At 35.4% G+C, this 115,343-nt stretch carries 121 protein-coding genes and 2 tRNA genes (2 of these 123 only partly in view); 41 read left to right on the top strand and 82 right to left on the bottom strand.

Translation table 11 applies throughout. The features are described 5' to 3' along the window. Window positions 1-1,341: the 5' portion of a molecular chaperone HtpG gene (gene htpG, locus ABXT51_RS05205; protein WP_416694200.1), read on the bottom strand. The gene continues 516 nt to the left of window position 1, outside the view; only the first 1,341 of its 1,857 coding nucleotides appear in the window; the start codon lies at window positions 1,339-1,341; its stop codon lies off the left edge, out of view. A 37-nt stretch (window positions 1,342-1,378) separates the two neighbouring features. Here htpG and xerA point away from each other — a divergent pair, with 37 nt between their 5' ends. The 5 genes from xerA to bioB all read left to right on the top strand — a co-directional run bounded on the left by xerA (window position 1,379) and on the right by bioB (window position 6,435). Then, window positions 1,379-2,293, top strand: a complete 915-nt coding sequence (gene xerA / locus ABXT51_RS05200; protein WP_416694198.1) for a site-specific tyrosine recombinase/integron integrase — start codon at window positions 1,379-1,381, stop codon at window positions 2,291-2,293. Further along, window positions 2,290-2,841, top strand: a complete 552-nt coding sequence (locus ABXT51_RS05195; protein WP_416694196.1) for an L-threonylcarbamoyladenylate synthase — start codon at window positions 2,290-2,292, stop codon at window positions 2,839-2,841. Before xerA ends, ABXT51_RS05195 begins: the two co-directional genes overlap by 4 nt. After that, on the top strand, window positions 2,838-3,746 hold the full coding sequence (hemF, locus tag ABXT51_RS05190) for an oxygen-dependent coproporphyrinogen oxidase (RefSeq protein ID WP_416694194.1): 909 nt from the start codon (window positions 2,838-2,840) through the stop codon (window positions 3,744-3,746). The genes ABXT51_RS05195 and hemF overlap by 4 nt, the downstream gene beginning before the upstream one ends. A 171-nt stretch (window positions 3,747-3,917) precedes the next feature. Continuing rightward, a complete protein-coding gene (glnA, locus tag ABXT51_RS05185) occupies window positions 3,918-5,324 on the top strand; it encodes a type I glutamate--ammonia ligase (protein WP_271557016.1) in 1,407 nt (468 codons plus the stop codon). A gap of 112 nt (window positions 5,325-5,436) precedes the next feature. Further along, window positions 5,437-6,435 carry a biotin synthase BioB gene (gene bioB, locus ABXT51_RS05180; RefSeq protein ID WP_416694192.1) on the top strand — a complete coding sequence of 333 codons (999 nt, stop codon included), beginning with the start codon at window positions 5,437-5,439 and terminating at the stop codon, window positions 6,433-6,435. On the opposite strand, the gene murG is transcribed toward bioB, so the two are convergent. Continuing rightward, on the bottom strand, window positions 6,368-7,393 hold the full coding sequence (gene murG / locus ABXT51_RS05175; protein ID WP_416694190.1) for an undecaprenyldiphospho-muramoylpentapeptide beta-N-acetylglucosaminyltransferase: 1,026 nt from the start codon (window positions 7,391-7,393) through the stop codon (window positions 6,368-6,370). The genes bioB and murG overlap by 68 nt on opposite strands. Further along, window positions 7,386-8,528 carry an FtsW/RodA/SpoVE family cell cycle protein gene (locus tag ABXT51_RS05170; RefSeq protein WP_416694188.1) on the bottom strand — a complete coding sequence of 381 codons (1,143 nt, stop codon included), beginning with the start codon at window positions 8,526-8,528 and terminating at the stop codon, window positions 7,386-7,388. The genes murG and ABXT51_RS05170 overlap by 8 nt, the downstream gene beginning before the upstream one ends. Window positions 8,529-8,648: 120 nt before the next feature. Here ABXT51_RS05170 and ABXT51_RS05165 point away from each other — a divergent pair, with 120 nt between their 5' ends. The 9 genes from ABXT51_RS05165 (at window position 8,649) to ABXT51_RS05125 (ending at window position 18,847) form a co-directional block, all read left to right on the top strand. Further along, entirely contained in the window at window positions 8,649-10,235 is a 1,587-nt protein-coding gene (locus ABXT51_RS05165; protein WP_416686183.1) for an ABC-F family ATPase, read from the top strand. A gap of 119 nt (window positions 10,236-10,354) precedes the next feature. Beyond that, the gene (locus ABXT51_RS05160; protein ID WP_416677117.1) at window positions 10,355-11,002 is read left to right on the top strand and encodes a riboflavin synthase; all 648 of its coding nucleotides are present in this window, start codon (window positions 10,355-10,357) and stop codon (window positions 11,000-11,002) included. Between the two features lie 13 nt (window positions 11,003-11,015). After that, the gene (gene ribB, locus ABXT51_RS05155) at window positions 11,016-12,089 is read left to right on the top strand and encodes a 3,4-dihydroxy-2-butanone-4-phosphate synthase (RefSeq protein ID WP_416677116.1); all 1,074 of its coding nucleotides are present in this window, start codon (window positions 11,016-11,018) and stop codon (window positions 12,087-12,089) included. A gap of 3 nt (window positions 12,090-12,092) precedes the next feature. Next, on the top strand, window positions 12,093-12,554 hold the full coding sequence (gene ribE / locus ABXT51_RS05150) for a 6,7-dimethyl-8-ribityllumazine synthase (protein ID WP_271541321.1): 462 nt from the start codon (window positions 12,093-12,095) through the stop codon (window positions 12,552-12,554). Further along, the gene (nusB, locus tag ABXT51_RS05145) at window positions 12,551-12,967 is read left to right on the top strand and encodes a transcription antitermination factor NusB (protein WP_416650868.1); all 417 of its coding nucleotides are present in this window, start codon (window positions 12,551-12,553) and stop codon (window positions 12,965-12,967) included. The genes ribE and nusB overlap by 4 nt, the downstream gene beginning before the upstream one ends. A gap of 196 nt (window positions 12,968-13,163) precedes the next feature. Next, the gene (locus ABXT51_RS05140; RefSeq protein ID WP_271537631.1) at window positions 13,164-14,159 is read left to right on the top strand and encodes an ABC transporter substrate-binding protein; all 996 of its coding nucleotides are present in this window, start codon (window positions 13,164-13,166) and stop codon (window positions 14,157-14,159) included. A 105-nt stretch (window positions 14,160-14,264) separates the two neighbouring features. After that, window positions 14,265-15,071 carry an ABC transporter ATP-binding protein gene (locus ABXT51_RS05135; RefSeq protein WP_416694186.1) on the top strand — a complete coding sequence of 269 codons (807 nt, stop codon included), beginning with the start codon at window positions 14,265-14,267 and terminating at the stop codon, window positions 15,069-15,071. Beyond that, window positions 15,068-16,336, top strand: a complete 1,269-nt coding sequence (locus ABXT51_RS05130) for an ABC transporter permease (RefSeq protein WP_416694184.1) — start codon at window positions 15,068-15,070, stop codon at window positions 16,334-16,336. The genes ABXT51_RS05135 and ABXT51_RS05130 overlap by 4 nt, the downstream gene beginning before the upstream one ends. A gap of 42 nt (window positions 16,337-16,378) precedes the next feature. Continuing rightward, window positions 16,379-18,847 carry a GcvT family protein gene (locus ABXT51_RS05125; protein ID WP_416694182.1) on the top strand — a complete coding sequence of 823 codons (2,469 nt, stop codon included), beginning with the start codon at window positions 16,379-16,381 and terminating at the stop codon, window positions 18,845-18,847. A gap of 15 nt (window positions 18,848-18,862) precedes the next feature. Here ABXT51_RS05125 and ABXT51_RS05120 read toward each other — a convergent pair whose 3' ends face one another. Beyond that, window positions 18,863-19,885 carry a hypothetical protein gene (locus ABXT51_RS05120; protein ID WP_416694180.1) on the bottom strand — a complete coding sequence of 341 codons (1,023 nt, stop codon included), beginning with the start codon at window positions 19,883-19,885 and terminating at the stop codon, window positions 18,863-18,865. A gap of 58 nt (window positions 19,886-19,943) precedes the next feature. Then, window positions 19,944-21,419: a PLP-dependent aminotransferase family protein gene (locus ABXT51_RS05115; RefSeq protein WP_416694178.1), complete on the bottom strand. Its 1,476-nt coding sequence runs from the start codon at window positions 21,417-21,419 to the stop codon at window positions 19,944-19,946. 119 nt (window positions 21,420-21,538) lie between these two features. On the opposite strand from ABXT51_RS05115, the gene ABXT51_RS05110 reads away from it, so the two are divergent. The 5 genes from ABXT51_RS05110 to ABXT51_RS05090 all read left to right on the top strand — a co-directional run bounded on the left by ABXT51_RS05110 (window position 21,539) and on the right by ABXT51_RS05090 (window position 26,900). Further along, window positions 21,539-22,900: an aspartate aminotransferase family protein gene (locus tag ABXT51_RS05110; protein ID WP_416694176.1), complete on the top strand. Its 1,362-nt coding sequence runs from the start codon at window positions 21,539-21,541 to the stop codon at window positions 22,898-22,900. A gap of 35 nt (window positions 22,901-22,935) precedes the next feature. Continuing rightward, entirely contained in the window at window positions 22,936-24,054 is a 1,119-nt protein-coding gene (gene ald, locus ABXT51_RS05105; protein WP_416694174.1) for an alanine dehydrogenase, read from the top strand. Window positions 24,055-24,075: 21 nt separating this feature from the next. Further along, on the top strand, window positions 24,076-25,848 hold the full coding sequence (gene xsc / locus ABXT51_RS05100) for a sulfoacetaldehyde acetyltransferase (protein WP_271541334.1): 1,773 nt from the start codon (window positions 24,076-24,078) through the stop codon (window positions 25,846-25,848). Between the two features lie 65 nt (window positions 25,849-25,913). Next, window positions 25,914-26,465 (top strand): DUF924 family protein, encoded by a 552-nt coding sequence (locus ABXT51_RS05095; RefSeq protein ID WP_416694172.1) that lies wholly within the window; start codon window positions 25,914-25,916, stop codon window positions 26,463-26,465. A 39-nt stretch (window positions 26,466-26,504) separates the two neighbouring features. Continuing rightward, window positions 26,505-26,900 carry a hypothetical protein gene (locus ABXT51_RS05090; RefSeq protein ID WP_416694170.1) on the top strand — a complete coding sequence of 132 codons (396 nt, stop codon included), beginning with the start codon at window positions 26,505-26,507 and terminating at the stop codon, window positions 26,898-26,900. Here ABXT51_RS05090 and ABXT51_RS05085 read toward each other — a convergent pair. The 4 genes from ABXT51_RS05085 to aceA form a co-directional block, all read right to left on the bottom strand. After that, window positions 26,897-29,038 carry a malate synthase G gene (locus tag ABXT51_RS05085; RefSeq protein ID WP_416694168.1) on the bottom strand — a complete coding sequence of 714 codons (2,142 nt, stop codon included), beginning with the start codon at window positions 29,036-29,038 and terminating at the stop codon, window positions 26,897-26,899. The two genes, ABXT51_RS05090 and ABXT51_RS05085, sit on opposite strands and share 4 nt — an antisense overlap. Further along, window positions 29,038-29,517: a ribonuclease E activity regulator RraA gene (gene rraA / locus ABXT51_RS05080; RefSeq protein WP_271556551.1), complete on the bottom strand. Its 480-nt coding sequence runs from the start codon at window positions 29,515-29,517 to the stop codon at window positions 29,038-29,040. Before rraA ends, ABXT51_RS05085 begins: the two co-directional genes overlap by 1 nt. Next, a complete protein-coding gene (aceK, locus tag ABXT51_RS05075; protein WP_416694166.1) occupies window positions 29,498-31,309 on the bottom strand; it encodes a bifunctional isocitrate dehydrogenase kinase/phosphatase in 1,812 nt (603 codons plus the stop codon). Before aceK ends, rraA begins: the two co-directional genes overlap by 20 nt. Window positions 31,310-31,374: 65 nt before the next feature. Further along, a complete protein-coding gene (gene aceA, locus ABXT51_RS05070; protein ID WP_416686167.1) occupies window positions 31,375-32,682 on the bottom strand; it encodes an isocitrate lyase in 1,308 nt (435 codons plus the stop codon). 158 nt (window positions 32,683-32,840) lie between these two features. On the opposite strand from aceA, the gene ABXT51_RS05065 reads away from it, so the two are divergent. The 7 genes from ABXT51_RS05065 (at window position 32,841) to ABXT51_RS05035 (ending at window position 41,361) form a co-directional block, all read left to right on the top strand. Continuing rightward, the gene (locus ABXT51_RS05065; RefSeq protein WP_416694164.1) at window positions 32,841-33,530 is read left to right on the top strand and encodes an IclR family transcriptional regulator; all 690 of its coding nucleotides are present in this window, start codon (window positions 32,841-32,843) and stop codon (window positions 33,528-33,530) included. A gap of 80 nt (window positions 33,531-33,610) precedes the next feature. Next, window positions 33,611-35,065, top strand: coding sequence for a betaine-aldehyde dehydrogenase (gene betB / locus ABXT51_RS05060; protein WP_416694162.1), 1,455 nt, complete (start codon window positions 33,611-33,613; stop codon window positions 35,063-35,065). Window positions 35,066-35,082: 17 nt separating this feature from the next. Continuing rightward, entirely contained in the window at window positions 35,083-36,771 is a 1,689-nt protein-coding gene (betA, locus tag ABXT51_RS05055) for a choline dehydrogenase (RefSeq protein WP_416694160.1), read from the top strand. Between the two features lie 89 nt (window positions 36,772-36,860). After that, window positions 36,861-38,063 carry a mandelate racemase/muconate lactonizing enzyme family protein gene (locus ABXT51_RS05050; protein ID WP_416694158.1) on the top strand — a complete coding sequence of 401 codons (1,203 nt, stop codon included), beginning with the start codon at window positions 36,861-36,863 and terminating at the stop codon, window positions 38,061-38,063. Between the two features lie 26 nt (window positions 38,064-38,089). Further along, on the top strand, window positions 38,090-39,055 hold the full coding sequence (locus ABXT51_RS05045) for an NAD(P)-dependent oxidoreductase (protein ID WP_416694156.1): 966 nt from the start codon (window positions 38,090-38,092) through the stop codon (window positions 39,053-39,055). Between the two features lie 100 nt (window positions 39,056-39,155). Continuing rightward, window positions 39,156-41,081 carry a M3 family metallopeptidase gene (locus ABXT51_RS05040; protein WP_416694154.1) on the top strand — a complete coding sequence of 642 codons (1,926 nt, stop codon included), beginning with the start codon at window positions 39,156-39,158 and terminating at the stop codon, window positions 41,079-41,081. Window positions 41,082-41,136: 55 nt separating this feature from the next. Further along, entirely contained in the window at window positions 41,137-41,361 is a 225-nt protein-coding gene (locus ABXT51_RS05035; protein WP_416694152.1) for a hypothetical protein, read from the top strand. Window positions 41,362-41,368: 7 nt separating this feature from the next. Here the strand turns inward: ABXT51_RS05035 and fabF are convergent, their stop codons facing one another. From fabF to ABXT51_RS04955, 16 genes are all read right to left on the bottom strand, one after another. Continuing rightward, window positions 41,369-42,610: a beta-ketoacyl-ACP synthase II gene (fabF, locus tag ABXT51_RS05030; protein WP_416694150.1), complete on the bottom strand. Its 1,242-nt coding sequence runs from the start codon at window positions 42,608-42,610 to the stop codon at window positions 41,369-41,371. Between the two features lie 127 nt (window positions 42,611-42,737). Beyond that, window positions 42,738-42,965, bottom strand: coding sequence for an acyl carrier protein (gene acpP / locus ABXT51_RS05025; protein ID WP_020024381.1), 228 nt, complete (start codon window positions 42,963-42,965; stop codon window positions 42,738-42,740). An 80-nt stretch (window positions 42,966-43,045) separates the two neighbouring features. Continuing rightward, complete coding sequence (gene queC / locus ABXT51_RS05020) at window positions 43,046-43,717, bottom strand: 7-cyano-7-deazaguanine synthase QueC (RefSeq protein ID WP_416694148.1); 672 nt, start codon at window positions 43,715-43,717, stop codon at window positions 43,046-43,048. Beyond that, window positions 43,710-45,593, bottom strand: coding sequence for a DNA topoisomerase IV subunit B (gene parE / locus ABXT51_RS05015; protein WP_416694146.1), 1,884 nt, complete (start codon window positions 45,591-45,593; stop codon window positions 43,710-43,712). The genes queC and parE overlap by 8 nt, the downstream gene beginning before the upstream one ends. An 83-nt stretch (window positions 45,594-45,676) precedes the next feature. Further along, entirely contained in the window at window positions 45,677-47,317 is a 1,641-nt protein-coding gene (gene groL, locus ABXT51_RS05010; protein WP_416677085.1) for a chaperonin GroEL, read from the bottom strand. 12 nt (window positions 47,318-47,329) lie between these two features. After that, window positions 47,330-47,620: a co-chaperone GroES gene (locus tag ABXT51_RS05005; protein WP_416650812.1), complete on the bottom strand. Its 291-nt coding sequence runs from the start codon at window positions 47,618-47,620 to the stop codon at window positions 47,330-47,332. Between the two features lie 34 nt (window positions 47,621-47,654). Beyond that, complete coding sequence (gene rpoH, locus ABXT51_RS05000; RefSeq protein ID WP_416694144.1) at window positions 47,655-48,494, bottom strand: RNA polymerase sigma factor RpoH; 840 nt, start codon at window positions 48,492-48,494, stop codon at window positions 47,655-47,657. Between the two features lie 50 nt (window positions 48,495-48,544). After that, the gene (gene gmk, locus ABXT51_RS04995) at window positions 48,545-49,171 is read right to left on the bottom strand and encodes a guanylate kinase (protein WP_416694142.1); all 627 of its coding nucleotides are present in this window, start codon (window positions 49,169-49,171) and stop codon (window positions 48,545-48,547) included. Between the two features lie 23 nt (window positions 49,172-49,194). After that, entirely contained in the window at window positions 49,195-49,461 is a 267-nt protein-coding gene (locus ABXT51_RS04990) for an oxidative damage protection protein (RefSeq protein ID WP_416694140.1), read from the bottom strand. Further along, window positions 49,458-50,987 (bottom strand): murein biosynthesis integral membrane protein MurJ, encoded by a 1,530-nt coding sequence (gene murJ, locus ABXT51_RS04985; RefSeq protein ID WP_416694138.1) that lies wholly within the window; start codon window positions 50,985-50,987, stop codon window positions 49,458-49,460. The genes ABXT51_RS04990 and murJ overlap by 4 nt, the downstream gene beginning before the upstream one ends. A 15-nt stretch (window positions 50,988-51,002) precedes the next feature. Beyond that, a complete protein-coding gene (gene lpxA / locus ABXT51_RS04980) occupies window positions 51,003-51,800 on the bottom strand; it encodes an acyl-ACP--UDP-N-acetylglucosamine O-acyltransferase (RefSeq protein WP_416694136.1) in 798 nt (265 codons plus the stop codon). Window positions 51,801-51,805: 5 nt separating this feature from the next. Continuing rightward, the gene (fabZ, locus tag ABXT51_RS04975; protein ID WP_416694134.1) at window positions 51,806-52,249 is read right to left on the bottom strand and encodes a 3-hydroxyacyl-ACP dehydratase FabZ; all 444 of its coding nucleotides are present in this window, start codon (window positions 52,247-52,249) and stop codon (window positions 51,806-51,808) included. A gap of 4 nt (window positions 52,250-52,253) precedes the next feature. After that, entirely contained in the window at window positions 52,254-53,258 is a 1,005-nt protein-coding gene (gene lpxD / locus ABXT51_RS04970) for a UDP-3-O-(3-hydroxymyristoyl)glucosamine N-acyltransferase (protein WP_416694133.1), read from the bottom strand. Beyond that, window positions 53,255-53,752, bottom strand: a complete 498-nt coding sequence (locus ABXT51_RS04965) for an OmpH family outer membrane protein (protein WP_416694131.1) — start codon at window positions 53,750-53,752, stop codon at window positions 53,255-53,257. Before ABXT51_RS04965 ends, lpxD begins: the two co-directional genes overlap by 4 nt. A gap of 7 nt (window positions 53,753-53,759) precedes the next feature. After that, window positions 53,760-56,075, bottom strand: coding sequence for an outer membrane protein assembly factor BamA (gene bamA, locus ABXT51_RS04960; RefSeq protein WP_416694129.1), 2,316 nt, complete (start codon window positions 56,073-56,075; stop codon window positions 53,760-53,762). 140 nt (window positions 56,076-56,215) lie between these two features. Next, window positions 56,216-56,581 (bottom strand): gamma-butyrobetaine hydroxylase-like domain-containing protein, encoded by a 366-nt coding sequence (locus tag ABXT51_RS04955; protein ID WP_416694127.1) that lies wholly within the window; start codon window positions 56,579-56,581, stop codon window positions 56,216-56,218. Between the two features lie 83 nt (window positions 56,582-56,664). On the opposite strand from ABXT51_RS04955, the gene dapF reads away from it, so the two are divergent. Beyond that, window positions 56,665-57,483 (top strand): diaminopimelate epimerase, encoded by an 819-nt coding sequence (dapF, locus tag ABXT51_RS04950; RefSeq protein ID WP_416694125.1) that lies wholly within the window; start codon window positions 56,665-56,667, stop codon window positions 57,481-57,483. Here the strand turns inward: dapF and ABXT51_RS04945 are convergent. The 8 genes from ABXT51_RS04945 to ABXT51_RS04910 form a co-directional block, all read right to left on the bottom strand. Further along, a complete protein-coding gene (locus ABXT51_RS04945) occupies window positions 57,480-58,286 on the bottom strand; it encodes a symmetrical bis(5'-nucleosyl)-tetraphosphatase (RefSeq protein ID WP_416694123.1) in 807 nt (268 codons plus the stop codon). The genes dapF and ABXT51_RS04945 overlap by 4 nt on opposite strands. A 9-nt stretch (window positions 58,287-58,295) precedes the next feature. After that, the gene (gene apaG / locus ABXT51_RS04940; protein WP_416694121.1) at window positions 58,296-58,673 is read right to left on the bottom strand and encodes a Co2+/Mg2+ efflux protein ApaG; all 378 of its coding nucleotides are present in this window, start codon (window positions 58,671-58,673) and stop codon (window positions 58,296-58,298) included. Beyond that, window positions 58,651-59,406 carry a 16S rRNA (adenine(1518)-N(6)/adenine(1519)-N(6))-dimethyltransferase RsmA gene (gene rsmA, locus ABXT51_RS04935; RefSeq protein WP_416694119.1) on the bottom strand — a complete coding sequence of 252 codons (756 nt, stop codon included), beginning with the start codon at window positions 59,404-59,406 and terminating at the stop codon, window positions 58,651-58,653. The genes apaG and rsmA overlap by 23 nt, the downstream gene beginning before the upstream one ends. Next, window positions 59,390-60,352, bottom strand: a complete 963-nt coding sequence (gene pdxA, locus ABXT51_RS04930; RefSeq protein WP_416694117.1) for a 4-hydroxythreonine-4-phosphate dehydrogenase PdxA — start codon at window positions 60,350-60,352, stop codon at window positions 59,390-59,392. The genes rsmA and pdxA overlap by 17 nt, the downstream gene beginning before the upstream one ends. 7 nt (window positions 60,353-60,359) lie before the next feature. Then, window positions 60,360-60,743, bottom strand: a complete 384-nt coding sequence (locus ABXT51_RS04925) for a DUF2177 family protein (RefSeq protein ID WP_416694115.1) — start codon at window positions 60,741-60,743, stop codon at window positions 60,360-60,362. 72 nt (window positions 60,744-60,815) lie between these two features. Beyond that, window positions 60,816-61,763 carry a lipoyl synthase gene (lipA, locus tag ABXT51_RS04920; RefSeq protein WP_416694113.1) on the bottom strand — a complete coding sequence of 316 codons (948 nt, stop codon included), beginning with the start codon at window positions 61,761-61,763 and terminating at the stop codon, window positions 60,816-60,818. Further along, window positions 61,747-62,358, bottom strand: coding sequence for a lipoyl(octanoyl) transferase LipB (gene lipB / locus ABXT51_RS04915; protein WP_416694111.1), 612 nt, complete (start codon window positions 62,356-62,358; stop codon window positions 61,747-61,749). The genes lipA and lipB overlap by 17 nt, the downstream gene beginning before the upstream one ends. A 6-nt stretch (window positions 62,359-62,364) precedes the next feature. Beyond that, window positions 62,365-62,652 (bottom strand): YbeD family protein, encoded by a 288-nt coding sequence (locus ABXT51_RS04910; RefSeq protein WP_416694109.1) that lies wholly within the window; start codon window positions 62,650-62,652, stop codon window positions 62,365-62,367. A 70-nt stretch (window positions 62,653-62,722) separates the two neighbouring features. Here ABXT51_RS04910 and ABXT51_RS04905 point away from each other — a divergent pair, with 70 nt between their 5' ends. The 4 genes from ABXT51_RS04905 to mnmH all read left to right on the top strand — a co-directional run bounded on the left by ABXT51_RS04905 (window position 62,723) and on the right by mnmH (window position 65,899). Beyond that, window positions 62,723-63,040 carry a rhodanese-like domain-containing protein gene (locus ABXT51_RS04905; protein WP_416694107.1) on the top strand — a complete coding sequence of 106 codons (318 nt, stop codon included), beginning with the start codon at window positions 62,723-62,725 and terminating at the stop codon, window positions 63,038-63,040. Between the two features lie 68 nt (window positions 63,041-63,108). Beyond that, window positions 63,109-63,762: a dUTP diphosphatase gene (locus ABXT51_RS04900; RefSeq protein ID WP_416694105.1), complete on the top strand. Its 654-nt coding sequence runs from the start codon at window positions 63,109-63,111 to the stop codon at window positions 63,760-63,762. A gap of 2 nt (window positions 63,763-63,764) precedes the next feature. Next, window positions 63,765-64,814 (top strand): selenide, water dikinase SelD, encoded by a 1,050-nt coding sequence (selD, locus tag ABXT51_RS04895; protein ID WP_416694103.1) that lies wholly within the window; start codon window positions 63,765-63,767, stop codon window positions 64,812-64,814. Next, window positions 64,811-65,899, top strand: a complete 1,089-nt coding sequence (mnmH, locus tag ABXT51_RS04890) for a tRNA 2-selenouridine(34) synthase MnmH (RefSeq protein WP_416694101.1) — start codon at window positions 64,811-64,813, stop codon at window positions 65,897-65,899. The genes selD and mnmH overlap by 4 nt, the downstream gene beginning before the upstream one ends. Here mnmH and ABXT51_RS04885 read toward each other — a convergent pair. The 10 genes from ABXT51_RS04885 to ABXT51_RS04840 all read right to left on the bottom strand — a co-directional run bounded on the left by ABXT51_RS04885 (window position 65,896) and on the right by ABXT51_RS04840 (window position 76,410). Continuing rightward, complete coding sequence (locus ABXT51_RS04885) at window positions 65,896-66,159, bottom strand: 2Fe-2S iron-sulfur cluster-binding protein (protein ID WP_416650766.1); 264 nt, start codon at window positions 66,157-66,159, stop codon at window positions 65,896-65,898. The two genes, mnmH and ABXT51_RS04885, sit on opposite strands and share 4 nt — an antisense overlap. Window positions 66,160-66,173: 14 nt before the next feature. Beyond that, window positions 66,174-67,310: a class Ia ribonucleoside-diphosphate reductase subunit beta gene (gene nrdB, locus ABXT51_RS04880; protein ID WP_416694099.1), complete on the bottom strand. Its 1,137-nt coding sequence runs from the start codon at window positions 67,308-67,310 to the stop codon at window positions 66,174-66,176. A 9-nt stretch (window positions 67,311-67,319) separates the two neighbouring features. Further along, complete coding sequence (nrdA, locus tag ABXT51_RS04875; RefSeq protein ID WP_416694097.1) at window positions 67,320-69,635, bottom strand: class 1a ribonucleoside-diphosphate reductase subunit alpha; 2,316 nt, start codon at window positions 69,633-69,635, stop codon at window positions 67,320-67,322. Between the two features lie 174 nt (window positions 69,636-69,809). Beyond that, window positions 69,810-70,679 (bottom strand): DMT family transporter, encoded by an 870-nt coding sequence (locus ABXT51_RS04870; protein WP_416694095.1) that lies wholly within the window; start codon window positions 70,677-70,679, stop codon window positions 69,810-69,812. Between the two features lie 380 nt (window positions 70,680-71,059). Continuing rightward, window positions 71,060-71,458, bottom strand: a complete 399-nt coding sequence (locus tag ABXT51_RS04865; protein WP_416694093.1) for a Fic family protein — start codon at window positions 71,456-71,458, stop codon at window positions 71,060-71,062. Window positions 71,459-71,552: 94 nt separating this feature from the next. Beyond that, window positions 71,553-71,933, bottom strand: coding sequence for a hypothetical protein (locus ABXT51_RS04860; protein ID WP_416694091.1), 381 nt, complete (start codon window positions 71,931-71,933; stop codon window positions 71,553-71,555). A gap of 209 nt (window positions 71,934-72,142) precedes the next feature. Further along, window positions 72,143-72,892, bottom strand: a complete 750-nt coding sequence (locus ABXT51_RS04855) for an amino acid ABC transporter ATP-binding protein (protein ID WP_416694089.1) — start codon at window positions 72,890-72,892, stop codon at window positions 72,143-72,145. 14 nt (window positions 72,893-72,906) lie between these two features. Further along, window positions 72,907-74,055, bottom strand: a complete 1,149-nt coding sequence (locus ABXT51_RS04850) for an amino acid ABC transporter permease (protein ID WP_271558605.1) — start codon at window positions 74,053-74,055, stop codon at window positions 72,907-72,909. A 2-nt stretch (window positions 74,056-74,057) separates the two neighbouring features. Beyond that, window positions 74,058-75,278 (bottom strand): amino acid ABC transporter permease, encoded by a 1,221-nt coding sequence (locus ABXT51_RS04845; RefSeq protein ID WP_416694087.1) that lies wholly within the window; start codon window positions 75,276-75,278, stop codon window positions 74,058-74,060. Window positions 75,279-75,402: 124 nt separating this feature from the next. Further along, entirely contained in the window at window positions 75,403-76,410 is a 1,008-nt protein-coding gene (locus ABXT51_RS04840) for an amino acid ABC transporter substrate-binding protein (RefSeq protein WP_271558607.1), read from the bottom strand. A 437-nt stretch (window positions 76,411-76,847) separates the two neighbouring features. Here ABXT51_RS04840 and ABXT51_RS04835 point away from each other — a divergent pair, with 437 nt between their 5' ends. Beyond that, window positions 76,848-78,722 (top strand): NAD+ synthase, encoded by a 1,875-nt coding sequence (locus ABXT51_RS04835; protein ID WP_416694085.1) that lies wholly within the window; start codon window positions 76,848-76,850, stop codon window positions 78,720-78,722. A 4-nt stretch (window positions 78,723-78,726) separates the two neighbouring features. Here ABXT51_RS04835 and ABXT51_RS04830 read toward each other — a convergent pair whose 3' ends face one another. The 6 genes from ABXT51_RS04830 to ABXT51_RS04805 all read right to left on the bottom strand — a co-directional run bounded on the left by ABXT51_RS04830 (window position 78,727) and on the right by ABXT51_RS04805 (window position 85,245). After that, on the bottom strand, window positions 78,727-80,019 hold the full coding sequence (locus ABXT51_RS04830; RefSeq protein ID WP_416694083.1) for an aminodeoxychorismate synthase component I: 1,293 nt from the start codon (window positions 80,017-80,019) through the stop codon (window positions 78,727-78,729). A gap of 4 nt (window positions 80,020-80,023) precedes the next feature. Next, a complete protein-coding gene (locus ABXT51_RS04825) occupies window positions 80,024-80,635 on the bottom strand; it encodes a tetratricopeptide repeat protein (RefSeq protein ID WP_416694081.1) in 612 nt (203 codons plus the stop codon). A 92-nt stretch (window positions 80,636-80,727) separates the two neighbouring features. Next, on the bottom strand, window positions 80,728-81,576 hold the full coding sequence (locus tag ABXT51_RS04820) for an OmpA family protein (RefSeq protein WP_416694079.1): 849 nt from the start codon (window positions 81,574-81,576) through the stop codon (window positions 80,728-80,730). Window positions 81,577-81,586: 10 nt separating this feature from the next. Further along, a complete protein-coding gene (gene tolB / locus ABXT51_RS04815; RefSeq protein ID WP_416694077.1) occupies window positions 81,587-82,867 on the bottom strand; it encodes a Tol-Pal system beta propeller repeat protein TolB in 1,281 nt (426 codons plus the stop codon). Continuing rightward, complete coding sequence (gene iscX, locus ABXT51_RS04810; protein ID WP_416694075.1) at window positions 82,864-83,061, bottom strand: Fe-S cluster assembly protein IscX; 198 nt, start codon at window positions 83,059-83,061, stop codon at window positions 82,864-82,866. The genes tolB and iscX overlap by 4 nt, the downstream gene beginning before the upstream one ends. Before the next feature lie 78 nt (window positions 83,062-83,139). Beyond that, window positions 83,140-85,245 carry a RelA/SpoT family protein gene (locus ABXT51_RS04805; RefSeq protein WP_416694073.1) on the bottom strand — a complete coding sequence of 702 codons (2,106 nt, stop codon included), beginning with the start codon at window positions 85,243-85,245 and terminating at the stop codon, window positions 83,140-83,142. 134 nt (window positions 85,246-85,379) lie between these two features. Between ABXT51_RS04805 and ABXT51_RS04800 the strand changes: the two genes are divergently transcribed. Genes ABXT51_RS04800 through ssb form a run of 3 tightly spaced genes read left to right on the top strand, consistent with a single transcriptional unit; the run spans window position 85,380 to window position 87,820 of the window. Then, window positions 85,380-86,150, top strand: a complete 771-nt coding sequence (locus ABXT51_RS04800) for an outer membrane protein assembly factor BamD (RefSeq protein WP_416694072.1) — start codon at window positions 85,380-85,382, stop codon at window positions 86,148-86,150. A gap of 24 nt (window positions 86,151-86,174) precedes the next feature. Further along, the gene (locus ABXT51_RS04795; RefSeq protein ID WP_416694070.1) at window positions 86,175-87,332 is read left to right on the top strand and encodes an MFS transporter; all 1,158 of its coding nucleotides are present in this window, start codon (window positions 86,175-86,177) and stop codon (window positions 87,330-87,332) included. Between the two features lie 17 nt (window positions 87,333-87,349). Further along, window positions 87,350-87,820, top strand: coding sequence for a single-stranded DNA-binding protein (ssb, locus tag ABXT51_RS04790; RefSeq protein WP_416686121.1), 471 nt, complete (start codon window positions 87,350-87,352; stop codon window positions 87,818-87,820). An 18-nt stretch (window positions 87,821-87,838) separates the two neighbouring features. Here the strand turns inward: ssb and acpS are convergent, their stop codons facing one another. From acpS to ABXT51_RS04750, 8 genes are all read right to left on the bottom strand, one after another. Next, window positions 87,839-88,237 (bottom strand): holo-ACP synthase, encoded by a 399-nt coding sequence (gene acpS, locus ABXT51_RS04785; protein ID WP_416694068.1) that lies wholly within the window; start codon window positions 88,235-88,237, stop codon window positions 87,839-87,841. Further along, window positions 88,234-88,965 (bottom strand): pyridoxine 5'-phosphate synthase, encoded by a 732-nt coding sequence (gene pdxJ / locus ABXT51_RS04780; RefSeq protein ID WP_416694066.1) that lies wholly within the window; start codon window positions 88,963-88,965, stop codon window positions 88,234-88,236. Before pdxJ ends, acpS begins: the two co-directional genes overlap by 4 nt. An 8-nt stretch (window positions 88,966-88,973) precedes the next feature. Continuing rightward, entirely contained in the window at window positions 88,974-89,660 is a 687-nt protein-coding gene (recO, locus tag ABXT51_RS04775; protein WP_416694064.1) for a DNA repair protein RecO, read from the bottom strand. Further along, on the bottom strand, window positions 89,653-90,537 hold the full coding sequence (gene era, locus ABXT51_RS04770) for a GTPase Era (RefSeq protein WP_416694062.1): 885 nt from the start codon (window positions 90,535-90,537) through the stop codon (window positions 89,653-89,655). The genes recO and era overlap by 8 nt, the downstream gene beginning before the upstream one ends. Next, entirely contained in the window at window positions 90,534-91,199 is a 666-nt protein-coding gene (gene rnc, locus ABXT51_RS04765; RefSeq protein WP_416694060.1) for a ribonuclease III, read from the bottom strand. The genes era and rnc overlap by 4 nt, the downstream gene beginning before the upstream one ends. Before the next feature lie 3 nt (window positions 91,200-91,202). Further along, complete coding sequence (gene thyA / locus ABXT51_RS04760) at window positions 91,203-91,997, bottom strand: thymidylate synthase (protein ID WP_416694058.1); 795 nt, start codon at window positions 91,995-91,997, stop codon at window positions 91,203-91,205. Further along, window positions 91,994-92,782: a prolipoprotein diacylglyceryl transferase gene (gene lgt, locus ABXT51_RS04755; protein WP_416694056.1), complete on the bottom strand. Its 789-nt coding sequence runs from the start codon at window positions 92,780-92,782 to the stop codon at window positions 91,994-91,996. Before lgt ends, thyA begins: the two co-directional genes overlap by 4 nt. Window positions 92,783-92,916: 134 nt before the next feature. Further along, window positions 92,917-93,384: a DUF1643 domain-containing protein gene (locus ABXT51_RS04750; RefSeq protein ID WP_416696300.1), complete on the bottom strand. Its 468-nt coding sequence runs from the start codon at window positions 93,382-93,384 to the stop codon at window positions 92,917-92,919. Between the two features lie 93 nt (window positions 93,385-93,477). Here ABXT51_RS04750 and ABXT51_RS04745 point away from each other — a divergent pair, with 93 nt between their 5' ends. Further along, window positions 93,478-94,458, top strand: a complete 981-nt coding sequence (locus ABXT51_RS04745; protein ID WP_416694054.1) for a D-cysteine desulfhydrase — start codon at window positions 93,478-93,480, stop codon at window positions 94,456-94,458. Between the two features lie 12 nt (window positions 94,459-94,470). Here ABXT51_RS04745 and ABXT51_RS04740 read toward each other — a convergent pair whose 3' ends face one another. From ABXT51_RS04740 to ABXT51_RS04715, 6 genes are all read right to left on the bottom strand, one after another. After that, window positions 94,471-95,985, bottom strand: a complete 1,515-nt coding sequence (locus ABXT51_RS04740; protein ID WP_416694052.1) for an ABC transporter permease — start codon at window positions 95,983-95,985, stop codon at window positions 94,471-94,473. Further along, entirely contained in the window at window positions 95,978-97,042 is a 1,065-nt protein-coding gene (locus ABXT51_RS04735; protein ID WP_416694050.1) for a quaternary amine ABC transporter ATP-binding protein, read from the bottom strand. Before ABXT51_RS04735 ends, ABXT51_RS04740 begins: the two co-directional genes overlap by 8 nt. A gap of 67 nt (window positions 97,043-97,109) precedes the next feature. Continuing rightward, window positions 97,110-98,072 carry a glycine betaine ABC transporter substrate-binding protein gene (locus ABXT51_RS04730; RefSeq protein ID WP_416694048.1) on the bottom strand — a complete coding sequence of 321 codons (963 nt, stop codon included), beginning with the start codon at window positions 98,070-98,072 and terminating at the stop codon, window positions 97,110-97,112. A gap of 182 nt (window positions 98,073-98,254) precedes the next feature. Further along, window positions 98,255-99,004 carry an alpha/beta fold hydrolase gene (locus ABXT51_RS04725; RefSeq protein WP_416694046.1) on the bottom strand — a complete coding sequence of 250 codons (750 nt, stop codon included), beginning with the start codon at window positions 99,002-99,004 and terminating at the stop codon, window positions 98,255-98,257. Window positions 99,005-99,038: 34 nt separating this feature from the next. After that, entirely contained in the window at window positions 99,039-99,431 is a 393-nt protein-coding gene (locus ABXT51_RS04720; RefSeq protein ID WP_416694044.1) for a (deoxy)nucleoside triphosphate pyrophosphohydrolase, read from the bottom strand. Beyond that, complete coding sequence (locus tag ABXT51_RS04715) at window positions 99,425-99,616, bottom strand: hypothetical protein (RefSeq protein ID WP_416694042.1); 192 nt, start codon at window positions 99,614-99,616, stop codon at window positions 99,425-99,427. The genes ABXT51_RS04720 and ABXT51_RS04715 overlap by 7 nt, the downstream gene beginning before the upstream one ends. A 155-nt stretch (window positions 99,617-99,771) precedes the next feature. Between ABXT51_RS04715 and ABXT51_RS04710 the strand changes: the two genes are divergently transcribed. Both ABXT51_RS04710 and ABXT51_RS04705 read left to right on the top strand, forming a co-directional pair. After that, a complete protein-coding gene (locus ABXT51_RS04710; RefSeq protein WP_416694040.1) occupies window positions 99,772-99,978 on the top strand; it encodes a hypothetical protein in 207 nt (68 codons plus the stop codon). Between the two features lie 56 nt (window positions 99,979-100,034). Continuing rightward, entirely contained in the window at window positions 100,035-100,217 is a 183-nt protein-coding gene (locus ABXT51_RS04705; protein WP_416694038.1) for a helix-turn-helix transcriptional regulator, read from the top strand. A 19-nt stretch (window positions 100,218-100,236) separates the two neighbouring features. Here the strand turns inward: ABXT51_RS04705 and ABXT51_RS04700 are convergent, their stop codons facing one another. The 4 genes from ABXT51_RS04700 to ABXT51_RS04685 all read right to left on the bottom strand — a co-directional run bounded on the left by ABXT51_RS04700 (window position 100,237) and on the right by ABXT51_RS04685 (window position 102,741). Continuing rightward, a complete protein-coding gene (locus ABXT51_RS04700; protein WP_416694036.1) occupies window positions 100,237-100,452 on the bottom strand; it encodes a TIGR02450 family Trp-rich protein in 216 nt (71 codons plus the stop codon). Then, window positions 100,452-100,772 carry a hypothetical protein gene (locus tag ABXT51_RS04695; RefSeq protein ID WP_416694034.1) on the bottom strand — a complete coding sequence of 107 codons (321 nt, stop codon included), beginning with the start codon at window positions 100,770-100,772 and terminating at the stop codon, window positions 100,452-100,454. The genes ABXT51_RS04700 and ABXT51_RS04695 overlap by 1 nt, the downstream gene beginning before the upstream one ends. 489 nt (window positions 100,773-101,261) lie before the next feature. Continuing rightward, a complete protein-coding gene (locus ABXT51_RS04690; RefSeq protein WP_416694032.1) occupies window positions 101,262-102,509 on the bottom strand; it encodes an MFS transporter in 1,248 nt (415 codons plus the stop codon). Between the two features lie 155 nt (window positions 102,510-102,664). Further along, window positions 102,665-102,741, bottom strand: a tRNA-Arg gene (locus tag ABXT51_RS04685). 342 nt (window positions 102,742-103,083) lie between these two features. Between ABXT51_RS04685 and ABXT51_RS04680 the strand changes: the two genes are divergently transcribed. Further along, complete coding sequence (locus ABXT51_RS04680) at window positions 103,084-103,488, top strand: hypothetical protein (RefSeq protein ID WP_416694030.1); 405 nt, start codon at window positions 103,084-103,086, stop codon at window positions 103,486-103,488. A gap of 153 nt (window positions 103,489-103,641) precedes the next feature. Beyond that, window positions 103,642-104,070, top strand: a complete 429-nt coding sequence (locus tag ABXT51_RS04675; protein WP_416694028.1) for a thermonuclease family protein — start codon at window positions 103,642-103,644, stop codon at window positions 104,068-104,070. Window positions 104,071-104,220: 150 nt separating this feature from the next. Here the strand turns inward: ABXT51_RS04675 and ABXT51_RS04670 are convergent, their stop codons facing one another. The 13 genes from ABXT51_RS04670 to ABXT51_RS04610 form a co-directional block, all read right to left on the bottom strand. Continuing rightward, complete coding sequence (locus tag ABXT51_RS04670) at window positions 104,221-105,516, bottom strand: hypothetical protein (RefSeq protein ID WP_416694026.1); 1,296 nt, start codon at window positions 105,514-105,516, stop codon at window positions 104,221-104,223. A gap of 61 nt (window positions 105,517-105,577) precedes the next feature. Then, entirely contained in the window at window positions 105,578-105,970 is a 393-nt protein-coding gene (locus tag ABXT51_RS04665; RefSeq protein ID WP_416694024.1) for a hypothetical protein, read from the bottom strand. Window positions 105,971-105,973: 3 nt separating this feature from the next. Next, a complete protein-coding gene (locus tag ABXT51_RS04660) occupies window positions 105,974-106,477 on the bottom strand; it encodes a hypothetical protein (protein ID WP_416694022.1) in 504 nt (167 codons plus the stop codon). A 4-nt stretch (window positions 106,478-106,481) separates the two neighbouring features. After that, window positions 106,482-106,901 carry a hypothetical protein gene (locus tag ABXT51_RS04655; protein WP_416694020.1) on the bottom strand — a complete coding sequence of 140 codons (420 nt, stop codon included), beginning with the start codon at window positions 106,899-106,901 and terminating at the stop codon, window positions 106,482-106,484. Between the two features lie 6 nt (window positions 106,902-106,907). Beyond that, complete coding sequence (locus ABXT51_RS04650; protein WP_416694018.1) at window positions 106,908-107,138, bottom strand: hypothetical protein; 231 nt, start codon at window positions 107,136-107,138, stop codon at window positions 106,908-106,910. Window positions 107,139-107,178: 40 nt separating this feature from the next. Then, entirely contained in the window at window positions 107,179-107,409 is a 231-nt protein-coding gene (locus ABXT51_RS04645) for a hypothetical protein (protein WP_416694016.1), read from the bottom strand. Window positions 107,410-107,415: 6 nt separating this feature from the next. Further along, on the bottom strand, window positions 107,416-107,544 hold the full coding sequence (locus ABXT51_RS04640) for a hypothetical protein (RefSeq protein WP_416694014.1): 129 nt from the start codon (window positions 107,542-107,544) through the stop codon (window positions 107,416-107,418). 10 nt (window positions 107,545-107,554) lie between these two features. Further along, entirely contained in the window at window positions 107,555-108,100 is a 546-nt protein-coding gene (locus ABXT51_RS04635) for a hypothetical protein (RefSeq protein WP_416694012.1), read from the bottom strand. A gap of 350 nt (window positions 108,101-108,450) precedes the next feature. After that, a complete protein-coding gene (locus ABXT51_RS04630; RefSeq protein WP_416694010.1) occupies window positions 108,451-108,849 on the bottom strand; it encodes a hypothetical protein in 399 nt (132 codons plus the stop codon). A 1-nt stretch (window position 108,850) separates the two neighbouring features. Further along, window positions 108,851-109,237 (bottom strand): hypothetical protein, encoded by a 387-nt coding sequence (locus ABXT51_RS04625; protein WP_416694008.1) that lies wholly within the window; start codon window positions 109,235-109,237, stop codon window positions 108,851-108,853. Window positions 109,238-109,252: 15 nt separating this feature from the next. Further along, window positions 109,253-110,554 carry a hypothetical protein gene (locus ABXT51_RS04620; protein ID WP_416694006.1) on the bottom strand — a complete coding sequence of 434 codons (1,302 nt, stop codon included), beginning with the start codon at window positions 110,552-110,554 and terminating at the stop codon, window positions 109,253-109,255. Window positions 110,555-110,607: 53 nt separating this feature from the next. After that, complete coding sequence (locus ABXT51_RS04615; protein WP_416694004.1) at window positions 110,608-111,609, bottom strand: tyrosine-type recombinase/integrase; 1,002 nt, start codon at window positions 111,607-111,609, stop codon at window positions 110,608-110,610. Window positions 111,610-111,727: 118 nt separating this feature from the next. Next, window positions 111,728-111,786: transfer RNA gene (locus ABXT51_RS04610), tRNA-Arg, on the bottom strand. 182 nt (window positions 111,787-111,968) lie between these two features. Between ABXT51_RS04610 and ABXT51_RS04605 the strand changes: the two genes are divergently transcribed. Beyond that, on the top strand, window positions 111,969-113,330 hold the full coding sequence (locus ABXT51_RS04605) for a S41 family peptidase (RefSeq protein WP_416694002.1): 1,362 nt from the start codon (window positions 111,969-111,971) through the stop codon (window positions 113,328-113,330). 128 nt (window positions 113,331-113,458) lie between these two features. Here the strand turns inward: ABXT51_RS04605 and lepB are convergent, their stop codons facing one another. Together lepB and aroA are read right to left on the bottom strand one after the other, a co-directional pair. After that, a complete protein-coding gene (gene lepB, locus ABXT51_RS04600) occupies window positions 113,459-114,358 on the bottom strand; it encodes a signal peptidase I (RefSeq protein ID WP_416694000.1) in 900 nt (299 codons plus the stop codon). A 77-nt stretch (window positions 114,359-114,435) separates the two neighbouring features. Continuing rightward, window positions 114,436-115,343 carry the 3' portion of a 3-phosphoshikimate 1-carboxyvinyltransferase gene (gene aroA / locus ABXT51_RS04595; RefSeq protein WP_416693998.1) on the bottom strand. Its footprint extends 397 nt past the window's final position, so only the last 908 of its 1,305 coding nucleotides appear in the window; its start codon lies beyond the right edge, outside the window — the gene reads right to left on this strand; its stop codon occupies window positions 114,436-114,438.

The raw sequence follows: 115,343 nt of genomic DNA, 5'->3' as shown, positions 1-115,343 counted from the left end.
TTCTAGATGAGGAGAGCCTTTGGCTGCAGCATATGTGTCTGCAGTGACATAATAAATATTTTTTTGTCCCTCTTTCATTCGGCCAATATAGTCTTTAAGAGAAATTGTTTGATCTGAACTGTCAGCGGATGTTGAGGTAAACCTTAAAAGATTTGAAATTTTGTCTTTGTTTGCAAAGTCTTCTACAACGCCTTCTTTAATAACCATTCCAAACTCTTTCCAGAATGTGGCATAGTCTTCAGGTTTATTTTTAGACATTTTATCGAGCTCAGACAGAATTCTTTTTACCGATGCTTTTTTAATTGTATCAACTACTTTACTGCCCTGAAGGATCTCTCTAGAGACGTTTAATGAAAGGTCTGCGGTATCTATTACACCTTTTATAAATCGAAGGTACTGAGGGAGCAATTCTTCATTTCCTTCCATTATAAAAACTCTTTTAGCGTAAAGCTTTACGCCACTTTTTCTTTTAGGTTCCCACATGTCAAATGGAGCTTTTTTAGGAATATATAAGAGTGATGAATAATCAAGTTTTCCTTCAACTCTATTATGTATTTGAGTCAATGGCCCTTCAAAGTCATACGTTAAGGCTTTGTAAAATTCATCATAATCAGCTTGAGAGAGTTCTTTCTTATCTTTCATCCAAAATGCAGTCGCTTCATTTATTTTTTCGTATTCAATCACATCTTTATCTTCTTCTGAAGGCTTGAGCATCATAATAGGGACAGTAATATGATCAGAGTATTTTGATATGACACCTCGAATTCGAAAGTCATCAATAAATTCTTTTTCAGCTTTTTTAACATCAAGAATAATTGTTGTGCCATAGTCCTCTAGCTCAACAGTTTCAATGGAGTAATCTCCCTTACCTTTTGAAATCCACTTTGTTCCACTTGCCTTATCATCACCAGCTTTTCTGCTCAGAAGAGTAACTGTATTAGAAACAATAAAAGCGGAGTAGAATCCAACACCAAATTGACCAATTAAATTAGAATCTTGGGTTTGATTTTTATCAAGACCCTCTAAGTATTTTTTGGTTCCAGAGTTAGCGATTGTTCCAATATTTTCCATGACCTCGTCATGAGTCATTCCTATTCCATTATCTTTAATAGTAATAGTTCCCGCATCTTTATCAATATCAATATGGATACTTGGCTCTTCTTTTGCCTCAATAAGTTTGTCATTTGATAAAGATTCGAATTTCAGCTTATCTATTGCATCTGATGCATTTGAGACAAGTTCTCTTAGAAAAATCTCTTTATTGGAATAAAGAGAGTGAATCATTAGGTCAAGTAGCTGAGATACTTCAGTTTGAAATTCATGTGTTTGTTTTTGACTCATTGAAAATCCTTAATCGTTTAACGTAAAATGTAAAGATATGGCCAATCAGGAAAAAAACAAGTATCAAGATGAAATATTAATTAAACAAATTGAAGAATTTGTAGCTCATTTAAGCGTTGAAAAAAATTATGCACTAAATACTGTTTCAGCATATAAGAGAGATCTATTGAAGTTTTTATCTTTTTTAGGTAATAAAAATATCTCTGATTGGGCAGAAGTAGATGGCGATACAGTTAATTTATTTGTGATGGGTTTAAGGCATGGTGATATTTCAAATAAATCCATTAGGCGCTACTTATCTTCAATACGAGTTTTTTATAATTACCTTATTGATAACGAAGCAGCCTCTTCAAATCCAGCCTTATCTATTCAAACTCCTAAAATCGATCGAGCCCTTCCAAAAACTATTGATTTTGATGATTTGAGTAGAATGATGAATTTAAAGGCAGGCCATTTCAAAGAACTTAGAGCAGTCCTGATGATTGAATTACTATATTCATGCGGCCTGAGAGTTTCTGAACTTGTTGGGATTGATGTGCTTGATTTTGATCTCAATGAGGGTTTTGTTAAAGTTACGGGTAAAGGAAGTAAAGCTCGTTTCTCTCCGATAGGAGCGTCAGCAATAAGTGTGCTTAAAAAGTACATAGAGAAAAGACCCGATTGCAATTCTGATGCGTTATTTTTAAATCAGAAGCGCCTTAGAATGAGCGCTAGATCTGTTCAAAATATTATTAAAAAAAGGGCGCTTGAAGTGGGCATTTCAATTAATGTACACCCGCATATGCTTAGGCATGCAGCGGCTACTCACTTCCTTCAGTCTAGTCATGATCTTCGAGCGGTTCAAGAATTTCTAGGACATAAGAGCATTAAAAGTACTCAGGTTTATACGCACCTAGATTTTTTAGAATTATCAAAGGTTTATGATGAGTTTCATCCTAGAGCAAAAAAATGAAAATAACTACAAAAACCCAATTAGCTCTTAATCATCTTCGCACTGGCGTTATAGCTCATCCAACAGATACTATATACGGATTAGCTTGTATGGCAAATAACCCAGAAGCAATTAAAACATTAGCTGGTTTGAAGCATAGAGATATTAAAAAAGGCTTTATATTATTAGCCTCTGATATAAATTACTTATTGCCCTATATTGATTCAAACCTAGATATTGATTTATTAACAAAACTTTCTACTCCGACAGAAATTGCAACAACTTATTTGGTGCCAAAATCAAAAAATACTTCACGCCTTATAACTGGAGAGCATGAGTTTTTAGCAGTTCGAATTACCTCTAACCCTTTAATTTCATATTTTTGTGAAAATACGGGCTCTGCATTAATTTCCACAAGTGCTAATACTCAAGGTGGAAAGGTTGCCGCCTCTTTAATAGAGCTTAAAAAGTATTTTGGTAATGAGCTTTCTTACGCTTTACCCCCAAATAAGTATAATTCTGAGCCTTCAAGGATTGTTAATTTATTAACAGGCGTGCGTCATCGATGATAGATTTAGTAAAAAAGTATTTGATTGAGCTCCAGCAATCTATTTGCTCTGAAGTTGAGTTGATTGAAGGTGGAGCTAAATTTGCTCAAGATAGCTGGACACGGGATGATAAAAGAGGTTCAGGCCTAACTAATATTCTTTCAAATGGCAATATATTTGAAAAAGGTGGCATTAATTATTCAATAATTACTGGTGATAAAATGCCAAAATCTGCCACTGCACTAAGGCCTGAGCTTGAAGGAAGGAAATATACAGCTCTGGGGGTTTCACTGGTTCTTCATCCCGAAAATCCTTTTATTCCAACGGCGCATGCTAACGTTCGATTCTTTATTGCAGAAGAGCAAGGAAAGAATCCAATTTGGTGGTTTGGTGGCGGCTTTGATTTAACCCCTTGTTATGGATTCGAAGAAGATGCGGTTCATTGGCACCAAACTGCTAAGAAAGCTTGCATGCCTTTTGGAGAAGATGTTTATCCAAAATATAAAAAATGGTGTGATGATTATTTTTACTTAGGTCATCGAGATGAGCAACGCGGCATTGGCGGGTTGTTTTTTGATGATTTTAATAGCGGCAGTTTTGATGAATGTTTTGACTTCATGAAAAGTGTTGGCAATCATTTTAGTGAGGCTTATTTACCCATCATCAGAAAGAGAATGGGTACCCCATATAATGAGAGTGAGAAAGACTTCCAATTGTATCGACGTGGTCGATACGTAGAATTTAACTTGATACATGATAGAGGGACATTATTTGGCTTGCAGAGTGGCGGCAGGACTGAGTCAATTTTAATGTCCTTGCCACCAACAGTTAAGTGGTCTTACCAATTTAAAACTAAACCTAATAGCGAAGAAGAAAAGTTAACCAGTTATTTTTTAAAACCTAGGGATTGGGTTTCATTAAAGTAAACTTAAGTTGAATATATTTCTGGAGTAATTTTAATTAATTTAGGATATAATCATCACTTGAAATACCATTGCTATGTTCTCAATGAGCTCGCAACACCGTTTGCAACGGCGCAGACTTCCTGACAATGCCTGTCAATCTTGTTTTTTATTAATATTTTTAGGAGTACATCTATGTCTGCAAAAAAAGTAATGAAAATGATCGAAGATGAAAACATAAAGTTTATAGATTTTCGTTTCACCGATACAATAGGAAAAGAGCAGCACGTTAGTGTTCCAGCTCATACAATTAATGTTGAAAAACTAGAAGATGGCCAGATGTTTGATGGCTCCTCTATTGCTGGTTGGAAAACTATTAATGATTCTGATATGATCCTTTCCCCAGATACTGAAACAGCGGTGCTTGACCCTTTTACTGAGGAAGTGACTTTAAACATTCGCTGTAATATTATTGAGCCAAGTGATTTAAAAGGCTATGTTAAAGATCCAAGATCTATTGCATATCGCGCTGAAGAATTCATGAAAGCTTCTGGTGTTGGTGATACAGCATATTTTGGAAATGAGCCTGAATTTTTTGTTTTTGATAGTGTTAAGTGGGACACCGGTCACGGCATGGGTAAGGCATTTTATGAAATTAATTCAGAAGAGGCAGCTTGGAATTCTGGAGTCGACATGGAAGGTGGAAACAAAGGTCATCGTCCAGGTATTAAAGGTGGCTACTTCCCGGTTCCTCCAGTTGATTCATTGCATGATCTACGTTCTCAAATGTGTCTAGCAATTGAGGAAATGGGGGTTACTACTGAGGTTCATCATCATGAGGTTGGAACTGCAGGGCAGTGTGAAATTGGCGCGTTATTTAACACATTAGTTAAAAAGGCTGACGAGACTCAAATCTTTAAATACTGCGTTCATAATGTTGCTCACCTATATGGCAAAACAGCTACATTTATGCCTAAACCAATTGCGGTTGATAATGGTAATGGAATGCACGTGCATATGTCTATTGCAAAGGATGGAGTTAACTTATTTGATGGAGATCAATATGGCAACTTAAGTGAAATGGCGCTCTTTTATATTGGTGGCATTATCAAGCATGCAAAAGCATTAAATGCTTTTACTAATCCTTCTACAAACTCATATAAGAGATTAGTTCCTGGATTTGAAGCACCAGAAATGCTCGCTTACTCTGCTAAGAATCGTTCAGCAGCAATCAGAATACCTTTCGTTAAAAATCCTAAGGGACGTCGTATTGAAGTGCGTTTTCCAGATTCGACTGCTAACCCTTACCTTGCTTTCTCAGCACTACTAATGGCAGGCCTTGATGGTATAAAAAATAAAATCCATCCTGGTAAGCCAGCAGATCAAGATCTTTATGAAGATAGTGATGGTTCTATTCCTAAAGTTGCTGGAATGCTTCATATCGCCCTAGAAGCACTCGATGATGACCGTGAATTCCTTAAGCAAGGTGGAGTCTTTACAGACGAGGTTATTGACTCATTTATTGAACTTAAGATGAAAGAAGTTACAGCAATGAGAGCTTCACCTCAGCCGCTAGAGTTTGATTTATACTATAGCTGCTAAGATATTATATTTACTAGTTAATAAAAAGCCGCGCACAATGCGCGGCTTTTTATTGTTCTTTTTAGAACTATTTGTTGCGGTAAAATTAATTAACTTAAATACATAAAATCAAATGATTGAATTAAAAAATGATTGGGAATTAGATGAAATAAAGGCTTTATTTGAACTTCCTTTTAACGATCTCCTTTTTAAAGCGCACAGCATTCATAGAGAAACTTTTGACCCAAATAAGGTCCAAGTAAGTTCTTTATTAAATATTAAAACAGGCGCATGCCCAGAAGATTGCTCTTATTGTTCTCAAAGTTCAAAATATGATACTGGCCTTGAGCGTGAAAAATTAATGGAGATTGATCAGGTATTGCATCAGGCAAAAAAAGCGAAAGATAAAGGTGCGTCTAGGTTTTGTATGGGAGCTGCCTGGAGAAACCCTACTGATAAAAGCCTTGATAAAGTCATTCCAATGATCAAGGGCGTTAAGGCGATGGGAATGGAGACATGTGTTACTCTGGGGATGATTACGCCAAGCCAAGCCTCTACTCTTAAAGAAGCTGGGTTAGATTACTATAACCATAATATTGATACTTCGAAAGAGCATTACCCTAATGTTGTATCGACGCGTAATTTTCAAGATAGACTAGATACCTTAGAAGCAGTCAAAAACGCAAATATTAATGTTTGTAGTGGTGGAATCCTAGGAATGGGTGAGACGGAAACAGACCGAGCATCAATGCTTCAATCCTTATCTAATCTCGAAAAGCACCCTGATAGCGTTCCAATCAATTTACTGGTTCCTATTCCAGGAACACCTTTTGAAAACGTTAAGCCACCAAGCGAAAGTGAATTTGTAAGGACTATTGCAGTCGCAAGAATTTTGATGCCTAACTCAGTAGTAAGGCTTTCAGCTGGAAGGCTGGAGATGGGTGAGGGGATGCAGGCGCTTTGCTTCTTTGCTGGAGCCAATTCTATTTTCTATGGCGAGCAGTTATTAACTACTGATAATCCAACTTCTGCAAATGATCAACTACTTTTCAGCCGCCTTGGAATTAACAAAGAAGATAATCAGCAATTATCTTCTCAGGACTCGGAACTGAGAGTAACTCTAACTTCTTAGTCATTTCGTGAATTTTTAGAGAGTCTAACGCAAGTAACTCTTTATCAATAATTTCGCCACTAAAAGAATCCTCTTGAATAATTATCCCTGCCCCATTTTTAGATAAGTGTTCAGCATTAACTGTTTGATGGTTATCTATTGCATAAGGAAATGGAACAAGTATTGCAATTGTTTTTGAAGCAATAAGCTCTGATACTGTCATAGCTCCAGCTCTAGAGATAACTAGATCTGCCCATGCATAAGCTTCAGCCATATTATCAATGAAAGCATCAATCTTAACATCAGAGTGCATAGAGTCTGCATACAAAGCTTTTACCTCAGTAAGATGCTTTTCTCCAGTTTGATGCCATATATTTAGGGGTGTTTTGATGTTAGGTATGGTTTGATTAATTTTTTTGGCGCCAAGAGAGCCTCCTAGGATAAGTATATTTTTAATTGCATTAGGAGTTGATTTCGAGCTTGGAGCAAAAAGAATAGGATTGCCTGTTGTTACAGCATTTATATCTTTATGAAAAGTATTATCAAAAGCCTGAAAACATTTTTGAGCAATTCTGCTTAATAATTTATTGGTTGTTCCAGGAATAGTATTTTGCTCATGAATGATTAATGAGGTGAAAAATATTTTAGAAACTATCCCGCCAACTCCTGAAGCGTAACCTCCCATTCCAATGACTTTGTGTGGTCTAAATCTGATAAAAATTAGAATTGTTTGAATAAACCCATAACTAAGTAAAAAAATAGCTTTGAATAGAGTTGTAAGATTTTTTCCTCTCAGGCCACTAGTATAAACTCCATTGAATCGATAGCCATGATCTGGAACTAGGGTGCTCTCCATTCCTTTGATTCCTCCAAGCCACTCTATAACTGCTCCTTTTGATTCAAGTTCTTTTGCTATAGCAAGAGCTGGAAAAATGTGACCACCTGTTCCTCCAGCCATAATAAGTATTTTTTTAGACATAGTCACGCTGTTGAGAGTACTTTGTTCTATTTTCCATATCTATTCTTAATACAATAGCTAGGGCAATGATGGAAAAAATCATAGAAGTACCGCCATAGCTTAATAATGGTAAAGTAAATCCTTTTGGTGGAAGAACTCCAAGATTCATACCAATATTTACAGTTATCTGCATTGCAAACCAAGTGCAAATTCCAAAAGCAACATAAGAGCTATAGTGCCTTCCTTTTTGAAGCGCAAGTTTGGCGATTGAAAAACCCTTAAGGAGAATGTATAGAAATGATAGAAGTACAAAGAGCATTCCAAGGACGCCAAGCTCTTCTCCAATAACTGCAAAGATCATATCTGTATGTCTTTCAGGGAGTAGATAGTATTTCTGAATGCCAGCTCCAAGACCTGTTCCAAACCAATCCCCCCTTGCAATTCCAATCAATGCTTGCTGTGTTTGATAAATTTTAGCATCACTTCGCCATAGGTCTTCTGACCAAAAAGATACTAAGCGATCAAGACGATTTGGATAATTGATAATAATAACTCCAATAAGACCAAGCAGAGCAAATGTAACAATACTGAGTTGCTTGAGATATGAGCCTGCTGCATAGAGCATTGCTAGCGCTGTTAATGAAATAATTAGTGTTGCTCCTAAATCCGTTTCAAATAAAATTAATAAATCTGCTATTCCAATAATGAGAACTGTTTTAAGGAAGCCCATCCATGGTTTTCTTAGATCTTTTTCTTGTCTTATTAAGAAGCCCGCCATGAATAAAACCATTGAGAGCTTCATGAGTTCTGACGGTTGAAATTTAAAATAAACAAAGTTTATCCACCTGGTAGAGCCATTCGCTGTGTGTCCTATTGGACTTGGAAGAAATACAATGGCCAATAAGATAATCGTAAGAATAAAAAGAGGAATTGAGTACTTTTGAAGAACTGAAATAGGCGTATTCAACGTTATCAGTCCAGCACTAAGCCCCATAAAAATAAATAGTGTTTGCTTTAAAAAAAACGTGTAGCTATCAAAATGAGCTAAAGAGGCTGATAGCATCATTACCCACCCAAAGATTATCAACAATAAGATTGTCGACAATAACACCTTGTCGGGCATCTGATTGGTTCTCATGGAGGGATTTAATTTCATAGGCAAATATATTTTATACTTTTTGGAGAAAAGTTTTGTTAGTTATCCAAATGCATAATAGTTATGCTTTTTATGAGGCATTATGGGATAATATTTTTTTTTATAAATCTTTATAAGATAATGATATCAACTGCCAACATCACCATGCAATTTGGTGAAAAGCCCCTATTTGAAAATATCTCTGTTAAATTTCAGGGTGGTAATCGTTATGGTTTGATTGGTGCTAATGGCTGTGGTAAGTCTACGTTAATGAAAATATTGACTGGAGATTTAAAACCTAGCCAAGGCTCAGTAACGGTTGGCGATGGTCAAAGACTTGGTGTGCTCTCTCAGGATCAATTTGCATTTGAGAATTACCGTGTTGTTGACGCAGTAATTATGGGACACAAAGAGCTTTGGAAAATCAAAGCGGAGAGAGAAAGGATTTATGGTTTGCCTGAAATGTCTGAGGAAGATGGAATCAAGGTTGCAGAGCTAGAAATGGAGTTTGCTGAAATGGATGGGTACTCAGCAGAATCATCAGCGAGCGAGCTTTTGCAAGGCCTTGATATTCCTTTAGATCAGCATTATGGTCTTATGAGTGAAATTGCACCAGGCTGGAAGCTCAGAGTTCTTTTAGCGCAGGCACTTTTTTCAGACCCTGAAGTTCTTTTATTAGACGAACCTACCAATAACCTTGACATTAATTCAATACGTTGGCTAGAAGGCGTTTTAAGCACAAGAAAATCTACAATGGTAATAATTTCCCATGATCGACACTTTTTAAACGGTGTTTGTACTCATATGGCTGATCTGGATTATGGCGCTCTAAATGTGTTTCCAGGAAACTATGACGACTTTATGATTGCAGCAACTGCAATTCAGGAAAGAATGCGATCAGAGAATGCCAAAAAAGAAGTAAAAATTAAAGACTTAAAGCATTTTGTATCTCGATTTTCAGCTAATGCCTCTAAAGCAAAACAAGCAACCTCACGCCAAAAAGAACTAAATAAGATCGAGCTTGATGACATTAAGCCATCATCACGAGTAAGCCCTTATATTATTTTTAATCAGACTAAAGAATTGTTTAGAAACATATTAGAGGTTCAAAGTCTTACCAAAAGCTTTGATGATGAGCCAGTTTTTAAGGATATTAATTTATTAATTGAAAAGGGACAGCGAGTTGCAGTCATCGGACAAAATGGATCTGGAAAAACAACTCTTTTAAAAACTTTATTAGGTGAAATCGGCTCAGATAGTGGAAAAACTAAATGGAGCGAGAATGCAAATATTGGTTATTATGCGCAAGATCATAGCGATGAGTTTGATAAAGATATGAACGTTCTAGAGTGGATGACTCAGTTTAAAAATGAAAAAGATGATATTCAGATGATGCGCTCTGTGTTGGGCAAAATGCTGTTTGGAAAAGAAGATGTTGAAAAATCTGTAAAGTCATTATCTGGTGGAGAGAAAGGCAGAATGATTTTTGGAAGATTAATGCTCCAAAAACCAAACATTTTGTTAATGGATGAGCCAACAAACCACTTGGATATGGAATCGATTGAAGCTTTAAACTTAGCTCTTGATAACTATGAAGGGACATTAATATTTGTAAGTCATGATAGGGAGTTTGTCTCTTCTTTGTCTACTAAGATAATTGAGCTCAAGGAAGACGGTGTTGAATATTATTCAGGTAACTATGAAGACTACTTGTTAACTCAAGTGTGAATTTAATTAAAGATTACCTCGAAATCTATTGATTCCAAAACTTTTTGTTTGATGGTTAAATAAGGCAACAAAAATATTTAAGCGTAAAATTTAATTTAACTAATAAAATTATTTTGTAAATGTTTACAGGGATTATCCAAGCAAAAGGCAGCATTCACGAGGTTCAATCTTCTGAAAAAGGAGCTGTGCTTATTATTAATGCAGATGACCTTGATTTAACTGATTCTAATGTGGGAGATAGTATTGCAGTCAATGGTGTATGTTTAACTGTTACTGCGTTAAAGAGAAACTCTTTCACTGCTGATGCTTCTCAAGAAACTTTAGGCTGTACTACTTTTTCAGAACTAATAAAGGGTCAGCACGTTAATTTAGAAAAGTCATTAAGACTTAATCAGGGAATTGATGGACATTTGGTGAGTGGGCATGTTGATGGTATTGGAGAAGTTGACTCTGTTTATACTGAAGGCGTGAGCACAAGATTAAAAATTAAAGCTATGACTGACTTGATGAAGTATATTGCTAAAAAAGGGTCTATTTGTATTGACGGAGTAAGTCTTACAGTCAATAGCGTGGTTGGTAATATTTTTGATGTTAATATTGTTCCTCATACCTTTTCAGCAACTACGCTGAGTGGTTTGAGTGAAAAATCAAAGGTTAATTTAGAGATTGATATAATTGCTAGACACGTTGAGCAACTTATCAGCCATAGGGTTGATATTGGAGATGAACTATCTGCTCTTAGCAAAAAAAAAGACACTTGTAACTAAAAAGTAAATAAGTATGAAAGCATCAATTAAAGAGCTCTTAGAAGACTACAAGCAAGGAAAAATGATTATTCTTATGGACGATGAGAATCGTGAAAATGAGGGTGATTTGTTAATTGCAGCAGAAAAAGTTACTAAAGAAGATGTTAACTTTATGGCGACGCATGGCCGTGGATTAATTTGCTTAACTTTGACTCAGCAGCGCTGTCAACAGCTAAACCTTCCATTGATGGTTTCAAAAAATAGTGACCTCCATTCAACAAACTTTACAGTTTCTATAGAAGCTGCTACAGGAGTAACTACGGGCATATCTGCAGCTGATAGAGCCAAAACTATTCTTGATGCTGTAGCAAAGAATGCAAAACCTTTAGATATTGTTCAGCCTGGCCATATTTTTCCATTGATGGCTCAGCAGGGCGGAGTTCTAATTCGTGCTGGCCACACTGAAGCTGGTTGTGATTTAGCTAGATTAGCTGGCTTTGAGCCCGCCTCCGTAATTGTTGAAATATTAAATGATGATGGATCAATGGCGCGCAGTGCTGATTTACAAAAATTTGGGAAGAAGCATGGCATAAAGCTAGGAAATATTGCTGACTTAATTCATTATAGAGTTGAGAATGAAAAAACCGTAGAAAGAATAAGTCAGAGGCCTTTTAATACGAAATATGGTGAATTTGAACTTTATTCTTATTTAGATACTATTCATAACGACATTCATATTGCTTTAGTAAAAGGGTCAATTAGTAAATCAAATGAGCCTTATGTTAGAGTCCATATGGAAAATATCTTTAAAGATGTTATGCAAGAAGTTAATCGTGGATTTAGTATAAATAGTGCTTTAAGTATGATTTCAGATGTTGAAAGTGGCGTTTTTTTACTTTTACGTAAGCAAGATAATCAAGCTATTCTTGAAAATATTGATAATCAAGATTACAGAAGTAGTGATGATGGAAAAACGTTTGGAATTGGTGCTCAAATACTATCTGATTTAGGAGTAACTTCTATGAAGTCTCTAGGCAAGCCAAAAAAGTGGCCTGGATTAGAGGGTTTTGGAATAACCATTAGTGAATATGTAAACATGAAGGAGTAGGTGATGAAAACTATCGAAGGTGACTTAACTATTAAGAACAAAAAGATTGCACTTATTGCAGGTCGATTTAACTCGTTTGTAGTTGAGCATTTAATCAGTGGCGCTAAAGGAGCTTTATTAAAGCATGGAGCTGATGATTCAGATATTGATCTTCTTTATGTGCCAGGAGCTTTTGAAATCCCTTTAGCTCTTAAAAAGACTGCTAATACTGGCAAATACGATGGTATTGTGGCATTAGGAGCTGTAATACGTGGTGGAACTCCTCATTTTGAGTTTGTAGCTGGTGAGTGCGTAAAAGGCATTTCAAAGGTTGCATTAGACTCCGAAATTCCTATCGCCTTTGGCGTTTTAACTGTTGATACAGTTGAGCAAGCGATTGAGAGATCAGGCTCAAACTCTGAAAATAAAGGTGCAGAAGCAGCAGAGAGCACAATTAGAATGATAAATTTACTCGAAAAGCTGTGACATCAAAACAACGTTCAAGAGCAAGAGTGGTTCAAGCATTGTATCAATGGCTCGTTTCTGGTGGTGATATTCCTCAAATTGAGCAGCAATTCCTTACTCAAAAAGAAGGTAAGATTTCTAAAGCATTCTTTTCAAACTTATTTATAAATATTCCTAAAAATATTTCAGTACTCGATGAAATTATTAACCCCTCACTCGAAAGAGATATTAGTGAGCTTGGCCCAACTGAAAAAGCCATCTTGTATCTGGGAGTCTATGAGCTAAAGTTTCAACTTGAAGTTCCTTATAAGGTAGTTATCAATGAGGCTGTGGAATTATCAAAGCTTTATGGTGCAGAAGGCGCCTTTAAACTTATAAATAAATCACTAGATAAAATTGCCCCATCCTTAAGATCAATGGAATTAGCTAAATAAAATTATTTTTTTAGTTAAGTCGTTAATTATCCAATAACAAGTGAAATTGTTTCAACTAACCCTTTTTCATGGTAATATCTCATTTTCAGATTTAAAAAATTATTGTTTTATTAATTTGGTTCTTCAAAGAGCCCTTAGTAAAATATTTTTTTTAGCTGAAAGAAGAGGAAGTTTAATATTTATTAAAGGAGAAATAATGAAAAGTATTTATAAAAAAATTGGAGCAACATTTATCAGTGCAATAGCTACTGTTAATGTAATGGCTCTTGATGAGCTTAATGTAGCTTATTTTGAAGAATGGCCAATGCCGTTCGAGTATGCAAAGCAAATTGGTGCGTATGATGAGGCTTTGGGTATGAAGGTTAACTGGAAAGCTTTTGGAACAGGTACAGCGATGTCTGCAGCTATGGCTTCTGGTGATATTCATATTTCAGTAAGTCAAGGTGTGCCTCCATTTATTGTTGCCGCTTCTACAGGCCAAGATATTCAAATTGTTGACGTTGCTGTAAGTTATGCTGACAATGATAACTGTGTTGTAGCTTCAGGTCTTGAAATTGATGCAAGCAATGCATCTGAATTGGCTGGAAAGAAAGTTTCTGTTCCACTTGGAACTGCTGCTCACTTTGGTTTCTTGAAGCAGATGGCTCACTTTGGTGTTTCTGTAGATTCAATGCAAGTAGTTGACATGGCTCCACCAGAAGGATCAGCTGCATTAGCTCAAGGAAGTATTGATATGTTCTGTGGATGGGGTGGATCACTTCGTCGTGCACTAGATCATGGTAATGTTCTTTTGACTGGTGATGAAAAAACAGCTCTAGGTATTCTAGTTTGGGACGTAACTTCAGTTCCAGCAGGTTTTGCTGATGAAAATGCTGAAGTTCTTCAAACGTTCTTAGGTGTTACTGCTGCTGCAAATGCAATGTGGAACTCAGGTGGTTTCCATTCACTAATGCTTCCTCATATCGCAAAAGATGCTGGTATGGATGAAGCAGCAACTGCTGAAACAATGTCTACATTTGTATTCCCATCAGTTAGCTCACAGTTAGGTGATAGCTGGCTTGGTGGTTCTGGTGAATCTTTCCTTAAAGGTGTAGCAGATGTATTTGTTGACGCTGGAAGTATTCCTAGCGCTCGTGGTTCGTATGCAAATGCGATTAATACTGATGGTCTTCAAGGATTAGCAGCGCAATAAAATACTGATTTATTAGACTTAATAAAAGTCTTAAAGTATTAGTTAGATTCAAGGTGGCGCACTTAGTGTGCCACCTTTTTTTTAAAAATAAATTCGGAGTTTAGTTTGAAAGGTTTATCAATTGAAAATATCTCAATGCGTTTTGATTTGAAGAATGGCTCTTCAGTTCAAGCTCTTAAAGATGTATCTTTAGACATAAAAGAAGGTGAAATTATCACTGTACTTGGACCTTCAGGTTGCGGTAAAACGACACTTCTAAATATTGTTGCTGGCTTTTTAGCTCCAACAGAAGGAAAAGTTGTTCTTAATGACAAAATTGTTTTAGGCCCTGGCGCTGAACGAGGAATGGTTTTTCAGCAAGGTGCTTTATTTGAGTGGATGAATGTTCAACAAAATGTTGCATTTGGACCTCGAATGAAAGGAATGCCAAAAGCTGAGCAAAATGAAAAAGTAAAACATTTACTTGAAGTAGTTGGACTAGCTGAATTTGAGGATAAAGCCGTATACGAATTATCTGGAGGCATGCAGCAAAGAGTGGCTCTAGCGCGTTGCCTTGCAAATGAACCTGATGTAATCTTAATGGATGAGCCTCTGGGTGCATTAGATGCCTTGACTCGTGAAAAGATGCAGGGGTTAGTTTTAAAGCTCTGGAAAGAGACTGGAAAAACAATTTTATTAATTACCCATTCTGTAGAAGAGGCTGTTCTTCTTGGTGAAAGATTATTGGTTCTTGCTCCAAGGCCAGGAAGGGTTTACAAGGAGTACAATCTCCCATTTGCTGAAATGGGCGTTAATATGGATCTTCGAGAAGTTAAAAAATCTGAGGGATATTCAGAGACTCGTGATGAAATTCTCTCAATTATCTGGGAAATGGAAGAAGAGATAATGGGAAGGACGGACGAAAGCTCATGACTATTTTAATTATCTATATTTTAATTTTTATTGCTGCTTTCTATATTGTTAAAGCAGTGAGCTCAATGTCAAAATCACGAGATGATTTCACGAGTCTTAAAACTGTAACATTTGGTGATGAGAGTGCTGTTACGCCTAATAGGGCTGCTTCAATTATATCAGTTATAGCAATATTCGCTATCTGGGGCTCATTTACGGGCTCTAAATTAACCCCTATCCATGTTCCTGGACCATTTATAGGTGAACTTTCATTTACCTATACTGCTGTTAACTCTTCAGGTGAAACTGATGATGCTGAAGTAAGAATTTCTGTTTACGATGTTCAGACTGGTGAAATACCTGACAAAATAGATATAGAGCCAGGATTAGGTTTTGCTCTTAATGACACAGCTCAAATTATTACATATAGAAGTGCTTTGGTTAAAGTTCAGAAAAATGATGTTGGTGGTAAGGATAAAAAATATAAAGTTATTGCAATTAATGGGGAGTCCATTTTACCAAGCAGTGAGCTCTTTATTGATAATGCACGCGTTTATATGACCGCTAAAGGAACCCTGAGTCTTACTCCATATAAAGGCTGGCAGATGCAACCAGTGTGGCTACCCTCGCCAGAAGCTGTCTGGTCAAGGCTAACTAAGATTGCTTCAGAAGGATATAAAAATTTTAGTTTATTTGAGCATTTAGGCTGGTCACTCCTTAGAGTTGTTGTTGGTTTTTTTGCTGGCGCTCTAATAGGTATACCTTTAGGATACGCAATGGGCCTTTCTGGCTGGTTTCGTGGCTGGTTTGATCCTATTGTAGAATTTATGAGACCAGTGCCTCCACTTGCTCTAATTCCATTAGTTATTATTTGGTTTGGTATTGGCGAACAAGGAAAGATTATTTTACTATTCTTAGCTTCGCTTTGGATTATGACTATTTCTGCGAGAGCCGGAGTTTCAGGGGTTAATATTGCAAAAATTCATGCTGCATATTCACTAGGCGCCTCTAAATGGCAAATTATGAGGCTTGTTATTGTTCCAAACAGTTTGCCTGAAATATTTACAGGTGCAAGAGTCTCTATGGGGGTTTGTTGGGGCACAGTTGTAGCAGCCGAACTTGTAGCGGCTCAGAAAGGTGCTGGAATGATGATTATTACCGCCTCTAAGTTCCAGATGACTGACCTTGTAATCATGGGAATTGTACTGATTGGTGTTATTGGTTATGCAATCGATATACTTATGAGAATTTCAGAAAATTATCTTGTACCATGGAAGGGAAAATAGATTTATAATTCTGTTTTTTTATTCTTTATTTAAGGTTAGCCCATGTCAGTAATATTACCTAAAAATGCCCAAGCTGTAATTATTGGTGGAGGAGTAGTAGGCTGCTCAGTTGCTTATCATCTTGCAAAACTTGGTTACACAGATGTAGTTCTTCTGGAGCGTAAAAAGCTAACCTCTGGAACTACATGGCATGCAGCAGGACTTGTAGGGCAGATGCGCTCATCGCTTAATCTCACTCAAATGGTTAAATACTCTGGAAACCTTTACGAAACATTAGAGGCTGAAACAGGAATGGCTACTGGTTATCGCCGAACTGGCTCAATTAGTCTCGCAACAAACCAAGAAAGGTTAACAGAATATAAACGCAATGCATCACTTGCAAAAGTTCATGGAGTTGATGTGCAGATACTAACTACCGACGAGTTAAGAGATAAGGTCAACCTCTTTAATCTCGATGATGTTGTTGGCGGTGCTTGGATACCTAAGGATGGTAAGGCTGATCCAGCAAACGTCGCCATGGCTCTTGCAAAAGGCGCAAAGAACAATGGTGTTAAGATTTTTGAAGACGTTAAGGTTACTGGAATACTTAAAAAAGATGGAAAGGCTGTAGGAGTTCAAACTGAGTATGGTGACATACAATCTGATGCTGTTGTAAATTGCGGTGGAATGTGGGCAAGAGAGGTTGGCAAAATGGCTGGTGTTTCAGTCCCTCTTCATGCTTGTGAGCACTTTTACTTCCTAACTTCAGCCGTTCCAAATATGGGAGATATGCCCGTAGTGAGAGTTCCAGATGAGTCTGCATATTATAAAGAGGATGCTGGAAAAATACTTGTTGGGCTATTTGAGCCAAACGCAAAGCCATGGGCGCAAAATGGTATTCCAGAAGATTTTTGCTTTGATCAGATACAGGATGACTTAGATCACTGCATGCCTTATTTAGAGCTTGCAATGAACCGTGTGCCTATCATGGAAAGTTTAGGTATTGAGACTTTGTTTAATGGACCTGAAAGTTTTACGCCGGATGATAATTTTCAAATCGGAGAGTCTCCAGAATTAGGTAACTTTTATGTTGCTGCAGGATTCAATTCAATTGGTATTCAGGCGGCTGGTGGAGCGGGAAAATATTTAGCTGAATGGATTGTAGGAAAAGAACCTCCCTGTGATTTATGGGATGTAGATATACGAAGAAATGAGCCATTTCAAAATAATAAAATTTACTTAGCAAATAGAGTTACTGAAACTTTAGGCTATCTTTATGAAAATCATTTTCCATACCATCAATACGAAACAGCTAGAGGCTTAAGAAAAACTCCTTTGTATGAGTTTTTCAAAGAGCGTGGTGCTTGTTTTGGTGAGGTTGCTGGCTGGGAGAGGCCTAATTGGTTTGTTCCAAAGGATTTGATTGGAAAGGTTGAAGCTAAGTATGAATATTCATGGGGAAGGCAAAATTGGTTTGATTTTCATAGATTAGAGCAGCAAGCAATCAGAGAGACTGTTGGTATGTATGAAATGTCGTCATATGCAAAAATTCGAGTCAAAGGTTCTGATGCTATGGACTTTATGCAGATGATCTGTGCAAATGATGTTGATGTTGGTGTCGGTAAAATGGTTTATACGCAGTGGCTTAATCGGAAAGGCGGTATTGAAGCTGACGTAACAGTTACTCGTCTTGAAATTGATGATTATTTAATAGTCAGCGGCACAATGTGTCTGAATCGAGATATGCATTGGCTTAAAAAGAATTTGCCTGAAGGGGCCAATTGTTCACTATTTGATGCAACTAGTGCTGAGGGCTGTATCGCTATTATGGGGCCAAATTCGAGAGATTTACTACAATCCCTTACAGATACTGATATGAGTAACGAAAGCTTCCCTTTTGCAAATGTTCGCAGTATTGAGGTTGGTATGGCAAATGTACGTGCACACCGAATAACCTATGTTGGTGAATTAGGCTGGGAGTTATACTTTCCAATTGAGTTTTCAAGTTATGTAGCTGAGCTAATTGATTCAAAAGGTGAGGAGTTTTCTTTAAGACAGATTGGGATGCATACTGTTGATAGTTGTCGAATTGAAAAAGCATATAGACACTTTGGACATGACATAACTGATGAAGATCATGTCATTGATGCAGGACTTGGTTTTGCTGTGAAACTCGATAAGAGTCCTTCAAAATTTGGTAACTTTATTGGTTATGACTCTGTTAAAGCTAAAAAGGCTGCCGGTTATGAAATGAGAGTAATGCAGTTTTTACTGAGTAATCCTGAACCTATGCTTTATCATAATGAACCTATTCTGAAAAATGGTGAAATTGTGGGTCATTTAACAAGTGGAACCTATAGTCATACTCTTGGTGCTGCTGTGGGCCTTGGATACGTTACATGTCTCCCTAATGAAAGTCATGAAGATATTTTAAGTGCTGAATATACTATTGAGGTTGAAGGTATTATTGAGAAAGCTAGTGCATCACTTAAGCCAATGTATGACCCTTTAAATAAAAAAATCAGAAACTAATATTTCCTAATTTAATTACCAGGGCATTGCAACTGTATTATTTTGAGGGGTTAGCCTGCATGTTGGAAAATTAGCTGGATGATCTTGAAACGTTTCTTTAACACAGTCATTTTGAGGAACATCAAAATCGCTACTTGGCATAAAAGATCTTTTTCCATTGCTTGAGCAAGAGTCAATCATCTCTGTTCTTCCAGTCCACCTATAGATTTCTGATTGAATCCATTTTTTTTGTGTTTGAATTAGTTGAAGAAATTCATACATATGGCCATCATAATCCATTCCATTTCCATGAAGACCATGAAGGGCATACTTTCCACATTCTTTAAAAATTACTGGGCTACCTGATGTGTCAAATAGCATTGGAGGGTTAAGTTTACCATCATGCTTAAGTGTTTGTCTTGAGCAAGCATTATTTTTGCCACCCCATATTCTTCCATTAAGTAGATGATTATCAAAGAATCTCCCTTTATTCATTGCACTATCTCCAGGAACGGCAATATGTAAAGCTTTTGTATTTATTGCAGGAAGATTGTTTGCAATTGGAATTGGAATAATTGTAATATCTTTATTGCATCTATTGCAATTTCGATCAACATGAGCAACTAAGATATCATAACCAGGTGGCTCACCTGTTGATCTTGCGGAAATATCTAATACCTTTGCAATGATAATTTTTTTATTAGGGTAATTTTTTCCATCAACAACGTACATATTTCCTTTATGCTGACTCCAGTCTGTATTCCTTTTTTTTGCAGCTTCAGGGCCACATGATAATGTCTGCTTTTTATTAGGCTCAAATCCTAATATATGTGCCGAACTAATAATAATGTCATCTTCTATAAACGTTACATTAGCACCCCACATGTCCTCACCTTGAGCCATTCTTGCTTGGAAACTATAATTATTTTTGGTATCATAATTGCCACAATTTTTTTTACATTGTAAGACATTTGGATCTGAGAATGAGGTCGATACTAAGCCAAATGATAGTGTGATAAAGCAAAGAATCCTTGTAAGAAATTTTATATTTGGTTGCATATGATTTTATTAAAAAATAGCTTTTATTAGGGTTAATATACCAATTAATCCAAGTGATTCAATACATCATTGCTTTAATTTCTTGTACGATTATATCTATACCTTTATTTATCTTATTAGTATCAATAGCAGAATACCCAAGATGCAAATAGTTTGATGGCGGTTTCTCTTCAGAGAATGACGCGTTTCCTGGTCTAACTGCTACGCCTTTGACTAAAAGTTTTTGACAAAGTTTTTCAGTGTCAATTGACTCTGGAATTTTTACCCAAAATGTTGAGCCTCCAAGAGTTGGAGTGCAAGATAAAAGAGGTTCTTGATTTATTTTTTCATTTATCAAACCCCAACGCTCTTTGTTTGTTTTTTGAATTTTGGTAAACATATTATGATAATGACCAAGGCCAATAAATAAGGCTACTGAACGTTGATTATTTGCAGGTATATGTCTTATCATTAGTCGCCTTAAAGCTCTTGCTTCTTTTACAAAGGCCTCTGGAGCAACCATATAGCCAAGCCTTAAACCAGGAGCAAAGGCTTTCGAAAAGCTTCCAACATAAATAACATTGTTATCCTTATCAAGACTTTTTAATGATGGATTAGGTTTTCTGAGAAAATTAACTTCAGCCTCATAGTCATCTTCAATAATTACCATTTGATTTTCTTTAGCGATAGATAGGAGCTTATTTCTTCTCTCCATACTCATTGTTACCCCTGTGGGGTATTGATGGCTTGGAGTGGTAAAAATAATATCAATCTCGGGTTTAATTTCATCCACTAAAATTCCGTCTTTATCAATGCCTATAGGAACAATGTTGTCAGTTCGAAAGCTAAAAATGTTTCTCACATCTGGGTATCCAGGATTCTCCATAGCAATAACTGTCCCTTGCTTAGCTAATAGACTGGCAATAATATAGATCGCATTCTGGCTACCTGAAGTAATTAAAATTTGATCTTTATTTGCCCAAATACCACGTTTTGGAAGTACTTTAGATTGAATTTGCTTAATTAAAGATGGGTCATCGCTATCAACATGATCAATATTCCATTTTTGTATTTCAGGAAGAGTTGACGAATGCCTAACAACCTCACGCCATTCGTAATAGGGAATTAAACTTTTATCAAGTTGGCCAATTGTAAATGAATATGGAAGGCTTTGCCAATTCTCAGGATTACGAATATTAGTTTTAATGGATGGCTTTTTGGTTATTAAAGCATCTAACCATAATGGAGGGCTAGTATTTTTAACTTGATCCTCATTACTATTTGTAAAATTCTCATAAAATTGCTCATTAACAAAATAACCTCTTCTTTCTTTTGGGGTGATGTAGCCATCAAATTCTAATTCTTTATAGGCAGCAATCACTGTATTTCTTGCAACTTTAAGAGCTGCTGCAAGGTTTCTAGATGATGGTAGGGGTTCGTTTGGGCCAATTAAGCCATTAGTAATAGCATCAATTAATTGCTGACGAATCTGCAACTGCAAGGTCCTAGGCTTGTCATGTCTTAGAGAAAAAAATTGGTTCCACATTTCATCCATTTATCTGGCCTATTAATTTTAAGAATTCTGGTTCTATATGTATTTAAATTTAGGACCCCTTGTATTTTATAATTCATTCTTTTGAATTACTATCAATTTTTACTTAAATCGGGGTAAGTATGTCTAATAATACACTTATACAAAATGATAAAGACCATGTTTGGCATCATTTAACGCAACATAAGGGCTTTGAATCGACTGATCCCATGATGGTCGCTAAAGCGAAAGGAATGGTTGTTACCGATACCAATGGTAATGAGTATCTTGATGGAACATCTGGCGGTGTATGGACAGTAAATTTAGGATTTGGAAGAGATGATATGGTTCAAGCTGTCAGTAATCAACTGACAAAAATTCCATACTTTGCGGGCTCTTTTGGTAACGAGCCTGCTGCTGAATACGCAAAAGAAGTTACCTCACTTATGCCAGGTTTAGAGCGCGTTTATTACTCAAACTCTGGCTCTGAAGCTAATGAAAAAGGCTACAAAATGGTTCGTCAGCTTGCCCATTTTCATAATGATGGGAAAAAACATAAAATTATTTATCGTGACCGTGATTATCATGGCACAACAATTGGAGCTATGAGCTCATCTGGCCAAATCCAAAGAAAAAAACAATATGGTCCGTTTGCTCCAGGATTTGTTGAAATGCCTCACTGCTGTTGTTATCGATGCCCATATGGAAAAAAATATGGAGAGTGCAATATCGAGTGCGCTACTGTCCTTGAAGATATTATTAAAAAGGAAGGGCCTGACACCGTAGGTTCTGTCGTTTTAGAGCCGATTACTGCAGGTGGCGGAGTTATTCCTCCTGTTCCTGAGTATTTCCCAATTATTGAGTCAATATGTAGAAAATATGACGTCCTTCTTCACATAGATGAAGTAGTTTGTGGCCTAGGTAGAACAGGAAAATGGTTTGGTTACCAGCACTATGATGTTCAGCCTGATATTGTCACTACAGCTAAAGGTTTAGCTGCTGGATATGCTGCTGTATCAATTACGGTTACTACTGAAAAACTTTTTAACATGTTTAAAGAGGATCCAACTAATGTTGATAGCTACTTCCGAGATATTTCTACCTTTGGTGGAAGCACTGCTGGCCCTGCAGCTGCACTTGAAGTTTTAAAGATTATTAAACGTGAAAAACTTTTAGAGAATGTTAATGAGGTTGGAGAGCATCTTAAAAATAAATTGCTTGAATTACAAGAAAAGCATGAAATGATTGGTGAAGTTCGAGGCAAAGGGTTATTTTGCGGTGTTGAGCTTGTAAAAGATAGGGCAACTAAAGAGCCTGTTGATGAAACTGTTGCAGCTAGCGTTGCAGCGCATTGTTTTAAAAATAAAGTGATGATTGGAAGAACTAATAGAAGTTTTGAAACTAATAATAATGTTTTGCTATTTAGTCCTGCATTCATATGTACTAAGACTGACATAGATTTAATCGTTGAATCTGTTGATAATGCCTTAGAAGCAAATAAATAGAAAAATTTTAATTAATTTAATATAGGAATATTGAGATGATAATTGGAGTGCCAAAAGAAATTAAAAACCATGAATATAGAGTTGGTTTGACGCCTAAAAGTGTTAAGGAGTTTGTTAGTCATGGCCACACGGTTTTAGTTGAAACTAATGCTGGTATTGGTATTGGGGCAAGCGATGATGATTATTCTAGTTGTGGCGCTGAAATCATATCTTCAGCTAAAGAAGTTTTTGCAACTGCGGATATGATTGTTAAAGTTAAAGAGCCTCAAGCCATAGAAATTGCAATGCTTAGAGAAGGTCAAATTCTTTATACATATCTTCACCTTGCACCAGATCCTGAACAAACGAAGGGGCTTGTAGAGAGTGGCGCTATTTGTATTGCTTATGAAACGGTTACTTCTCCAAGAGGCGGATTGCCATTATTGGCTCCTATGTCAAAAGTTGCAGGAAGAATGGCTGTTCAAGCAGGTGCTCACTTTTTAGAGCAACCAAATGGTGGAATGGGAGCTTTGCTTGGAGGTGTTCCAGGAGTAGACCCTTTGAATGTCGTTATTTTAGGTGGAGGCGTCGTTGGCGTTCATGCTGCCCATGTGGCAGTTGGAATGGGCGCAGATGTTTGGGTTTTGGATAACAATCCTGATACATTAGAGCAGCATTGGCAACAATTTGGCAGAAGCACGAATACTGTATTCTCAACTAAAAGTTCAGTAGAAGAGTATGTATTGCAAGCTGACTTAGTTATTGGCGGCGTATTGATTCCTGGTGCTGAAGCACCAAAACTAGTAACCAGAGAAATGATTAAGGCCATGAAACCTGGATCAGTTATTGTTGACGTTGCGATTGATCAAGGTGGTTGCTTCGAAACTTCAAAGGCAACAACTCACGCAGAGCCTACATACGTCATTGATGAGGTAGTTCACTACTGCGTTGCTAATATGCCGGGTGGAGTTCCAAAAACATCAACCTATGCGCTAAATAATGTAACACTTCCATTTGGACTTAGTATTGCAAATAAAGGCGTTAAACAAGCCTTATTAGATGATGAACATCTAAGAGCCGGATTAAATGTACATAGTGGCCAAGTAACATGTCCTGAAGTGGCTCATGACTTAGGTTATGATTACGTTTCAGCGCTTGATATGCTTAATAAATAAATTATAAAGGAGAACTGCAAAATGGCAAAAATGACTTCGAGTGAGGCTTTTGTTGAAACAATGGTCGCAAATGATGTAACCGATATCTTTGGTATTATGGGCTCTGCATTTATGGATGCAATGGATATCTTCGAGCCAGCTGGTATTAGATTTATACCTGTTGTCCACGAGCAAGGCGCTGCACATATGGCAGATGGATATTCAAGAGTAAGTGGAAGACATGGCGTGGTTATTGGTCAAAATGGCCCTGGTATTTCTAACTGCGTTACCGCAATTGCTGCTGCATATTGGGCACACAGCCCAGTTGTAATTGTTACGCCTGAAGCTGGAACAATGGGGATGGGCTTAGGTGGATTTCAAGAAGCAAATCAGCTGCCAATGTTTCAAGAATTTACTAAATATCAAGGCCATGTTGTTAACCCAATGAGAATGGCAGAATTTACTGGTCGCTGTTTTGATAGAGCGATGAGTGAGATGGCTCCAACTCAGTTAAATATTCCTAGAGATTATTTTTATGCAGAAGGTGAATTTACTATTCCTACTCCGCGTCGTGTAGATAGAGGTTCAGGTGGTGAAGATAGTTTAAATGAAGCTGTTGCATTAATTGGTAAAGCTAAGTTTCCAGTTATTGTTTCTGGCGGTGGTGTAGTTATGGCTGATGGTGTTGATGAATGTGCAGCTTTGGCTGAACGTTTAGGTGCGCCAGTAGTAAATAGCTACCTTCATAATGATTCGTTTCCTGCAAGTCATGATCTTTGGTGTGGTCCTCTGGGATATCAAGGCTCAAAAGCTGCAATGAAACTAATAGCAAAAGCAGATGTAGTTATTGCATTAGGTACGCGTTTAGGTCCTTTTGGAACTCTGCCTCAACATGGAATGGATTACTGGCCTAAAGACGCTCAAATTATTCAAATTGATGCAGATCATAAAATGCTTGGATTGGTCAAACCAATTAATGTTGGTATTTGTGGTGACGCTAAAGCAGTCGCAAGTATTCTTTGTCAAAAATTGGCATCTGAAACACTTAGTTGTGATTCTTCTAAAGCCGATAGAGCTTCAATTATTGCAGACGAAAAAGCTTCTTGGGAGTTAGAGCTTGATGAGTGGATTCATGAGACTGATTCATATAGCATGGATATGCTTGCAGATAAAGAAGAAGGGTGGCTCCATCCTAGACAAGTACTTCGTGAACTTGAAAAGGCAATGCCTGAAGACGTTATGGTGTCGACTGATATTGGTAATATTAACTCGGTTGCTAATAGCTATCTGCGTTTTGAAAAGCCTCGAAGCTTTTTTGCAGCAATGAGTTTTGGAAACTGTGGTTACGCCTTTCCAACAATCATTGGTGCTAAGGCAGCTGCCCAGCATAGGCCTGCAGTTTCTTATGCGGGGGACGGCGCTTGGGCAATGAGTATGGTTGAAACAATGACCTGTGTACGTCATGATATTCCTGTTACAGCTGTTGTATTTCATAATCGTCATTGGGGCGCTGAAAAGAAAAACCAAGTAGATTTTTATGACAGACGCTTTATAGCGGCTGAGCTTACGGATCAGCATTTTGTTAATATTGCAGAGTCAATGGGCGCTGAGGGTATTCGTGTTGACAAACTTGAAGACGTTGGCCCTGCACTTAAAAAAGCGATTGATATGCAGATGAACGAAAGAAAAACAACAATCATAGAAATAATGTGCTCTAGAGAGTTGGGTGACCCGTTCAGAAAAGACGCACTAAGTAAGCCAGTTAGACATCTAGAAAAGTATAAAGACTTTGGTGAAAAATCACCTCATCGTTAAGTACTAGCTATTAATCCTTTAGGGTGGTATATTACCCCGCTCTGAAGGAATTATTTTTAAGTACTATGAGCGAAAAAGCGATAATACCATCTGATATTCATCAATATTGGTTCTCAGAAAAAAGCAAACGACATTGGTTTTCATCAACTCCTGAAGTAGACAATGAAATCAAGCAGCGTTATGAAAATCTATGGGAGAGTATATCTTCTGGTGGGTTTATGGAGTGGCGTGACACTGCTGAAGGCTCAGTAGCCCTAGTAATTATTCTAGACCAGTTTCCTTTGAATATGTTTAGAGGTCAGGCAAAAAGCTTTAAATCGGAAGATATGGCTGTTGAGGTTGTCTTAAATGCAATTAATAATGGCTATGATGAAAAGCTAAGTGATGAAAAATTGCTTTTTCTTTTTATGCCTCTTATGCATAGTGAGAATATAGACCATCAAAATCTACAAGTGTATTTATTTCAAAAATATAACTTTAACTTAGAGTATTCTAAACATCATAGAGATATTGTTAAAAAGTTTGGTCGTTTTCCTCATAGAAATGAAATATTTGGGCGAATGAGTACTATGGAGGAGCTTGACTACCTTCTGTCAGATAATGCTTTTAGAGGTTAAATTGCATAATGATTACAAATAATACACAGGAGTCCATCAATGCAAGATAATAAAATTGAGTGTCATGATGGTGAATTCATTGAAACAAGTAAAGAGGAAATATTAGATGGGATTAATACATTCAATATAGATGAAGAGCACTATGATCAGTTCCCTGCTGAACTTTGGAAAGATGGAGATATTATCTTTAGTTGTTTAAAGGCAGAACACATTATCGATCAGGTCTTCGCAACTGCTGACGAGTCATTATGGGTCAATAGAGAGTTTATTATTAATGCGCTTGATAAGCAGTGGTATTACCCAAATATTTCAAGACAATTTAAAGACAATGAGTTCGAATACTTTGATTATATTCATGAGTCCTTAAGAGGTGATAAAAAAATTATCTCTCTTGTAGATAAATTAAGAAAACATAGTAAAGAATTTGATGACTAATTAGCCTCAAGAAACTTACGTCTGTATTTTATTAAAATTGCTTCCGTATAGCCATTAGGCTGACTCATTCCTTCAAAGGCCAGAGCTATTGATGCTTTGTAGGCAAAACTGTCATAATTTGGTGCAAGTGGAAGGTAGCTTGGATCATACTTATTTTGATCATCAACGATAACAGCCATTTCTTCAAATGCTTTATTAACCTCTTCTTTTGAGCACATTCCATGGTGAAGCCAGTTAGCCATATGTTGCGAGGATATCCTAAGGGTTGCACGGTCTTCCATAAGCCCAACATGATTAATATCTTGGACCTTAGAGCAACCAATTCCTTGGTTAATCCACTTAACAACATAACCCAATATACTTTGTGCATTATTGTTTATTTCATTAATAATTTTCTCTTTAGGCATCTGCTCTTCAATTCTCAAGAAAGGAATTACAAGTAAGTCGTCTTGGTTTGGGTGTTGTTGGTTTGCTAGTAGCTCTTTTTGCTTCTTAAAAACATCAAAGCGATGATAATGCGTTGCATGCAAAGTGGCTGCAGTAGGGGATGGAACCCATGAACAGCTTGCACCCGCCTCTAAATGAACCATTTTGTTGTCAAGCATTTGACGCATTTGATCTGGCTGAGCCCACATTCCTTTTCCAATTTGAGCTTTTTTAAATAGTCCACAATCAAGACCAGTACTAACATTGTTTGGCTCATAAGCTGAATACCACGCCTCTTCCTTTATGAGGTCTTTACAGCGCATTGCACCAGCCATCATAGATGTATGAATTTCATCACCAGTGCGATCTAAAAAACCTGTGTTTATAAAAATAATACGGCTTTTAGCCTCATGAATACAAGACTTAAGGTTAAGAGTCGTTCTTCTTTCTTCATCCATTACGCCTATTTTGAGCGTATTAGTTTTTAGAGATAAGGCTTTTTCAACAAGCCCAAATAACTCCATTGTAAATTTTACTTCTTCAGGGCCATGTAATTTAGGCTTAACAATATAGATGCTTCCTTTTTTTGAATTCGCTTTAAGTTTAATATCATGAAGCGCAATAAGTGAGGTCACCATTGCGTCTAGTATTCCCTCAGGAATTGGTGAGTCATCAAGGTTACTAACAATTCCTGTCATCATATGAATGCCAACATTACGAACGAGAGTCAAGCTTGTTCCAGCTAAGCTAAATTTCTCTCCATGTATATCAGTACAAACTTTATCTTCATTTAATGAGCGAGTAATGGTTTCACCACCCTTAGTAAACGTGGTGCTTAGTTCACGCTTCATGAGGCCTAAGTAGTTAAGATATGCATGAATTTTTTCCGCATTAGAAACTGTTGATGCTGAGTCTTCAAAATCGACAATAGTTGTTATTGCTGACTCAAGAATGACATCAAAAATACCGCTCTTATGTAAACTTCTTTCTTGGTCACAAACCACTTCTAGGTGAAGGTTATTATTCTTAAGTAATATATGCCCATCGTCAGTTAATCCTATATATTTCTCTGGATTAATTAAGGTTGCCAATTCACCATCATTTAGGTTGAATATTAAAGCACCAGAGTATTTAACTTGAGAGGTGATCTGTCTATAAGAAGCGCCTTTAAGAGGCGCAATTTCATCAAGAAAGTCACAGGCAAGTTCTGCAGTTAGATTAACTCGCTGAAGATTATGTGCAAAAGAGGTACTCATGCTGCCTTTGTTTGGAATTACATTCGTACCATAAAGGGAGTCAAATAAACTTCCCCAGCGAGCGTTTACCGCATTAAGAACAAAGCGCTGATTAGTAATAGGAACAACGAGCTGAGGGCCTGCAATTTGAGATATTTCATCATCTACTTCCTCAACATCAATAGAGAATTTATCAGGCATTGGAGTGATATATTCAATGCCCTCTAAAAATTTCTTATAGCTCTGAAGATCAATTCTTTTATTTTCAGCATGCCATTGGTCAATTTTAGATTGCAATAAGTCTCTCTTCTGAAGAAGGGATGTATTCTTTTCCTGTAGCTCATTTAAAATTTGAGAGAGGGATTTAAAGAAGTCTTTGGCTGAAATATCTAATCCATCACAAACCTCTTCTTCAATGAAGCTAAAAAAAGTATTGTCTACTCGAATCTTATTAATTATTTGACTATCACTGCTCATTAATTGGCCTTATTTTCAGTAACTATTACGCCATCTTCATCGGCATAAATATATTCATTTGGATTAAATTTTACATTTGAAAAAGAGACATTTATATTTCTTTTTCCAATTCCTTTTTTAACACTTTTTAATGGGCAAACGCCAAGAGCTCTTATGCCAATTGGCATTAAATTTATGGCTATTGAATCCCTGATCAATCCATAGATAATAATTCCTTCCCAGCCATTCCTGATTGCATCAGATGCCCTTTTATCACCTAGCATTGCGCACTTCATAGAGCCACCTGCATCGATTACTAATACAGATCCCTTGCCATGAGTATTTAAAGCCTGCTCAACTAGGGAGTTGTCCTCAAAGCACTTAACAGTAACAATGCGACCTGAAAATGATTTTTTTAACCCATAACTTTTATATACAGGCTCTAAATACTGGACATTAGGGTGAAGCTTATCCGAAATATCACATGTCGATAGAGTCATCCGTTTCTCCATATATTTCACTCATACGTTTTTCTGATCCATATGGATAATAATCCATGACCCCGTTGATCTTAATTTTTTCTTGAATTGAAATCCAGTAATTTGCATCGAGAAGTTTTTTATAATTTTTATTAAATACTTCTTTCATATATGGATTTGGAAGCATGAAATATCTAAATTCTTCTGGAAAGACGTCATTCTGACCAACGTAATACCAGGGCTCAGAGGCAAGCTCTTGCTCGTATGTCTTGGATTCAGGAATCTTTTTAAAGACGGGCGTGCTCATTAAGGTAATTTCGTCATAGTCATAAAAGACGACTCTATTTTGGCGAGTTACTCCAAAGTTTTTTGTAAGCATGTCGCCTGGAAAAATATTTGAATTAATTAGCTCATCTATCGCTTTTCCATAATCATTAATTATGTTTGTTTGCTGTTCTTTAGTGGCAGTTTCAAGATACATATTGAGTGGCGTCATTTTATTTTCAATGTACATATGCTTAATGATTAACAGGTCCCCCTCAATTTCAATATTTGAGCCTGCTTTTCTCTTCAACTCTATTAATAATGCATCATCGATATCTTTTAACGGAAAGGCAACATTTGAAAACTCCCATGTATCTGCTAATCTGCCTATTCTCACATGGTTTTTGACAAAGTAGTATCTGTCCTTAACCATCTCTTTTGTGCCCATTTTAGGAGGCGCAAAGCGGTCGTTGATAATTTTGAATACATAGGGGTACATTGGAAAAGTAAAGACAGACATAACCATGCCCTTGATACCGGGTGCAATTATTAACTTTTCACTAGTAATTTTTGAGTACTTAAGAAAATGTCGGTATAACAAAGTTTTGCCTTGCTTATGAAGCCCAATTGCGCTGTATAGAACTGCCCTAGTTTTTCCTGGCAAAATCTCTTTTAAATATTCAACAATTGCAGAGGGGTAGTCTGTTGTAATAAAAAAGTACGATCTTGAAAAGCTAAAAACAATGGATATCCCTCCAACTTCAGTGAGAAGGCTGTCGACGTATAAGCCTTTCTTTTCATCATTTAATAGAGCAATAAGGAGCGGCCTATCTGAGTGGAGCTGAGAGACAATTTTGCCTACAATGTAGGCGCATTTTCCTCTGATAAAAGGGGTACTAATGACTTGAATCTCGAAAACTTCAGAGTCTAGTCGCGGCATCTGGCTATAAAGCTGCTCTTTTAATCTTTGGATATCTTGACTGAGATTACCAAACTCACATTTAAAATTATAGCTATCAAGAATGGATTTAAAGGCTTCGCTCAGCTGACTATCTTCAACAAAGTAGCTGTCAATTACTGGCTCATCCATGTCAATATAATTCAGTGACACACATGGCCTTGTAAAAATAAACTGGTTATTATAAAAACTTCTTGAAAAGATCCTACAAAATACCGAGTTATAGAAGGTTTCAGCTAGCTCAGGCTGCTTGTGTTCAGTTATTAGTTCAATGTAGACATGCTTTGTATTTTTCCAGAATTCAGAGTTAAACTTCTCCATACTCGGTGATTCATTGAATTCAGCCTTTGCGCCATAGAGAGTTTGTTTTTTTAACTCTAACGATAGTTTTTTACAAAAGTAATCAACTTGTTCATCATAGAAATTAAGTCTTAACTTTGAATCGTCTTCTATTTTTTGCCATTCTCTCTCCTCAAAACACCTTTTTGCCTCTATAGAAGCACTCTTAATATTTTGGTAATGATACTCAAAGCCAATTAAAATCTTTTTAGCAATTGATAAAGAGAGCTTTTGAGATGAGTTACTAAGCATAATAAATAGTTACCAGTTAAAAGCCTTCTTTAATCAAGAAAGCTTGATACATAACAGCTTAAAACTTAGCTAAACTGCTCTTCTTCAGTTGAACCTTTTAATGCAGTAACCGATGACTCACCACCCTGTATTACAGTTGTAACGTCATCAAAATATCCTGCACCAACTTCTTGCTGATGAGATGCAAAAGTATAACCTTTCTTAGCAGCATCAAACTCAGGCTCTTGGACCTTATTCACATAATGCTTCATGCCTTCACCTTTTGCGTAATCATATGCAAGGTCAAACATGTTATACCACATGTTATGGATTCCAGCCAAAGTGATAAATTGATACTTATATCCCATCGCTGAAATATCTTCTTGGAAAGATGCAATTTGACTGTCACTTAGATTCTTTTTCCAGTTAAATGATGGCGAACAATTGTATGCAAGCAACTGATTAGGGTTTTCAGCTAAAACAGCTTCAGCAAATTCACGCGCAAAGCCAAGATCTGGTTTCCCAGTTTCACACCAAACTAGGTCAGCATAAGGGGCGTAAGCTACTCCTCTTGATATTGACTGCTCTAATCCATTTTTAACGATATAAAACCCTTCAGCAGTTCTTTTCCCGGTAACAAATGGAGCGTCATAAGGATCAACATCTGAAGTTAGAAGGTTAGCAGCCTCTGCATCAGTTCTTGCAAGAAGGAGTGTAGGGACGCCCATAACATCTGAAGCTAAGCGAGCAGATATTAATTTTTGAACTGCCTCTTGAGTTGGAACTAAAACTTTACCACCCATATGGCCACATTTTTTAACTGCAGCCAATTGATCTTCAAAGTGAGCTCCAGCAGCACCACTAGTAATCATATTTTTCATTAATTCAAATGAATTCAATACGCCTCCAAATCCAGCTTCTGCATCTGCCACAATTGGCAAAAAGAAATCAATAAATTTATCATCACCAGGATTAATTCCTTGAGCCCATTGAATTTCATCCGCTCTTTTAAAGGTGTTGTTAATTCGTCTAACCATTGTAGGGACAGAGTCATATGCGTAGAGTGATTGATCTGGATACATTGTTTCAGATGTATTTCCATCAGCAGCAACTTGCCAGCCTGAAAGGTAGACTGCTTCAATTCCAGCTTTAGCCTGCTGCATAGCCTGTCCTGCAGTAATAGCGCCCATAGAGTTTACATAGCCTTTCTTAGCTGAACCATTAACAAGATCCCATAGCTTTTCAGCGCCTCTTCTGGCATAAGTGCATTCTGGTTGAACAGATCCACGGAGCCTAACAACATCTTCTGCAGAATAAGTACGCTTTACGTTCGACCATCGAGGGTTTTCTTTCCAATCTTTTTCTAGGGCTTTAATTTGCTCTTCTCTATTCATTAGTATCTCCTTTTAATTTGGTTGTGTTTATATTACTTTTATCTACTCAAGCTTCTGAAATAGCTACTATTTACTTATATTTGAATAATACCAATTAAAAGATAATATGATCAAATAGTTTCACTATATAATATAATTTTTTCATAATATGAAATAAAATGAAACCTAGGTCTATTGATAAAAGTTACAACGCAATCGAAAAGTGCTTACAAATCTTGTCAATGTTTTCATTGGATAAATCTCAATTCTCAATAAAGGAGATCTGTGATCAGTTAAATTTTAATGTCTCAACTGCATATCGAATTCTAAGTACGCTTGAAGATTATGGCTACGTTTCAAGACTTAAGAATAAGAAGTACGTTGTGGGAACTCAGGCTCTTTATTTAAGCGCTATATATACGCAAAGTAATCATCTTGAGCAGATACGTCCTATAGTTGATAGGATCAGAGATATATCTGATGAAACTGCATCTTTCTTTGTTGAAGAAGATAATATGCGTATATGTTTATATAGAGCGCACTCAAGAGATGAGATCAGACATAACATTGAGCAGGGCTCTCGTTTAGAACTAAATCGTGGTGCCTCTGGGCGAATTATCTTAGCTTTTGGTAAGCGTAAAAATGACAAGCAGGGTTTTTATAAAGATATTCGTGATAAAGGCTATTACTTGTCAATAAATGAACATAATGCTGCGCTCTTTGCACTCGCCGTACCTGTTATTTCTAATAGTAATAAATTTGTTGGTGCTATTGTAGTATCAGGACCTATTAGCCGATTTGACGATTACCAAAAATCAATTCTTCTTCAGCTGCTTAACGATCAGCTTCAAAACATTGTAATGCCTTAATATTTTGATTAATTAATTTACTTACAGTGAGTTCATAGAATGTATCATTGTTTTTTACAATTTGATACTTATTAAGGTTTATGATAGAACATTTATATATTCATGGCGCCTATTTAAAATCTAATTCTAGTGAAACTTTTGAGTCTATTAATCCTGCAAATGGGCAAGTTATAGCTCTTATAGACCAAGCTAGTGAGAGTGATGTTGAGGCAGCTATTAAATCAGCTGAGAAGGGTTTTGCTGTGTGGAGCAAGATGACGGCCGTTGAAAGAGGTCGAATCTTACTCAAAGCAGTTTCTATTTTGCGTGAAAGAAACAATGAACTTGCTGCATTAGAGGTTGCTGATTGCGGCAAGCCATTACAGGAAGCTAATTGTGTTGATATCCATTCTGGTGCAGATGTAATTGAATATTATGCGGGCATTGCCCCGGGTTTGCAGGGCGCTCAGCAAGATTTAAACTCGAGTACCTTTTACATTTCAAAAAGAGAGCCTTTAGGGGTTTGTGCTGGTATTGGTGCTTGGAACTATCCTATTCAAATTGCTTGCTGGAAATCTGCTGCTTGTTTGGCTGCTGGGAATTCAATGGTATTTAAACCTTCTGAAGAAACTCCACTTAGCGTTTTAAAGCTTGCTGAAATATATACAGAAGCAGGGATGCCTCCAGGAGTATTTAATGTCGTCCAAGGTGACTATCGCGTAGGCCAGTACTTAACTCGACATCCAAGAGTTGCTAAAATTTCTTTTACTGGAGAAAGTGGAACGGGAAAGAAGATAATGGCAGATGCAGCTGGAAGCCTTAAAGAGGTAACTTTGGAGCTTGGAGGCAAGTCGCCATTAATTATTTTTAATGACGCTGATATTGATAATGCAATCTCTGGAGCGCTTCTTGCAAACTTCTATACTCAAGGTGAGGTTTGCACCAATGGAACAAGGGTGTTTGTACAATCTGGTATTTACGATAAATTTATAGAAAAAGTCTGTCAGAGAAGTAAAAAAATAAAACTAGGTGATCCAATGGATTTAGATACTCAGATGGGCGCTTTAATAAGCTCAAAGCATCTTGATAAGGTTATGGATTATATTGATAAAGCTAAAAAATCAGGCGCTCGACTTGTTCTTGGTGGAAATCGCCATAAATCCAAAGAAACAGAAAATGGGTTTTTTGTAGAGCCAACAATTTTTGCAGATTGTAAAGACGATTCTGAGCATGTTACTGATGAAATTTTTGGGCCAGTAATGTCCATTCTGCGCTTTGATGATGAGGCAGAAGTAATTGGCAGGGCAAACGATACTAAGTTTGGTTTAGCGGCTGGCGTTTTTACGCAAAACATTAATCGGGCGCACCGAGTTATTAATCAATTAGAGGCAGGAATTTGCTGGATTAATAGTTGGGGAGATTCTCCTGCTGAGATGCCAGTTGGAGGCTATAAAGAGTCTGGAATAGGCCGTGAAAATGGCCCCGAAACTTTGAAGAGCTATACACAAATTAAAAGTATTTTTGTTCGGTTGGATGACGTTGAGAGTCCTTATTAATATAGGCTAAGAAATATATGAGTAATGAGTTCGATTATATTGTTGTAGGTGCCGGTTCGGCGGGCTGCGTTTTGGCAAATCGTTTGACTGAGTCTGGTGAAAATAGAGTATTACTTCTAGAAAATGGAGGTAGTGATAAAAACATAATGATTCAAATGCCAACTGCACTGTCATACCCTATGAATACTGATAAGTATGCATGGCAATTTCATACTCAGCCAGAGCCTTTTCTTGATAATCGAAAAATGCATTGTCCTAGAGGCAAAGTGATGGGAGGTTCTTCCTCCATAAATGGAATGGTATATGTGCGAGGCCATGCGCGTGATTTTGACCAATGGGAGGAGCAAGGGGCAGAGGGTTGGTCCTACAAAAATTGTCTGCCATATTTTAAGCGCTCTGAAAAATGGCATTTGGGCGAAGATAACTACCGTGGAGGTAGCGGTCCTGTGGCAACTTCAAATGGTAATAACATGAAATTAAATCCCCTTTATCGAGCCTTTATTGAGGCTGGAGTGGAGGCTGGTTATCCTGAAACTGCGGATTATAATGGCCAGCAACAGGAGGGCTTTGGTCCAATGCACATGACCGTTGGAAGTGGTGTTCGCTCTTCTACATCAAATGCCTATATTAAACCAGCTAAAAATAGATCAAACCTTACAATACTAACTGGAGTGCTTGTTCAGCGAGTAATTCTAAAGAATAAAGTTGCAACTGGAGTTGAGTATTCAATTAACGGCCAAACTAAAATATTGAATGCGAATACAGAGGTGATACTTTGTGCTGGGTCAATTGGTTCACCTCAGCTACTTCAGTTATCTGGGATTGGCCCAAAAAATGTCCTAAAAGATGCTGGAGTTTTGCTGCAACACGAATTGCCGGGTGTTGGCGAGAATCTCCAGGACCATCTTGAGGTATATTTTCAATATCATTGTAAAAAACCAATTACACTTAACAGTAAATTAAACTTATTTAGTAAGGGTCTTATTGGTGTGCGCTGGATTCTATCTAAGTCAGGGCTGGGCGCAACAAATCATTTTGAGTCTTGTGGTTTTATTCGATCTCGTGCAGGCCTTGAGTGGCCTAATATTCAGTATCATTTTCTCCCAGCTGCAATGCGATATGATGGAAACGCAGCAATGAAGGGGCATGGGTATCAAGTTCATGCAGGCGTCAACAAAGTTAGCAGTCGGGGCAGCGTTAAGATTAATAGCTCAGACCCGCAAGATAAGCCAACAATCCTATTTAACTATTTGGAGAGCGAGCAAGATAGACAAGATTGGCGTGATTGTATTCGATTGACTCGAGAGGTTTTAAGTCAGCCAGCATTGGATGAATATAATGCGGGTGAAGCAAGCCCAGGATTAGAGGTTAGTAGTGATGATCAAATAGATTCTTGGGTTAGGGCAAATGTTGAAAGCGCTTATCACCCATCTTGTTCTTGCAAAATGGGTGAATTAAGTGACCCTATGACTGTTGTTGATAATCAAGGCAAAGTAAATGGTATTGAAAAGTTAAGAGTAATTGATTCTTCTATATTTCCAACAATTCCAAATGGTAATCTTAATGGGCCAACAATTATGTTAGCTGAAAAAATGGCGGATATCGTACTAGGAAATAAGCCACTCAAAGCTTCTGAAGCCGATGTATGGATTGATTCAGATTGGCAAAAAACCCAACGATCAGGGCGACCTAATAGGGCGTCGTAAAGTAAATAATTTATCGTAAACAAAATAACTTGCTTATTTTTATAAACCCGTATAAAAATTACATAAATATAAATTACTAAAAATATGGCATGGAAGTCGTAAAATTAAATACTTATGTAGTTGGTACCCCAAAACCTCATATTGGGGGAATGTATTGGATTTTCCTTTCTATTGAAACTAAGTGCGGCATCGTTGGGATTGGAGAGATATATTCGGCCTCCTTTCATCCTGAAGTTGTTGTTAAGGCAACTGAAGATGTCTTTGAGCGATACCTAAAGGGCCATGACCCGCATCATATTGAGCGCTTCTTCAGAGAGTGTTTTTCAAGTGGCTTTACTCAAAGGCCGGATTTGACAATGATGGGGGTATTAAGTGGTCTAGAGATGTCTTGTTGGGATATTATTGGAAAAGCTGCAAATAAGCCAATATATGAGCTTATAGGAGGCAAGGTCCATGACAAGCTAAGGTCATATACATATCTATACCCAAAAGACAAAAATGGAGTGCTTAATTACGATGATCCAGACTTAGGCGCTGAGTCTGCTATAAATTTTATGGAGCAGGGCTTTAGTGCAGTTAAGTTTGATCCAGCTGGACCTTATTCAATATATTCTGGACATCAAATATCACTGAGCCGCTTAAAGCACTGCGAAAATTATTGCCAAAAAGTAAGGGAGGCTGTTGGAGATAACTGTGACCTTCTTATTGGAACTCATGGGCAGTTAACTCCCGCTTCAGCTGTGCGGCTAGCAAAGAGGCTTGAAAAGTTTGACCCTTTGTGGTTTGAAGAGCCTGTTCCTCCCGGCCAGTCAAGTGCAATGGCAGAAGTTGCAAGTAAGACAAGTATTCCAGTTGCTGCTGGAGAGCGCTTAACAACAAAGTATGAGTTTTTTGATATTTTAAAAAATAACTCTGCGTCAATAATTCAAATGAATTTAGGGCGAGTTGGCGGTATTTTAGAGGCTAAGAAAATTGCGAGCCTCTCTGAAGTTTTTTATGCCCAGATTGCCCCGCATATTTATAATGGACCAGTAGGAGCTGCAGCTAGTATACAACTCGCTACTGCAACACCAAACTTCCTAATTATGGAAAGTATTGGGACTTGGGATGGCTTTCACTCAGATGTACTGATGCAGCCTCTTGATTGGAGTAAAGGAAATATTATTCCTTCAGATAAACCAGGATTAGGGATAGATCTTAACCTTAAAGTTATTGAAGCGAATTCACCCTATAAAGGAAAAAAGCTCCATCTTTCGATGGATACAAAACCTTACTATGTTGATGACGATTAAAAATTTGTAGTTTTTTGGAGATTTAGATGAAAGTAGGTTTTATTGGTTTAGGGAATGCAGGTGGCAAACTTGCAGGCAGTATTTTAAGAAATGGTTTTGACCTTACAGTTCATGATCTTAACTCTTCTCTTGTTAATGAGTTTATTGAAAGAGGAGTAAAGAGTGTTGGCTCGCCTCAAGAAATGGCAAAGAGATGTGATGTGATTATTACTTGTTTACCTTCTCCAAAAGCCTGCTCTGAAGTTATGGAATCTTCTGATGGGATCTTATCGGGATTAAGCAAAGGGAAAATTTGGCTTGAGATGAGCACTACAGATGAGGCTGAGATTCGAAGAATTGGTGCTTTAGTTGAAGAAATTGGTGCATTGCCAATTGATTGCCCTGTTTCAGGAGGCTGCCATAGGGCTGATACAGGTAATATTTCAATCTTTGCTGGATGCTCAAGAGAGGCTTTTGAAAGAGCTTTGCCAATACTAACTACCATGGGTAGACGAGTTCTTCATACTGGTGACTTAGGTACAGCCTCAACTCTAAAAGTTATGACCAATTATTTGGCTACAGTTAACCTTGCTTCGATAGCAGAAGCGCTAACAACAATGAAGATGCTTGGAATGGATATGAACGTAACTTATGAGGCGATCAAAGCATCTTCTGGAACTTCATTTGTCCATGAAACTGAATCTCAGGTTATTCTAAATGGTAGCAGAGATATAAGCTTTACAATGGATTTGGTTTCTAAGGATATTGGGATTTTTAATGAGCTTGCTCAGAGAAAAGGATTAGATTTAGAAATTGCCCCTTTAATTGTTGAGATTTTTAAAGATGGTGAGAAGAGATACGGGCCACGTGAGCTGTCTCCAAACATCATTAGGAGGCTCGAAGAAAGGGCCAATGTTGAAGTGTTGGGGGATGGTTTTCCAGCTGAAATGATTGATGATGAGCCAGAAGAAAAAGGCTATGAAGTAATAATTAAAGGTCGAAAAGATATTTAGTTTTTTAATAATTAAAGCTTAAAAATTAATATTTTCAGCAAGCTCTATAAAGTCATCTAAATATATTAAAATTCATTAACTTTTTTAAATTAGTCCTATTATGAATAGCAATCAAACTCCAAACTTTAAGCCAAAAGATATCGTTCTTAATATTTCCCAAGTTGTAAAAGATGGTATTAAGCAATCGGTACTTGCAAGTAAAGGTAATGATTGGGAGAGTGTGGTGGGTGTGCTTGATAATAACGAACATCTTATTGGCAAAGAGATGAGTGTTAACTCTCATCTTAATGCAGTTATGTTTTCTGAAGAGTTTAACAAGGACTACGAAAAAACCTTACCAATAATCTCCAACTACTATAGTGATCTTGGTGCTAATGAAGACTTGTATGAAGCATTTAAAAGAGTTAAGAATACAAGTCTTAATGATCAACAAAAGCACATTGTTAAAGACTCAATTAAGGGTTTTGAGCTTTCAGGAGTTGCCCTTAAGGGGGGTAATTCTAAAAGATTTAAAGAGATTCAAGAAAGATTAAGCGTTTTAAGTAATCAGTTTTCTAAAAATGTTTTACAAGCAACCAACTCCTGGAAAAAGTCAGTCTCTATTGATGATTTGAATGGATATAGTGAGGCAGAGCTTTCCAAGGTTAGAGAGGGAGATGAGTACATCGTAAGTCTTCAAATACCAGTCTACATTGATCTTATGACTTATGCTGAGAATAGAGGCTTAAGAGAGGAGGTTTATAGAGCATATATTTCAAGAGCGTCTGATGTTGGGATTACTCCAGTTAAATTTGATAACCGCAAGGTTATGGATGAGATCTTAAAATTACGCTCAGAAATGTCTATCCTTCTGGGTTTATCAAACTATGCAGAATACTCGGTTCAATCCAAAATGGTAGACTCACCCGAATCCGTTATAGATTTTCTAGAGAAGTTAGTAGATCTATCTCATCTGCAAGCAAAGACAGAATTGAAAGATCTGGAGGCTTTTGCTGGACATGATTTAATGCCATGGGACTTAATGTTCTACTCAGAGAAATTAAAGCAAAAAGTGTTTAACTTTAAGAGTGCTGATTTAAAGCCATATTTTCCAGAGAGTAGTGTTCTTAGCGGTTTATTTGAAACGATTCAAAATCTTTATAGTGTAACGCTTACTGAGGTGGAAGAGGATTGCTATCATCCTGACGTTAGGGTAATAATGTTAGAGGATGAAGATGGGCCAATTGGAAAAATATATTTTGATGTTTATGCAAGAGAAAATAAGCGAGGTGGGGCTTGGATGTCAGACTTCCAAGGATTATATAAAGACTCCTTGCCAGTTGCGTTTGTTGTTTGTAATTTAAACTCACCTAAAGATGGTAAGCCAGCGTTATTTGATTTTGATGAGATTGTGACTATTTTTCATGAGTTTGGTCACGCGCTTCATCATTTATTAACTAAAGTTACTTTTCCATGTGCAGCCGGAATTAGCGGTGTTCCATGGGATGGCGTTGAGCTCCCTAGTCAATATATGGAAAATTTTTGTTATGAAAGAGGCGTAATTGATTTAATTTCGGGTCACTGGGAAACGGGTGAAAAATTACCTGAAGAATTATTTAATAAAGTGATTGACTCTAAAAACTTTCAATCAGGACTGCAGATGCTTAGGCAGTGTGAATTTTCGCTATGGGATATAAATACTCATATTTCAAATCTAGATACATATAAAGTTCTAGATAGCGTGAGAGAGAAAACCGCTTTAGTTCCAGTTATTGATGAGAATAGATTCCTTAATTCTTTTTCCCATATTTTTAGTGGTGGTTATGCAGCTGGGTATTTCAGCTATAAATGGGCTGAGGTGTTGGCTGCAGATGCTTATGAATTTGTTAAAGATAATGGTGGAATTGAGTCTAAATCTGCTGATGATTTCCGAAGATTTATTCTTGAAGTTGGTGGTAGTCTTGACTTTATGGGGCAATACATCAAATTTCGTGGCGGCAAGCCTAAAATGGAAGGCCTCTTAAAGTCTTCTGGAATTTCAATTTAAGATATATAAACTTGGTAAAATATGATTTATTTGTTTTCGCTAGTGGAAAAAACTGATGATTAAGTATTTGTTAGGTGCAATTCTTGCTTTAGCTGTTATTGGCGGCGCCTTCAAATATGAATCTAATGACACTAGTTGGCAATTAATTATTCTTAAGAAAGAGGCTTTAAATAGTGTAACTAACGGGGCGATAAGAATTTACAAGCTATTTCCAGATATTAAATCACTATTTTCAGATTCAAATTTAGCTGGTTCTGAGGAAATAATACTAGAGGACTAGAGTTCTTTTAAGGTGCCTTAGATATAACAAGTGAGCCATTAGTCCCGCCAAACCCAAAAGAGTTTGAAATTGCATGATTAATCTTCATTTCTCTTGCTTCATTCGCAGCATAGTCTAAGTCACATTGTGGGTCCTGATTAAATATATTTATTGTGGGAGGTGCTACTTGATCTCTAATTGCAAGAGTTGTAAATACTGCTTCAATACCGCCTGCAGCGCCCAAAAGATGGCCAGTCATTGATTTAGTTGAGCTCATAACAATATTTTTTGAGTGTGTACCTAAAGCTAGTTTAGCGGCCTCTGTTTCAGCGGCGTCACCAGCTGGAGTCGAGGTTCCATGAGCATTAATATAATCTAGCTGATTAAGATTGATACCGGCATTATTCATAGCATTTTTCATGCATCTTGCAGCACCTTCGCCGCCTTCTGATGGAAGCGTCATATGATATGCATCACTACTCATGCCATATCCTGTAAGTTCTCCATAAATGTGTGCCCCACGTTTTTTAGCGTGCTCATACTCCTCAAGAACGACAACGCCTGCACCGTCACCAAGAACAAAGCCATCTCTATCAACGTCCCAAGGTCTTGAAGCAGTTTCTGGGTCATCGTTTCTAGTGGAGAGTGCTCGAGCTGCAGCAAAGCCCCCAAGGCCACAGTTAGTTGTTGACATTTCAGTTCCTCCAGCAATCATAACGTCAGCATCACCATATTCAATTATTCTTGAGGCATCACCAATATTATGAGTTCCGGTTGTACACGCAGTTACAATTGCAAAATTTGGACCCTTAAGACCAAATTTGATAGACATGTTCCCAGAGACCATGTTGATAATGGAAGAGGGTACAAAGAATGGGGAGATTCTCTTGGGCCCTTTCTCTCTAAAAAGATCTGCTGTTTTTTCAATTGTAGTTAATCCACCAATGCCAGCACCAATTGCAACTCCAATTCTCTCAGCATTTTCGTCTGTTACTTCAATGCCGCTATCTTTAAAAGCTTGAATTCCAGCCGCCATACCGTAATGAATAAATATATCCATTTTTTTAGCCTCTTTAGGGCTTAAGTATTGAGACACATCAAACTCTTTAACAGCCCCTCCAAATTTAACAGCTTGAATTTCAGTATCTATATTTGTTATTGGCGCTATACCAGAAACGCCATTAATAATATTAGCCCAAGCATCATTAACATTGTTACCTACTGGGCTTACAATACCTAATCCAGTAATTACAACTCTTCTTTTATTCATAGTAGATTTTCTTTTAAAGTTAACAAAGTAAATTTATATAAGTTATTTAATTTGAGAGATAAATGTTGCGTAAAAAAAGGCGTATTACTTTTTAAAGTAAACGCCTTATAAGATTTATTGAAGTTTATTAAGTGTTTGCGTTGATATAATCTATTGCTTGTTGAATAGTAGTAATATTTTCTGCTTCTTCGTCTGCAATTTCACAATCAAACTCTTCTTCAAGAGACATTACAAGTTCTACAGTATCTAATGAATCAGCCCCTAAATCATCGATAAATGAAGCATTATTGTCAATTTCACCACTAACATCTAACTGCTCACTTACAACTTTACGTACTCTATCTTCAATACTCATTTTGAGTTAAATCCTTAAATTGTTTAAAAGTTTATATTTTATCTTCAAAAAACATTTAAATAGCGCTAAATTTTAAATATTTATTGATAAAAAGTTGGATCCTTAATGTTTGCATTGTTAAAGCCATTTATCCTAAGTACGCATGCATCACACTCGCCACAAGCCTCTCCATTTGAGTTAGCTAGGTAACAGCTAATAGTTTGTGAGTAGTCAACACCAAGACTTAATCCTTTGTGGATGATCTCTGCTTTGGTCATACTAATTAAAGGCGTTTTAATTTCAATTTTTTCACCTTCAACAGATTGCTTTGTTGCCAGATTTGCCATATCTTCAAATGCTTTAATAAATTCAGGTCTGCAATCAGGATAGCCAGAGTAATCAAGAGCATTAACACCAATATAAATTTTTTGACAGTCAATTACTTCAGCCCATGCTAGTGCAAAAGATAAGAAAATAGTATTTCGGGCTGGGACATAAGTGACAGGGATTTCATCACTTTTAGAGTACTTTGGAACATCTATTTTGTCATCTGTTAAAGCAGAGCCTCCAATATCAGCAAGGGAGATTTTCATAATGCGATGCTCTACCACTTTAGATTGCTTGGCAATAGTTTTTGCAGATTCTAGCTCAGAGCTTTGCTTTTGACCATAATCAAAACTTAGCGCATAACATTTAAAATCATGAGCTTTTGCAATTGCAAGTACGGTTGTTGAGTCTAAGCCACCAGATAACAAAACAATCGCTTTAGACATTTGCCAGGTTACCTTTGGTCTCTAACCAAGATTTACGGTCTGAAGCTCTTTTTTTAGAAAGCAGCATGTCCATAGTTTCTGCAACCTGAAGTGGGTGATTAAGAGTCAACTGAATTAATCTTCTAGTATCTGGCTGCATGGTTGTTTCTCTAAGCTGCTTTGGATTCATCTCACCTAATCCTTTAAATCTTTGAACTTGAATTTTTTGACGACTATTTTCCTTTGCAAGTTTGGCTTCAAATGCGTCTTTCTCTTTATCATCTAGGGCGTAGAATACCTGCTTTCCTGCATCAATCCTATATAGAGGCGGCATTGCCACATAGACATGACCTTCTTTAACTAGCTTAGGGAAGTGCTTAACAAATAAAGCGCAAATAAGGGTAGCAATATGAAGTCCATCTGAGTCAGCATCAGCTAAGATACAAACCTTACCATATCGAAGTCCAGAAAGATCACTATTATCCGGCTCTAAACCAATTGCAACACTTATATCATGAATTTCATTTGAGGCAAGAACTTGAGAAGAGTCAACTTCCCATGTATTAAGAATTTTACCTCTAAGTGGCAATATGGCTTGATACTCTTTGTCTCTAGCCTGTTTTGCTGAGCCTCCAGCAGAGTCTCCTTCAACTAAAAAAACTTCAGTTTGATGAAGATCGACACTCGTGCAATCAGATAGCTTTCCAGGAAGTGCTGGACCGCTTACGATTTTTTTGCGTATAACTTTCTTAGCAGTTTTTAATCTGATTTGAGCATTAAGGATAGCTAGTTCAGCAATTTTTTCAGCTATATCAGTATGCTGATTTAGCCATAAACTAAATGAGTCTTTAACTACTCCTGAAACAAAAGAGGCGCACTCACGTGAAGAGAGTCTTTCCTTTGTTTGGCCTGAAAACTGCGGATCAAGAATTTTAATTGACAATACAAAGGCAATATTTTGCCAAACATCATCAGGCGTTAATTTAATATTTTTTGGTATAAGGCTTCTGAACTCACAAAACTCTTTTAATGCATCTGTTAATCCAGATCGGAGTCCATTAACGTGAGTTCCTCCACCAATTGTAGGAATCAAGTTTACAAAGCTTTCAGCCGTAGTATTTGTTGTATTTTCAGTCCAAGTTAGTGCAGAATTAAGCTGCTCCTCTTTCGTTTTACTAGAGATTACAAAAGGTATTGCGGGAATGCAATCTAACCCATCTAGAGAAGCTTGAAGGTAGTCTTTAATACCATCTTCAAATAGCCATTTATCTGTTGTTTCATCAATTTCATTTACAAAGTTAACTTCAAGCCCAGGGCAAAGTACTGCTTTAGAGCGAAGATTATGCCTTAAGTTTTTGATTGAAAACTTTACAGTATCAAAATATTGAGGATCTGGCGAGAACTTTATTAAAGTTCCAGTATTTCGCTTACCAACCTCTCCTATTTCCTCTAAATCTTTTGATTTAGCGCCTGATTCAAATTGCATATAGTATTGCTTTGAATCTCTTTTTATCCAGATTTCAATTGAAGTCGATAGGGCGTTCACAACAGAAATTCCTACCCCATGAAGTCCACCAGAGAATTGATAAGAATCATTTGAGAACTTGCCGCCAGCATGAAGCTTTGTTAGGATAACCTCAACAGCAGGTGTTCCTTCTTTTGGATGAATATCTACAGGTATTCCTCTGCCATTGTCTTCAACAGACATAGAATTATCTTTATGAAGAGTTACGTTGATTTGAGTTGCATAGCCTGAGACAGCTTCATCAACACTGTTATCAACTACTTCTTGAGCGAGATGATTTGGACTTTCAGTATCGGTATACATTCCTGGGCGTTTTTTGACTGGCTCCAGGCCAGTTAGTACTTCTATTGATGACGCGTCGTAATTAGACATATGATGTATTGGTTGTAATTGGCTGACATAATACCAAAAAAAAGCCCCAAAAAATGGGGCTTTTTTTATAAAGACAAATAGTTTTACATCATGCCTGGCATTCCACCACCCATGCCGCCCATATCAGGCATTGCAGGTCCAGAATCTTGAGGCTTATCAGTAATCATTGCTTCAGTAGTTATCATTAAACCAGAGATGCTTGCTGCATGCTGAAGCGCTGCGCGAGAAACCTTAGTTGGGTCTAAGATACCCATTTTAAGCATGTCACCATATTCTTCAGAGGCTGCGTTATAGCCAAAGTTTCCTTTACCCTTTAAGACTTCATTTAAAACGACAGAAGCTTCGCCTCCACCATTAGAAACGATTTGTCTAAGAGGCTCTTCTAAAGCGCGCCTGCAAATGCCAATTCCAACGTCCTGGTCACTGTTATCACCCTTAAGTGAGCTCAGTGATGAGATAGCGCGAACAAAAGCAACGCCACCACCTGGAACAACACCTTCTTCAACTGCAGCGCGTGTAGCATGAAGCGCATCATCAACACGGTCTTTTTTCTCTTTCATTTCAACTTCTGTCGCTGCACCAACTTTAATTACTGCAACACCACCAGAAAGTTTAGCTAAGCGCTCTTGAAGCTTTTCTTTATCATAATCAGAGCTAGTAGCTTCTATTTGAGTTTTAATTTGGCCAACACGGCTTACAATAGCTTTTTTAGCTCCTGATCCATCAATCAAAGTTGTATTATCCTTACCAATTTCAATACGTTTTGCAGTACCAAGATGCTCTTCAGTAACACCTTCAAGTGATAAGCCAACTTCTTCAGAAATAACTGTAGCTCCAGTAAGAACCGCTATATCTTCTAATATAGCTTTACGGCGATCACCAAATCCAGGTGCTTTAACAGCAGCTACTTTGACAATGCCACGCATGTTATTAACAACAAGAGTTGCAAGCGCTTCACCTTCAATATCTTCGGCAATTATTAGAAGTGGTTTGCCAGCTTTTTGAACTGCTTCTAGTGCTGGCAGTAAGTCACGAATGTTTGCAATTTTAGAATCATGAAGCAAAATATATGGATGCTCTAAATCAGAAGTCATAGATTCTTGATTGTTTATGAAGTATGGAGAAAGATATCCACGATCAAACTGCATTCCTTCAACAACATCAAGTTCATTTTCAAGTGTTGAGCCTTCTTCAACAGTAATTACACCTTCTTTTCCAACTTTTTCCATTGCCTTAGCAATAATTTCACCAACAGATGTGTCTGAATTTGCTGAAATAGTTGCAACCTGAGCAATTGCTTCGCTATCTTTACAAGGTTGAGATGCTTTTTGTAACGCTGCAACAACAACTTCAGTAGCCTTATCAATGCCTCTTTTTAGGTCCATAGGGTTCATTCCTGCTGCGACTGACTTAACTCCTTCTGAGATTAAAGACTGAGCTAGTACAGTTGCTGTAGTAGTTCCGTCACCAGCAATATCATTTGTTTTTGATGCTACTTCTTTAACCATTTGAGCGCCCATATTTTCAAACTTACCTTCAAGTTCAATTTCTTGAGCAACTGAAACACCATCTTTAGTAATTGATGGAGCACCAAATGATTTATCAATAACTACATTTCTTCCTTTTGGTCCAAGCGTCACTTTAACTGCATTTGCAAGTGTGTTAACACCTGACATCATTAAATCTCTTGCTTCTGAGCCGAATTTTACGTCTTTTGCTGACATTATATTTCTCCTTTATTCTTCAATTACTGCAACAATTTCATCTTCGCTCATCACTAGAAGCTTTTCTTCTGCTACTGTGATTTCCGCACCTGAATATTGACCAAACATTACTATATCGCCAACCTTCACATCCAAGGGAATTAAATCTCCTTGGGTACTAATTCTGCCATTTCCAGCTGCAACAACTTCACCTCTAGAAGGCTTTTCAGTTGATGAATCAGGGATAATTAAACCACTTGCTGTTGTTTTCTTTTCTTCTACTCTTCGCACAATGACACGGTCATGTAAGGGACGGATTTCCATATTCTCTCCTGGTGTTGAACTACAAAATTTGTCGTTAAAGGTTTACTTGGCCTTCTAGACGTTCTTTAAGCTTTTTAATAGCTTTGTTTTCAAGTTGGCGAACCCTTTCAGCTGAAACACCATACTTGTCTGCTAAAGTATGTAGGGTCGATTTTTCTTCTTTCAAGTACCTTGCTTGTAAAATATCGATACTTCTTTCATCTAAAGAAGAAAGCGCTTGATAAAGCTTATTATGTTGATCTTCTTGGGTTTTATCATTTAATACTAATTGTTCAGGATTTTTACCTGGATCTGAGATGTAGTGCTCTGGAGTATAAGCATCATCATCATCATTAACCTCAAAAGCAACATCGTTGAGCTGAAGCCTAGATTCCATTTCAATAACATCTTTTTCTTTAACCCCAAGATCTTCTGCAATTATTTTGGCTTGCTCACTTGTTAGAGATTGAAAAATATTTGCCTTTGCTTTTCTGAGTTTAAAGAAAAGCTTTCTTTGTGCTTTAGTTGTTGCTACTTTAACAATTTTCCAGTTTTTAAAGATGTATTCATGAATCTCTGCACGAATCCAATAAACAGCAAAAGAAGATAGCCTAACTTTTTTATGAGGGTTAAAGCGTTTAACCGCCTTCATTAAACCAATCGTGCCTTCTTGAATTAGATCAGCATTTTCAAGACCATACCCTTTATAGCTGTGCGCAATAAAGGCAACGAATCTCATATGAGCAAGAACAAGTCTTTGTGCAGCAGATAAACTCCCATTCTCATAGAGTTCAATAGCCAACTCATATTCTTGCTCTGGAGTTAGAATTGGAGGGTACTTTTGTACTTCTAGATCTCTAGATGTATTTTTTATCGATAATGCAAAATCACTCATAAATCTTCTTAAAATGATAATTTAGGGGTAAATTATACCAAATTTTTCAGTTATATCAATTTTTTAAGTAGTTTTTTGTGTTTGATTGACTGCTCTTCTAAAGACAGGTGAGCGCGCTTAGATAGATTATTTGAAGAGGATATTATTGACTCTAGATCAGCTAAAGCAGCATTAAAATTGTCATTAATGACTAGATAATCAAACTCACTATAATGACTCATTTGATTTTCTGCATCCAGCATTCTTTTTTTGATGATTAGCTCATCGTCTTGAGCCCTATTCTTGAGCCTAAGTTCTAGTGCTTCTTTTGAAGGTGGTAAAATAAATATACTAATTGCACTAGGTAAGTTCTGCTTAACTTGATGGGCACCTTGCCAGTCAATTTCAAGGATGACATCTATGTTATTGTCAAGATTGTCATTAATTAGTTTTTTAGAAGTCCCATAGAAGTTTTCAAAGACTTCAGCATGCTCAATAAATGCATCATCATTCACCATTTTTTGAAATTCAGCAACTGAAATAAAATGATAATTAGTTCCATTAATCTCACCGGCTCTAGGCTTTCGTGTCGTATGAGATATTGAGACACATAGGTTTGTAGTATTATTAATTAATGACTCAACAAGAGATGTTTTTCCGCATCCTGAGGGAGCTGCTACTATAAATAGATTAGACATTTTTTAATCAAATTTCCATATAATTATTTTGGTACATAACCCTCAATTTGATCAATGTCTTGCTCTGAAAAAAAGTAATTTTCCATTTGTTCTTTTAGGTAGCTCTGTGATGACTCATCAAATAAGTTTAAATTATTTTCATTAATTAACATAGTTTGGTGGTCAAGCCACATTTGCCAAGCCTCTTTAGAGACTGAATCCAGTATCCTTTTACCGAGATCGCCAGGGTAGGGTGCTCTTTCGAGTCCTTCTAGCTTTGTATCTAATTTAATGCAGTGAACTTCTTTCATAATTGTTTTAATCTAACTCCAAGTGTATAAAGCGTTAAAAAATATATTGCTATTGAAATGGTAATAGTTTTTGAAATAAGTATAGCCCTCTCTATTAGAGAGGATTCTAGGTAAAGGTCTATACTTGAATCAAAGTAATAAATATACAGCGACATTATAGTGACTGCAAATATTACTTTAACTAGCATTTTATAAAAAGTAATATGAAACCTAAATATTGACTGCTTTATTAAGAAAAAATATAGAATTGCAGCATTAATTAGCGCTGAGATTGATGTGGCCGCTGCTAAGCCAATGTGATCAAAGTACTGAACTAATATTAAATTTAGAACTATATTTGAAACCATTGCAACTACGCCAGCTTTAACAGGAGTTTTGGTGTCTCCTTGTGATAGAAAAATTGGCGCAAAGATTTTTATTGCAATGAACGCCATTAAGCCAGAGCCATAAGCTTGTAAACTTAAAGATGTTTTTTTAGCAGATAAGGCATCAAATGCATCATATTGAAAAAGCGTAATTATTAGTTCTTCTGCAAGCAGAACTAAACCAGCACAAGCAGGAAGTCCTAATAAAATTGCATATATAAGAGCTTTATCAATTGTGTTTATAAAGTTTTTAGTGTCATTTTTTGCATGATAGTTACTCAGTTTTGCCAGTGCAACAGTAGCTAAAGCAATACCAATTAAAGCTAGAGGAAGCTCTAGTAACCTATCTGAATAATATAGCCATGAGACACTTCCAGCTATAAGGGTTGATGCAATCATTGTGTCAACTAATAAATTAATTTGAGAGACTGATACGCCAAACAAGGCTGGAAGCATTCTCTTTCTAAGTATTGAAAGTGCCTTATGATGACCAAACTGTAATTTAGGCAGTCGTTTTATTTTTCTTAAAAATGGAATTTGAAAGCCAAGCTGTATAATTCCTCCAATGAGAACGCCCCAGGCTAGGGCCATAATTGGCGTGGACAAGTATTTAGATAAAAATACAGCGCTAAGGATTAATGAAACATTTAGTAATACTGGAGTAAATGCTGGAATTATAAAATTATCATAAGTATTAAGGATAGATCCAGATAAGGCTGTAAGAGATATTAAAAGCAAATAAGGAAAAGTAATTCGAAGCATATCAGAGGCTAAATTAAACTGAGTTGCATCAGCTTTAAAGTAGAACCCCCATGCAAATAAAAGTATTATGATTGGCGCTATTACAATTGCAATAAGAGTAATAATCATAAGTATGCTAAGTAATTTAGTAGCAATATGATTAATTACTAATTGAACCTCTTCATCAGATTGATTAGCTTTTGACTCTGCCAAAATTGGCAAAAAGGCTTGCGAAAAAGCACCTTCGGCAAATAGACGCCTAAAAAAATTAGGTATTCTAAACGCTACTAAGAATGCATCAGTTAGCTCATTAGCTCCAAAGAGTCTTGCAATAATAAAATCTCGAACTAGCCCTAAGATTCTTGAAATAAAGGTCATTGCAGCGACAATGCTGCTGGACTTTATGAAAGACTTAGACATAACAGAAAATGCTATCTATTCATCAACTGGGCCGCGCATGATGCCCACTCTTGAGTTTCGTATACATTCTACAAATTGCATAACTTCGTGACTGTCAGACTCTGATGCTTCAAGATCACTTAATGCATGGTCAAGAAGTCTGCCTTGAGAATCACGATAAACGACCTTAAAGGCACGTTTTATAGATGAAATTGAGCTTGCACTAAAGCCTCTTCTTTTCATTCCAACAGAGTTAATACTTCTTATTTTTGGATGGATGCCAGCTGCAACCATATAATCAGGAATATCTTTATTGATTTGACTACCCATTCCAGCGTAAGAATGCCTTCCAATGCCGCAAAATTGTTTAACTAAAACAAAGCCACCAAGTATGGCCCAGTCTGAAATTCTAACATGACCAGCTAGTGAGGCGTTATTAGACATAATGATATGATCACCGAGTTGGCAATCATGTGCAATATGAACATACGACATGAGCATATTATTTGAGCCAATTCTTGTTAAAGAGTTCTCTTTTTCAGTGCCTCTGTTAATTGTGCAAAACTCTCTAATCATATTATCATCTCCTATTACTAGGTTGCTTTCTTGCCCATCTTGATAAGTAATGTCTTGAGGATCACCACCAATAGAAGCAAAAGAGTAAATATGATTATTTTTACCAATTTTCGAAGGGCCAGCAATTACAGCATGAGAATCTATTACTGTACCAGCACCTATTTCAACATTAGCACCGATAACAGCATAAGCAGATATTACGGCACTTTTATGAATTTTAGCGCTTTCATGAATAATGGCAGAAGGATCAATAGACATAATTATTATTCAGCAGATTTTTGAGTACATAAAATTTCAGCAGCAGTGACTAATTTACCTTCAACTGAGGCCTTACAGCTGAATTTCCATATACCACGCTTAACAGTAATAATTTCAGCATAAATTTCTAATTGATCGCCTGGTTCAACCATCCTTTTAAATCGAACTTTATCAACACCTACTAACATGTAAATTTGCCCAGTTTGCGGCTTTCCAACCTCAGATTTAAAAGCTAATATTCCAGTTGCTTGTGCCAAAGCCTCAATTATTAGGACCCCAGGCATAATAGGCTGATCAGGAAAGTGACCAGTAAAATGCGGCTCATTAAAAGTAACATTTTTTATAGCTGTAAGACTTTTTCCCACTTCAAGGTTAGTTACCCTATCAATAAGCAAGAAAGGGTAGCGGTGAGGTAGAAAATTTTTAACCTCATTAATATTCATTTTCATAGGATTATTTAATATTTTTTAATTTAATTTTTAGCAAAGTAGCAATTTTATCAAGTTTTGTGAGCCATACTCCTGCCTTTTTCCACTCTGAATGAAGCATAAGAGGAACAAAGCCAGTATAAATTCCTGGTTTTGTTATATTTCTATTAACTGTGCTTGTCGCGTTAACTATAACATCATCAGTTATTGTTAGATGGTCAACAATTCCAACCATGCCACCAATCATACATCTTTTCCCAATAACAGTGGTTCCAGCAATACCAGTTTTTGCTGCAATAGCAGTATCACTTCCAATAATTACGTTATGAGCTATGTGAATAAGATTATCAATTTTTACTCCACTATGAATTTCTGTATTATCGATAGAGCCTCTGTCAATAGTTGTATTTGCCCCAATAGAGACATCATCACCAATAATTACATTTCCAAGATGAGCAATCGCATGCCAATGGTTGTTTTGATCTCTAGCATTTCCAAAGCCTTCAGAACCAATGACTACACCAGATGAAAGTACACATTTTTTACCAATTTCACACCCTTTATGGATTGTTACGTTTGAATCAATTAGTGAATTCATGCCAATAGTTACATTATCTTCGATTACACAATTTGCACCAATAAAAGTATTTTCACCAATAGTTACATTTTTACCAACAATACAACCTTGAGCAATATTAACATTACTAAAGGAATTAATTACTTGTGAAGTTGTTTGAAAATGATTAATGTTTTGATGATTCTTAAATTCATGTGTTAGTAATGCATAAGCTAAAGAAACATTTTCAACTAATAAAGCATTAGTAGGGCAGTGCTCAATAAGTTTTTTATCAACAATCACAGCACCGGCATTAGAGTTAATTAGAGGTTTTTTATATTTCTGACTTATTGCATGAGAAATTTGATCTGAAGTTGCCTTAACTAAAGTATTAATTCCTATAATTTCTTTAGAAGATTTCCCATAAACTTTGGCGTCTATTAGTTTAGCAATATCTTCAAGAGTAAGCATCATAATGAATTATTTTGAATTCTTTGAATCACTTTATTAGAAATGTTCACCTCATCACTTACAAAGGCGGCATTTTCATAAAGAATAAGATCATAGCTTTCAGAAATTGCTAGGTCATTGATTGTGTTGTTAATTAGCAGTTCAATTTTTTGAAGTAATTTGATTTTTTTAGTATTCATCGTTTCTTGCCAATACTCTGTCTCTTTTTTAAAACTTTCTTCAAGTAAAGTAAGTTTAGATAATTCTATTTGAAGATTTTCTTTTTTTTCAGTGTTATTTATAGCATTAACTTTTTCTCTAAGAAGTTCAATGTGTTTGAATAAGTTTAGTAATTCTTGTTTTTTTGGCTCAAATTCTTTAGATATTTCTAGAACACTTTGCTGGTATTGAGGTAAATTATTAACTACTTGCTCTGTATCTATATAGCCTATTTTAATTGTTTCAGAAAATGCAGATATAGATAGCAAAACTAAGCAAGATATAGCTATATTCCTCATGAGAGTTTTAGAATCCAGAGCCTAAAGAAAAGCCAAAACTTTCAATAGTATCACCAGATTTTTTAATAATTGGTGTTGATACATAGGCTCCAATTGGTCCAATAGGGCTGAGATATGCAAATGCAAAGCCTGTGGACATTCTTATATCACCAAGTTTTATATTTGAGGTTTTTTCATAGACATTGCCAGCATCTACAAATACACTCATTCTCATTTTTTCATTGTTATCCATGAAAAATGCAGGCGCTATAAGATTGGCACTACCAAGTATAGAAATTTCACCACCTTTAGCCTTTCCATTTGGATAAAGTGGACCAAGAGTTTTATTTCCAAAACCTCTTACAGAGCCACTTCCACCTCCAAAATGACGTTTATAGAATGGGAGTTCTTTTCCACTATAGCCCTTTGATAAATTTAGATTACCAGTAAGTTTTAAAGTGGTTGTATTATTTATGGGTGCGTAGCTTGCATAATCTGCGCTTATATCAAAGTATCTATAGTCACCCATTGGCAATGAAATACCAGCATTCAATGAATTACTTACGCCTTCAGTTGGGTAAAGATAATTATTTAAAGTATTTTTATTCCAGTTAACTTTTGCTTTGAATTCATCATTGCTTTTTATTGCACATTGACTTGATTCATACAAACTACTTGAAAATAAAGAGCTACACTTAATATCATTTTTTGAAAATTCTAAACTACTATTAATTCTTGTATTGTCACTCAAAGGTATACCATATCCAAAACTTACCCCTGTAGAATCGATTTCATAAGAGTTTATTGCTATATCATCATCATTAATTTCACTTTTAAAAGCACCAAGACTAATACTATGGCCTTCATCATTGAAGTTAGGGTTCATAAAGTAGAAGCTAATTTTATTAAATGATTCTGATAGCTTTAGTTGTGCATTCAGAGTATTTCCAGATCCAAAAATATTTTTTTCTTCTATTCCTGCACCAAAAGAAATCCCATAGTTATTGCTGTGACTCATTGAGAAGCTAACTGAACCAGTTTGCGTCTCTTCTACCATAAGGCTTATGTCTATTTTATCAGGCATCTCATCAACTTCTGCTGTGGCAATTTGCACATCTGAAAAGTAACCAAGTCTTCTTAGTTTTAGTAGAGATTTTCTAAGTATACTTCTTGAATATAATCCTCCTTCAGAAACTCCAATTTCGCGCCTAATTACTTCATCTTGAGTACGAGTATTACCTAAAATTGTTATTCTATTTATGTATACTTTTTTGTTTAATGATATTACAAAATTGATATTAACTGAATCAAGGAACTCTGAAGTCACTGGATTGATTTCCACAAAAGCATAGCCTTCATCAGCAAATAAATCAGTCAATGACTGAATACTCTGAATTACTGCATTACGATTAAAAACTTCACCTTTGTTTAAGGAGATGGCATTATTAAGGTCATCAAGTTTGGTATTTCCCAGTTCTCCATCAAAAGAAACTTCACCTAATTTGTATTGAATTCCTTCAGATATCTCTATGTTAATTGAAATTTTTTCTTTATTTTCATCAAGGATTGAATCAATATTAAGGATCTTAAAGTCTAAATAGCCAGAATCAAAATAAGTATTAGTCATTAGGTCGACTCCCCTTGAAAATTCAGCGTCTGTAAAGTTATCTTTATTTGTAAAATAATTGATTAAAGCCATATCAGCCTCACCAATTTTAAATAATTTTAATAAATCATTTTCGATAAATTTATCAGAGCCTGTGATAGTGAAAGTATCAATTTTTGCTCTATCACCTTGATTGATTTCCAGCACTATTCCGGCTCTATTTTGATCATCTATTGAAACACTCTGATTAATTTGAGAGTTGTAATAGCCCGATTCAGAATACTTAGATTCAAGAAACGAAATAAATTCATTAAGTTTTCTTATAGTATAAATATCACCAGTTGAAAGCTGATTCTCATCTTGGAACTCTTTTAAAGCTTCAGATGTAAAATACATTTTTTCACCTTTTATCCAATTAGAGAAGACTGAGTCTGTTTTTAAGTTAATTTCAAAATATTTTATATTTGGATTTTCTTTTAAAGTGATATTAATAGTTTTTTCATTTTTAATAATACTGATATTTTCAAATAACCCAGTATTAAAAAGAGATTCTATAATTTTATCGCTAGCATAAGGAGAAAAATTTTGACCAATTTCAAATGGCATTATCTCTAGAAGAGTGCTTTCAGAAGTATTGTTGAGACCAATAAAATTTATTTTATCAATTGGATTAGAGAGGGCTTGAGTTGTAAAAAATAAGAAAAGTAGAGCTGAAAACTGAATAAATTTATTTTTCATTTTTTTTACCTAAAGTAGTTAATTTATTATTTGTATAAGTTCTAATAAGCATATACAAATAAACTTAATTCTAATTTTAACAAAATTACCAATCATATTGTCAAACTAACACTAAAAATTCTAATATTAGTTTTCTATGGTCAAATTTGAACCTCATGATAATTTTTACTGTTGTTTTTATCATCAACTCGATTGCAATAATCTTGCCATAATTCATTCCTTTTACTGCCAAGCTTGTAAAGGTAGCTCCATGAGTATATTCCAGTAGTATGGCCATCACTAAAATGAATTGCAATAGCATAATTTCCCATTGGAGTAAGTGTTTGAATGCTTACATCTTGCTTATTTAGCTGGAGAGTCTCTTGACCAGGGCCATGACCCTGAACTTCTGCTGAAGGTGAGTAAACTCTTAAATACTCACTAGTCATCGAGTAATCAGTATTATCAAATGTTACAGTAAGTTGTTTTTTATTCTTACTAAGCGTTATATTACTTGGAGTATTCATTATTTTGATGAATTAAAGAGTTGTGTAGATTTTAGCATAGCAGTATCTAAATAAATCATGATACAAAAGGTTAAAATACAAACATGATATATTTTACAAAAATGCATGGCCTCGGAAATGACTTCATAGTAATTAATAATATTGATGGTGATATTAGTTTATCTACTGAAGAAATTCGAAAATTATCTAATCGTCGTTTTGGGATTGGCTTTGATCAATTGCTCATGGTTGAGAGTTCATCATCAAAAGATGCCGATTTTCGTTATGTAATATTCAATGCTGATGGCTCTGAAGTTAACCAATGTGGAAATGGTGCAAGGTGCCTTGCTCTTTATATTCAAAAGAAAAATTTATCTTATAAGAATCCACTTTCTGTTGAAACTAATACTGGCATTATGGTTTTAACACTCAACAGTGATGACTCTGTTCGAGTTGAGATGGGTGAACCAAATTTTCTACCATCCATAATTCCTCTTAATGCTAATGAAGAGAGTTCTGAGTATTTTATTGAAGGGTTTAAAGTTGGATCTTTATCGATTGGAAATCCTCATGCTATTTTGATTTTAGATGACTTATCTGATATAGATTCTACTGCATTAGAAATTCAATCCTCTAATGACTTTCCTGAGGGTGTCAATGTTGGGTTTATGAGAGTATTAAGTAAAAATGAAGTCCAGTTAAGGGTTGTTGAAAGAGGGGTTGGTGAGACACTTGCTTGTGGTTCAGGGGCATGTGCAGCTGTGATTCATGGAGTTAGACGTGGCTTGCTTAATTCAAAGGTAAAAGTGCGCTTAAATGGTGGAAATGCAATGGTTGAGTATGATGGACAAAAAGTCTATCTTACTGGCCCTGGAGAGTTTGTTTATGAAGGCTCTATTAATCTGAGAAGTGCGCCATCCTAATTAGTTTCTAATGATTTTTGTGAAATATAATTATGGTTTTTTAAATCATAAGCTGTAAGCCTGTCACCCCATACGCACCCATGGTCTAGAGGGTAAATATTTTTCGAGTCGACATCTTTAAGAGATGACCAGTGCCCAAAAAATATTTTTTCATTAGCCATCAGTCGGTTTGAATGCAAAAACCAAGCTTTAAAGTTATCTGGGTTTTGATCAACATTTAACTTATGCTCAAATTCAAGTTCACCATCTTCTTTGCAAAAACGCATTCTCATTAAGGCGTTTATTGTGTAACGAGAGCCTTCTTCATTCGAAAGGTTGCTAGACCATTTATTTGGATAATTACCATACATTTTGGATAAAAATTCACTTACATTTTTTGATTGAAGGTTTTTATGAACTGCCTCTGCATTTTTGATTGCATCTGACTTGCTCCATTGAGGTGGAACTCCTGCATGAACAAAGAGCGCATCTTTATGCTCAATTACAAGTGGCCTAGTAAGGAGATAGTCAAGCAAAGCAGTTTTATCAGATGCAGACAATATGTCTAAGAACGTGTCATTCTTGTTAGGCTGGCGCTTAGTTAATGCACAAACCATTAGATGGAAATCATGGTTACCAAGAACCATGTTCATGTTATCTTGATTTGAGTGAATAAAGCGGAGCGTTTCAAGTGAGTTATTACCTCGATTAACAACATCACCTAGAAAATACAATCGATCTCTATCGATATTATAATTAATTTTATTTAATAAACCTTTAAGGCTATTAAAGCAGCCTTGCACGTCACCAATGGCATAGTCCATGTGTTTTGCCTAATGAAGGGTATAGGGTTCACTTAATGTAAACTCTGGAATGATCGCATCAAACCTTTGTCCTTGATCACTAATCATTCCATAAGACCCTTTCATGGTTCCCGTTTCAGTACTAATTACTGCGCCAGAGCTATATTTAAAGCTTTCACCCGGTGAAAGGTGGGGTTGCTGCCCAATTACGCCTTCACCAATAACCTCTTCAGTTTCCCCAGATTCATCTTGTATTAGCCAGCGTCTCGTTCTTAGCTGTGCTCCAGTCTCTCCATTATTTGTAATGGTAATGGTGTAAGCATAAGTATATTGATTTTTTACTAGGTTTGATTGCTCTGGTAAGTATGTCACTTCTACGTTTACTTCAATTTTGTTTTTCATAGTCATTCATTAAGGTTACAAAGTTTGCAGTACAAAGCATTTCAGCTCTTTGTGATAAGTCAATTTCAGTTTGTGATTGATTTAAAACAGATTTTAAACAGTTTTTTAGTGTTTTTCTTCGCTTGGAGAAGGCAAGTTTTACTATTTCCTCTAAAGGTTTTGAGTTTCTAACTAGCGGCTGCTCTTTCGTTTTCATATAAAGTATAGCAGATTCAATTTTTGGCTGAGGTTCGAAAGATTCTTTTGGGACAATAAACATTAACTCAACCTCATAGAAAGCTTGCATCATAACGCTAAGACGTCCATAAGTTTTATTTCCTGGATGTGCAACTATTCTATCAACCACTTCTTTTTGAAGCATAAAAGTCATATCAACAATTTGATCTCTATAGTCAAGAAGATGAAATAATAAAGGGGATGAGATATTGTATGGGAGATTTCCAATCACTCTAATTTTATTAGGAATTTGACTGAAATCAAATGTTAGTGCATCTGACTGATAGATAGTTAGTTTTTCTTGTCCCTCTAATTCAAGCATAGAAACTAAATCTCTATCAATTTCAATAACACTTAAATGATCTAAATGTTCAAGTAAAGGAAAAGTAATCGCTCCTTTTCCTGGGCCAATTTCTAAAATATTTTCATCATTTTTTGGAGATATTGTAGAAATAATTTGGCTGATAATTTGAGTATCAACTAAAAAGTTTTGTCCAAATCTTTTTCTAGGCTGGTGACGCATTATTAGTTAAAGTCTTGAAGTAGGATAGTGCTGTATTAAAACTACCTAGGCTAATATTGCCAGTACCTGCAAGGTCTAGAGCTGTGCCATGATCAACAGAAGTACGAATAAAAGGGAGGCCTAAAGTTATATTAGCTGCATTTTTAAAACCTTTTGCTTTTAATACAGGTAAGCCTTGATCATGATACATTGCTAAAACTACATCAATATTTTTTAATGAGTCTGGGGTAAAGGCAGTATCTGCTGGAACTGGCCCAATAAGATTAATACCATTCTTTTTGAGTGAATTTAAAGCAGGAATAATTGTTATTAACTCTTCATCCCCAAGATATCCATTTTCACCAGCATGAGGGTTAAGACCGCAAACAAGAATTGATGGGTTATCGACTCCTAAGTATTTAAAATCATTATTAATGATGGTAATGACTTTTATAAGAGATTCTTTTGTGATATTTTTAGATACATCTTTTAGAGCAAGATGAGTAGTAGCAAGAGCAACTTTAAGCTGATCTGTAGCAAGAAGCATTACGGTTTTAGGGGTTTGAGTTAAATCAGCAAGATACTCAGTGTGACCAATAAATTCAATTCCAGATTGATTAATGACAGCCTTATTTATAGGGCCAGTCAACATACCACCACAATTCTTATTAACACAATCATTAGTTGCATGCCTAATCAATGACAATACATAATCTGAATTATCTGGGTTTAACTTCCCTGGCTCAACCCTTGACTTTGTTTTTATAGGATAAATACTTAATTCGTTTGCTTTCCTTGTTTTATGGTCCTTTAAGGAGATAGGTAAATTAAGAAGCTTTGCTCGATTGATTAATACGTCAGGATCACCATAAACCAGGAGATCTTCATTTCTTTCTTTTTGAGCGTATATGAGGGCTATATCAGGACCAATTCCAGAGGGCTCACCAGAAGTATATGCAATAGACATAATTAAGTTAGTTTAATTTAGCTGAAGTAAATACAGTAAGGGTTGCTACAGAGCCAGATAGAACCATTCCCCATAGAATGTCTGCGACGACTAGCTTAAGGCTAAAGATATTCATAGTTGCGTAAACAGTTAGGTCGTAAGTTCCATAGGTTACTAAACCATAAAAAGCACCAATCATAAAAACATTTAGAAGTGTATTGCTAAGATTAGGATTGATAACAAAGAAAATTAAACCCAATAAGAAGATTATATAAAACATGATAGCAGGGGCAACTTTAAGCTCCATAAGAGATGCAACCTCTTGTTTGTACATTGGCGTTGCAACAAAATATATCCAGAACACATCAATGATGCAGAAAAATGCGAGAGCTATAAAGAATGTTTTAATCATAATATTATTATACTTTTTATCAAATTAAATAGTTATAAAAATCAAAGAATGAGTGCTTAAATTTATAAGTTTTTATGAAACAAGCTCGCCTTTTGCTTGAAGGTCTGCGTGGTAAGAAGACCTAACCATAGGGCCGCTTGCAACTTGATTAAAACCAAGATCATCTGCTATCTTTTTATATTTTTGAAACTGCTCAGGCGTAATGTATTCCTCAACTGCAAGGTGGTGCTTGCTTGGCTGTAGATATTGACCTAACGTTAACATATTAACATCATGAGATCTTAAGTCCTTTAGAACGTCAATCACTTGCCTTTCAGTCTCACCAACACCAAGCATAAGACCTGATTTTGTTTTAACAGAAGGATGTTTTTCTTTAAAGCTTTTAAGAAGGTTCAGCGACTGTTCATAGTCTGAGCCAGGACGGACTTTGGGATAAAGGCTAGGCACCGTTTCCAAGTTATGATTAAAAACATCAGGCGGACAGTCTTTGAAAATATCCAGAGCTTTTTCAACTCTTCCTCTAAAATCAGGCGTTAAAATTTCAATTTTTACTTGAGGAGTTTTACTTCTTATAGCATCTATACACTCTTTAAAGTGGCCAGCACCTCCATCTCTCAAGTCATCTCGATCAACCGAGGTAATAACAACATACTTTAGTGACATTTTAGAAATAGTATCAGCTAAATGAAGCGGCTCATTTGTATCTAAAGCTTTTGGCCTACCATGAGCAACATCACAAAAAGGACATCTTCTGGTACATATTTGACCCATAATCATAAATGTAGCGGTGCCATGGTTAAAGCATTCACTGAGGTTAGGACACTGAGCCTCCTCGCAAACTGTAAATAACTCTTGACTCCGTAATGTCTCTTTAAGTTCATTAACTTTTTTAGAGCCTGAGTGTCTAATTCTTATCCAGTTTGGTTTTTTTAATGGTTTTCTTTCAGAATCAGGCTTAATCTTAAGTCTACTAATTTTGGATTCACCTTTAAGTGCTTTAATTTCAAGTTCTTGCGACATAGTTCTTTAGATAATTAGATAGTTTTAGTTTGATGTCATAAATATCGAGTGTATTATCCGTTAGATTGGACATTTGGGTAACATTTAAATCACTATAACCGCAAGGGTTAATTAGGCTGTAAGGCGTGAGATCCATATCAATATTTAGGCTTAAGCCGTGATATGTCCTACCTTGTTTAACTTTTAGACCTAGTGCTGCAATTTTTGATCCATCGACATAAACACCAGGAGCTCCTGAAATTTTATGTGCCTCAATGGAATAATCAGCCAATAAGTCTATTATGGATTGCTCAATAAGATACACCATTTTTTTAATACTAATTCCTTGTCTCTTAATGTCAATTAGGCAGTAAATTATTAATTGACCTGGACCATGATAGGTTATTTGACCACCTCTATCAGACTGCACTACTAGTATTTCAGTTTCTTTGAGAAGATGCTCTGGTTTTCCAGATAATCCTTGAGTGAATACGCTGTTATGTTCTAATAGCCATAATTCGTCAGGAGTTTCGATATTCCTAGCTTCGGTAAAAGATTTCATTTCATCCCATGTTTGAATGTAATCTGTAAAACCTTTATCGCGTATTTCAAACATCAGGTTTTATAAAAGATAGGAAACTAAAGGGGAAGCTTGTAATTCATGATTGATAGCATCAAGTTGTTTTCTACTTGTTGCAATAATCCTTACAGTTATTGAAACATATTTACCCTTAGAGCTTTTTTTGGTAGTAATTTGATTATCATGAAGCTGCCCGATATGGCTTTCAACTATAGAGCAAATAGTTTGCTTTAGGTCAGGCTGATTTAACCCAAAAATCTTAATAGGGTAGTCACAGGGAAATTTAAAAATATCATCATTATCTTTACTCACAAATGAAATTTTACCCATTAAATTTACCCATGCTTAATTGTTAAGAATAAAATATAATTCTAATAGTAGAAATAACAAGAGGCTCAAAATGATAGATAACTTAAATCCCAAAGAATTTCAAAATTATCTGAGTAATAATGACACTGTTCTTATTGATGTTAGAGAAAAGTGGGAGTTGGATCTATGCAAGATTGAGGGGGCAATTCACTGCCCCATGAGTACTATTGCTGAATCATTTTCTGATCTTAATCCTGATGCCAATATTGCAGTTTATTGTCACCATGGGATGAGATCAATGCAGGTTGCAAACTTTCTGATTTCCAAAGACTTTCAATCTCTAGTAAATCTTCAAGGTGGAATTGATGCATGGTCCAGAGAAATTGACCCTTCAGTTGATAGATACTAGGGACTTATTCCAAGTTATTAGTAATTAACTTCCTATAATTTATTTATTCCTTAATACAGAAAAAAATTATGAATCAAATTGAACAAATGTTTACCCTTCAAAAGCAATTAAATGATGAGACAAATGGTGAGATATGGTTAACTGGGTTTACTCGAGAGAATAGAAAAATTTCTTGGTATCGAGGGATTTATATGGAGGTAGCTGAGGCAATTGACTCTTTTAATTGGAAGCACTGGAAAAATATTGATGACCAGCCAGACTGGGATAATATTAGAGTCGAGTTAGTTGATATTTGGCATTTTGTAATGTCTGAATCTATACGTATTGGTGATCAAGAATATTCAAATAAATTTTTAATGCTTGAGCCTACGTGCAGTTTTGATGTTGATATTTTGGTTGACTCTTTAGAAGAAATGTTGAGCTTATCCGTTGCTTCAAGTATTCAGCCAAAGACTAACAATATCCGTAAGATTACCGACTTATTCTTTACAATAATTTCTCATTTAGATATTGATATTGAGAATTTATACAAGCGTTACGTTGTTAAAAATCAACTGAATACTTTTAGGCAGCAAAATGGCTATAAAGATGGTTCGTATATAAAAAATTGGGATGGTGTTGAAGATAATGTTGTTGCATTTGAAATTATGGATTTAAACCCATCAATTACGCCGTCTGATCTTTATAAAAAGTTAGATTTAAAATATTCTTTAATCAAATAAATATGAAAACTAATTCATCTCCAGTGAGGCTTACTGAATTCAGTCATGGTGCTGGTTGTGGCTGTAAAATTTCACCTAAGCTTCTAAAAGAAATTATAGGTACAAATATTAGTAGTTTTGTAGATCCAGGCTTATTGGTAGGCAATGAGTCGAGTGATGACGCTGCAGTCTTTGACTTAGGCGATGGTAGGGCACTTATTAGCACCACAGACTTTTTTATGCCAATTGTAGATGATCCTTTTGACTTTGGTATGATTGCTGGAAGTAATGCTTTAAGTGACGTCTATGCAATGGGAGGCCAACCACTAATGGCAATAGCAATATTTGGCTGGCCCATTAATAAACTCTCTGCCGATATTGGCGCAAGGGTAATAGAGGGTGGCCGTGAAATTTGTAGCCGCGCGCGGATTTCATTGGCAGGTGGTCATAGTATTGACTCTCCAGAACCAATATTTGGCCTCTCTGTTTCTGGAATTGTTGATATTGATAAGCTGAAAAAAAATACAAGTGCACAAATTGGCGATACTATTTTTTTAACAAAACCTCTAGGAATTGGGGTTTTATCAACGGCGCAAAAAAGGAAAGTAGTAAGCATTGATGATCATATTATGGCTGTAAACCAAATGTGTGCACTAAATGATATTGGCTCTAAAGTAGCTCAAATTTCAGGTGTTAACGCAGTGACAGATGTTACTGGTTTTGGTTTAGCAGGACATTTACTAGAGGTTTGTAGAGGCAGTAACGTTTCTGCAGAAATATATTTTGATAAATTACCATTATTACCAAATATTTTAAAATATATTGATAAAGGATGTGTGCCAGGAGGCACTGAGAGAAATTTTGATAGTTATGGTGAATCTATTTGTAAACTCTCTGATTTGGAGAAATTAATTATTTGTGACCCACAAACTAGTGGAGGTCTATTGATTACTGTTTCAAAAGAAGCTATGTCAGAGTTTAATAAGCTACTAACTTCTAACAATATAAATCTTAATCCAATAGGAAAAATTATTAAAACTAGTGATAATTCTGAATCTATTTTCTTAAGATGAGTAGCCTCGAAGAAATTAATAATTTTTCGAAAATTTTTATAGATAACAAGCCATTGCTCGATATCAGAGCCCCCATTGAATTTGCGGATGGATCTTTTCCAGGTGCTTTAAATCTTCCTCTGATGACTAATGAAGAAAGACATCAAATTGGTATTTGCTATAAAGATAGAGGCCAAGAGTCTGCAATTAAACTCGGACATGAGCTTGTAAAAGGGTCATTAAAAGAGCAAAGAATAGACAATTGGCTTGATTTTGCTAATAAACATCCAACTGGTGCGCTTTTTTGTTTTAGAGGGGGATTGCGCTCTAAAATTGCTCAAGAGTGGATTTATGAACAATCAGGAATTTCATTTCCTCGAATAAAAGGAGGCTATAAAGCGATCAGGTCATTTCTTATTGATGAGATGAGTCGAATTTTAAATGAAAAGAAGCTCTTAGTTTTAGGAGGCCAAACGGGTTGTGGTAAAACATTGTTATTAAATGAGCTTGATAACAGTATAGATCTTGAAGGATTTGCGAATCATAGAGGCTCTGCTTTTGGTAATGACGTAACTCCGCAGCCCAGACAGATTGACTTTGAAAACCAGCTAAGTGTAGAGTTAATTAAGAAGGAAATTTATAATGTATTTTTAATAGAAGATGAGGGTAATAATATTGGCATGATACACATGCCAGATGCTATAAAAATTAAAGCACGCCAGTCTGATATTATTATCTTAAATGCTAGCCTTGAAGAGAGATTAAGTATTAGTTTAAAATCTTATGTTATTGATATGGCTAAAAAATTTAGAGCTTTACATGGTGATTTTGGTTTTGAGCTTTATTCAAATTATTGGCTAAATTCTCTCTCTAAAATTCAAAAAAGATTAGGTGGAGATAGATATAAAATTCTTTTAAAGCAATTAAATTTAGCGCTAATTAATCATCAAAAAAATGAAGATTTAAATGACTATTTACCTCTTATTGAGTCGCTTTTAGTTGACTATTATGACCCAATGTATAACTATCAAATTGAACAGAAAAAACAAAGAATCATTTTTCGAGGTAATTATGAAGAAGTCACTAGTTATCTTAAAGAAAGTTAAGATTTAGAGGTAATTTTGATATCAGTTATTGGTCTTGATCGACATGCAAGGATTTCTCCTGGGGATAATGGAACAAGGCAGTCTTTATGAATGACATCACCTTTCACAAGCCTTAATATGCAGCTTCCGCAGTGACCTTGTCTGCAATTAAAATTTATTAAAACGTTGTTAGTTTCAAGCTCAGTTAATATTGATTCATCACCATAAACATAGAGTGACTCTGTTTTTCCATTTATATTATCAACATCAATTTTAAACATTCAATGGGCAACATTTAGAGCTTAAAATCATCAAAATCTTGATCTTCTGCATCAATTGTGTTATCAATAGCACTAACCAAATATGAGGTAATTTCAGTTTCTTGAGGAGCAACTTGAACATTATCTGAATCTAACCAATGATTGAGCCATGGAAGGGGGTTCGTTGTTTGTTCAAAGATAGGCTGCATATTTAATGCTGCCATACGATTATTAGTAATATATTCAAGATATTGTTTAAGAATTTCAGCATTAAGACCAATCATTGATCCGTCACGAAATAAATACTCTGCCCACTCTTTTTCTTGGTTTGCACCATCTTTAAACATCTCAATGACTTCTGCTTCGCACTCAATAGCAATTGCTTGCATATCTGGATCATCTTTACCGTCACGCATTAAATTTAACATATGCTGAGTTCCGGTAAGATGAAGTGCTTCATCGCGGGCAATTAGTTTAATAATTTTTGCATTACCCTCCATTACCTTTCTTTCTGCAAAAGCAAAAGAGCATGCAAAACTTACATAAAAACGAATCGCTTCTAGAATATTAACTGACATAATAGTTAAATAAACTAGGCGTTTGAGTGAGTATAAGTTGATATTAATTGACTCGCCATTAATTAGGTGCTCACCCTCACCATGAAGCAAGTAAGCTTGAGTGTGCTTAATTAACTTGTCATAGTACTTAGAGACACTTGTCGCTCTCTGGATAATTTCGTCTGTCTTCATTATTTCATCAAATATAACACCAGGTTCATTCATAATTGCTCTAATAATATGAGTATAAGAGCGAGAATGAATCGTTTCAGAGAATGCCCAGGTTTCAATCCAATTCTCTAGCTCGGGTAGTGAAACAATTGGCAAGAAGGCTATATTAGGTGAGCGTCCTTGAACCGAATCTAGCAAGATTTGGTACTGAAGATTGGAAATAAAAATGTGTTTTTCATTGGGCAATAACTTACTAAAGTCAATTTTATCCTTTGAAACATCTATTTCTTCAGGACGCCAAAAGAAAGAAAGCTGTTTTTCAGTTAGCTTTTCAAATATTTCAAATTTTTGTTGATCAAATCGGGCGACATTAACAGAATCCCCAAAGAACATAGGCTCTTTTAAGGTGTCATTTATTTCTTGATTAAAAATACTATAAGACATAATTATATTTTAGAGTTTGCAAACACCATCTTCACAATCATCATCTCCCTGTTTAGTGTTATTTTGGTCATCACCAGAGCCATCTCTTGTCGTATGATAATAAAGCGTTTTAATTCCATACTTATAAGCTTTAAGTAAGTCCATTAAAAATAACTTCATAGGAACTCTACTTCCTTCGAATTGAGAAGGGTCATAATGAGTATTTGTTGAGATTGATTGATCCACGAATTTTTGCATAATCGCGCATAACTGAAGATAACCTTCGTTATCCTTTATATCCCAAAGAAGCTCATATTTTTTATGAAGTTTTTCGTATTCAGGAACAACTTGTTTTAATATTCCATCTTTTGATTGTTTTACTGATATAAAGCCTCTAGGAGGCTCAATTCCATTCGTTGAATTCGAGATTTGAGATGAACTTTCACAAGGCATTAATGCTGTTAGAGTTGAATTTCTTAGACCTTTAGATTTAATATTTTTTCTAAGTGTATCCCAATCTAACTCTAGCTTTGTGGAGCAAAATGCATCAATATCTTTTTTGTAACTATCAATGGGCATTATGCCTTTTGCGTATTGAGTTTCAGAAAAAAGAGGGCAGGGACCAAGTTCTTCTGCAAGCTTATTTGAAGCTTTTAAAGAGTAGTATTGAAGTGCTTCAAAGGTCTTATGAATTAAGTCATTTCCTGAACCATCTGAATATTTGGCATCATTTTTAGCCAAGTAATACGCTAAGTTTGTTACTCCAATACCAAGTGTACGTCGGTTGTTACTTGCAATCTCAGCTGATTTGAGAGGATAGTCCTGATAATCTAGTAATGAATCTAAAGAGCGGACAATAATTTCAGTAATGTCTTCAAGCTCATCAAGGCTATCTAACGCGCCTAGATTAACTGCAGAAAGAGTACAAAGTGCAACCTCACCTTTTTCATCTTGGACTGAAAACAGGGGCTTCGTTGGAAGCGTGATCTCCATACAAAGGTTCGATTGTCTGATTGGAGCATACTCTGGGTTAAAAGCACCATGAGTATTACAATGATCAACATTTTGAAGGTAAATGCGACCAGTATTTGCCCTTTCTTTCATGAACATTGCAAATAAGTCACGCGCTTTAATGGTCTCCTTTCGGATTGAATCATCACTCTCGTATTTCTCATAGAGTTTTTTAAATTTTTTCTGATCAGCAAAAAAAGAGTCATATAAACCAGGAACATCATTTGGTGAGAATAGTGTGATATCAGAGTCTTTTAAAAAGCGCTCATACATTAATCCATTAAATTGAACACCATAATCAAGATGCCTAATTCTGTTTTCATCGGTACCAGTGTTATTTTTAAGCACTAATAGGCTTTCAACTTCAAGGTGCCATAGTGGATAAAATAAAGTTGCAGCACCACCTCTAACACCACCTTGCGAGCAGGATTTAACAGCAGTATGAAAGTGTTTAAAGAAAGGTATACATCCAGTATGAGTTGCTTCCCCTCCTCTAATTGGACTTCCAATAGCTCTAATTTTTCCAGCATTTATTCCAATTCCAGCACGCTGAGAAACGTACTTAACAATTGCACCAGATGCAGCACTAATTGAGTCTAAATCATCATCAGTTTCAATTAAAACGCAAGATGAAAATTGACGCGTTGGAGTTCTAACACCAGCCATAATCGGCGTAGGAAGGGAAATTTTAAAGTTAGATGAGGCATCATAAAAGCGCTTTACAATATCAATTCTTGCTTTACCTTTATACTCTTGGAATAAGCACATTCCAACAAGCATGTATAACATTTGCGGTGATTCATGAATATCACCAGTCACTCGATTTTGAACTAAATATTTACCTTCTAATTGCTTAACAGCAGCATAAGAAAACTTCATATCACGCCAGTGATCAATATAGTTATTAAACTCTTCAAATTCAGATGCGTTATATTTATCGAGAATATCTTTATCGTATATACCTAATTTAGTCAGTTTTGTTACATGATCAATTAGAGAGGGAGGCGTAAAAGATTTATAAGCTTTTTTTCTCAAATGAAAAATTGCTAATCGAGCAGCTAAATATTGATAATCAGGAACATCAGTAGAGATTAAGTCTGCTGCAGATTTAATAATTGTTTCATGGATATCCTCAGTGCGGATACCATCAAAAAAAGCTAATTGAGCATTAATTTCAACTTGTGAAACAGAAATATTATCAAGGTCTTGAGATGCCCAATGAACAACACGGTGGATTTTTTCAAGGTCAATTGACTCTTTTGAGCCGTCTCTTTTAGTAACTAATATTTCTTGATCGACTGCATTGTCTTTTACAGCCTGTATTTCTTGACTCAAACCCTACTCCTGAAAGATGTACTACATTTAGTGCTTACGGAGATAAATATACACTAAATATAGAATATAAATAATATAGATATAAGATTATTAAATGGATTTAGGATAAAAAAGGGCTAAGTAATTGAAAGAAAGGGAGAAATTTCACTATAAAACAATCAAAAAAAATAAATATTAAGATTTAAATCTTGATACAAAAATTCCAGAGATAATTAGGACTAATGCCAATAAATTACTTAAAAGAATATCTTCACCAAGTAGCAATGCTCCAAGGAAAAAAGCAACAACAGGGATTAAATAATTAATATTAGAAAGAAATGTTGCACCAGCAGAGTTGATAATAATGAAATAAACGAGAGCTGCAAGACCAGTGGGTAGTATTCCAAGAAGAATAAGACTGGCACCACTCAATAATGGAACACCAGAAAAATCAATAAAAAATACACCTGGCCATATAAAAAAAGAGAGCGTGCTAGCAATTAATAATACACATGCACTGGATACAATAGGGTCATAAGAGGGCAACCGAGAAGCAATTATAGTATTAACTCCATAAGCACATGCAGCAGATAATACTAGTAAGATTCCAATCAACGTATTAGAGCCATCTCTAAGTGAAGGACTTAATATAAATAGCACACCAGATATTCCAATAACAAATCCAAATGCCTTATATCTATTTAGTTTATCGTTAGGTAGAAAGAAATGCGCAAGAACAAGTGTAACTAACGGCATAATAGCCATCAACAATCCAGCCATCCCAGACGTAATTGTTACTTGTCCCTTAGCAATTAGAAGATAAGGCAAAATATTACCAATTACAGCATAAACAATAAAATGAAGCCAAGGCGTAATAGATCTAGGAAATTTCTTTCCATAAAAGAAGGCAACTAACATCATAGTAATCGCACCAATAAATAATCTATAGCCAACGACTTGCTCAGGAGAAAAAAATAATAGTGAGCGATCAATTAAAAGAAATGATGATCCCCACATTAGCACGAGTAATCCTAAAAGCGAATAATTTCTTTTGTTTAAAAACATATCAAAGATAAAGGGACCAAGAAAAAAATGTGAAAAAAACCTGAAATAATAGGGGGACTAAGACTGTTATTATCCACAGTAACTCTATTTAGGGTAATTTATGTTTAATATTAGTTATTTAACATAATATAAATTATACGAAGTTAATAGGAGCTAAAGCTAGCAAAAATGACTAAATAACGGAAAATACTTGACTAAACATATAAAAATCAATGAGTTACATAATGGGCTCGAAATTTGCTCATATACTGCTTATTTATTACTTATACGATAACTTGTCTAGAAAAATAGTGAAAGTCTAAATTATAGAAGATATGGGAGCAGGGGGTAAAAGTATATTAAATTAAGCAACAAAACTACTGAAAAAGGCTGAAAACCTATTATTCCTTTATTCTTTTTTTAACAAACTTACCTGTAAGCCTGTATTTTTGACTTGGACTTTTAGGGCTATCTGGAATTGTTAGCTCTAAGAAGTTTTGATCCAGAAGTGGGTTGATGATTGCTGTTTTAAACTTTGATTTATTTGATCTCTTTAAAATCTTCATTAACTCTAAGGCGCTGCTTTCTATTTTACATTTTTTTAGAATTTGAAGATGGTCCCTACTTAGTCCCTTCTTAGTCCCTTTAGTCTCATTATTGTTTTCAGAGCTATATAAAAAAGATAATTGCTCAACCTCTTCACCAATTTTTTTACTTCTCTTTATGTCTTTAGTCCAGTCTACAGATTGAACAACTTCAGGAGCATTAGGAGGTGTTTCTTTCTTTAGGAAGTTAAACATTGGTAATTTAATTATTAATTATTTTGTTAAATTATATAACTGATTAGCTAAAGTTAATTGTTTTTGTTTTATTTTTTTATAAAACTTAATTTTATTACTTTCTAATATATACATTTTCTTTAAATAAACCTTCTAAGCTCCTTCCATCATCATAGTAGATCATTATTCCCTTGCCTTCTCGCTTATTATTCTCCCATCTCCCTTCATAACGACTACCTTCTCCATATATTCTACCTTCTGGATAGGTCATAACTCCATAACCATCTTTATTATTATTTTTAAAATAACCTTTGTATATCCGTCCATCAGGGTAAATCATAACCCCTTCCCCTTCTATTTTTCCCTCTTTAAAATTACCTTCATAGTTTTGTCCATTTTCAGACATAAATAATCCATAACCATCTGGTTTGTTATTATTGAATGATCCTTGATAGTAGTGGCCATTTTGAGTAGAATATATACCAAATCCTTGCATGCAATTAGCCTTTTTATTGCGTATTATGCAAAATTCAATTTGACCTTCATACATGTCACCATTTTCGAAATTAAGCTGGTAAATATCATTAAGACCCTCTAGATTTGTAGTATTTGAAGTAGCATAAACTGTATTTAAAATGTTTATAACTATTAGAAGAGGTAGATATTTTATTTTGACTGTTAGCCCTCCAGGGAGATTTTTTTGAATTAATGTGTCAATATTTGATCTAAAAATAGCTGTAATCTGTCAGATTCAGCATGATTAAAGAATTTTTCAGGATCATTTTCTTCCACTATTTGACCATCATCCATAAAGATTATTCTATTTGCTACTTTCCGTGCAAAGCCCATTTCATGAGTTACACAGATCATAGTAATCCCCTCTTTAGCTAGTTCAACCATTACGTCTAAGACTTCAGAAATCATTTCGGGATCTAGAGCCGATGTAGGCTCATCAAATAGCATTATTTTTGGTGAAGTACATAAAGACCTTGCAATGGCAACACGCTGCTGCTGTCCACCACTAAGCTGGTTTGGGTACTTTTCAGCTTGGTCCCTTATCCCTACTCTATCAAGTAATTTTAGTGCCTTCTCTCTCGCCTCTTGCTTTGTTTCATTATGGACCCATATTGGCGCAAGTGTTAAGTTATCTACGATTGTTAAGTGTGGGAATAGATTGAAGTGCTGAAATACCATTGCCACTTCACTTCTAATTTTTCTAATTTTTTGTGCATCATCTGTAAGTTCAGTGCCTGAGACTAGGATGCTTCCTTCTTGAAACTTTTCAAGAAAGTTAACACATCTTATTAGTGTTGACTTACCACTACCTGACGGACCACATACTACTATTATTTCACCTTCTTTTACATTTAAATCAATATTTTTAAGTGCATGAAAATCACCATACCACTTATTTAATTTCGATATTTCTATTATGTTTTTTTTATCAGTGCTCATCTTTATTAGCCTTTTTAATTTGTATTTTCAGTATTGAAGCGTAACTCTAGTTTTCTTGAATAGCGTGACATGGTATATAGTATAGCCCACATAACAATTGTAACGAAGACAAAGCCTTCAGTTTCCCTTCCAAGCCAATAAGGATCATTACTTGTTAAGTTAACCATTGCCAGCATATCAAATAGCCCTATTATCAGAACTAGTGTTGTATCTTTAAATAGTGATATTGAAGATCCTACTATATTAGGAATAGAAATTTTTAGTGCTTGTGGCAAGATAATTAATACATTTTTTTGGAAGTAGCTTAGTCCAATTGCATCAGCTGCTTCATACTGGCCTCTTGGAATTGCTTGCAGCCCTCCTCTGACAACCTCTGCAAAATATGCAGCTTGAAATAGCGCAATGCCGATAAGCGCCCTTAAGAGCTTGTCGAAATAATTTCCTGACTCTAAGAATAATGGAAGCACAAAAGAGGCCATAAAGAGGATTGTGATTAAAGGAACTGCCCTTATAAACTCAATAAATAGTGTGGAAAATAATTTAATTACTTTAAGGTTTGACTGCCTTCCAAGTGCAAGTAGAACTCCTATTGGAAATGACACAATAATACCAACTGATGCAATAATAAGAGTTAGCAAGAGTCCACCCCATTGGTCAGTTGAAACTGGCATTAGAATCCCAAAACCACCTGCAATTAACACGTAGGAAACTAGTGGGTATAGAATTATTAATGATAACGTAACTCTATTCTTATGTTTATAGTGCTTTACCAATGGCACAATAACAAAAAGAAGCGCTGTTAATCCAAATACGATATTAGGTCTCCATGTCTCAGTGCGAGGATAGAAGCCATAGGTGTACATATATAGTTTTTCATAGATATAAGGCCAGCATGCGCCTTCACGACCACAGTTCTGATTTGTTGCCATGGCTTCACTAAACTTGATATCAAAACCAAAAAGGTTTACAGTGCCAAAGCTAAAGCTTGCATTAAATATCATCCAATCCAGTAAGGGAGGAATCATGATGTACAGCAAATAGAGTGAAGCGAGTGTAAGGGCACTATTAATCCAAGATGAAAAAAGATTAGTCCTAAGCCATAAAACTGCCCCAATTTGAGAAATTGGTGGCTTCCTGGTTGATTGTTGATCAAATACTGACATAATTATCTTCCTTGGATTTCCATTTTTTTATTGACATAGTTAAGCAATAAAGAAATAAACAGTGAGATTACTAGATAAACCAACATCGCCATAGCTAAAATTTCAACTGCTTGACCAACCTGGTTTAGTACAGTACCTCCAAATGTACTCATTAATTCTGGGTAGCCAATTACTGTGGCTAATGAAGAGTTTTTTGTTAAATTTAGGTATTGATTGATGGTGGGTGGAATTGCCACTCTTAATGCTTGAGGCAAAACAATCAGCTTAAGAGACTGAACTGGCGACAAACCTATTGCAGCAGCAGCCTCTTTTTGGCCTTTGTCAACTGCCTCGATTCCAGATCTTATTGCTTCAGCAATATAAGTAGCAGTGTAGACACTCAATGCAAAAGTTAATGCTAAAAATTCTGGAACAACAGCCATGCCGCCTTTCAGATTAAATTTTCCTAGAACTGCGTAATCAAATTGAAGTGGTGAGCCGACTAAAAAGTAAACCATTACTGGTAAGCCGACTATTAAACCAAGTGTGAACATCCAAGTGCTGGTATGTGTTCCTGTGAGCTCATGCCTCTTCTTATAAAATTTTTTAATAAAATAAGCAGCAATGATTCCAATAATGAATGCTAAGGCAACAAATATAAAGCCATCTTCGGCAATTGGTTTTGGAAGGTATAAGCCTCGCTGATTAAGGAAGGCAATATCAAAAAATGCTAGGCTTTGTTTAGGGTGTGGGAAAACATTAATAAACAGGTTGTACCAAAAAAGAATTTGTAACAGAATGGGTATATTTCTAAAGAGCTCAATATAGCCCCCCGCAAGTTTTGCAATTAAATAGTTATTAGAAAGCCTTGCAATACCAATTAGTAGCCCAATTAGTGTAGATAAAATTATGCCAATAAACGCAACAACTAGAGTGTTTACAAGACCAACATAAAAAACAGTTAAATTTGAAGATTCTGGAGTGTAGTCAACTACAATATTACCAAGGAAAGGTAAGATATCAAAGCCCGCCCTATTATTAAGAAAAGAAAATCCTGTTTGTATTCCCCTTGCTTCAATATTATCAAAGAGGTTTCCTATTGCCGTATAAAAGAGTCCTACTACTAAAACAAATGTAATTACCTGGAAGAAAAAAGCTCTTACCTCATTGTTATAAAGTAAATCACGGAAGTTTGATCCTCTGTGTTTAGATTTACCAAGGGAGTCGAGGATAAGTTTTTTCATATTATGTAATAAATATTTGTTAAGAAATTTTACTAAAAAATGAGCTTTGAATTGATAAAAAAGTAAAAAAAAACCAGCCTGCTAAAGTATAGCAGGCTGGTTTAAGTTCAATCTAAATAATTGCTTATCTAAATGGAGGTGAATAAAGGATACCACCTTGTGACCATAGTGCATTAACACCACGAGCAATACCAATTGGAGTATTTACACCAATGTTGCGCTCAAAGCTTTCAGAGTAGTTACCTACTTGCTTAATGATCTGGTAAGTCCAGTCTGAAGTTAAACCAACGTACTCATGAGTGCTTCCAGAACGACCCATTAAGCGCTCGCGCTCAGGGTTGTTAGAAACCATATCAACAGTAGCACTAGTAACACCAATCTCTTCAGCAGTTATCATAGCGTTAAGAGACCATCTTACGATGTTAAACCACTGGTCATCACCTTGACGAACAACAGGGCCTAAAGGCTCTTTAGAAATGATTTCTGGAAGTACAACGTGCTCAGAAGGATCATTCGCACCAGCACGCATTGAATATAATCCAGATGCGTCAGTTGTTAGAACGTCACAACGACCAGCGTCATAGTTACTTAGAGTTTGAGCATTCGTGTCTGAAACAACAGAGTTGTAATCGATACCGTTTGCTTTACCCCAGTCAGCTAAGTTTAATTCAGTAGTTGTACCTGCTTGAATACAAATCGCAGCTCCACCTAATTCCATAGCACTAGAGACACCTAGAGAAGACTTAACCATAAAGCCTTGTCCATCATAGTAGTTAACACCGGCAAAGTTAAGACCTAGTGAAGCGTCACGAGTAATTGTCCAAGTAGTGTTTCTAGACAACATATCGATCTCACCAGACTGAAGTGCAGTGAATCTTTCTTTAGCAGTTAGTGGTACAAATTTAACTTTAGTTGCATCACCAAGCGTTGCAGCAGCAACAGCACGACAAACATCAACGTCAACACCTGTCCAAGTACCTGAAGAGTCAGCTGAAGAGAATCCTGCAAGACCTTTAGATACGCCACAAGAAACGTGGCCTTTAGCTTGAACGTCGCTTAATGTAGAAGCTTGTACACCAAGTGCACCAACAACTAACAACGAAGCAGCAGTCAATTTTAGTAATTGTTTCATATATATCTCCTTAATGAGTTTCAAAGTATAACAATCCATCACAATTGCGTGAGGATTAAAGAATTTTATCACTACTAAGCAACACAATGCTAGTTATTTTTAAAATCAATTTGCGTCTCTAAGGCTAATGATATAGGGATATTTTACAAAATTCTATTCAATAATATGTAGAAATACTATTTAAAAATTAGTGAATTTAATTCAACTTTTATAGACCATCTTAAGGTTTATTCTTTAATGAAATTGGCTCAGAATTAAAAAATATAACATTAAAGTAATAAATTTATAATTTTTAATTTCTTTATATAAAACAGTGTCTTAAGTACATTTTAGTTAATAAATACATTTGTTTTTTATATCTTTATTTATGAAATATAGTTATTTTATAACTGTAGTGGTATAAAATAACTAATATATACTTTAACTATCGAATCATAGTGAATAAAAAAACAACTGAATACCTTGCTCTAGTGCGTGAGAAAACTGGTTTTTCTGATTATAAAATTGCTAAGGAGTATGATATAAATCAATCTAACCTCAGTAAATATAGCTCTGGTAAGGCTGCTCTTAGTGAGACTCATGCCTGGTTATTTGCTAATATCCTTGAATTAGATCCATCTGAAGTGGTTGCAAACACTAAGTATGAACATGCAATAAATACTGGAAATAATTTGAAGGCTATATTTTGGCAGGAGCAGCTTAATAAGATATTTTCTGAATCTGAGTCAATAAAAATCCAAATTGCTCAATTTAACCCTATTGTTGGAGATATTAAGGCAAATGCCTTAAGAATGCTAGATTTGATTAATGAGGCTCATGAAATTGGAGCACATTTAATTGTTTTTCCAGAATTAGCCATTACTGGTTATCCTCCAGAAGATCTTTTATTTAGAGAGGGTTTTATTAAACAAGTTAATGATGAGATTACTAATTTATGTAATCTGGTCCCTTCAACTATAACTATTTTATTCGGAGCGCCAAGCCAATCAAATGAGTCTCTTTTTAATAGTGCTTTTTGCATTCAAAACAATCGAGTCATTCATGTTTATAATAAGCAAGAACTTCCAAACTATGGCGTTTTTGATGAAAAGCGCTACTTTACTTCTGGTGACGAGTCATTTGTATTTGAATGTCAGCAATCTAAAATTGGTGTTTTAATTTGTGAAGATCAATGGATTGATGGCCCAATTGATAGGTTATGTCAATCTAACGTTGATATAGTGGTGTCTCTTAACGCATCACCCTTTCAGATAAATAAACAAAATGAGCGTATAGATATTTGTAAACATTATGCGCTGAAGTTTGATCTTTCATTTATCTACGTGAACATGGTTGGAGGACAAGATGAAATTGTTTTTGATGGCAACTCTTTTGTTATAAATAATCTCGGAGAGCTTACTCTTCAGCTGCCAGAATTTAAAGAGATGTCATTACTTCATAACAGTAATAACTATTTACCTTCAATTTTAAGTGAGGAGGAATCAATATACTCCGCACTTGTTTTAGCAACTAGGGATTATATTCAAAAAAACTCTTTTGAAGGAGCTTTAATTGGCCTCTCTGGTGGCATTGATTCAGCTTTAACTCTTGCAGTTGCAGCTGACGCTATTGGTCCTGAGAATGTTCATGCAGTGATGATGCCCTACGAATTTACTTCTGATATGAGTCTTGAGGATTCTGAACTTCAGGCGCAAGTGCAAGGAGTGCAGTTCTCAAATATTGATATTCACTCGATGGTTGATTCTTTTAATTTTTCTCTTAATGATTTTTTTCAAAATACTTCTCCAGATGCGACTGAAGAAAACATTCAAGCTCGTGTTCGAGGCACTCTTCTAATGGCACTTTCAAACAAATATCATAAAATTGTACTTGCAACTGGGAATAAATCTGAGATGGCAGTTGGTTATGCAACTTTGTATGGTGATATGTGTGGTGGCTTTGCTCCACTTAAAGATATCCCCAAAACAATGGTATATAGGCTTTCTAGATATAGAAATACAATTTCTCCAGTTATTCCTGATCGCGTTATAACAAGGCCTCCTTCTGCTGAGCTTGCGCCTAATCAAGTTGATCAAGATACGCTTCCTTCTTATGACGTTTTAGATGATATTTTAAAAAGATTTGTTGAGTTAAAACATTCTGTAGCTCAAATTGCCGAGCAAGGATATAGTCTTGAGATTGTTAATAAGGTCACTTCAATGATCCTTAGAAACGAATATAAAAGGCGTCAATCTGCTCCTGGGCCTAAGATAAGTGGTAATGCATTTGGTAAAGAAAGAAGGTATCCAATGACTTCAAAGTTTAGGCCTTAATTTTCTAATTCTCAAAAACCTTTAAAAGTCCTGCTGCCTTGTGTCTTGTTTCAGCTAATTCTTTTTCAGGTATTGAGTCATATACTATTCCAGCTCCTGCTCTAAAGCTTAAAGTATCTCCTTCATGGATGAAGCTACGAATAAGGATGTTGAAATCCATCTTACCATTCTGGCTTATATACCCTACTGAGCCAGTATAGGCCTCTCTCGGCATCTGCTCTAGTTCGTTAATGATCTCCATGCAGCGCACTTTTGGACACCCCGTAATAGTCCCTCCTGGAAATAGAGCTCTAACAATGCCTTTAATACCAACATTATCACGAAGTTTTCCTTTTATATTAGAAACAATATGATGAACAAATGGATAGGTCTCTAGAGTCATTATTTCGTTAACAAAAACGCTGCCATACTCACACACCCTTCCCATGTCATTTCTCTCTAAATCAAGAAGCATTACATGTTCAGCAATTTCTTTAGGGTGATTTATTAGGTTATCTTTTTGAGTTTTATCTAAATCACCCTTTCCCCTGGGATGAGTTCCTGCAATAGGTCTTGTCTCAAGAGTTTTGTCATTAACACTAAAAAGCCTTTCAGGAGAAGAGGAAATTATGCTGAAATTTTCATATTGAATGAGAGCAGAAAAAGGCGCTGGATTAGCCTTTTTTAGAGCATTATAGATTATTGCTGAATTTGTAGTTTCTGTTAGTTGATATTGCCATTTTCTTGACAGGTTGACCTGAAAGACATCACCTGCAACAATATAATCTAAGCTACTTTTAACGCCATCAATAAATTTACTTTCAACCTCTTCAGATTGACTGCCTTTGATTCTTTGTGTTGGAGTTTTATCAAGGAGCTTAATATCAGATAATATTGAATTAATACGGGATTGGTTATTATCTTGATCAATAATGAAAGTTTTGTCTAGTTTGTGGTCTACAATTATTGCTGATGGCACTTGAACTGCGTAAGCTATTGGTAGTTTTGATTTATGTAATTTAGAGGCTAAAGTTGACTCAATCTGGCCTATCAGCTCATATGAGAGATAAACAAACCATCCTCCAATAAAGGGGAGGTCAGAATCTAACATAGTTGATTTACTTTTGTCTTGAAGTTCTTTTAAAAAATCAAAGTCAGAAAAATCCTTAAGAACAATATTCTCACCAGGGAATGCAAATAATATTGAGTATCTGTTGTTTTCGTTGTGATTAACGCTTTCAAGTAAGAAAGGGTAGCGGCCTTTATTGAGATAACAAAAAGAAGTTAAATCTACTTTTTGTATTTCTAATATTTTCACTAACTTAAAGGTCTAAAAGTAATTGGTTTGCTTTAGTAATCAAAGAGTGATTAGGATATTTTTTAACCATATCTATTAACAATAACTTAGCCTCATTAATTTCATTTAGCTTAACCAAGGCCCTTGCCAATTCAAACATTGAGTCGGCATATTTTAAGTGTTCTTGATTGTTAGACTGATAATTTAAAAATGAATCTTTGGCTTTTAAATATTTTTCACGTTCAAAATAAGCTCTTGCAAGCCAAAGCTTTGAATCTATTATATTAGATGAATCGGGAGAGCTTTTTGCAAAACTTATGAATAGAGTAATTGCCTTCTCATAATTTCCAAGAAGAAATTCATTTTTTCCATCTGAATAAAGCTTTTCAGCGCTGTTAGACTGAATTTTTTTAGTTGATTTTTTTTCTTGTTTAGTATTAGATAGATTTAATTCAATGATTTGACGAAGTTCTGCAATCTTAGCAGAGCTGATTCTTTGCTCTTCTTTAATCAGTTCAATCTCATCTTTTAATGAAAGGATTTCATTATTAAGGGATTTAACTTCTTTGTTGATTTTTAAGATTGCAAGGTCTAAATTAAGGCCTTCGTTAGCATAAACCCCATGCTGAAATAACATAGGGTTTATGAAAAGTATAAATATAAGAATATTCTTTTTCATCAAGCGACAAAAACTATTTACTTAAAAAAGATTTTGAGAAAACTTTACCTCTAGTAGTAAGAGAATTCTACTCTTCGGTTCTCTTCCCACGCCATTTCATTGCTTCCAACTAGAATTGGAGACTCTTCACCATAGCTTACAACTAAAATTCTGTCATCAAGGTTATAAAGGCTTAAGACCTCTTTTACGCTTAAGGCTCGATTTTCACCTAGTGCTAGGTTATATTCACGGGTTCCACGTTCATCTGCATGACCTTCTAATCTCAAGCTTAGTGAAGGATTGTCTTGCATAAAGTTAGCGTGCTCAATAATAGCTCTAGTTGATACCTCATCTATCTCAGTATCGTCATAATCAAAATAAAGAATAAAAGAGTCACTAGAATTTTTGAAATTTTCAATAATTGCTAACATTGCTGCTGCATCATCCATTAACGCCTGTATAAGCTCATCTCTATTAGCTAAATTGCCATCTGCATCAAGTACAATTAAGTCACCCAGACCCTTAGAATTGATCATTTCGATAAGTGCATCATCAGACAGTGATTCAAGTTCTGCCGTCTTTCCGTCAAGCAAGTCTCCACTTTCAACAATAGCATTTATGATTTGGTCTCTATTTTGAAGATTACCATCTGCATCAAGAACAATAAGATCTCCCAATCCCTTCTCTTTAGCAATTGCAATTAACTCATCATTAGACAATTGTTCAAGCTCATCAATTGTAAATCCACCATCTTCATTCATAGCAACTAGGGTTTCATCACCTCCAAGATCTGCTTGCTCAGTTGCAGCATCACTTGGGTTTATTAAATCAAGAAACTTATCACCCAGTTCAGAAATACTATTAGCACCACAAGAGCTTAAAAAGATAACACTTGATAAAAGTAGAATTTTTTTTGACATTTTTTTTTCCTTAGTTTGAATAATTTGACCAAGTAGGTTCTCTTACTTCGCCGGTTTTTTGCATTAATTCAACAATTTGGTTGTTGTGAAGTGAAATTATAGACAAAATTCCCCTGTTGTCTCTATTAGTTGAAAAAATAATCATTCCACCGTTTGGAGAGAAGTAAGGAGATTCATCTGATTTGTTTCGAGTCATTACTGTTAAGTCTCTAGATTTGATGTCTAATAAAGCGACCCTGTAGTCTTTATCAACTCTGTGAATGAGTGCCAAATCTTTACCATTAGGTGAAAAAACTGGCTTTGCATTGTATCGACCTTCAAAAGTAGCTCGAGATATTTTTCCAGAGTTAAGGTCTTTTATATAAACTTGAACTTGCCCTGTCCTGTTAGAAGTAAACGCAATACTATTGCCATCTGGTGAAAAGCTAGCTTCTGTATCAATTGATATGTTTTTAGTTAACCTCTTAAGGCTCTTTGATTTAAAGTTATATAAATATATATCTTTATTACCTTGTTTGGAGATTGTTAGCGCAATACTATCTCCGTTTGGGTGGAATGTAGGTGAAGATGCAATTCCATCAAATTTTGGTAGCTTGATAGGAATTGTTTTTAAAAAAGGAGTCATAACAAAAACTTCAGATCTATTATTTTTAAAAGAAACATAAGCAAGTTTTTGCTGGTCTTTTGACCAGGCTGGAGATAAAATCGGATTTGATTGTCTAACAATTGTTTGAGGGTTTTCTCCATCAGAGTCCGATATTTGAAGCCTGTATGTTCGACCACCACTATTATTATCAGTAACCGTTACATAAGAGAGTCTAGTGTTAAAAGAGCCTTTTTGTCCAAGAAGAACATAATAAATCTTGTCACTTAAGAAATGAGCCATTCTTCTAAAGCCAGAGTTACTAACAGTAATCTTTTTTTGGTATAAGCTTTTTTCAGAAAAGACATCATAAATATAAATATATATGTTGTAAACCTTTGGGCTTATTTGCTCAACTTTTCCAAAAACAACTGCATCTTTTTTATGTTCCTTCCAAAAGTTAAAATCAATTTGATTTGTTACTAATGCATCAGTACTTAATGCACTAAATTGGCCTGATCTATTTAAATTATCTCTAATAATTTTAGCAATATCTACATTTTCTTTTGAGTCACCAACTATTTCAAAAGGAGCAATAACAATAGGAAAAGCAGCCTCTTTAGATTTTAAAATATTCACCTCCAAAAGTGCATTAGCTGAAAATGATAATAATAGGTTGAATAACAAAATAAACTTTAAATATTTCACTCTTTCTCCTCAATCCAGTTCATTTGTATGGCCTCAAGAACCCTTTCACCACACTTGCTTTGTCCTTCTTCAAAATCCTCAAGATCCATAACAAGCTGACGTAAATCAACAAAATTAATAGTTTTGGGATCAATATCAGGAGAGGTTTCTTCCAATGAAATGGCTATTTCAAGTGAGTCAGTCCAGCAAAGCATTATGTAATAGCATTAATAATTAATAAAGATGTAATTTTAATCAATTCGATTGCATACTTTGAACATATTGAAAAAATATTAAACTCTTTCAGCAGAAACAAGGTGAGGAAGCTTGTTAAGTTGTTCTAATACATCATTTAGTTGAATAATATTACTAATAACAACGATAATATGAAATAGCCTTGTGGTATGTTGGCTTTCTTGCTGTTCAATATTCTCAATATTAACGCCTAAATTTGCTATTGTGTTTGCAATAGCTGCTAAACGACCACTTCTATTTTCAACTAGAGCACTGATTGCCACTTCAAAAACTTCATTTTCATCTGAGTTCCAATCAATTTCCATCCATTGCGCGTTTTTTTCTTTGATATGCTCTAGGTTTGAACATGTTGAGCGGTGCATAACTAGCCCTTTTTGTGTCGTTAAAACACCTGTAACCTCATCTCCAGGAATGGGGTAGCAACAATGAGCAAAGTTTATTGCCATTCCTTTTGTTTTGTTTATAGAAATTGTATTAATTGTTTCATTATTAATATCTTGGAGGAGTTTATTAATAACTACAGCTACAAATATTTCAGACAATCCCACTTTTATATACAAGTCTTGAAAATCAAAACAATTCAGTTCTTTAAAACATTTATCCCATTTATCATTAGGAACATCATTAATTTTAATTTTTTGATAGTTAAGCGCATCTGAGATCAAAAGTTTTCCAAGTCTTGCTAGCTCTGTCTTTGAGTTATCTTTAAGATTTGCCTTTATTGCAGTTTTGGCTTTTGAGGTTACAACAAAGTCAAGCCAGCTTGGCTTGGGCTTAACAAATCGACTTGTAATTATTTCGACCGTTTGACCAGATTTAAGCTCAGTTGAAAGCTCTGCTTCAGTTCCATTAATAGTAGCTTTTTGGGATTTTTTTCCAATATTGGTATGAACAGCGTATGCAAAATCAAGCACTGTAGCTCTGAGAGGAAGTTGAATTATCTTTCCAGCTGGAGTAAACACAAATACTTCATCAAAGAATAAGTCAGCTTTTGTATTTTCTAAGAAGTCAGCTGAAGTGTCAGTATTTTGCTGAATATCTAATAAAGATCCAATCCAATTTCGAGCTAATTTATCAGTTGGCTTATCCGTATTTTTATAGTGCCAGTGAGCGGCGATCCCATACTCAGATATGAATTCCATCTCTTGAGATCTAATTTGAACTTCAATAAACATTTTTCTAGGACCAAGTACAACAGTATGAATAGACTGATAACCATTTGGTTTTGGGGCTGAAATATAATCCTTAAATTTAAGCGGAATAGGTTTATAAAGACTATGTATATGGCCTAACGCCTGATAACAAGTATTTGTATTTTCAACAACAACTCTAAAGGCATGCATATCAAGAACTTCTGAAAATTTTCTTGATTTAAATTTCATTTTATTGTAAACACTCGAAGGCTGTTTTTGACGCCCTTCGATAGTTGCGCTAATGCCTTCAAACTTAAGCCTATTTTCAATTTCAGTCTTAATTAGGTTTATTGTTTTCTTTTGATTCCCATACTGCTTGCTAATTTTCTTTTTAATTATCAAGTGCTTTCTTGGGTGCAGCGTTTTAAAGCATAAATCATCTAGCTCTACTCTTATGCTATGGAGTCCAAGCCGCCTTGCAATTGGAGCATGAAGTTCAAAAGTTTCTTTTGCTTTTTGTATTTTTTTTTCGTCACTCATTGAATCCAAAGTGCGCATATTATGAAGTCTATCAGCTAATTTAATGACCATAACCCTCATATCTTTAGACATAGCCAAAATTAGCTTTTGAAAGTTTTCAGCTTGTTTCTGTGAGCTTGAAGTGAATTCTAAACTAGTCAGTTTTGATACTCCTTCAACAATATGAGCTACTTGCTCTCCAAACTGCAATTGAAGATCTTCTTTGGTTACCAAGGTATCCTCGATGCAGTCATGAAGAATTGCAGCTACAACGCAGTAATAATCAAGTTTTAAGTCTGCAAGTATCAAGGCAACAGAAAGTGGGTGATGGATGTATGGCTCACCTGACTTTCTGAATTGACCAGAATGTGCTTTATTAGCGACTTTATATGCAAGCCTAACTAATTCAACATCTTTATGAGATAAGTAGCTATTTAAAACTAAGCATAAGTCATCAATTTTAGTATGCTTTTGAAAAAGGTTTGTTGCCATGAATATGTTTATTAATAATATTCATACAATTATAAGCACCTTACTATTAAGTAGAAGTTCTTTATATAAAGGTTTCCAACTAAAAAACTCATAAGTATAATTTGAGAATTAATTAAACCTACTAAATACTCATAATGAATAAGTCTTTAATTCCTCTATTTGCATTCTTCTTTTTACTTTCTGGCTGCTCTCCTTTTGGTGGAGATAAAGAGTCAAAAATACTTGTCGCGAATGGCCTTTCTTCTAAAGCATTGTATGAAGAAGCTGAAAAAAAAATTAATGCCGGATCTATAGGGCAAGGCATTAAGCAATATAAAACTATTCTTGAGTCCTATCCAGGATCAAAGTATGCTATCCAGGCAAGATTAGACATTGCGTATAATTTATACAAGCAAAAAAAATATAATTTATCAATATTAGAGCTTAATCAATTTATTGAAAAATATCCTAATCTTCCATCAACTCCTTATGCTTATTACCTTAAAGGAGTTATTTCTGAAGCAAAATCAAGCTCAATACTTGATAAGCTTGTTACTGATAGTGCTCAAAGAGATGTAGAAAGTGTTCGCGATGCTTATAGTTATTATATTGATTTAATTAGCTTATTTCCTGACTCAAAATATTCTGAAGATGCGAGTAAAAAACTCCTCAACTTAAAAAATATCCTAGCAAGACATGAGTTTTATGTCGCTCTATATTATTCGAGAATTGGCTCTCATATTGCTGCAATAAATAGATCAAAATTTATTATTGAAAATTATCCAAATAGTCTTTCAATTCCAGACAGTCTTCATCTGATGGCATATAATTATGATGAAATAAACGCCAAACAGCTTGCGACAGATGTAAGACTAATTTTATCTTCTAGTTATCCTGGTTACTCTAAAAACTATTCAATTGATTAGCGTCAAAATATAATATCTTTAGTTATGAACTCAACTGAAAAGCTATTTGCTTTAAAAGTTTCGCTAATTATGTCTGTTAGAATGCTCGGTTTATTCATGCTTTTTCCTGTCATGAGTCTTTATGCAGGTGATTATGATCGCTCGACCCCTTTCTTGATTGGTATGGCAATTGGGATTTATGGTCTTACTCAAGCCCTACTTCAAATACCTTTTGGTTATCTTTCTGATCGATTTGGAAGAAAACCTATCCTAATCATAGGGCTTTTAATTTTTTTGCTAGGAAGTATTGTTGCAGCAAATACCTCTAATATTATATTTGTAGTTATTGGAAGAGCTTTACAAGGCGGCGGCGCAATATCAGCTGTCTTAATGGCATTTTTAGCTGACTCCATATCTGAGGATAATCGAGCAAAGGCAAATGCCTTTGTTGGCTTTCAAATTGGTGTTGCGTTTATGCTTTCATTAATTATTGGACCATTAATTACCTCAAGGATCGGGCTTTCAGGGTTGTTTTGGGTTATAGGCCTACTCTCAATTATTGCTATGCTAATAGTATTGTCTCTTGAGCACTCCAAGCCAATCAATTATTATCGGCTATCTTTTGATGCCTTTAGAGAAACTTTAAGTAGAGAGTTAATTGCTTTAGATTTTAGTGTATTTTCATTACATTTAATTCTTGCAAGCGGTTTTATAGTGATGCCACTTCTTATTATGGAAAACCAAATAGTTAGTATGATTGATAACTGGCAGCTTTACCTTCCAGCAGTATTACTTTCGTTTATTGGAATGATTCCTCTAATAATTATTTCAGAAAAATTTAAAAAAACAAAATATATATTATTACTTAGTATTTTTCTACTAATTATTAGTCAAATTATTTTTTATATTTCAAATTTAAATTTTTCAATTTTCCTCATTACTTTAACTATCTTCTTTGTCGCCTTTAATACTATTGAAGCAATTTTACCTTCTTTATTATCTAAAACTGCGAGCGCCTCTATGAGGGGGCTTGCTATGGGTATTTTTTCAACATCACAGTTTTTAGGCACGTTTATTGGCGGTGCAATTGGTGGTTTGATTTATGACATTTACGATTTAAATAGTGTATTCTTATTCACCATATTTGTAGCAATTATCTGGTGGTTTATGGTTCTTTTTTCACCACTTAAAACTAAAACTTAACAGGAGTAAATATTAGCATGGCCGGAATAAATAAAGTAATATTGGTTGGTAATCTGGGCGCAAAACCTGAAATTAAATACGCTTCAAATGGAAACGCAATAAGTAATTTATCAGTTGCAACTAGTGAGTCTTGGACCGATAAAAATACTGGCCAAAAACAAGAAAGAACTGAATGGCATCGTGTTAGTTTGTTTGGAAAAGTTGCTGAAATAGCTGGCCAGTATTTAGATAAAGGCTCTAAGGTTTATGTTGAGGGCAAATTGCAAACTAGAAAATGGCAAGATCAAAGTGGACAGGACCGCTATACGACTGAAGTTGTAATAAGTGGATTTAGTGGAACCTTACAGATGCTTGATCGCCGTGATGACTCCAACTCTCCAATGCAATCACAACCTCAATCAACGCCGCAGCCTGCTCAAAATACTCAACAAGCACCAAGTATTACTCCGGTTGCTCAAGATGAATTTGAGGATGATATTCCTTTCTAGAGTCGTCCTAAGTTTTTTTTAACTTAGATTCTCAGAATCTAGTTTTTCAAGGACTACAAAAGCGACTGCATTTTGACTTTCATCTGATATGCTTAGGTGTCCTTGCTTAATTCCTTTTTCTAACAAATATAGCCTTAGCTTTTCACTAGGTAAAAAATAAGGCTTTCCATTTTCATTGTTTCGAATAGTTAGATCTTGAAAGCTAACTACCCTTCCAATTCCTGTGCCTAAAGCCTTTGAAAAAGCCTCTTTTGCAGCAAAACGCTTTGCAAGAAAGGCGGCACTGTAGGCTTTATTTGCAAATAAAGCCTGTTCATGTTCAGTTAATACTCTCTTCATAAAGCCATCACGATTTTTTAATATAATTGCCTGGATTCTTTCTATGTCTACTATGTCAGTTCCAATTCCATAAATCATATAGCTCTCGATTCTAATAATAAAGCTTTCATTTCGGATGTTGCATTAGCAAGTCCAACAAAAAGTGCTCTTGAAATAATTGAGTGGCCAATATTTAGCTCAACAATTGATTCAATTTTAGCTACAGCAGTAGTATTTAAAAGTGTTAAGCCATGCCCTGCATTAACTTGAATTCCAAGACTTACAGCATATTCGCAAGCATCAGATATTCTTTTAAGCTCTAATTCAGACTCGGCTTTAGAGGCTGCATCTGCATAGTGACCTGTATGAATTTCAATAATAGGAACGCCACATTCAGCTGCGGCATCTATTTGTCTTTTGTCTGCATCAATGAAAAGAGATGTTTTAATATTATTTGAACTGAGTTGAGTGCAAACTTCTTTCATTCTAACTATTTGTGAAGCAACATCTAGGCCACCTTCTGTTGTAAGTTCCTGTCTCTTTTCGGGCACAAGGCAGCAGTCTTCAGGCAAAACATTAGAGGCAATTTTGAGCATTTCGTCAGTTGCAGCCATTTCTAAGTTCATTTTAGTTGTTAGCCTGGACTTTAGCTCAATTACATCATTGTCTTGAATATGGCGCCTATCTTCTCTAAGGTGAAGCGTAATGCTATCAGCGCCAGAATTTTCACAGATAAGCGCTGCATCAATCAAGCTGGGATATTTTGTACCTCTGGCCTGTCTTAATGTAGCTATATGATCTATATTAACGCCAAGAAAAATACTCATAATTACGCCTAATTAACAAAAAATAACTCTTTACTTTTAAGCGGTTTATCACCTAAAAGAGGTTTTAATCTTTTTCGATTCAATTTTTTTAAAGTATTTAACCCTTCTGAATTTGGAGTTACTTGATTAGGGCTGACAATATTTAATAGAATTTCACCCAAAATTTTACCTTCAATTTGTGCACTAAAACCCTGATCTTCAATAAAATCATAAAGGCCATTGATTTTGATTGGGTTGCCTTCAATATCATCATTAAAGTCAAGCCCATAACCTAATTCTTGCAACAGTTGATTTTCAAATATGCGTAGTGCATACTCTTTTTCAGAGTTAGACTTATGATTCATTTTTTTTATGAAATTCCAGTAAGCGCTAAAAATCTCACTGTATTCATCTCCTTCAGGTAGAAGCCTAATAAGAAGCTCATTGACATAGATAGCTAATATCAGGTCATCACCAAGAAGCCTTCGTGGCTTATCTGAAATTTCCCACTGGGAGAGGCTTTTTAGGTCACTCTTTCCCTTAAACGAAATACTTAGGCATTGAAACATTTGAAGTGATGTTTTACTGCTTCTAGCACCTCTAGCTATCAATCGCACTCTTCCATGATTTTTAGTAAAGAAATCGAGTAACAGAGAGCTTCCTTGGTACATTCTTCTATGAATCAAAAATGCTGGAGAATTCTCAATCCTAGTCATAACCTAGAGATGCTAAGGCTCTTTTATCATCTGACCAGCCTTGTCTAACCTTAACCCACAGCTCTAAGAATACTTTTGCCTCTAAAAAACCTTCAATTGTGATACGTGAATCTTGGCCAATTTTTTTCAACATTTCACCTTTATGACCTATTACAATCCTTTTTTGAGAGGCCTTATCAACAAAGATGCGTGCAGCAATTCTATACATTTTTCCATCAAGCTCAAACTTTTCAATTTCTACTGTGATGTCATATGGAAGTTCATTCGATAAGTTTCTCATTAATTTTTCACGAATAAACTCAGACACAACAAATTTTTGAGAGCGGTCTGTTATGTAGTCATCATCATAAATAGGATCTTGCTCAGGTAAATATTTAAGAATCAAGCTTCTAAGTTGCTTTGTATGGGACCGGTCAAAGGCAGATAAAGGGAAAACCTCATTGGCTTGAAATTTTTCACCAAGCATCTCTAGGTAAGGGAGTATCTTATCGACTGAGCCCGATTTATCAATCTTATTCACGCAAATTATGACCGGTATATCAACCTTACTTACGTGTTCTAATACGCGAGCATCCTCTTTTGTCCATTTAAATATTTCAACAAGCCAAATTATCATATCCACATCAGCAAAGCTTGAACTAGCAGCTTTATTCATATATGAATTGATTGCTTTATTGTTTCCAATATGGATTCCAGGAGTGTCTACAAAAACCATCTGATAGTTTTGCTGAGTATCAATAGCGTTAATTCGGTGTCTAGTTGTTTGAGGACGGTGTGATGTGATTGAAAGCTTTTGCCCAATTAATTCATTAACAAGGGTTGATTTGCCCACATTTGGTCGCCCTACTACTGCAATGAAGCCTGATTGAAAATTCATTTATTTAAGATACCTTTTAAAATTGATTCAGCACAGGCCTGTTCTGCTCTTTTAATGCTTTTTGCACTCTCTTCAACGCCAAGACTATATTCCTTAATAGAGCAGTTGACGTAAAAAATGGCGTTATGATCTTTACCTTCTGTTTTAATAAGCTCGTAAACTGGCAAAGCATATCCTTTTTTTTGCAATAGCTCCTGAAGTTGAGTTTTAAAATCCTTTAATGAATCTTCTGGTCCTGATTCATTTAAAAGGTCATTATAGAGTTTTAAAATGATTCCACTAACTGTTGCATAATCAGAATCAAGGAAGATAGCCCCTAGAATAGCTTCAAATGCGTCTGCCTGGATTGATTCCCGTCGAAATCCGCCACTTTTCAGCTCTCCTTGACCCAACAACAAGCTTTCAGAAATATTGAGTGTTTTGGCAAGCTTAGCTAAAGTCTGGCCTCTGACAAGACTAGATCGAAGTCTTGATAACTGTCCTTCATCAATTAACGGAAAGCGCTGATAAATTTCTAGAGAGATTACACACCCTAGGACGCTGTCACCCAGAAACTCCAATCTTTCATTATTTTTTTTACTAACGCTTCGATGAGTTAAGGCTTGTTTAAGGAGATTAATGTCTTTAAATTGATAAGAAATATTTTTTTGTAATTTTTGCATACGCTAAATTGCAACTGGAGCTTTAATTGGATCATCATGCTCATATTCAGAAAGCTCAAAATCTTCATAGTTATAGTCAAAAATATTTTCTGGCTTTCTATGAATTAAGATCTTTGGAAGTTTTTTTGGAGTACGTTTTAGCTGAGTTTCTACTTGCTCAAAGTGATTCGAATAAACGTGGCAGTCTCCACCACTCCAAATAAAATCTCCAACTTCAAGATCACACTGCTGAGCTACTATATGAGTAAGCAATGCATAAGAGGCAATATTGAAAGGGACTCCTAGAAATATGTCAGCACTTCGTTGATAAAGCTGACATGATAGCCTCCCTTTCGCCACATAAAACTGAAACAACGCATGGCATGGAGCAAGCGCCATTTTGTCTAACTCTCCAACATTCCAACTTGAAACAATAATTCGCCTTGAGTCTGAAGAGTTTTTAATGAGATTAATAGCCTCTTTGATTTGATCAATTTCTTTACCTTCAGAGTTTTTCCATTTTCGCCATTGAGCGCCATATACTGGCCCTAAGTCACCATTTTCATTTGCCCATTCATTCCAAATATTTACTTTATTTTCTTTTAGATATTTGATATTTGTATCACCCTTTAAAAACCATAACAGCTCGTGAATGACTGAAGGAACATGCACCCTCTTAGTAGTAACAATTGGAAACCCATCATTTAAATTAAATCGCATCTGATGACCAAAAATACTTTTAGTTCCAGTACCAGTCCTATCAGTTTTGTCAGTACCCGTATCTCTTACAAGTCTTAAAAAATCTAGATATTGTTTCATGTGCTACCTTTTACATAATAGGATTTATAAAATATATACAGGCCAATGAGAATCATCGGGAGGCTCAACGCTTGGCCCATTGTTAACCACTCAAAAGCTAAGTAGCCAAGATGTGAGTCAGGCACTCTTATAAATTCAATTATAAATCTAAAGGTGCCATAAAAAATCAAAAATAAAGCTGAAGTGGATCTAATGGGTGGATTTTTTTTGCTAAAAAACCATAATATAACAAACAAAACTACTCCCTCTAGTAATGCTTCATATAATTGAGTTGGGTATCTTTGAGCCCAAACGCCACTTTGGTCTGGAGCATAAACCCCCCATGAGCTCTCTGTTATTTTCCCCCAAAGCTCTCCATTAATGTAGTTTCCTATCCTTCCAAAAGCAAGCCCTAGTGGTATAAGTGGCGCAATAAAATCGGTCGTTTGAAAAAAAGAAAACTTTGATTTCCTATTAAATAAAATCATTGCAATCAAAACGCCTAAGAAGCCTCCATGAAAAGACATCCCGCCATTTTGAAAATTAAAAAATGTTAAGGGGTTTGCTATAAAAACCGAGAAGTTATAGAAAAGCAAATAACCAAAGCGTCCTCCCATTACAACACCTATTGCACCATAAAAAATTAAATCATCAACATGCCTTACATTCCATTCAGAGTAAGATTTAACGCGAGATTTTGCAAGTAAATAGGCTACTAAAAATGCCAAAAGATACATGACCCCGTACCAGTAAATTTGTACAATTCCTAAGTCTAAAATTACTGGATCAATTACAAAGTATTTCACAGATTAAATGAGCGCATAAATGTAACGTTTAAGTTGGTTTAATTTAAGAATTGTAAGCATATTTCATTATGTATTGAATTATAGGCAATGTTGCCGTTTTAGTGTACCAAACTGGGCATTGATAAGCCAAATAACTAGTTAATAAAATTGATCAATTCTTGGCTTTTCTTTTGATAAAGCGGGTGCGCAGGCTGACCTGATTTATTAATGTTTAGACACATTGGCCTATTAATAATTTCTAACACCTCCTTATCTCTATTCAGGAAATAACCATCATTACCCCACGCTACAACTGTTAACTCGCTCTTTTGATAGTTTTTTAAAATATGCATATTATTATCTTTCCCTATTGGTAATTTGACTTTTTTGAGTTCCATTGGATAGGTTGACATATAAGCAAACAAATTAACCATGATTAAGCCACCATATCCCCAATCTTTAGCAAAATTGATACATCTTGTTAATGTAGGGTCGTCAATTGTTTCATCTGCAATAGAAGGGTTTAATCCAATGAATAAAACATAACCATTTGCTGAATTCCAGGATCTTGTTAGAGAGTAACGGTATTTTCGGCAGCTTGAGAAAACTGCGCTTTTCTTTATAGTTCTCATTTATATAAGTTTATCTATAAAATAATTTCAATGTTCTAGAAGAGCATCAAATGTAGCTTTATTTTTTAACTTTAGTTTATTTTTATGATTGATAATTTTCCAAGAATTAGGCTTGGCCATTTTCCTACCCCTATAGAGTCTTTACAAAATATTACCAAAGGTCTTGGCGGTCCTGAAATATTTATTAAAAGAGATGACTGTACGGGGCTAGCAACTGGAGGCAATAAAACAAGAAAACTTGAATTTATAATGCCTGATGCTATAAAAAACAAGGCAGATCTTGTTGTCACTGTTGGTGCGATTCAGTCCAATCATGCAAGACAGACCGCTGCTGCATGTGCAATACTTGGGATTAAGTGTCTTATTGTATTGGAACAGAGACTTGCTAACGCTCCTGAGTCTTATATGAATTCAGGAAACATTTTTTTAAATAAAATTTTTGGTGCTGAGATGGTTTTGTGCCCTACTAATAAAAATGTTGAAGAGTTTGCAAAAGAAATAATGGATGATAGAAAGAGGCAAGGCGCTAATCCTTACTTTATCCCAGTTGGCGGAAGCAATCACTTAGGGGAGCTTGGGTATATTGAATGTATGCGAGAGATTATTGAGCAAGATAGTGAAAAACTCTTTACTCATATTATTTTAGCAACTGGAAGTGGTGGAACTCATGCTGGACTTATTGCTGGGAAGGCTCATTATCAAAGTGATATTGAAATTATAGGAATAAGTATTAAGGATAAAAAACTTGATCAAGAGGAAAAGGTTTTTAGATTAGCTAAAAACTCTTGTGACTTCATCCAGTGTAAATCTCTAGATCGCAAAAACGTTATAGTTGAAGATGCTTATGTTGGCGAGGGTTATGCTATCCCTACTGAAGGCATGAAAAAAGCTTTAAAACTAATGGCAAGAAAAGAGGCTATATTGCTTGACCCTGTATACTCTGGAAAAGCATTCGATGGCCTTATTGATTTAGTTAAAAAAGGGTACTTTAAAGATTCAGATAAAATTTTATTTATTCACACCGGTGGATCAGCAGCCATTCCAGCCTATGAATGGGCATTTTAGTATAAATACTACTTAGTCCCTTTTCTTTCCTTGTATAACCCTATCAAGTATTAGAGCACAAAATAAGATTGCAATCCCAGCCAGTATTCCTTGACCGACATTAGCATATTGTAGGGCCTCTAAAACATCTTGCCCTAAGCCTTTTGCACCAATTAAAGATGCAACTACAACCATTGCTAAGCTCAACATTACAGTCTGATTTACACCAGCAAGAATAGTTGGCATTGCAAGAGGCAAGTCAACCTTAGTCAATAAATACCATTTAGAGCCACCATAAGCAATTGCCGCCTCCCTTATAGTTTCAGGTACACCTTTTAATCCTAATACAGTAAGCCTTACCACAGGAGTTCCTCCAAAAATCATGGTAATAATGACTGCTGAAACTTTTCCAGTTCCAAAAAATGCGATAACTGGAATCATAAATACAAATGCAGGCATTGTCTGCATGAAATCCATAATTGGCCTGATAAAGGCATAAAACCTAGGTCTAGTGGCGCAATATATACCTAGTGGAATTCCAATAGATATACTCAGAATCGCAGCAGTTCCTAACAATGCTAACGTTGTCATGGCTTTTATCCAAAAACCTAGAAAACCCATGTAAGCTAAGAATGCTAAAGAATATACAGCTGCTCTTGGCCCAGCAGAGAGGCCAGTCATTAATACTATTGCACTAATAACTACAATCCAAGGAGTTGTTACAAAAAGCATCTCTAGGGCATCAAGGACTGATCTTATTCCAAAAGTAATCGCAGTAAAAAGAACATCACCTTTAATTACAGCATAATCAAAGGCCCTTTCTACTCCATCTATTGAGGCAAGTCTTATGTCAGGATGCGTTGGAAAATCTGCAAACAAGGCAACAAGATTTGGAAAACTATAGTGTATTGTTGAAAAAATAATGATTACCAAGACAAATGAAATACTTAATAGAAAGTTTTTAAATTCCATTCCCGGGCTTATTTGTTTGTTAGAGAGCCACTCAGAAAACTTTTTTTCTAAAATAGAGTTGGCCAATACACCTTGCAATACCCTTATTAAAATAAACAGAAAAATACCACTAATGGCAATTGCAACTCCAGACGCTTCAATGCTTTGAGCTTCCTGTAAATACCCTCTAATTGAGTCTTCAAGTGACTTAATTGTTCTTTTGAACATTTCAACTTTATCTGAATTGCTATCAATAGCAGCTTGGAGTTGCTTTTCTCGAAAATCAATTGTTGATTTAACTTTTGCAATTTTGCTATAGGCTTCGGCGCTAATATTGCCAAAAAACCCTCTGACAATTTGAACAATTGCAAATGTTTCGATCAGTAAAAATGCTAAAGACCAGTTCCATATGTTTCTGACCCCAAACCATGCGGAGCCAAATAAAAATGCAAATAGATTAAAGGATACAACAAATCTTGAGCTGTTATTAATACGGCCAAACTCATGAACATAGTATTCAGAATTAGTTTTTACGAAAACTGGAATTTGATCAGTGTTTGCGTAATCATCATTAGGTATTAGGTTATCTTTACTCATCCTGGCCCTCGACAATAGATACCAGTAAGTCTTTTTGAGATACCACGCCAACATCCTGGCCATTTTTGTTACTGATAACGATTGGCTTATCACTAGCAACAGAGCTCTCAATTAGACTGCTTAAATCGTCATTCTCTGTCATTCTTATGGCATCTTTTGGTATTGCACCATAATTTTTACTAAACTCATCAATTGGCTTCATTATCGATTTTGCTTTAACAACTTCAAGTCTTGAAATTCCTTTTACAAAGTCTGCAACATAGTCATCCTCTGGGTTCATAACTATTTCTTCTGGGGTGCCAATTTGAATAACTTTACCATCTCTCATGATAGCAATACGGTGACCAACTTTAACAGCTTCATCTAAATCATGAGTAATAAAGACGGTTGTTTTTTTTAATTTCTTAGATAATTTTATAAATTCTTTTTGAAGTTGCCTTCTAATCAAAGGGTCTAATGCGCTGAAAGGCTCATCCATCAATAGTATTTCAGGATCAGCAGCTAAAGCCCTTGCAAGCCCTACTCTTTGCTGCATTCCACCAGACAGTTCATGAGCATATTTATTACCCCAGCCTGTTAGCTCGACTGTATTCAGGATTTCATTGGCTTTTCCATACCTCTTATTTTTATTAACCCCTCTTATTTCTAGTGGCATAGCAATATTGTCAATCACAGAGCGATGCGGCATCAGTGCAAAGTTTTGAAAGACCATGCCTATTTTTTTATTTCTAAAATCTTGTAATTCTTTTCTTTCTAGGGTCATTACGTCTTGGCCATCTATTAGTATTTTGCCTATTGTTGGCTCTAGAAGCCTATTAATATGTCTTACAAGGGTTGACTTTCCACTTCCAGATAAGCCCATTACGCAAAATATTTCACCAGGCTTAATGTCAAATGAAACATCTGAAACACCAATTACTGAATTGTAATTTTCTAATGCGTCTTGCTTTGAAATATGATCTTCAGTAATTGCTTTTAATGCCTCTGGAGAGGTATTTCCAAATATCTTAGAGATATTTTGAATTTGAATAAAGCTTCCAGAGTTTTCTTGCGACATAGTATTTACATTAATTGAAAAAAAACCGGCGCATATAAAACGCCGGCTTTATAACGAACTTGTTAGATTATAAACCTAACCATCCATCAACAGTACCTTCGTTCTGAGACATCCAATCTCTTGCTACTTCTGCTGCATCTCTCTTATTAACAGAAATTTCATAGGCAAGCCATGATACGTCATCAGACGTTAATTGGAAGTTATTGAAAAATTCAACAATTGCTGGAGACTTGCCTTCAAGTGAAGTGCCCCAACCGATTTGAATATTTTTCATTGCATCTTTAGAGGCTACATATGACTTTTTATACCAATCAGCGTCACTCTTTGGTTGAATCATTTTGTACGCAGCAGGATCATGAGTAGGTTCAGTCAACATTACAACTGGCGCCATTCCCCATATAGCGTGTGGTTTATAGCAATAGAATGCATAGCCCTCGCCTTTTTTGATCGAGTCTAAAACTCTTGCATTTTTTACAGCTTCAGCAGCTCTAATAGGCTCAATACCAAGATCTAGTAGTCCATAATCTCTTACTTTAACCTCATTTACGTTTGCAGAGGCCCAGCCATCAGCGCCAATCCAAAATTCACCTTTACCATTGCCATCACTATCCATTGCAGCAATAACCTCAGGCCTTCCAAGATCGAAGATAGACGTTATGCTCATCTCTTTTGCAAACGCTTGAGATACGCAGTAACCTTGATTTCCTTCATAACTCAAAGAGCTTAACTTAAGAGTTCCTTTTGGAACTAGTTCATTAGTGTAAGCCTGTTGGTTAGGTAGCCAGACATCAGGGTGAACTTCAATCTCACCTTTACTTCTGTCAATTGCTCCATAGATAGCAGTATTGTTTCCAGGAACTAGCTCAACTTCACCACCCATTTTGTCTGTGATTACCGCAGATAGTAGGTTTGCAATTGCAGTAGCTCCAGTCCAACCTGGATCGCCAATGTTTACTTTTTCCGCATAAGTTGCCATAGACGCAGAAAGCGCAACAACGGCAGCAATAGCTGTTTTGTTTACTAACTTCATGTATTTCTCCTTTTAATGAAATTTACTTTTTTCTCTATTACTAAAGTATTTGTACTAGAAAAAAATCGAGTATACATCAATTAATATATATGTTTCAAGTGTTAATTTAAGTTAAGAGTAAAATAAAGTTCTATATGAACTTTAAAAATATGGCTACCCTAAAGCTAGAATATGCCATTCCTTTAAACTAGAAAATCCTTGATTGATTGATTGATTAGTGAAGGTTTTTCCATATGTGAGTTATGGGCACATCCTTCAATAATTTTGATAAGAGAATTTGAAATCCCTTTATTTAGAATTTCTTGCTGGTTCCAGTCATAGGAGCGATCATTTTTAGCCCATAGAATTAGAGTGGGTGATTTAATTTGATCAAGTTGCGCCCTTCCATCCCAGCAATCCCATGCATCAAGGCTTGCGAGTGCAGCTTGGGTTGTCGCTTTTGAACCTTCATCCAAGCATAATTTATATCCATCTCCCTTCAGGTGGTCCATAAACCATGTCTTTGCAATATTTTTTCGAGTTTTTTCAAGGCCAAATTTAATAATTTTAGCTCTTGATTGACCAATACTTTCAAACCTACTTGGCAAGACTCCTATAGACCCGGTACCAAAACATATTAACTTATTAACGCGATCTGGAAATAACGCGGCCATTTCCTGTGCAATCATCCCTCCCATTGAATGACCAAGCAAATTAAAGGTATCAATTTTTAAATAATCTAAGAGTTCAAACACTTGCAGTGCATTCTCTCTAATAGTTGAAGGAGCGGTCATTTTAGAGCTCTCACCATAACCAGCAAGTGAAGGCATAATCAACTCAAAGTTAGCCTTTAAATCTTCCTGAAATTTCCACATGTCTTGACCGCCCAAATAGCCGTGGACAAGTACCAGTGGATAACCCTTCCCAATTCTTTTGTGCGATAAGTGTTTCATAGTAATGAATGATAAAGTATTAGCTCCATTACAATTAAATTAGTGATGTAATATTTCCATCACCCACAACAAAGTCATATTTATCAAAATCTGTTTTATCAGCCCATTCCATTGCCTCATGTTCATTAAGACTAATAATGCCATCTTTTATTGAGCAAAGGAAGTAATGCAGAACAATATTTATTTTGCTGTCCTTGTACCTTTCCTCTGCAATCTTCTCATAAACATTAATGTTTATATTTAATTCCTCGTATATCTCTCTAATTAGAGCCTCTTGAAGTGTTTCATTTGCTTCAACTTTTCCGCCAGGGAATTCCCATTTAAGGCCCATATGTTTATCTCTTCTCCTTTGAGCAATAAAATAAAGATTATCTTTCTTTATGATTGCAGCAACGACGTCTTCAGACTTTATAGAATTATCTACCATGCCCCACCTTTAACGCAGTCATACATACCAACTTTACCCTCACTGCATAATTTAAATAATTCTTCTTTTGTGTATTCACTTTCTAAAGATTTAAGCTCTTGATAGCCTATTAAATAGAATAAGCACCCAGAGGTTAAAAAAAATAAAGCAATAAGTAGGAAGGTTTTTAAAAGATTCTTTTTCACAAAAAGTTCTCTAAAAATTAAATATTATTGATTAATGTAATAGAATACCAAAAAAAAGATTTTATGTAAGATTAAGGCTATTAGAATCTTTTTTACTTATAATTCAATAATAATAAAAGTTAAGGAGAAATATTATTAAAAAAATATTATTCATGATGTTGTTAGCTTTTTCTTCTATAGTTTCTGCTGAAGAGGGAAGGTATTCTATGCTGAAAGATGAACTAGGTGTTTATATTTTAGATGGTGAAACTGGCAAAGTTAAACATTGCAGAAGTGTTCCAATAGCTAATGCAAGTGAGACTGGTGGTGAGCTAGTTACAGCCTGTACCCCTTGGAGTGGAGAATATATTCTAAAACAATAAAATAAAATTTATTAAATTATTTATAGACTATTTAATTTATTACACAGAGGTTAAGAATGGATATTTTTTTGACTGAGATTCAAATATTTGAACTGACTGGCTTTACTAAAACTCAATTAGATGAAATGATTAAAGTGGGTGATTTTCCAAAACCTGTAAAAACTGAAAGAAACAATATATGGCTCGAAAGGGATGTTTTGAAATGGGCTAATGCTCGAAATCTTCATATAAGTGGATGAGGAGATAGCTCTTCATTAGTTAGTTCCAGCCTTGAAGCCAACGCTCACTCTCTTTTAATTCTCTCCAATTAATAAGTTCTGTTCGATTAGAGATTACTGCCTCTATTAAGCAGTGAGTTACTATGTTGTCTTCATCAAACACTAACTTAGTAATAAGAAAGTGTTTCTCTTTACTGCTCGGTGTAACTGCTGTCCATTTGGTATTAAGTAGTTTTTTTGAACTTATTTTATTCACTAACTAGAAAATTTTGTAGTGAAAAGTACAACCGCCATGAACATACTCATTAAAGGAAGGAGAAGTAGCATTTGAGTTGCAAATTGTAAAATAGTTGTTCTAACTGCTTGAGTTTTAAAGGATCTGTAGCTTAGGAACAAAGTAAAAAAATAAAAAATAGATGGGATTAGGGAGGAAGATCTAAGTTCCTCATAACTAGCATTAGTTTCAAGCCTATTGAGTAGTATTCCTGCAAGGATATATGTACCTACTACTCCGACCCAAAAAAGCTTTGTTGCTATAAATTTTGTTGTGGGCTTTTCTATATTTTCTACTTTCATAAACAATTTTCTAAATCCAGATAGTTGGTTTAATAGTGAGCGCGGCTCATCCGAACAATTAGAACTTTTATATTATATATTCACAGTCAAGAGGTTTTGGTTGATAATTTAAACTGTTGACCGAGCGCTTATTAACTCATAGTCAATATTAAAGCCTCCAATATTTAATTTACAAAGCTACTTATGATACTAACCATTGCATACATAAAGCTAAGCATAAATGCCATACAACCAGTAGTCCATAAAACGAGTTTAGTTTCCATAGATTATCTCCATTAATTTATAAGTAATTTTCAAACAGAGGCCATTCTAATAACAAGAAATAAAGATTAGATGAAGATTAGAAGTTGTTTAGATAAAGAGTTTGAAATGCAGGATTTAAGATAGAATAAAAGTTATAAAAGCTTTTAGAGTTGGTGTACTAAAGGTGATTCAAACACTCAAACTCCCCTCGATGTAGCTATCTTGTAGCACTAGTTTTCATAATTTTCACATATTTTTAATTTTAAAAAATATATGATTTTTATTAATAATTAAAAAGAATATATAAGAAGTCAAACTTAGTAATAAGAAAACTGAAAATGCTGTTTTAAATCCTATTATTTCAGTATAGCCAAAACTTTTAACTAAATCGATTATAAGGCCAATAAACCACTGCATTATAAAAGCTCCTAAGAAAATTAATAAATTAAATGATGTAAGTGCTTTGCCTGCCAAGTGACTTTGAAAAGATAGGCCTACAGCCGGCTGAACTACAGATAAAAAGATTGAACTGAGGATGAATAATGTAATATAGAATGCACCTGCTTTTGATCCTAAAATTATAATAAATAACATAACTAAAAAACTAATTGGCAAGCCAACTGTTAATATTCTTAATGCACTAAAACCAAGATTTGTAATCCTAGGTAAAAAATAACCCCATAAAAAAAACGAAATAAGCATTGTAATATTTATCCAAAATAATCCTGTAGCACTTTCAAGTGGAGTATAGCCTGCAACTCTAATCATCCAGGGTCCTGCCCATAAAGTTTGGATCGCCATTAACCCTCCATAATTAAATAAACCCATCGGAATAACGCTGATAAAGAATTTATTTTTCCACACATCTGCCAATGAACCGGGTTTTAGTGGGTTTTCCAAAGATTCATCTTTTTGATGATTCCACTTTGGAATAAAAGCCAATATTAAAATTATGCTAATTAATATCAATACTGCAGTTCCACCAAATATCCATCTCCAACCTAAAGTAGGTAACAAAAGTTGAACAGGTAATGTTGAGGATAGAAATCCTAACGAAGCTATCATTAACATCCAAGAATTTGCTCTTTGCTGTTGGTTTTCTGCAAACCAAATTCTATAACCTGTTAATGGTGCCATTAAACAAGCACCAGCTCCAACACCAATTAATATTCTGGAGACCAGCAAACCTGAAAAGCTTTGAGCTAGTGCAAAAGATACTGTTCCAATAAATGCAATTAATAGAAATGACGATACAATTTTTTTTGGTCCAAACCTATCTAACAAATATCCAAGGGGAATCTGTATAGATGCAAAACCTAAAAAATAACCTCCAGCAAGCAGCCCTAAATCTGCCGCCATTAAATCAAATTCTAGAGTTAAAACTGGGGAAATAGTAGCTGTAATTGCTCTTAACAAGCAAGATAAAAAATATCCAAAAGCAAAAGCAAAAAAAACAGTAATAGCCTGTTTTCTTGGAAGAATATAATTATCCATTAAGATAATTAAAATCCATAAATAAAAATATGGGTATTTCTTTCATAAAACAATTGTAATTTATTCTGAATGTAAATTATACCCATCACTCGATTAATAGGGTTAATTTGGATTAGGACAAAGCCGTGAAGACTTTGTGACACAAGATTGAGAGATGGTGCGCTCGAGGTGATTCGAACACCCGACATTCGGCTTCGGAGGCCGACACTCTATCCAGCTGAGCTACGAGCGCTAAATCAATTGTTACACCGTCGAGACGTTGCTAGCAAAGGTTTTCTATTTATTTTAACTACAATATTTATATTTATTGCAAGAGTAATTATAGGCATAAATAGTGCAATTTATGACCCAATTGCACTAAATTTGCACTAAATTAAAGACACCGGGGGACCCCTATTTAACTCGGCTAACTATTAATAATACCTCCCTCACAGATGAAACGAAGTTTGGACTTTGGTTCAAATTGACATATAATTAATTTACGGTTGTATAGCTTATGACTGTATCTGAAAAATCTGCCTTAGTTTAATCTAAGGCATTAATAAATATTATTAAAATCAAAGGAGAAAATGATATGTTAGGAAAAAAGATTGGTTCAATTTCTGGACCTGCAACAAATAAAGCATTGTCAGCTGAAGGTTCATTACCTAAGTTCAGCACTTCTACAGAAGGTGTTGGAACACTTGCTGGAGCAGAAGTCCAAAGTATGGCAACTTATAGTTCCAGTATGAGAGCAGATGGCACACTTTATGGCGAGTGTCCTAATCAAGGTGTAATAATGACACAGGATGGAGTAGCCACATTCAGGGCAACAGGAGTGGGTACTTTTACAGCTGATGGCGGGACAAACTTTAGAGGGGCGTGTTATTTTCAAGCATCTGCACCATCACTTTCAAGTCTTAATGGTATTTGTTGTGTTTACCATTTTGATGTTGATGCAAAAGGAAATGCCACTTGGGATATTTGGGAGTGGAACTAGTTCGAAGTAATCTTTTTAATTATTGGAGAGAAATAAGATAGTCGTAGAGAACTAGAATAAGATGAGGCCCTATATAAGGGCCTTAATTTTTTAACCTCCCTCACACATCAAACGAAATTTGGACTTTAGTCCAAGTTGATATACAATTCCAGTATGAAGAAACTACTCCTACTTCTTGCTCTTTGTCTAGGAGTTTTTACAGCACAAGCAGCGCCAGAATATGGAACAGTAATAGTCTCTAAAGTTATTAGTGTTTATGATGGTGACACCTTCAGAGTGGATATAGACTCACTGCCTCCTATAGTTGGCAAAAACATACCCATTAGGCTTAACGGGGTAGATACTCCAGAGATACGAGGAAAGTGCAAATATGAGAAAGATTTAGCACTTGAGGCTAGAGATTTTGTGCGAAACAAGCTAGCTAATGCTAAAGAGATTAAGCTAACTAAACTCCAGAGAGGGAAGTACTTTAGAGTTGTTGCTGATGTTTATGTCGATGGTGTTAGCTTGGAACAGGAGCTACTTGAAAATAAACTAGCTTACAAGTACACTGGTGGGAAGAAATCAAGCTGGTGTGACTAATATGAAAAAACTATTGTTAACTTTAAAAAAATTTATTGATAACATTAGAAGTACAATTAAATCTTTTGAGAGATAGAGTTTCTTAAAACGAGTTTACCCTCTAATGTCCTAAGTTTCCCCTTAGACCTATAGACCTAAGATATATCCTTATTAGTTACCATTATAGTTATCTACCTTAAGTAGCTCTTTTAGTATCCCTCTCCTATCTTCATAAGGAGTTATATCCTTCATACTGTCAACTAAATCTTCATACTCAAGTGGCACTATGAAAGAATCATAAATAGTGAGACAAGGTATACCTCTCTTGGTGAGCTCCATCAAAACCTCAAAAACTATATCTGACTCCCAGCAGCTTATGAGGTCTCCATAGACTTTTCTGTTATTGTAATACTTAGCTATCTTGGGGTGTTTGTTTAAGATTGCTTGAGCTATGTCTAAAGGCTTTACTTTCTTTTTAAATTCAATATAGTCTTCGTAATTTTTTATGTCTTTATCTTTAGGATTTTTAACTTTAAGAGCATCATATCTATAATGATTAATTACTGACTGAGCTGCTCCTCTAGGTGATTTACTGCCTTGCATAAATGAGGAAAAATTCTTAGCAATATGCCTCGGTACTGGATAGCAATCAACAACTATGTGGTAAGGGTCATCGTCATAAGGGTATGGAGCTCCAGTGATTACTTGATACATAGCATTTAGATGTGATGCCGTTCTGTCTAACTCAACCGTTGGCTGACCATTAATAGTTATATTCTTTCTAAGCTCTGATGATAGGTTAGTCCAAGGTCCCGGCATTCTCCCGCCAAAGGTAAACTCTGTATTCTTATCTTTAAAGTTATGTCTAATGAATTTCCTCTGAACTGTGAACTTCTTAAATTCTCTATCTTCACTGCCATCGTCATTTAGAAGCATAATCCTACTTCTATTTAAAAGTTGGTCGTACTTTTTAATTTCCTCACTTAACCACTTTGAATATTCAGTGTCTTCATAATCAATATAGATAGATTTACCATTATCTTTTTTAGCTTTTCTGAGTGTGACATAAGTCCCTACTCTTTTGTCTATGCCCTCATCTGACCATCGGGTGTTTTCAAACCACTGCATCAACCTGTCAGTAGGCATCATAGTAGTCATTTTTCTCTCCTCGTGACTGCCTAGTTCCTGAATGATATAACCATTAGCTTCAAGTTTATCTAGTGAGCCATTAATGGCACTATATTTTATGTCTATTGGATTGTCTTTCTTGCCGCCTAAAGGTTGCTTTCTGCGGGAGACCCTAACCTGTCTCTGGCCCTGTATATACATATTACATAACAGAAGTCTGAGAGCCTTAAATTGAGTGCCTTGCCTCATACCAAGGTCTTTTCCAAGTTGCTCTGTTAACTCCTCTAAATGAGGCATATTGAGGTCTAGAAAGAGGTCTATTTTGGGTTTATGAGCCATTAATTGTAGATATTTAGTACTGTATTGATAATCACGCTCTTATTCATTTAAACTTTATTTATTAATCTTCAGATTTTTTATTAATATCTTTAATAACTTTTTTTAAATGAGCATCTCTTCTAGCTTCTCTAATTATTTCTCTTTGCTTTTCATTACTATTTGCCCATAAGCGTCCAATTAAGTAAAGCAGGAAAAAGATAAATAAAATTGTCCAGATACCTACTGCAGTCAAACCACCTCTATCAAGGGATAAACTACCAAACTCTAGAAATTTACCAACATTACTAACACTAAAGCCATTAAATGCGTTTTGTGAAAACTCTCCAAATGGAATAAAAAAATCTTGGATAGCTATCCGTGAGTCAGTTATGGTTATCTCACCATCATAGTTTCTATCTTTTGAACATCCAGCTAAAGAAAGGAAGATTGATAAAAGTAAGAGTAGTTTTTTCATTTTTTAATAATCAAATTTAAAGCCGTAATATGACTTAGAAGTTATATTCCAAGACCACTCACCAGCATTTAAACTTTCTAGAAACTGTATTTTTTCAGGCTTCCAAAAATGGACTGAACTCTTTTGTCCGGGAGTAATGGAAGGATATCGGGTAATATTGAAATACTGTTTTTCACACTTGGATGTATCTTTACATTTAAAGTACCCAGACATTGTAGTTTTCTTGATAATAAATTTACTACTAGTATTTTCAATATCCATTACAACTTCTCCTAGATATGTTGCAATCTCATCGCTAGTTTTGGCATACTTCGAATCTATTTCTTTTGCATATTTATCAGCACATAATTTATGTGAATTATCAATGTTTTCTTTTTCAAGAGCTTCAACACAGTTATTAAATTTCTCTAATTTTGGAAAAAAGAAATTTGACCAGCTTAAGCCTTCCGCATAAGTAATGCCCGTCAATGAAAAAGAAAGTACTAAAGTTAGTAGTAGTTGTTTCATATAATTAATCTAGCTCTGGAATATAACATTTAGCTATATCTGTATTGACCACAACATCTCCATTTAACCAATATTGGTGACTAGTAATAGTAAAATTACCATCTTTATAAACAACAGAGACGTAGTGTAAATGCTCATTTAATAATTTAACACTAGAGGCTACAATAACCTCATTAGAATTTAAAGAGATTTGTAAATCTGTATTGCTGCTCAGGAAATCCTTCTCAAAAGCAATGTTGTTCTCCTCTCTTTTAAAAACAAAGGTCTTTTTTAAGAATTCTTTTGGACTGTTCCAATAGGCCTCTTCACCATCAGAACCTGAAAAAGTACTTGAAACCCATTCACAAGAGTAAACATCACTAATAGCTGAAAAACTCTGACTAGAGATGATTGAGAGCAATAGAGATAGTAGTAGTTTTTTCATATGAATTTATTTATTTTTGCAATCATAAGAACCAGCTGCATAGCCGTCTCTATAGCCCTCAGAATAGTTTTTGTTATCCCAATCGCCTTTAACCATCGTTGCTCTAATATTGCAAGTAGTATTGTAACCAGCAGCATACCCATCACCTTCGCCTTCGTCATAATCACTATCACTTGAAGAGCATCCTTGTAAAGCAAAAGAAAGTGATAAGAGGAGAGGTATGAGCAGTTTTTTCATCATTTAATTATATTTCAATTTGAACTGAGTACAAACTTTATTACCAAGCACCATTATTAATACAACTTTGAAAAAGGTCAGCTCCCTTTGCAGCTTCTCTTTCTTCATCAGTCTGTGGATTACAAAGTTTTCTTACATCTTCTTTTGTATAGTCAGCACTAAGATAACCTTGCTCAATTAGCCTTCTTATCTCTGATGAATCTGATGTGAACCAATTAAAAATAAGAATTATTGGAACTAGAACAACAGCAACTTTAATAAGTTTCTTCATAGCTAACTATATTGATTGAGAAATATAATAATTATTAAGCAAGAAGAATCCCCAAATAGTACCTCCCAATGTCAATACTAGGAAAAAAACTCCAGCCCATTTAGCTTGCTTATTGTATGGATGTTTTGTTTTCATATGCCTTCTCTTAAAACCAATCCGAGCGGTTAAGCCAAACTAGTCCTTCTTTAGGCAGTATCACCATAATAATGCTCAGCTCAGTCTCCCTCTTTAATTGTGAATAGTAAACCTCTCTCTTCCCGCAGAAATTCTCAGGGTCGGTGAGCTTTCTGGTCACTTGATAGTAGCGGGGTTTGACTTTCATTGTCTTGGTCTCTAAGCAGAAAGGAGGATTTAGTGTTTCTTGAAATGGGTCGAAACCATAGCCGAGGTATTCTCTGTTATGACTTGGGAAATCCATTGTCATTTCATTAAATTTGTATCTCTTTGTAGCTATTTTAATAAAGGAGTCAATATCCTCAACCTTGATGATAATATCCCTGCCAACGTTAGCCCCCCAGTTACTAAAAGAAGTATGAATTAACTCTGCATCAGATGGGTATTCTAATTTTGAGTTTTCAGTAAATTCTATGGGAGCTTCTTGCTTTAAAGTAAAGGTATTAGCTTGGTAGTCAGAGCCTCCAAAGGCAGCGAATACGCCCCAAAAAATGAAAAAGAAAATGAGTACCAGCATCTGCCCAATAAAATAAAGGACAGTGCGTGCAATTGACCCAATACTGAGCTCGATATCTCTAAAACTTAAGTAGAAGATAAAGAAGTAATATATTGGGATTAACCAGTGAAGCCAATCTGCTACAAAAGGAATGCTATTAACAAATGGGGTTAATGTTAATAGGTCAATTAAAAGGAAGAGTAGGAAAGTACCAAGAACACCCCAGAGCCAAAACAGGGAGCGAAAACTTCTTTCTTTAAAAATAAATGCTTTGATTTAGACTACCCTTTTAGATGAAGTTAAAAATGAGTATATATACTTTAAATTAGTATGGGTTAAACTACACTATAAATTCACCAACAAAACATAAATCATAACTCAATCTTTTTACATCTACCATCATAAAACCCAGAAGATGTATCCAGCATAATGTCTTTACTTAACCTAGAGAAACTTCCTTTTAAGTCTGAAGACCCAGAACGCCTGTAAATATGCAGTAAATCATCCAAATCTTCCAGTTGTGAAAAGTATTCAAGTGGAATATGATTAGGCACTTCTATCTTAATTCTTCCAAAAGAATCACCTGCATTTAGAAGTCCATATTCTTCTAAGGTTAAAAAGAGCTCACTTTGTCCATAGCCCTTAAGATTTCCTTGACACGCATAATGAGTCTTTGAATAAGTTGCATAACGTATACCCACCCATATCGCTATTAAAGCAATAATAAATAATAATAAACCAAATATAAATTTAAAAAATTTCCTAATCATATTAATATCTAAAGCATATTGCTATCATCTGCTGAGTTAGAGCTCCTTCAACATAGGTGTAGTTAAAGTGATTATTGTCAAACACCCCACTATCTCTCAAGTTGTCGGCATTAACAAAGAAATGCTCTCCTGTAGCACTTGACTCTCTAAACCGAGAAACTTCCATCTCAAGATATTCTCCTAGTCCAGCAAAATAACCTTTATCTACAGTAAATACAATCTTGTCTTCTTTCATTACAAAGGTAAATTCTTGTAATGGTTTTTGATATATTTTGTCAGGAGTAACGTCCATAAATTGCCTCATAGTGCAATTGTAAGAATCACCAACTGCACCAATACTCTGGCAAGAAATAATTGAAAGTAAAAGAGCTAGTAGATTTTTTTTCATTCTAAATATTGTCAATTATTGGTGAACAACAACCTGCTCTAAGAATCTTTCAGCAATAGCCTCAAGCTTAATAATAAAATTCTTTGTACTTCTAAAATCTACACCTAATAGGTCTTTAGTTTTGACTTCAAAATATTTAACTTCGTCACCAAAGGACTTGTCAATTATAGAATAAGGCTCTGCAAGTTCTTTTTCTCTAAATAAAGTTGCAAGTGGAGTATCACTCTTATTACTTTTGTTCCTAATATAAAAAGCGTTAACTAGTATTGAATCTGTATATCCTGACTCACTTTCAAACATTTTTATTAAGGTTGATGTTTGAGCTTGAGCTTTACCTTTTTTAATAATAATGTTTGTATAGCATCTAATTTCTTGTCTAATAAAATCAACATCTAGAGAAAAAGTATTGTTCTTATCTTTATTGAGCATAAACTCAGATGTAATAACTTTAGTATTTTGAAGCATCTTTTCTACTGACTCTTTTCTATTACCATTGCTAAGTAATTCAATATGAAGCCCAGAACGGCTCGTCAGCTGAAGGCTTATGTCTTTTTCTTCTTGAATATAAGACTTAACAACACTAGAAAGCAAGGCTGGAGAAATCTTCTGTTTAGTATCTAAAGACTGAATGCTGGTTACTGAATCTTTCCACTCCTTACCCATATTTGTATAATTACTTAACTTACTATGAGAGTCAACATATCGACCAAATTCATTAAGTATGTAAGTATGGTCTTCATCTTTTATGCTTTCTGTTCTAATTAGCCTATGAGCAGTAACTTGCAAGAAAGTCCAAGACCAATGAAAGAGGTTAAAACTCCTTTTTTTAAGCTTAATTGGACTTTGCATAGGATTAGTAACTAACTCGTTTGAAACAGTAATTATGGAATTAATTCCAATTTCTCGACCAAAAGTAGCATACCTTTCAATCTGTGCCTCATCTATTGGATTGTTGCCAATTTTGACCTCTACAAAACAAAGCCATTCAATAATTGGCTTAAGTTTGCCGCTAGTGATAACAATTAGCCCATCTGGTCTATCATCTTTCGAATTACTTTGTAACTCTGTAAAGGTATGAAGAGATACATTTTGATTGTTTATTTTCTTTATTCCAATTTGAGATAATAACTCTTCTCGATATTCTTTTACTGCAGTTAAAGTTGAAAGAAAAATTGAAGTGGTAGACACTTCATTGTCGGCATTACCACCGGGGAAAAGTCTAGCTTTTTTTAATTCTAATTCACCTTTTGAGCCATACTTAAAAACCTGATATAAGTCTTCAAAATTAGTTTTTCCACAATCAACTTTTTTAATCATTTTTATAATTTATAAATGTGAATTTGAACCATAGTATACCAATTAAATTAAATCTAAATACCACCCATCACTCGATTAATAAGGCTCGACTTATGTCCGATGCAGAGGTGGGCATATCGCTTAGTCACCTCGATTTGTTTATGCCCTAGAACATCTGCTATCTCAAGCAAAGTAGCACCACTCTGAGCCAAATAGGAAGCTGTGGTATGTCTTAAATCGTGGAATCTAAAGTCTATAAGCTCAGCCTCTTTTCGCACTCTATCCCACTGCTTATAAAAGAAATAAGGCTTATCGGGTTTTATCTCTGATGCGAAGATTAATGAACTATTATTTAGACTAAATCTCTCAAGCTCTTTAATAACACTTTTAGTTAATGGCAGAACTTTTGGCTCACCATTTTTACTGGTTAGTACATAAGCGGTTTGTTTGTCTATATCCAGATTATTCCATCTAAGACTAAGCAGCTCTCCCCTTCTAGCTCCTGTGGTTATAGCCATTAAGACCAGTAGATAGAATTTGTTCCATTTAGACGCCCTACAAGCCTTAAATAGCCTTTCTCTCTCGTTATCGGATAGATATCTTATTCTTCCCTTTTTTTCGGGCAGAGAGCGAATATAACGCGTTGGGTTATCTGTAAGTCCTAACTCTCTAATTCCATAGTTAAAGACAACCGAGACTAACTTCTTGTATTTATTAATGGTTGTATTACTTAGTCCCTCTGGAAGACATCTTAATCCAAATTCAATATCTAAGCGATTTATGTCAATAATAGACTTATCGCCCAATATCCCTAACCAGTGTTTAAGCCTGCTACGCTGCATCTGCGGCTTAGTGCCTAAGTACGCATTACTTAGGTAACTCTCAATAAGCTCATCAAAGGTTAGTTTAGAGCTATAGGCTTGGTGGTCTTTAACACTATCTTCAAGTTTTAATGCAAAAAGACTTGCTTGTTTCTTAGTAAGGAATGTTTTATAGATGTTTGGGAGTCCTTTTCTACGTATCTGGACACGGTATGAGACACCCTTTTTATTATCTAACTTTTGTATACTTGCCATATCAAATCTCCTATAAAGTGCATTAAATTTGCACTAAATATGAAATGAGTACTTAAAATATATATTGGCAGTTCGCCTTTAGAACCTTATGCTGCTTAACAAAGCTGGCTATTAGAGAGAGGCGATTCGAACACCCGACATTCGGCTTCGGAGGCCGACACTCTATCCAGCTGAGCTACGAGCGCAATTAGTAACTGATAATTTTAGTCGAGTCATTACGTTTAGAATTAAAAATTATATGAATTTGCAATATTTTATTTAAAACTTCATGTTTTCTTCATTTAAACTTTATAAAACACAAGTACAATCCTTAAAAAAATTAAATTACCAACCTACTTTTAAAACTAACTAAATTTATTATGATAAATGTAAAGGCTTTAATTAAATCAACTGTTCTTTCTGCTTTTCTTTTTTTTGGAGCTACAAGCGTATCTTTAGCCGAGGAAGAAGACTACTCCCCTCTTGACTCCCCATCTTTCTTTGAGGGTTTAAATACCTTTACTACTGTTTTCTCTCAAATCAAGCTAATGTATGTTGATGATATTGATGATGAAACGTTGTTTAATAATGCGATAAGAGGATTAGTTGAGGGCCTGGATCCACACTCTAGTTTTCTTGAGCCACGTGGCCAGTCTGACTTAAGTGAAAGTACAAGGGGCGCATTTGGTGGCCTTGGTATTGTTATTGGAACAAAAGGTGAATATATAGAAGTTGTGTCTCCAATTGATGACACACCTGCATACAGAGCAGGCCTTAAGGCTGGAGATATTATTTTACAAATTGGTGATCAAAACGTTAGTCAAATTAACCTTGCAGAAGGTGTTAAGCTAATGAGAGGCGCTCCAGGAACCACTATTAAACTAACAATTGGAAGGCCTGATATTGCTCCATTTGTAGTTGAAATAACGCGTGAAATTATCACTATCACCTCGGCAAAAGGACTTTTACTGGATGAAGGTATTGGTTACCTAAGAATTGCTCAATTTCAAAGACCAACTGCTGCTCTAGTGAAAACTATTGTTGCAGATTTAGTAGAAAAGAATGAAGGTGAGCTTGATTCTTTAATTATTGATTTAAGGAATAATCCAGGTGGGCTTTTGGATTCTTCAATTGATATATCTAATCTGTTTATCGATGAGCCTGGTATTGTGGTTTATACCGAAGGCAGAACTTCATACTCTAATAGTTCATTCCCAACAAAGCCTGGTGATATTCTTAATGGTGCTCCTATTGTTGTGTTAATGAATAGAGGTTCAGCATCTGCTTCTGAGATTGTTGCAGGCGCACTTCAGGACCATAAGAGGGCTTTGATTATGGGTGAAGAGTCTTTTGGTAAAGGCTCTGTCCAGTCTGTGCTTAATTTACAAGATGGCTTTGGATTAAAGCTTACAACTGCAAGATACTTTACGCCTTCTGGTAGGTCTATTCAGGGAAAAGGAATAACGCCTGATATTGAACTAGAAAACATCTCTCTTAAAAAAGATGAAGATGAAGATTCAATAGACCTTAGCCAGCAAGAAAAAGATCTTAAGAATTCTCTCTCTGCTGAAGAGGTTGAAGCTCCAGTTGCACCTTCTGATCTATCTACTGAAGAAATCATTAAGTCACAAAATAATATTAGTGATTTAAGGGATGAAGAGTATGTTAATCTTCTAAAGGAAGACTACTTTGTGCACGAGGCAATGAATGTCTTAAAGGCACTAAAAATCTATAAGAAATAGCAACTAATAACCTTTCATAAAGAAACTTATGGAAGGCTATTTTTTTGAAGGATTACTTGCTTGAAAAGTCCAGAATTTCTTTAAAGCTTAAATGATCTGTAGTATTTTTTCCATAGTAAGCTTTTTTTTTAATCAAAGCCACCAATTCGACTAAACTGCATTGTATTAAAATTCCAGTCCCAATGCATCCATATTCCAATAGCCCTTCCAATTATATAATCTTCTGGAACAAAGCCCCAAAATCTAGAATCGCTACTGTGAGACCTGTTATCGCCCATTACAAAGTAATGACCTTGGGGAATTGTAATTTCCACCAGTTCTTTTGAATGACCTTTTGGATTAAGAAGTATGTCATGACCAGAAGAGTCAAAAATTTCACGGGTTAGTCTGTAATTATTCATTGATTTTCCTGAATCCACACCAATATAAGGGCCTATTTTTTTAACTTCAATTGACTTTCCATTAACTATTAACTGATCTTTTTTATAAGAAATTACATCACCTGGAAGTGCGACAATGCGCTTAATAAAATCTACACCAGAGTAACCAGGTGTTTTTTCATAATTTGGGTACCTAAATACAATTACATCTCCCCTATTAGGGCTTGAAAACTCCACAAGTTTTGTGTTTGTTATTGGAAGTCTAAGGCCATAATCAAACTTATTTACTATAATAAAATCTCCCGTTAAAAGTGTCGGCATCATTGAGTTTGATGGGACACGAAAAGGTTCAAATATAAAGCCTCTAAATACCAAAACCAACAATAATACTGGAAACATCTCTATTGACCACTGAACAACTTTTGGTCTGTGACTATACTTTTCAGATTTTGAAAATTTAAGAAATACTAAAAAATAAAAAAAACTACCAATTTTTGATGTTTTTTCAGAAGCCTCAGTATTGATTTGGTTATTTTTCTTAGATAGGAGAAGGTCTGTTAAAACTATAACAATTGCAAGAGCCATTGCCACGAAAAGCCAAGATAGTACGTCCCATGCAAAGAACGGTTCTGCATTATTAATAGTCATAGGTTAGTGTATTTTTCAAAAAGCGTATTATAACAAGGTGTTGGATGACATACTTAAATTACTACTTAGCATTAATCCTAATTAGATTCAGTAATATTCATGCCAATTGAGTTCGCTAACTCTACAAAGTTTGGGAATGACGTCTTTACGTTGTCAACGCCATCAATATTAATTTCAAAACTAGATCTAACAGACGCAACAGCAAATGACATGGAGATGCGGTGATCATGATGAGATTTGATTGGTGCTAATTGTTCTTTAAATTCGCCGCCAACAATTTTAATGCCATCATCAAGAACTTCATTCTCAATACTTAATGATGAAAGCCCATCAGCCATTACTTGAATGCGATCAGATTCTTTAACTCTTAGTTCTTTGGCGCCCGTTAAGAGAGTTTCTCCTTCGGCGCAGCTTGCTGCAATAAATATAACTGGGAACTCATCAATTGCCAAAGGGACTAGGCGTTCTGGGATGTTAATTCCTTTAAGTTTTGATGAACAAATTCTTATGTCTGCAATTAGCTCACCAGCCTCCAATCGCTCGTTGATAAGCTCAATATTAGCGCCCATTAACCGAAGAATATCAATCACTCCAGTTCGAGTTGGATTGACATTCACAGCCAATAAAGTAATATCCGCCTCTTTTGCGATACAAGCCGCTACCATGAAAAAAGCAGAGGACGATATGTCACTAGGAACTTCAATATTGCAAGCCTTTAGGCTCCCTCCCCCAAGTATAGAGACTTCACCAGGTGATGTATTAACCTTGTAACCAAAGCCTCTAAGCATTCTTTCAGTATGGTCTCTGGATATACCATTTTCAATAATATGAGTTTCACCATCTGCATAAAGGCCTGCTAATAGTAGGCATGATTTAATCTGTGCTGAGGCAACGGGTAGTGTGTAGTTTAGAGAGGATAATTTTTTACCACCTTTAATTTTCAGAGGTGGTCTTGAATCAGGACCAGAAATGTCTGCCCCCATTC

Origin of the sequence: Candidatus Pseudothioglobus sp. Uisw_050_01, from assembly GCF_048085775.1 — a bacterium.
GTDB lineage: Bacteria > Pseudomonadota > Gammaproteobacteria > PS1 > Pseudothioglobaceae > Pseudothioglobus.
This window is presented reverse-complemented; position numbering and strand designations above follow the sequence as displayed.

Coding starts and splice junctions, on each gene's coding strand:
- ABXT51_RS05085 (WP_416694168.1), bottom strand. CDS start 29,038: ATGAGCAGTGATAGTCAAATAATTAATAAGATTCGAGTAGACAATACT.
- ABXT51_RS04615 (WP_416694004.1), bottom strand. CDS start 111,609: ATGGCAAGTATACAAAAGTTAGATAATAAAAAGGGTGTCTCATACCGT.
- apaG (WP_416694121.1), bottom strand. CDS start 58,673: ATGACTATGAAAAACAAAATTGAAGTAAACGTAGAAGTGACATACTTA.
- dapF (WP_416694125.1), top strand. CDS start 56,665: ATGATATATTTTACAAAAATGCATGGCCTCGGAAATGACTTCATAGTA.
- ABXT51_RS04690 (WP_416694032.1), bottom strand. CDS start 102,509: ATGGATAATTATATTCTTCCAAGAAAACAGGCTATTACTGTTTTTTTT.
- ABXT51_RS04660 (WP_416694022.1), bottom strand. CDS start 106,477: ATGAAACAACTACTACTAACTTTAGTACTTTCTTTTTCATTGACGGGC.
- ABXT51_RS04650 (WP_416694018.1), bottom strand. CDS start 107,138: ATGAAAAAACTGCTCATACCTCTCCTCTTATCACTTTCTTTTGCTTTA.
- lpxA (WP_416694136.1), bottom strand. CDS start 51,800: ATGTCTATTGATCCTTCTGCCATTATTCATGAAAGCGCTAAAATTCAT.
- ABXT51_RS05050 (WP_416694158.1), top strand. CDS start 36,861: ATGGAAGTCGTAAAATTAAATACTTATGTAGTTGGTACCCCAAAACCT.
- recO (WP_416694064.1), bottom strand. CDS start 89,660: ATGACTAGGATTGAGAATTCTCCAGCATTTTTGATTCATAGAAGAATG.
- ABXT51_RS04805 (WP_416694073.1), bottom strand. CDS start 85,245: ATGGCAACAAACCTTTTTCAAAAGCATACTAAAATTGATGACTTATGC.
- ABXT51_RS04710 (WP_416694040.1), top strand. CDS start 99,772: ATGTTGTTAGCTTTTTCTTCTATAGTTTCTGCTGAAGAGGGAAGGTAT.
- selD (WP_416694103.1), top strand. CDS start 63,765: ATGAAAACTAATTCATCTCCAGTGAGGCTTACTGAATTCAGTCATGGT.
- ABXT51_RS04625 (WP_416694008.1), bottom strand. CDS start 109,237: ATGAAAAAAAATCTACTAGCTCTTTTACTTTCAATTATTTCTTGCCAG.
- ABXT51_RS04795 (WP_416694070.1), top strand. CDS start 86,175: ATGAACTCAACTGAAAAGCTATTTGCTTTAAAAGTTTCGCTAATTATG.
- ribE (WP_271541321.1), top strand. CDS start 12,093: ATGAAAACTATCGAAGGTGACTTAACTATTAAGAACAAAAAGATTGCA.
- pdxA (WP_416694117.1), bottom strand. CDS start 60,352: ATGTCTATTGCATATACTTCTGGTGAGCCCTCTGGAATTGGTCCTGAT.
- ABXT51_RS04680 (WP_416694030.1), top strand. CDS start 103,084: ATGTTAGGAAAAAAGATTGGTTCAATTTCTGGACCTGCAACAAATAAA.
- ABXT51_RS04870 (WP_416694095.1), bottom strand. CDS start 70,679: ATGTTTTTAAACAAAAGAAATTATTCGCTTTTAGGATTACTCGTGCTA.
- ABXT51_RS04965 (WP_416694131.1), bottom strand. CDS start 53,752: ATGAGGAATATAGCTATATCTTGCTTAGTTTTGCTATCTATATCTGCA.
- ABXT51_RS04630 (WP_416694010.1), bottom strand. CDS start 108,849: ATGATTAGGAAATTTTTTAAATTTATATTTGGTTTATTATTATTTATT.
- lpxD (WP_416694133.1), bottom strand. CDS start 53,258: ATGATGCTTACTCTTGAAGATATTGCTAAACTAATAGACGCCAAAGTT.
- ABXT51_RS05110 (WP_416694176.1), top strand. CDS start 21,539: ATGTCTAATAATACACTTATACAAAATGATAAAGACCATGTTTGGCAT.
- betA (WP_416694160.1), top strand. CDS start 35,083: ATGAGTAATGAGTTCGATTATATTGTTGTAGGTGCCGGTTCGGCGGGC.
- ABXT51_RS04885 (WP_416650766.1), bottom strand. CDS start 66,159: ATGTTTAAAATTGATGTTGATAATATAAATGGAAAAACAGAGTCACTC.
- ABXT51_RS04955 (WP_416694127.1), bottom strand. CDS start 56,581: ATGAATACTCCAAGTAATATAACGCTTAGTAAGAATAAAAAACAACTT.
- ABXT51_RS04605 (WP_416694002.1), top strand. CDS start 111,969: ATGATAAATGTAAAGGCTTTAATTAAATCAACTGTTCTTTCTGCTTTT.
- ABXT51_RS04635 (WP_416694012.1), bottom strand. CDS start 108,100: ATGCTGGTACTCATTTTCTTTTTCATTTTTTGGGGCGTATTCGCTGCC.
- ssb (WP_416686121.1), top strand. CDS start 87,350: ATGGCCGGAATAAATAAAGTAATATTGGTTGGTAATCTGGGCGCAAAA.
- ABXT51_RS04855 (WP_416694089.1), bottom strand. CDS start 72,892: ATGAGCACTGATAAAAAAAACATAATAGAAATATCGAAATTAAATAAG.
- iscX (WP_416694075.1), bottom strand. CDS start 83,061: ATGCTTTGCTGGACTGACTCACTTGAAATAGCCATTTCATTGGAAGAA.
- ABXT51_RS04860 (WP_416694091.1), bottom strand. CDS start 71,933: ATGCAAGGATTTGGTATATATTCTACTCAAAATGGCCACTACTATCAA.
- ABXT51_RS05005 (WP_416650812.1), bottom strand. CDS start 47,620: ATGGAAATCCGTCCCTTACATGACCGTGTCATTGTGCGAAGAGTAGAA.
- ABXT51_RS04725 (WP_416694046.1), bottom strand. CDS start 99,004: ATGAAACACTTATCGCACAAAAGAATTGGGAAGGGTTATCCACTGGTA.
- ABXT51_RS04820 (WP_416694079.1), bottom strand. CDS start 81,576: ATGTCAAAAAAAATTCTACTTTTATCAAGTGTTATCTTTTTAAGCTCT.
- fabZ (WP_416694134.1), bottom strand. CDS start 52,249: ATGAAAATGAATATTAATGAGGTTAAAAATTTTCTACCTCACCGCTAC.
- ABXT51_RS05040 (WP_416694154.1), top strand. CDS start 39,156: ATGAATAGCAATCAAACTCCAAACTTTAAGCCAAAAGATATCGTTCTT.
- groL (WP_416677085.1), bottom strand. CDS start 47,317: ATGTCAGCAAAAGACGTAAAATTCGGCTCAGAAGCAAGAGATTTAATG.
- ABXT51_RS05115 (WP_416694178.1), bottom strand. CDS start 21,419: ATGGATGAAATGTGGAACCAATTTTTTTCTCTAAGACATGACAAGCCT.
- bamA (WP_416694129.1), bottom strand. CDS start 56,075: ATGAAAAATAAATTTATTCAGTTTTCAGCTCTACTTTTCTTATTTTTT.
- ABXT51_RS04720 (WP_416694044.1), bottom strand. CDS start 99,431: ATGGTAGATAATTCTATAAAGTCTGAAGACGTCGTTGCTGCAATCATA.
- lepB (WP_416694000.1), bottom strand. CDS start 114,358: ATGACTATTAATAATGCAGAACCGTTCTTTGCATGGGACGTACTATCT.
- ABXT51_RS04670 (WP_416694026.1), bottom strand. CDS start 105,516: ATGGCTCATAAACCCAAAATAGACCTCTTTCTAGACCTCAATATGCCT.
- ABXT51_RS04865 (WP_416694093.1), bottom strand. CDS start 71,458: ATGTTTAACTTCCTAAAGAAAGAAACACCTCCTAATGCTCCTGAAGTT.
- ABXT51_RS05120 (WP_416694180.1), bottom strand. CDS start 19,885: ATGCAACCAAATATAAAATTTCTTACAAGGATTCTTTGCTTTATCACA.
- murG (WP_416694190.1), bottom strand. CDS start 7,393: ATGTCTAAAAAAATACTTATTATGGCTGGAGGAACAGGTGGTCACATT.
- queC (WP_416694148.1), bottom strand. CDS start 43,717: ATGTCTAAAGCGATTGTTTTGTTATCTGGTGGCTTAGACTCAACAACC.
- ABXT51_RS05195 (WP_416694196.1), top strand. CDS start 2,290: ATGAAAATAACTACAAAAACCCAATTAGCTCTTAATCATCTTCGCACT.
- ABXT51_RS05090 (WP_416694170.1), top strand. CDS start 26,505: ATGCAAGATAATAAAATTGAGTGTCATGATGGTGAATTCATTGAAACA.
- parE (WP_416694146.1), bottom strand. CDS start 45,593: ATGTCTAATTACGACGCGTCATCAATAGAAGTACTAACTGGCCTGGAG.
- ABXT51_RS04800 (WP_416694072.1), top strand. CDS start 85,380: ATGAATAAGTCTTTAATTCCTCTATTTGCATTCTTCTTTTTACTTTCT.
- nrdB (WP_416694099.1), bottom strand. CDS start 67,310: ATGTCTTATAGTATTTTTAATCAAGAAATAAATGACACCTTAAAAGAG.
- ABXT51_RS05095 (WP_416694172.1), top strand. CDS start 25,914: ATGAGCGAAAAAGCGATAATACCATCTGATATTCATCAATATTGGTTC.
- gmk (WP_416694142.1), bottom strand. CDS start 49,171: ATGTCTAATCTATTTATAGTAGCAGCTCCCTCAGGATGCGGAAAAACA.
- ABXT51_RS04850 (WP_271558605.1), bottom strand. CDS start 74,055: ATGTCAGTATTTGATCAACAATCAACCAGGAAGCCACCAATTTCTCAA.
- ABXT51_RS04840 (WP_271558607.1), bottom strand. CDS start 76,410: ATGAAACAATTACTAAAATTGACTGCTGCTTCGTTGTTAGTTGTTGGT.
- ABXT51_RS04645 (WP_416694016.1), bottom strand. CDS start 107,409: ATGAAGAAACTTATTAAAGTTGCTGTTGTTCTAGTTCCAATAATTCTT.
- ABXT51_RS05165 (WP_416686183.1), top strand. CDS start 8,649: ATGATATCAACTGCCAACATCACCATGCAATTTGGTGAAAAGCCCCTA.
- aceK (WP_416694166.1), bottom strand. CDS start 31,309: ATGCTTAGTAACTCATCTCAAAAGCTCTCTTTATCAATTGCTAAAAAG.
- ABXT51_RS05160 (WP_416677117.1), top strand. CDS start 10,355: ATGTTTACAGGGATTATCCAAGCAAAAGGCAGCATTCACGAGGTTCAA.
- rpoH (WP_416694144.1), bottom strand. CDS start 48,494: ATGAGTGATTTTGCATTATCGATAAAAAATACATCTAGAGATCTAGAA.
- ABXT51_RS04675 (WP_416694028.1), top strand. CDS start 103,642: ATGAAGAAACTACTCCTACTTCTTGCTCTTTGTCTAGGAGTTTTTACA.
- aceA (WP_416686167.1), bottom strand. CDS start 32,682: ATGAATAGAGAAGAGCAAATTAAAGCCCTAGAAAAAGATTGGAAAGAA.
- ABXT51_RS05140 (WP_271537631.1), top strand. CDS start 13,164: ATGAAAAGTATTTATAAAAAAATTGGAGCAACATTTATCAGTGCAATA.
- ribB (WP_416677116.1), top strand. CDS start 11,016: ATGAAAGCATCAATTAAAGAGCTCTTAGAAGACTACAAGCAAGGAAAA.
- ald (WP_416694174.1), top strand. CDS start 22,936: ATGATAATTGGAGTGCCAAAAGAAATTAAAAACCATGAATATAGAGTT.
- ABXT51_RS05130 (WP_416694184.1), top strand. CDS start 15,068: ATGACTATTTTAATTATCTATATTTTAATTTTTATTGCTGCTTTCTAT.
- rraA (WP_271556551.1), bottom strand. CDS start 29,517: ATGACTCTATCGACATGTGATATTTCGGATAAGCTTCACCCTAATGTC.
- lipA (WP_416694113.1), bottom strand. CDS start 61,763: ATGTCGCAAGAACTTGAAATTAAAGCACTTAAAGGTGAATCCAAAATT.
- ABXT51_RS04910 (WP_416694109.1), bottom strand. CDS start 62,652: ATGGGTAAAATTTCATTTGTGAGTAAAGATAATGATGATATTTTTAAA.
- rnc (WP_416694060.1), bottom strand. CDS start 91,199: ATGCAAAAATTACAAAAAAATATTTCTTATCAATTTAAAGACATTAAT.
- thyA (WP_416694058.1), bottom strand. CDS start 91,997: ATGAAACAATATCTAGATTTTTTAAGACTTGTAAGAGATACGGGTACT.
- ABXT51_RS05035 (WP_416694152.1), top strand. CDS start 41,137: ATGATTAAGTATTTGTTAGGTGCAATTCTTGCTTTAGCTGTTATTGGC.
- ABXT51_RS04735 (WP_416694050.1), bottom strand. CDS start 97,042: ATGTCGCAAGAAAACTCTGGAAGCTTTATTCAAATTCAAAATATCTCT.
- murJ (WP_416694138.1), bottom strand. CDS start 50,987: ATGTCTAAGTCTTTCATAAAGTCCAGCAGCATTGTCGCTGCAATGACC.
- ABXT51_RS04665 (WP_416694024.1), bottom strand. CDS start 105,970: ATGAAAAAACTACTCTTACTTTTATCAATCTTCCTTTCTTTAGCTGGA.
- rsmA (WP_416694119.1), bottom strand. CDS start 59,406: ATGCGTCACCAGCCTAGAAAAAGATTTGGACAAAACTTTTTAGTTGAT.
- ABXT51_RS05065 (WP_416694164.1), top strand. CDS start 32,841: ATGAAACCTAGGTCTATTGATAAAAGTTACAACGCAATCGAAAAGTGC.
- hemF (WP_416694194.1), top strand. CDS start 2,838: ATGATAGATTTAGTAAAAAAGTATTTGATTGAGCTCCAGCAATCTATT.
- betB (WP_416694162.1), top strand. CDS start 33,611: ATGATAGAACATTTATATATTCATGGCGCCTATTTAAAATCTAATTCT.
- ABXT51_RS05170 (WP_416694188.1), bottom strand. CDS start 8,528: ATGAAATTAAATCCCTCCATGAGAACCAATCAGATGCCCGACAAGGTG.
- ABXT51_RS04745 (WP_416694054.1), top strand. CDS start 93,478: ATGATTGATAATTTTCCAAGAATTAGGCTTGGCCATTTTCCTACCCCT.
- ABXT51_RS04990 (WP_416694140.1), bottom strand. CDS start 49,461: ATGAAAGAAGTTCACTGCATTAAATTAGATACAAAGCTAGAAGGACTC.
- fabF (WP_416694150.1), bottom strand. CDS start 42,610: ATGAATAAAAGAAGAGTTGTAATTACTGGATTAGGTATTGTAAGCCCA.
- ABXT51_RS04640 (WP_416694014.1), bottom strand. CDS start 107,544: ATGAAAACAAAACATCCATACAATAAGCAAGCTAAATGGGCTGGAGTT.
- ABXT51_RS04730 (WP_416694048.1), bottom strand. CDS start 98,072: ATGAAGTTAGTAAACAAAACAGCTATTGCTGCCGTTGTTGCGCTTTCT.
- lipB (WP_416694111.1), bottom strand. CDS start 62,358: ATGTTTGAAATACGCGATAAAGGTTTTACAGATTACATTCAAACATGG.
- ABXT51_RS04705 (WP_416694038.1), top strand. CDS start 100,035: ATGGATATTTTTTTGACTGAGATTCAAATATTTGAACTGACTGGCTTT.
- ABXT51_RS04845 (WP_416694087.1), bottom strand. CDS start 75,278: ATGAAAAAACTTATCCTCGACTCCCTTGGTAAATCTAAACACAGAGGA.
- ABXT51_RS04620 (WP_416694006.1), bottom strand. CDS start 110,554: ATGATTAAAAAAGTTGATTGTGGAAAAACTAATTTTGAAGACTTATAT.
- era (WP_416694062.1), bottom strand. CDS start 90,537: ATGAATTTTCAATCAGGCTTCATTGCAGTAGTAGGGCGACCAAATGTG.
- ABXT51_RS04825 (WP_416694081.1), bottom strand. CDS start 80,635: ATGTTATTTCAGCATGGGGTTTATGCTAACGAAGGCCTTAATTTAGAC.
- bioB (WP_416694192.1), top strand. CDS start 5,437: ATGATTGAATTAAAAAATGATTGGGAATTAGATGAAATAAAGGCTTTA.
- xerA (WP_416694198.1), top strand. CDS start 1,379: ATGGCCAATCAGGAAAAAAACAAGTATCAAGATGAAATATTAATTAAA.
- ABXT51_RS04905 (WP_416694107.1), top strand. CDS start 62,723: ATGATAGATAACTTAAATCCCAAAGAATTTCAAAATTATCTGAGTAAT.
- acpS (WP_416694068.1), bottom strand. CDS start 88,237: ATGATTTATGGAATTGGAACTGACATAGTAGACATAGAAAGAATCCAG.
- xsc (WP_271541334.1), top strand. CDS start 24,076: ATGGCAAAAATGACTTCGAGTGAGGCTTTTGTTGAAACAATGGTCGCA.
- mnmH (WP_416694101.1), top strand. CDS start 64,811: ATGAGTAGCCTCGAAGAAATTAATAATTTTTCGAAAATTTTTATAGAT.
- ABXT51_RS04925 (WP_416694115.1), bottom strand. CDS start 60,743: ATGATTAAAACATTCTTTATAGCTCTCGCATTTTTCTGCATCATTGAT.
- ABXT51_RS04900 (WP_416694105.1), top strand. CDS start 63,109: ATGAATCAAATTGAACAAATGTTTACCCTTCAAAAGCAATTAAATGAT.
- ABXT51_RS04740 (WP_416694052.1), bottom strand. CDS start 95,985: ATGAGTAAAGATAACCTAATACCTAATGATGATTACGCAAACACTGAT.
- ABXT51_RS04695 (WP_416694034.1), bottom strand. CDS start 100,772: ATGAAAGTAGAAAATATAGAAAAGCCCACAACAAAATTTATAGCAACA.
- ABXT51_RS04945 (WP_416694123.1), bottom strand. CDS start 58,286: ATGGACTATGCCATTGGTGACGTGCAAGGCTGCTTTAATAGCCTTAAA.
- ABXT51_RS05125 (WP_416694182.1), top strand. CDS start 16,379: ATGTCAGTAATATTACCTAAAAATGCCCAAGCTGTAATTATTGGTGGA.
- pdxJ (WP_416694066.1), bottom strand. CDS start 88,965: ATGAGTATTTTTCTTGGCGTTAATATAGATCATATAGCTACATTAAGA.
- acpP (WP_020024381.1), bottom strand. CDS start 42,965: ATGAGTATTGAAGATAGAGTACGTAAAGTTGTAAGTGAGCAGTTAGAT.
- ABXT51_RS04655 (WP_416694020.1), bottom strand. CDS start 106,901: ATGAAAAAACTACTACTATCTCTATTGCTCTCAATCATCTCTAGTCAG.
- ABXT51_RS05045 (WP_416694156.1), top strand. CDS start 38,090: ATGAAAGTAGGTTTTATTGGTTTAGGGAATGCAGGTGGCAAACTTGCA.
- glnA (WP_271557016.1), top strand. CDS start 3,918: ATGTCTGCAAAAAAAGTAATGAAAATGATCGAAGATGAAAACATAAAG.